Origin of the sequence: Bradyrhizobium lablabi, assembly GCF_900141755.1 — a bacterium.
Lineage (GTDB): Bacteria > Pseudomonadota > Alphaproteobacteria > Rhizobiales > Xanthobacteraceae > Bradyrhizobium > Bradyrhizobium lablabi_A.
Genome location: NZ_LT670844.1, coordinates 6,662,111 through 6,772,745 on the forward strand (window position 1 = coordinate 6,662,111; position 110,635 = coordinate 6,772,745).

The 110,635-nt window shown below is 62.2% G+C and carries 120 protein-coding genes, 2 pseudogenes and 1 riboswitch (2 of these 123 cut by a window edge); of the genes and pseudogenes, 66 read left to right on the forward strand and 56 right to left on the reverse strand.

What is annotated here, in order from left to right:
* The 4 genes from B5526_RS30825 to B5526_RS30840 all read left to right on the forward strand — a co-directional run.
* Positions 1-92, forward strand: partial view of a helix-turn-helix domain-containing protein gene (locus B5526_RS30825; protein WP_079543532.1) — the 3' portion only. The gene continues 730 nt to the left of window position 1, outside the view; the window shows 92 of its 822 coding nt (coding positions 731-822); its start codon lies off the left edge, out of view; it ends in the stop codon at positions 90-92.
* A 79-nt stretch (positions 93-171) separates the two neighbouring features.
* Positions 172-837 carry a DsbA family oxidoreductase gene (locus B5526_RS30830; RefSeq protein ID WP_079543533.1) on the forward strand — a complete coding sequence of 222 codons (666 nt, stop codon included), beginning with the start codon at positions 172-174 and terminating at the stop codon, positions 835-837.
* Positions 838-898: 61 nt separating this feature from the next.
* On the forward strand, positions 899-1,102 hold the full coding sequence (locus B5526_RS30835; RefSeq protein ID WP_079543534.1) for a type II toxin-antitoxin system HicB family antitoxin: 204 nt from the start codon (positions 899-901) through the stop codon (positions 1,100-1,102).
* Positions 1,099-1,305, forward strand: a complete 207-nt coding sequence (locus B5526_RS30840) for a type II toxin-antitoxin system HicA family toxin (RefSeq protein ID WP_079543535.1) — start codon at positions 1,099-1,101, stop codon at positions 1,303-1,305. Before B5526_RS30835 ends, B5526_RS30840 begins: the two co-directional genes overlap by 4 nt.
* A gap of 52 nt (positions 1,306-1,357) precedes the next feature.
* On the opposite strand, the gene B5526_RS30845 is transcribed toward B5526_RS30840, so the two are convergent.
* Positions 1,358-2,566 carry a GNAT family N-acetyltransferase gene (locus B5526_RS30845; protein WP_079545601.1) on the reverse strand — a complete coding sequence of 403 codons (1,209 nt, stop codon included), beginning with the start codon at positions 2,564-2,566 and terminating at the stop codon, positions 1,358-1,360.
* A gap of 271 nt (positions 2,567-2,837) precedes the next feature.
* Between B5526_RS30845 and B5526_RS38075 the strand changes: the two genes are divergently transcribed.
* A complete protein-coding gene (locus B5526_RS38075) occupies positions 2,838-3,014 on the forward strand; it encodes a hypothetical protein (protein WP_154071537.1) in 177 nt (58 codons plus the stop codon).
* A gap of 65 nt (positions 3,015-3,079) precedes the next feature.
* Here B5526_RS38075 and B5526_RS30850 read toward each other — a convergent pair whose 3' ends face one another.
* A complete protein-coding gene (locus tag B5526_RS30850; protein ID WP_244562101.1) occupies positions 3,080-3,625 on the reverse strand; it encodes a hypothetical protein in 546 nt (181 codons plus the stop codon).
* A gap of 58 nt (positions 3,626-3,683) precedes the next feature.
* Here B5526_RS30850 and B5526_RS30855 point away from each other — a divergent pair, with 58 nt between their 5' ends.
* Positions 3,684-3,926, forward strand: a complete 243-nt coding sequence (locus B5526_RS30855; protein WP_079543536.1) for a hypothetical protein — start codon at positions 3,684-3,686, stop codon at positions 3,924-3,926.
* 36 nt (positions 3,927-3,962) lie between these two features.
* Here the strand turns inward: B5526_RS30855 and B5526_RS30860 are convergent, their stop codons facing one another.
* Complete coding sequence (locus B5526_RS30860) at positions 3,963-4,964, reverse strand: LytTR family DNA-binding domain-containing protein (protein WP_079543537.1); 1,002 nt, start codon at positions 4,962-4,964, stop codon at positions 3,963-3,965.
* Between the two features lie 128 nt (positions 4,965-5,092).
* Between B5526_RS30860 and B5526_RS30865 the strand changes: the two are divergent.
* The 4 genes and pseudogenes from B5526_RS30865 to B5526_RS30880 all read left to right on the forward strand — a co-directional run.
* Positions 5,093-7,093 (forward strand): annotated as a pseudogene (locus tag B5526_RS30865) (pyrroloquinoline quinone-dependent dehydrogenase); the annotation flags it as partial.
* An 84-nt stretch (positions 7,094-7,177) separates the two neighbouring features.
* A complete protein-coding gene (locus B5526_RS30870) occupies positions 7,178-8,338 on the forward strand; it encodes an IS30 family transposase (protein WP_079544573.1) in 1,161 nt (386 codons plus the stop codon).
* Between the two features lie 548 nt (positions 8,339-8,886).
* Positions 8,887-10,185, forward strand: coding sequence for an MFS transporter (locus tag B5526_RS30875; RefSeq protein WP_079543538.1), 1,299 nt, complete (start codon positions 8,887-8,889; stop codon positions 10,183-10,185).
* Between the two features lie 435 nt (positions 10,186-10,620).
* A complete protein-coding gene (locus B5526_RS30880; RefSeq protein WP_172842153.1) occupies positions 10,621-11,442 on the forward strand; it encodes a class I SAM-dependent methyltransferase in 822 nt (273 codons plus the stop codon).
* Between the two features lie 216 nt (positions 11,443-11,658).
* Here the strand turns inward: B5526_RS30880 and B5526_RS39225 are convergent, their stop codons facing one another.
* Positions 11,659-12,075, reverse strand: coding sequence for a hypothetical protein (locus B5526_RS39225; RefSeq protein WP_244562435.1), 417 nt, complete (start codon positions 12,073-12,075; stop codon positions 11,659-11,661).
* Between B5526_RS39225 and B5526_RS30885 the strand changes: the two genes are divergently transcribed.
* The gene (locus B5526_RS30885) at positions 11,962-12,537 is read left to right on the forward strand and encodes a LysR substrate-binding domain-containing protein (protein ID WP_244562415.1); all 576 of its coding nucleotides are present in this window, start codon (positions 11,962-11,964) and stop codon (positions 12,535-12,537) included. The two genes, B5526_RS39225 and B5526_RS30885, sit on opposite strands and share 114 nt — an antisense overlap.
* A gap of 9 nt (positions 12,538-12,546) precedes the next feature.
* Here the strand turns inward: B5526_RS30885 and B5526_RS30890 are convergent, their stop codons facing one another.
* Positions 12,547-12,792, reverse strand: a complete 246-nt coding sequence (locus tag B5526_RS30890; RefSeq protein WP_433994605.1) for a PilZ domain-containing protein — start codon at positions 12,790-12,792, stop codon at positions 12,547-12,549.
* Positions 12,793-12,977: 185 nt separating this feature from the next.
* Between B5526_RS30890 and B5526_RS30895 the strand changes: the two genes are divergently transcribed.
* Entirely contained in the window at positions 12,978-13,271 is a 294-nt protein-coding gene (locus tag B5526_RS30895; protein ID WP_079543541.1) for an HdeA/HdeB family chaperone, read from the forward strand.
* An 18-nt stretch (positions 13,272-13,289) separates the two neighbouring features.
* Here the strand turns inward: B5526_RS30895 and B5526_RS30900 are convergent, their stop codons facing one another.
* Positions 13,290-13,766: a PaaI family thioesterase gene (locus B5526_RS30900; protein ID WP_433994606.1), complete on the reverse strand. Its 477-nt coding sequence runs from the start codon at positions 13,764-13,766 to the stop codon at positions 13,290-13,292.
* Positions 13,767-13,923: 157 nt separating this feature from the next.
* Here B5526_RS30900 and B5526_RS30905 point away from each other — a divergent pair, with 157 nt between their 5' ends.
* Both B5526_RS30905 and B5526_RS30910 read left to right on the forward strand, forming a co-directional pair.
* Positions 13,924-14,031, forward strand: coding sequence for a peptidylprolyl isomerase (locus B5526_RS30905; protein ID WP_244562102.1), 108 nt, complete (start codon positions 13,924-13,926; stop codon positions 14,029-14,031).
* A gap of 26 nt (positions 14,032-14,057) precedes the next feature.
* Positions 14,058-14,360: a hypothetical protein gene (locus tag B5526_RS30910; RefSeq protein ID WP_079543542.1), complete on the forward strand. Its 303-nt coding sequence runs from the start codon at positions 14,058-14,060 to the stop codon at positions 14,358-14,360.
* On the opposite strand, the gene B5526_RS30915 is transcribed toward B5526_RS30910, so the two are convergent.
* Entirely contained in the window at positions 14,339-15,052 is a 714-nt protein-coding gene (locus tag B5526_RS30915) for a Crp/Fnr family transcriptional regulator (protein ID WP_154071538.1), read from the reverse strand. The genes B5526_RS30910 and B5526_RS30915 overlap by 22 nt on opposite strands.
* Positions 15,053-15,299: 247 nt before the next feature.
* Positions 15,300-16,058: a Crp/Fnr family transcriptional regulator gene (locus tag B5526_RS30920; protein ID WP_079543544.1), complete on the reverse strand. Its 759-nt coding sequence runs from the start codon at positions 16,056-16,058 to the stop codon at positions 15,300-15,302.
* Positions 16,059-16,390: 332 nt separating this feature from the next.
* Here B5526_RS30920 and B5526_RS30925 point away from each other — a divergent pair, with 332 nt between their 5' ends.
* Complete coding sequence (locus B5526_RS30925; protein ID WP_079543545.1) at positions 16,391-16,621, forward strand: hypothetical protein; 231 nt, start codon at positions 16,391-16,393, stop codon at positions 16,619-16,621.
* A gap of 116 nt (positions 16,622-16,737) precedes the next feature.
* On the forward strand, positions 16,738-17,052 hold the full coding sequence (locus B5526_RS30930; protein WP_154071539.1) for a PilZ domain-containing protein: 315 nt from the start codon (positions 16,738-16,740) through the stop codon (positions 17,050-17,052).
* Positions 17,053-17,082: 30 nt separating this feature from the next.
* On the opposite strand, the gene B5526_RS38080 is transcribed toward B5526_RS30930, so the two are convergent.
* From B5526_RS38080 to B5526_RS30950, 5 genes are all read right to left on the reverse strand, one after another.
* Positions 17,083-17,253, reverse strand: a complete 171-nt coding sequence (locus B5526_RS38080) for a hypothetical protein (RefSeq protein ID WP_154071540.1) — start codon at positions 17,251-17,253, stop codon at positions 17,083-17,085.
* A 137-nt stretch (positions 17,254-17,390) separates the two neighbouring features.
* On the reverse strand, positions 17,391-17,624 hold the full coding sequence (locus B5526_RS30935; RefSeq protein WP_079543547.1) for a DUF6894 family protein: 234 nt from the start codon (positions 17,622-17,624) through the stop codon (positions 17,391-17,393).
* A gap of 186 nt (positions 17,625-17,810) precedes the next feature.
* Complete coding sequence (locus B5526_RS30940; protein WP_079543548.1) at positions 17,811-18,005, reverse strand: hypothetical protein; 195 nt, start codon at positions 18,003-18,005, stop codon at positions 17,811-17,813.
* A gap of 310 nt (positions 18,006-18,315) precedes the next feature.
* On the reverse strand, positions 18,316-18,531 hold the full coding sequence (locus B5526_RS30945; protein WP_079543549.1) for a hypothetical protein: 216 nt from the start codon (positions 18,529-18,531) through the stop codon (positions 18,316-18,318).
* 133 nt (positions 18,532-18,664) lie between these two features.
* Entirely contained in the window at positions 18,665-18,898 is a 234-nt protein-coding gene (locus tag B5526_RS30950; protein ID WP_079543550.1) for a PilZ domain-containing protein, read from the reverse strand.
* An 843-nt stretch (positions 18,899-19,741) separates the two neighbouring features.
* On the opposite strand from B5526_RS30950, the gene B5526_RS38085 reads away from it, so the two are divergent.
* Positions 19,742-19,885 carry a hypothetical protein gene (locus tag B5526_RS38085; protein ID WP_154071541.1) on the forward strand — a complete coding sequence of 48 codons (144 nt, stop codon included), beginning with the start codon at positions 19,742-19,744 and terminating at the stop codon, positions 19,883-19,885.
* Positions 19,886-20,200: 315 nt separating this feature from the next.
* Here B5526_RS38085 and B5526_RS38090 read toward each other — a convergent pair whose 3' ends face one another.
* Both B5526_RS38090 and B5526_RS30960 read right to left on the reverse strand, forming a co-directional pair.
* A complete protein-coding gene (locus tag B5526_RS38090; RefSeq protein ID WP_154071542.1) occupies positions 20,201-20,383 on the reverse strand; it encodes a hypothetical protein in 183 nt (60 codons plus the stop codon).
* Between the two features lie 534 nt (positions 20,384-20,917).
* A pseudogene (locus B5526_RS30960) lies at positions 20,918-21,310 on the reverse strand (transposase); the annotation flags it as partial.
* A gap of 41 nt (positions 21,311-21,351) precedes the next feature.
* On the opposite strand from B5526_RS30960, the gene B5526_RS38095 reads away from it, so the two are divergent.
* The 3 genes from B5526_RS38095 (at position 21,352) to B5526_RS30970 (ending at position 24,552) form a co-directional block, all read left to right on the forward strand.
* Positions 21,352-21,564 carry a hypothetical protein gene (locus B5526_RS38095; RefSeq protein ID WP_154071543.1) on the forward strand — a complete coding sequence of 71 codons (213 nt, stop codon included), beginning with the start codon at positions 21,352-21,354 and terminating at the stop codon, positions 21,562-21,564.
* 717 nt (positions 21,565-22,281) lie between these two features.
* The gene (recA, locus tag B5526_RS30965) at positions 22,282-23,376 is read left to right on the forward strand and encodes a recombinase RecA (RefSeq protein ID WP_079543553.1); all 1,095 of its coding nucleotides are present in this window, start codon (positions 22,282-22,284) and stop codon (positions 23,374-23,376) included.
* A 177-nt stretch (positions 23,377-23,553) separates the two neighbouring features.
* Positions 23,554-24,552 (forward strand): hypothetical protein, encoded by a 999-nt coding sequence (locus B5526_RS30970; protein ID WP_079545613.1) that lies wholly within the window; start codon positions 23,554-23,556, stop codon positions 24,550-24,552.
* A 41-nt stretch (positions 24,553-24,593) separates the two neighbouring features.
* Here the strand turns inward: B5526_RS30970 and gcvP are convergent, their stop codons facing one another.
* From gcvP to gcvT, 3 genes are all read right to left on the reverse strand, one after another.
* Positions 24,594-27,467: an aminomethyl-transferring glycine dehydrogenase gene (gene gcvP / locus B5526_RS30975; RefSeq protein WP_079543554.1), complete on the reverse strand. Its 2,874-nt coding sequence runs from the start codon at positions 27,465-27,467 to the stop codon at positions 24,594-24,596.
* Between the two features lie 195 nt (positions 27,468-27,662).
* Complete coding sequence (gene gcvH / locus B5526_RS30980; protein WP_079543555.1) at positions 27,663-28,028, reverse strand: glycine cleavage system protein GcvH; 366 nt, start codon at positions 28,026-28,028, stop codon at positions 27,663-27,665.
* Between the two features lie 32 nt (positions 28,029-28,060).
* Entirely contained in the window at positions 28,061-29,209 is a 1,149-nt protein-coding gene (gcvT, locus tag B5526_RS30985) for a glycine cleavage system aminomethyltransferase GcvT (protein WP_079543556.1), read from the reverse strand.
* A 141-nt stretch (positions 29,210-29,350) separates the two neighbouring features.
* Positions 29,351-29,438: riboswitch (glycine riboswitch) on the reverse strand.
* 201 nt (positions 29,439-29,639) lie between these two features.
* Between gcvT and alaS the strand changes: the two genes are divergently transcribed.
* Positions 29,640-32,324, forward strand: a complete 2,685-nt coding sequence (alaS, locus tag B5526_RS30990; RefSeq protein WP_079543557.1) for an alanine--tRNA ligase — start codon at positions 29,640-29,642, stop codon at positions 32,322-32,324.
* Between the two features lie 38 nt (positions 32,325-32,362).
* Here alaS and B5526_RS30995 read toward each other — a convergent pair whose 3' ends face one another.
* The 9 genes from B5526_RS30995 to B5526_RS31035 form a co-directional block, all read right to left on the reverse strand.
* Complete coding sequence (locus B5526_RS30995; protein ID WP_244562103.1) at positions 32,363-33,568, reverse strand: serine hydrolase domain-containing protein; 1,206 nt, start codon at positions 33,566-33,568, stop codon at positions 32,363-32,365.
* A 71-nt stretch (positions 33,569-33,639) separates the two neighbouring features.
* The gene (locus B5526_RS31000; protein ID WP_079543558.1) at positions 33,640-33,924 is read right to left on the reverse strand and encodes a DUF3303 domain-containing protein; all 285 of its coding nucleotides are present in this window, start codon (positions 33,922-33,924) and stop codon (positions 33,640-33,642) included.
* Between the two features lie 3 nt (positions 33,925-33,927).
* On the reverse strand, positions 33,928-34,437 hold the full coding sequence (locus B5526_RS31005; RefSeq protein ID WP_079543559.1) for a DUF3455 domain-containing protein: 510 nt from the start codon (positions 34,435-34,437) through the stop codon (positions 33,928-33,930).
* Between the two features lie 3 nt (positions 34,438-34,440).
* A complete protein-coding gene (locus B5526_RS31010; RefSeq protein ID WP_079545619.1) occupies positions 34,441-35,655 on the reverse strand; it encodes an NADP-dependent isocitrate dehydrogenase in 1,215 nt (404 codons plus the stop codon).
* Positions 35,656-35,777: 122 nt separating this feature from the next.
* Positions 35,778-36,395: a hypothetical protein gene (locus B5526_RS31015; protein ID WP_079543560.1), complete on the reverse strand. Its 618-nt coding sequence runs from the start codon at positions 36,393-36,395 to the stop codon at positions 35,778-35,780.
* A gap of 92 nt (positions 36,396-36,487) precedes the next feature.
* Positions 36,488-37,501: a zinc-dependent alcohol dehydrogenase family protein gene (locus tag B5526_RS31020; protein ID WP_079543561.1), complete on the reverse strand. Its 1,014-nt coding sequence runs from the start codon at positions 37,499-37,501 to the stop codon at positions 36,488-36,490.
* A 105-nt stretch (positions 37,502-37,606) separates the two neighbouring features.
* On the reverse strand, positions 37,607-38,032 hold the full coding sequence (locus B5526_RS31025) for an Rrf2 family transcriptional regulator (protein ID WP_079543562.1): 426 nt from the start codon (positions 38,030-38,032) through the stop codon (positions 37,607-37,609).
* Complete coding sequence (locus B5526_RS31030) at positions 38,029-38,868, reverse strand: enoyl-CoA hydratase/isomerase family protein (RefSeq protein ID WP_079543563.1); 840 nt, start codon at positions 38,866-38,868, stop codon at positions 38,029-38,031. Before B5526_RS31030 ends, B5526_RS31025 begins: the two co-directional genes overlap by 4 nt.
* 65 nt (positions 38,869-38,933) lie before the next feature.
* A complete protein-coding gene (locus B5526_RS31035) occupies positions 38,934-39,659 on the reverse strand; it encodes an alanyl-tRNA editing protein (protein ID WP_079543564.1) in 726 nt (241 codons plus the stop codon).
* A gap of 267 nt (positions 39,660-39,926) precedes the next feature.
* On the opposite strand from B5526_RS31035, the gene B5526_RS31040 reads away from it, so the two are divergent.
* On the forward strand, positions 39,927-41,129 hold the full coding sequence (locus B5526_RS31040) for a TrmJ/YjtD family RNA methyltransferase (protein ID WP_079543565.1): 1,203 nt from the start codon (positions 39,927-39,929) through the stop codon (positions 41,127-41,129).
* A 127-nt stretch (positions 41,130-41,256) separates the two neighbouring features.
* Here B5526_RS31040 and B5526_RS31045 read toward each other — a convergent pair whose 3' ends face one another.
* Complete coding sequence (locus tag B5526_RS31045) at positions 41,257-41,922, reverse strand: TetR/AcrR family transcriptional regulator (RefSeq protein ID WP_079543566.1); 666 nt, start codon at positions 41,920-41,922, stop codon at positions 41,257-41,259.
* A 231-nt stretch (positions 41,923-42,153) separates the two neighbouring features.
* On the opposite strand from B5526_RS31045, the gene B5526_RS31050 reads away from it, so the two are divergent.
* From B5526_RS31050 to B5526_RS31075, 6 genes are all read left to right on the forward strand, one after another.
* On the forward strand, positions 42,154-42,696 hold the full coding sequence (locus B5526_RS31050; RefSeq protein ID WP_079543567.1) for an OsmC family protein: 543 nt from the start codon (positions 42,154-42,156) through the stop codon (positions 42,694-42,696).
* A gap of 77 nt (positions 42,697-42,773) precedes the next feature.
* Positions 42,774-43,898, forward strand: coding sequence for an acyl-CoA dehydrogenase family protein (locus tag B5526_RS31055; RefSeq protein ID WP_079543568.1), 1,125 nt, complete (start codon positions 42,774-42,776; stop codon positions 43,896-43,898).
* Between the two features lie 58 nt (positions 43,899-43,956).
* The gene (locus B5526_RS31060) at positions 43,957-44,832 is read left to right on the forward strand and encodes a sulfurtransferase (protein ID WP_079543569.1); all 876 of its coding nucleotides are present in this window, start codon (positions 43,957-43,959) and stop codon (positions 44,830-44,832) included.
* A 105-nt stretch (positions 44,833-44,937) separates the two neighbouring features.
* Complete coding sequence (locus B5526_RS31065; protein ID WP_079543570.1) at positions 44,938-46,335, forward strand: CmpA/NrtA family ABC transporter substrate-binding protein; 1,398 nt, start codon at positions 44,938-44,940, stop codon at positions 46,333-46,335.
* Between the two features lie 184 nt (positions 46,336-46,519).
* Positions 46,520-47,359 (forward strand): nitrate ABC transporter permease, encoded by an 840-nt coding sequence (gene ntrB, locus B5526_RS31070; protein ID WP_079543571.1) that lies wholly within the window; start codon positions 46,520-46,522, stop codon positions 47,357-47,359.
* Between the two features lie 255 nt (positions 47,360-47,614).
* Positions 47,615-48,580 (forward strand): ABC transporter ATP-binding protein, encoded by a 966-nt coding sequence (locus tag B5526_RS31075; RefSeq protein WP_079545621.1) that lies wholly within the window; start codon positions 47,615-47,617, stop codon positions 48,578-48,580.
* On the opposite strand, the gene B5526_RS31080 is transcribed toward B5526_RS31075, so the two are convergent.
* Positions 48,550-49,704, reverse strand: coding sequence for an IS4 family transposase (locus B5526_RS31080; protein ID WP_079544939.1), 1,155 nt, complete (start codon positions 49,702-49,704; stop codon positions 48,550-48,552). The genes B5526_RS31075 and B5526_RS31080 overlap by 31 nt on opposite strands.
* 205 nt (positions 49,705-49,909) lie before the next feature.
* On the opposite strand from B5526_RS31080, the gene cynS reads away from it, so the two are divergent.
* The gene (gene cynS, locus B5526_RS31085) at positions 49,910-50,398 is read left to right on the forward strand and encodes a cyanase (RefSeq protein WP_079543572.1); all 489 of its coding nucleotides are present in this window, start codon (positions 49,910-49,912) and stop codon (positions 50,396-50,398) included.
* A gap of 65 nt (positions 50,399-50,463) precedes the next feature.
* On the opposite strand, the gene B5526_RS31090 is transcribed toward cynS, so the two are convergent.
* Complete coding sequence (locus B5526_RS31090) at positions 50,464-50,787, reverse strand: DUF1476 domain-containing protein (protein ID WP_079543573.1); 324 nt, start codon at positions 50,785-50,787, stop codon at positions 50,464-50,466.
* A gap of 309 nt (positions 50,788-51,096) precedes the next feature.
* On the opposite strand from B5526_RS31090, the gene purC reads away from it, so the two are divergent.
* The 5 genes from purC (at position 51,097) to B5526_RS31115 (ending at position 55,503) form a co-directional block, all read left to right on the forward strand.
* Positions 51,097-51,864 (forward strand): phosphoribosylaminoimidazolesuccinocarboxamide synthase, encoded by a 768-nt coding sequence (purC, locus tag B5526_RS31095; RefSeq protein ID WP_008974302.1) that lies wholly within the window; start codon positions 51,097-51,099, stop codon positions 51,862-51,864.
* A 9-nt stretch (positions 51,865-51,873) separates the two neighbouring features.
* Positions 51,874-52,116: a phosphoribosylformylglycinamidine synthase subunit PurS gene (gene purS / locus B5526_RS31100; protein WP_079543574.1), complete on the forward strand. Its 243-nt coding sequence runs from the start codon at positions 51,874-51,876 to the stop codon at positions 52,114-52,116.
* Between the two features lie 12 nt (positions 52,117-52,128).
* Positions 52,129-52,830: a phosphoribosylformylglycinamidine synthase subunit PurQ gene (purQ, locus tag B5526_RS31105; protein ID WP_079543575.1), complete on the forward strand. Its 702-nt coding sequence runs from the start codon at positions 52,129-52,131 to the stop codon at positions 52,828-52,830.
* Between the two features lie 8 nt (positions 52,831-52,838).
* Positions 52,839-53,783 carry a tripartite tricarboxylate transporter substrate binding protein BugD gene (locus tag B5526_RS31110; protein ID WP_079543576.1) on the forward strand — a complete coding sequence of 315 codons (945 nt, stop codon included), beginning with the start codon at positions 52,839-52,841 and terminating at the stop codon, positions 53,781-53,783.
* A gap of 100 nt (positions 53,784-53,883) precedes the next feature.
* Entirely contained in the window at positions 53,884-55,503 is a 1,620-nt protein-coding gene (locus B5526_RS31115; protein ID WP_079543577.1) for an ABC transporter substrate-binding protein, read from the forward strand.
* A 16-nt stretch (positions 55,504-55,519) separates the two neighbouring features.
* Here the strand turns inward: B5526_RS31115 and B5526_RS31120 are convergent, their stop codons facing one another.
* Positions 55,520-56,968: a metallophosphoesterase family protein gene (locus B5526_RS31120; protein ID WP_172842154.1), complete on the reverse strand. Its 1,449-nt coding sequence runs from the start codon at positions 56,966-56,968 to the stop codon at positions 55,520-55,522.
* A 163-nt stretch (positions 56,969-57,131) separates the two neighbouring features.
* On the opposite strand from B5526_RS31120, the gene B5526_RS31125 reads away from it, so the two are divergent.
* Positions 57,132-57,869 (forward strand): tetratricopeptide repeat protein, encoded by a 738-nt coding sequence (locus B5526_RS31125; protein ID WP_079545624.1) that lies wholly within the window; start codon positions 57,132-57,134, stop codon positions 57,867-57,869.
* Here the strand turns inward: B5526_RS31125 and B5526_RS31130 are convergent.
* Positions 57,861-58,343 (reverse strand): PaaI family thioesterase, encoded by a 483-nt coding sequence (locus B5526_RS31130; RefSeq protein WP_079543579.1) that lies wholly within the window; start codon positions 58,341-58,343, stop codon positions 57,861-57,863. The genes B5526_RS31125 and B5526_RS31130 overlap by 9 nt on opposite strands.
* 158 nt (positions 58,344-58,501) lie before the next feature.
* Here B5526_RS31130 and purL point away from each other — a divergent pair, with 158 nt between their 5' ends.
* Positions 58,502-60,727: a phosphoribosylformylglycinamidine synthase subunit PurL gene (gene purL / locus B5526_RS31135; protein WP_079543580.1), complete on the forward strand. Its 2,226-nt coding sequence runs from the start codon at positions 58,502-58,504 to the stop codon at positions 60,725-60,727.
* 163 nt (positions 60,728-60,890) lie between these two features.
* On the opposite strand, the gene B5526_RS31140 is transcribed toward purL, so the two are convergent.
* Complete coding sequence (locus tag B5526_RS31140) at positions 60,891-62,090, reverse strand: acyltransferase family protein (RefSeq protein ID WP_079543581.1); 1,200 nt, start codon at positions 62,088-62,090, stop codon at positions 60,891-60,893.
* 171 nt (positions 62,091-62,261) lie between these two features.
* On the opposite strand from B5526_RS31140, the gene B5526_RS31145 reads away from it, so the two are divergent.
* Together B5526_RS31145 and B5526_RS31150 are read left to right on the forward strand one after the other, a co-directional pair.
* Positions 62,262-62,594 carry a hypothetical protein gene (locus tag B5526_RS31145; RefSeq protein WP_079545626.1) on the forward strand — a complete coding sequence of 111 codons (333 nt, stop codon included), beginning with the start codon at positions 62,262-62,264 and terminating at the stop codon, positions 62,592-62,594.
* Between the two features lie 133 nt (positions 62,595-62,727).
* Positions 62,728-62,901, forward strand: coding sequence for a DUF1328 domain-containing protein (locus B5526_RS31150; RefSeq protein WP_079545628.1), 174 nt, complete (start codon positions 62,728-62,730; stop codon positions 62,899-62,901).
* A gap of 174 nt (positions 62,902-63,075) precedes the next feature.
* On the opposite strand, the gene B5526_RS31155 is transcribed toward B5526_RS31150, so the two are convergent.
* Positions 63,076-63,435: a DUF427 domain-containing protein gene (locus tag B5526_RS31155; protein ID WP_079543582.1), complete on the reverse strand. Its 360-nt coding sequence runs from the start codon at positions 63,433-63,435 to the stop codon at positions 63,076-63,078.
* 195 nt (positions 63,436-63,630) lie between these two features.
* Here B5526_RS31155 and B5526_RS31160 point away from each other — a divergent pair, with 195 nt between their 5' ends.
* Together B5526_RS31160 and B5526_RS31165 are read left to right on the forward strand one after the other, a co-directional pair.
* A complete protein-coding gene (locus B5526_RS31160) occupies positions 63,631-63,870 on the forward strand; it encodes a BolA/IbaG family iron-sulfur metabolism protein (RefSeq protein ID WP_079543583.1) in 240 nt (79 codons plus the stop codon).
* Positions 63,871-63,904: 34 nt separating this feature from the next.
* Entirely contained in the window at positions 63,905-65,119 is a 1,215-nt protein-coding gene (locus B5526_RS31165) for a low temperature requirement protein A (RefSeq protein WP_079543584.1), read from the forward strand.
* Here the strand turns inward: B5526_RS31165 and egtD are convergent.
* Both egtD and egtB read right to left on the reverse strand, forming a co-directional pair.
* Entirely contained in the window at positions 65,095-66,066 is a 972-nt protein-coding gene (gene egtD / locus B5526_RS31170) for an L-histidine N(alpha)-methyltransferase (RefSeq protein ID WP_079543585.1), read from the reverse strand. The two genes, B5526_RS31165 and egtD, sit on opposite strands and share 25 nt — an antisense overlap.
* 45 nt (positions 66,067-66,111) lie before the next feature.
* The gene (gene egtB, locus B5526_RS31175; RefSeq protein ID WP_079543586.1) at positions 66,112-67,368 is read right to left on the reverse strand and encodes an ergothioneine biosynthesis protein EgtB; all 1,257 of its coding nucleotides are present in this window, start codon (positions 67,366-67,368) and stop codon (positions 66,112-66,114) included.
* A 295-nt stretch (positions 67,369-67,663) separates the two neighbouring features.
* On the opposite strand from egtB, the gene grxD reads away from it, so the two are divergent.
* The 4 genes from grxD to B5526_RS31195 are packed head-to-tail and all read left to right on the forward strand — an operon-like array spanning position 67,664 to position 71,166.
* Entirely contained in the window at positions 67,664-68,002 is a 339-nt protein-coding gene (gene grxD, locus B5526_RS31180) for a Grx4 family monothiol glutaredoxin (RefSeq protein ID WP_079545630.1), read from the forward strand.
* On the forward strand, positions 67,999-68,553 hold the full coding sequence (locus B5526_RS31185; RefSeq protein WP_079543587.1) for an O-acetyl-ADP-ribose deacetylase: 555 nt from the start codon (positions 67,999-68,001) through the stop codon (positions 68,551-68,553). The genes grxD and B5526_RS31185 overlap by 4 nt, the downstream gene beginning before the upstream one ends.
* 41 nt (positions 68,554-68,594) lie before the next feature.
* Entirely contained in the window at positions 68,595-69,881 is a 1,287-nt protein-coding gene (locus tag B5526_RS31190; RefSeq protein WP_079543588.1) for a serine hydrolase domain-containing protein, read from the forward strand.
* The gene (locus B5526_RS31195) at positions 69,862-71,166 is read left to right on the forward strand and encodes a serine hydrolase domain-containing protein (RefSeq protein ID WP_079543589.1); all 1,305 of its coding nucleotides are present in this window, start codon (positions 69,862-69,864) and stop codon (positions 71,164-71,166) included. Before B5526_RS31190 ends, B5526_RS31195 begins: the two co-directional genes overlap by 20 nt.
* 148 nt (positions 71,167-71,314) lie before the next feature.
* Here B5526_RS31195 and B5526_RS31200 read toward each other — a convergent pair whose 3' ends face one another.
* The 7 genes from B5526_RS31200 to purB form a co-directional block, all read right to left on the reverse strand.
* Positions 71,315-72,382, reverse strand: coding sequence for a threonine aldolase family protein (locus B5526_RS31200; protein ID WP_079543590.1), 1,068 nt, complete (start codon positions 72,380-72,382; stop codon positions 71,315-71,317).
* Between the two features lie 32 nt (positions 72,383-72,414).
* Positions 72,415-72,711 (reverse strand): type II toxin-antitoxin system RelE/ParE family toxin, encoded by a 297-nt coding sequence (locus B5526_RS31205; protein WP_079543591.1) that lies wholly within the window; start codon positions 72,709-72,711, stop codon positions 72,415-72,417.
* 279 nt (positions 72,712-72,990) lie between these two features.
* Positions 72,991-73,608 carry a 30S ribosomal protein S4 gene (gene rpsD, locus B5526_RS31215; protein WP_079545634.1) on the reverse strand — a complete coding sequence of 206 codons (618 nt, stop codon included), beginning with the start codon at positions 73,606-73,608 and terminating at the stop codon, positions 72,991-72,993.
* A gap of 226 nt (positions 73,609-73,834) precedes the next feature.
* A complete protein-coding gene (locus tag B5526_RS31220) occupies positions 73,835-74,614 on the reverse strand; it encodes an acyltransferase (protein WP_079543592.1) in 780 nt (259 codons plus the stop codon).
* 196 nt (positions 74,615-74,810) lie between these two features.
* Complete coding sequence (locus B5526_RS31225) at positions 74,811-75,590, reverse strand: HpcH/HpaI aldolase family protein (protein ID WP_244562105.1); 780 nt, start codon at positions 75,588-75,590, stop codon at positions 74,811-74,813.
* 93 nt (positions 75,591-75,683) lie between these two features.
* The gene (murI, locus tag B5526_RS31230; RefSeq protein WP_079543594.1) at positions 75,684-76,481 is read right to left on the reverse strand and encodes a glutamate racemase; all 798 of its coding nucleotides are present in this window, start codon (positions 76,479-76,481) and stop codon (positions 75,684-75,686) included.
* Positions 76,482-76,561: 80 nt separating this feature from the next.
* Positions 76,562-77,869, reverse strand: a complete 1,308-nt coding sequence (gene purB, locus B5526_RS31235; RefSeq protein ID WP_079545637.1) for an adenylosuccinate lyase — start codon at positions 77,867-77,869, stop codon at positions 76,562-76,564.
* Between the two features lie 403 nt (positions 77,870-78,272).
* Here purB and B5526_RS31240 point away from each other — a divergent pair, with 403 nt between their 5' ends.
* From B5526_RS31240 to B5526_RS31250, 3 genes are all read left to right on the forward strand, one after another.
* The gene (locus tag B5526_RS31240; protein ID WP_079543595.1) at positions 78,273-78,869 is read left to right on the forward strand and encodes a TetR family transcriptional regulator; all 597 of its coding nucleotides are present in this window, start codon (positions 78,273-78,275) and stop codon (positions 78,867-78,869) included.
* An 85-nt stretch (positions 78,870-78,954) separates the two neighbouring features.
* Positions 78,955-79,695, forward strand: a complete 741-nt coding sequence (locus B5526_RS31245) for a metallophosphoesterase family protein (protein WP_079545639.1) — start codon at positions 78,955-78,957, stop codon at positions 79,693-79,695.
* A 3-nt stretch (positions 79,696-79,698) separates the two neighbouring features.
* Positions 79,699-81,153, forward strand: coding sequence for a serine/threonine protein kinase (locus B5526_RS31250; RefSeq protein WP_079543596.1), 1,455 nt, complete (start codon positions 79,699-79,701; stop codon positions 81,151-81,153).
* A gap of 34 nt (positions 81,154-81,187) precedes the next feature.
* On the opposite strand, the gene B5526_RS31255 is transcribed toward B5526_RS31250, so the two are convergent.
* Both B5526_RS31255 and rpe read right to left on the reverse strand, forming a co-directional pair.
* The gene (locus tag B5526_RS31255; RefSeq protein WP_244562106.1) at positions 81,188-81,937 is read right to left on the reverse strand and encodes a hypothetical protein; all 750 of its coding nucleotides are present in this window, start codon (positions 81,935-81,937) and stop codon (positions 81,188-81,190) included.
* A gap of 61 nt (positions 81,938-81,998) precedes the next feature.
* A complete protein-coding gene (gene rpe / locus B5526_RS31260; RefSeq protein ID WP_079543598.1) occupies positions 81,999-82,700 on the reverse strand; it encodes a ribulose-phosphate 3-epimerase in 702 nt (233 codons plus the stop codon).
* A 264-nt stretch (positions 82,701-82,964) separates the two neighbouring features.
* Between rpe and B5526_RS31265 the strand changes: the two genes are divergently transcribed.
* Positions 82,965-83,780 carry an EF-hand domain-containing protein gene (locus B5526_RS31265; protein WP_079543599.1) on the forward strand — a complete coding sequence of 272 codons (816 nt, stop codon included), beginning with the start codon at positions 82,965-82,967 and terminating at the stop codon, positions 83,778-83,780.
* Positions 83,781-83,928: 148 nt separating this feature from the next.
* On the opposite strand, the gene B5526_RS31270 is transcribed toward B5526_RS31265, so the two are convergent.
* Positions 83,929-84,924, reverse strand: coding sequence for a P1 family peptidase (locus B5526_RS31270; protein WP_079543600.1), 996 nt, complete (start codon positions 84,922-84,924; stop codon positions 83,929-83,931).
* Between the two features lie 41 nt (positions 84,925-84,965).
* Positions 84,966-87,746 (reverse strand): PAS domain S-box protein, encoded by a 2,781-nt coding sequence (locus B5526_RS31275; protein ID WP_079543601.1) that lies wholly within the window; start codon positions 87,744-87,746, stop codon positions 84,966-84,968.
* 278 nt (positions 87,747-88,024) lie between these two features.
* On the opposite strand from B5526_RS31275, the gene B5526_RS31280 reads away from it, so the two are divergent.
* Positions 88,025-88,435, forward strand: a complete 411-nt coding sequence (locus B5526_RS31280; RefSeq protein ID WP_079543602.1) for a response regulator — start codon at positions 88,025-88,027, stop codon at positions 88,433-88,435.
* A gap of 74 nt (positions 88,436-88,509) precedes the next feature.
* On the opposite strand, the gene B5526_RS31285 is transcribed toward B5526_RS31280, so the two are convergent.
* The 5 genes from B5526_RS31285 to B5526_RS31305 all read right to left on the reverse strand — a co-directional run bounded on the left by B5526_RS31285 (position 88,510) and on the right by B5526_RS31305 (position 93,587).
* Complete coding sequence (locus B5526_RS31285; protein ID WP_079543603.1) at positions 88,510-89,628, reverse strand: branched-chain amino acid ABC transporter substrate-binding protein; 1,119 nt, start codon at positions 89,626-89,628, stop codon at positions 88,510-88,512.
* Between the two features lie 131 nt (positions 89,629-89,759).
* Positions 89,760-90,506 carry an ABC transporter ATP-binding protein gene (locus B5526_RS31290; RefSeq protein WP_079543604.1) on the reverse strand — a complete coding sequence of 249 codons (747 nt, stop codon included), beginning with the start codon at positions 90,504-90,506 and terminating at the stop codon, positions 89,760-89,762.
* Complete coding sequence (locus tag B5526_RS31295; protein ID WP_079543605.1) at positions 90,503-91,336, reverse strand: ABC transporter ATP-binding protein; 834 nt, start codon at positions 91,334-91,336, stop codon at positions 90,503-90,505. The genes B5526_RS31290 and B5526_RS31295 overlap by 4 nt, the downstream gene beginning before the upstream one ends.
* A complete protein-coding gene (gene livM / locus B5526_RS31300; RefSeq protein ID WP_079545641.1) occupies positions 91,333-92,658 on the reverse strand; it encodes a high-affinity branched-chain amino acid ABC transporter permease LivM in 1,326 nt (441 codons plus the stop codon). Before livM ends, B5526_RS31295 begins: the two co-directional genes overlap by 4 nt.
* Before the next feature lie 11 nt (positions 92,659-92,669).
* Complete coding sequence (locus B5526_RS31305) at positions 92,670-93,587, reverse strand: ABC transporter permease subunit (protein ID WP_079543606.1); 918 nt, start codon at positions 93,585-93,587, stop codon at positions 92,670-92,672.
* Between the two features lie 287 nt (positions 93,588-93,874).
* On the opposite strand from B5526_RS31305, the gene B5526_RS38570 reads away from it, so the two are divergent.
* Both B5526_RS38570 and B5526_RS31310 read left to right on the forward strand, forming a co-directional pair.
* On the forward strand, positions 93,875-94,030 hold the full coding sequence (locus B5526_RS38570; protein WP_172842155.1) for a hypothetical protein: 156 nt from the start codon (positions 93,875-93,877) through the stop codon (positions 94,028-94,030).
* 223 nt (positions 94,031-94,253) lie between these two features.
* Positions 94,254-94,778 carry a hypothetical protein gene (locus B5526_RS31310; RefSeq protein ID WP_079543607.1) on the forward strand — a complete coding sequence of 175 codons (525 nt, stop codon included), beginning with the start codon at positions 94,254-94,256 and terminating at the stop codon, positions 94,776-94,778.
* Here the strand turns inward: B5526_RS31310 and B5526_RS31315 are convergent.
* The 3 genes from B5526_RS31315 to B5526_RS38105 all read right to left on the reverse strand — a co-directional run bounded on the left by B5526_RS31315 (position 94,740) and on the right by B5526_RS38105 (position 97,505).
* Entirely contained in the window at positions 94,740-95,132 is a 393-nt protein-coding gene (locus B5526_RS31315; RefSeq protein WP_079543608.1) for a carboxymuconolactone decarboxylase family protein, read from the reverse strand. The two genes, B5526_RS31310 and B5526_RS31315, sit on opposite strands and share 39 nt — an antisense overlap.
* Before the next feature lie 129 nt (positions 95,133-95,261).
* Positions 95,262-96,044, reverse strand: a complete 783-nt coding sequence (gene pcaD / locus B5526_RS38100) for a 3-oxoadipate enol-lactonase (protein WP_154071545.1) — start codon at positions 96,042-96,044, stop codon at positions 95,262-95,264.
* Positions 96,045-96,149: 105 nt separating this feature from the next.
* Positions 96,150-97,505, reverse strand: coding sequence for a 3-carboxy-cis,cis-muconate cycloisomerase (locus B5526_RS38105; protein ID WP_154071546.1), 1,356 nt, complete (start codon positions 97,503-97,505; stop codon positions 96,150-96,152).
* A gap of 166 nt (positions 97,506-97,671) precedes the next feature.
* Here B5526_RS38105 and B5526_RS31325 point away from each other — a divergent pair, with 166 nt between their 5' ends.
* The 10 genes from B5526_RS31325 to B5526_RS31370 all read left to right on the forward strand — a co-directional run bounded on the left by B5526_RS31325 (position 97,672) and on the right by B5526_RS31370 (position 105,454).
* The gene (locus B5526_RS31325) at positions 97,672-98,118 is read left to right on the forward strand and encodes an SRPBCC family protein (RefSeq protein ID WP_079543609.1); all 447 of its coding nucleotides are present in this window, start codon (positions 97,672-97,674) and stop codon (positions 98,116-98,118) included.
* A gap of 151 nt (positions 98,119-98,269) precedes the next feature.
* A complete protein-coding gene (locus B5526_RS31330) occupies positions 98,270-98,755 on the forward strand; it encodes a (2Fe-2S)-binding protein (RefSeq protein WP_079543610.1) in 486 nt (161 codons plus the stop codon).
* Positions 98,756-98,787: 32 nt separating this feature from the next.
* On the forward strand, positions 98,788-99,594 hold the full coding sequence (locus tag B5526_RS31335) for an FAD binding domain-containing protein (RefSeq protein WP_079543611.1): 807 nt from the start codon (positions 98,788-98,790) through the stop codon (positions 99,592-99,594).
* A gap of 52 nt (positions 99,595-99,646) precedes the next feature.
* Positions 99,647-100,555: an AAA family ATPase gene (locus B5526_RS31340; protein WP_079543612.1), complete on the forward strand. Its 909-nt coding sequence runs from the start codon at positions 99,647-99,649 to the stop codon at positions 100,553-100,555.
* A 118-nt stretch (positions 100,556-100,673) separates the two neighbouring features.
* Positions 100,674-101,873, forward strand: a complete 1,200-nt coding sequence (locus B5526_RS31345) for a vWA domain-containing protein (RefSeq protein ID WP_079543613.1) — start codon at positions 100,674-100,676, stop codon at positions 101,871-101,873.
* 13 nt (positions 101,874-101,886) lie between these two features.
* Positions 101,887-102,216 (forward strand): XdhC family protein, encoded by a 330-nt coding sequence (locus B5526_RS31350; protein WP_079543614.1) that lies wholly within the window; start codon positions 101,887-101,889, stop codon positions 102,214-102,216.
* The gene (locus B5526_RS31355; RefSeq protein WP_079543615.1) at positions 102,213-102,914 is read left to right on the forward strand and encodes an XdhC family protein; all 702 of its coding nucleotides are present in this window, start codon (positions 102,213-102,215) and stop codon (positions 102,912-102,914) included. Before B5526_RS31350 ends, B5526_RS31355 begins: the two co-directional genes overlap by 4 nt.
* On the forward strand, positions 102,911-104,515 hold the full coding sequence (locus tag B5526_RS31360) for an NTP transferase domain-containing protein (protein ID WP_079543616.1): 1,605 nt from the start codon (positions 102,911-102,913) through the stop codon (positions 104,513-104,515). Before B5526_RS31355 ends, B5526_RS31360 begins: the two co-directional genes overlap by 4 nt.
* 90 nt (positions 104,516-104,605) lie before the next feature.
* Complete coding sequence (locus tag B5526_RS31365; protein ID WP_079545643.1) at positions 104,606-104,995, forward strand: DUF4189 domain-containing protein; 390 nt, start codon at positions 104,606-104,608, stop codon at positions 104,993-104,995.
* 48 nt (positions 104,996-105,043) lie between these two features.
* Positions 105,044-105,454: a DUF2000 family protein gene (locus B5526_RS31370; RefSeq protein WP_079543617.1), complete on the forward strand. Its 411-nt coding sequence runs from the start codon at positions 105,044-105,046 to the stop codon at positions 105,452-105,454.
* On the opposite strand, the gene B5526_RS31375 is transcribed toward B5526_RS31370, so the two are convergent.
* Entirely contained in the window at positions 105,451-106,302 is an 852-nt protein-coding gene (locus B5526_RS31375; RefSeq protein ID WP_079543618.1) for an alpha/beta fold hydrolase, read from the reverse strand. The two genes, B5526_RS31370 and B5526_RS31375, sit on opposite strands and share 4 nt — an antisense overlap.
* A gap of 199 nt (positions 106,303-106,501) precedes the next feature.
* Here B5526_RS31375 and B5526_RS31380 point away from each other — a divergent pair, with 199 nt between their 5' ends.
* From B5526_RS31380 to B5526_RS31400, 5 genes are all read left to right on the forward strand, one after another.
* Entirely contained in the window at positions 106,502-107,086 is a 585-nt protein-coding gene (locus B5526_RS31380; protein ID WP_197688377.1) for a TetR/AcrR family transcriptional regulator, read from the forward strand.
* Between the two features lie 171 nt (positions 107,087-107,257).
* Entirely contained in the window at positions 107,258-107,950 is a 693-nt protein-coding gene (locus B5526_RS31385; protein WP_079543620.1) for a TetR/AcrR family transcriptional regulator, read from the forward strand.
* Entirely contained in the window at positions 107,947-108,735 is a 789-nt protein-coding gene (locus B5526_RS31390) for an HlyD family secretion protein (protein ID WP_079543621.1), read from the forward strand. Before B5526_RS31385 ends, B5526_RS31390 begins: the two co-directional genes overlap by 4 nt.
* Entirely contained in the window at positions 108,732-109,676 is a 945-nt protein-coding gene (locus B5526_RS31395; protein ID WP_079543622.1) for an ABC transporter ATP-binding protein, read from the forward strand. Before B5526_RS31390 ends, B5526_RS31395 begins: the two co-directional genes overlap by 4 nt.
* Positions 109,673-110,635: the 5' portion of an ABC transporter permease gene (locus B5526_RS31400; protein ID WP_079543623.1), read on the forward strand. 207 nt of this gene lie beyond the right edge of the window; the window shows 963 of its 1,170 coding nt (coding positions 1-963); it begins with the start codon at positions 109,673-109,675; its stop codon lies beyond the right edge, outside the window. Before B5526_RS31395 ends, B5526_RS31400 begins: the two co-directional genes overlap by 4 nt.

A 110,635-nucleotide genomic window follows, 5' to 3' on the forward strand; every position in this document is an offset into this window, starting at 1 on the left:
TCACCCTGTCGGAACTGGCGCTCGAGACATTCTTTCCGGCCGACGATTTCACCGCCGCGCGGATGCGGAAGATGGCGGCTGATCTCGAATAGCTCCCTTGCTGGCAACTCCCTTGCTCAGGGTGGGTTTGGCACTTATCTCTGGCACTTCCGAGAAAGCGAGGAGACCCCGATGAGCACCCCAAAACCGCTTCAGATCGACATCGTCTCCGACGTCGTGTGCCCGTGGTGCTACATCGGCAAGCGCCGCATCGAGAACGCGCTGGCGTTGACGCCGGATGTCCCGGTGGAAATTCACTGGCGGCCGTTCTTCCTCAATTCCTGGGTGCCGCGCGAGGGCATCAGCCGCGATGAATATCTCACCGCGAAATTCGGCTCGCCCGAGGCCTACAAGAACATCGCCGGCCGCGTTGTCGCGGCTGCCGGCGAAGAGGGGCTCACGTACAGGCCCGATCTCGTCAAGCGGCAGCCCAACACCATCGATTGCCACCGGCTGATTCACTGGGCGGACGCGCAAGGCAAATCGGCGGCAATGAAGCAGCGGCTGATGGAATTGTATTTTCGCGACGGCGGCGATCTCACCGACACCAATGTCTTGGTGCAGGCGGCCGCCGATGTCGGCCTCGATGCCGACGACGTGCGCAAGCGCCTGGCGAGCGATGAAGACGTGGCGCTGATCTCGGCGCAGGCGCAGGAGGCTTCTGAAAAAGGCATCTCCGGCGTGCCGACATTTGTCTTTGCGCAGAAATACGCAGTGTCGGGCGCCCAGCCCGCCGAGCAGCTCGCCCGCGCCATCCGCCAGGTCTCGGCGGAGGTGAACGCGCAGGCCGCGGAGTAGGGCGAGGCGAGGCTTGAAATTGGCTGATGTCCGCGCGACAATCTGGTTGTGGAGATCGACGATGAAGATCAAGATTGTAGTGCATGAGGCGGAGGAGGGAGGCTTCTGGGCCGAAGTCCCTGCCATTCCAGGCTGCGCCACCCAAGGCGACAGCATGGATGAACTCATGCAGAATCTTCACGAGGCGATCGAAGGGTGTCTCTCGATTGAAGTTTCGCCGCCGGAGCCGGGCGGCACGGAACGGATGCTGGAACTACCTGCGTGAAGTCTTTATCCGGTCGCGACTTCGCTCGTATCGTCGAGCGTCGTGGCTGGACTTTGCTTCGCGTCAGCGGCAGCCATCATATTTATGGCAAGAGCGGAAGCGTCATCCGGCTTTCGATCCCCATCCACGGCAACAAGCCGTTGAAGACGGGCCTGCTGCGGCATCTAGCGAAGCTCGCAGAAATTTCAGACGACGACCTTTGACGCCGCGCCTCTTCGTGTTCGCATAGAATTAAGTGTTATCCGGCGCGCAGGCCTAACGTCCACGGATCACGTGAACCGCACCGCGCGCGAATTCGCGGAGTTTTATGCGCAGCGCCAGCGCGGCATGGATCAGCGGGACCACCGGATCGTTCCGCCGCAGCGGGATCAGGACGTCGCCGATCGCGAACCGGCCGCGCCAGATCGGATTGATCATCGGATGATCGGCGCCAGCCGTGGAATCCGCCGATGCAATCGCCGGATCGGCGCAGAGATGCCGCGTCAGGTCGAGCGTCAGCTGCACGCCCGGAGAGAATTTCGCAAAACGCTCGTCGATGCCGAGCTTGAAGTAGAAGGCGCGATCCTGATGCCGCAGCACGATTCCCGCCGCGACCGGAATGATGTCGGCTGAGAGCGTCACGATCTCGCATTGGCCGTCCGCGGCGAGCGCGGGAGCCGCGCGGCGGATGAAGTCCGCATCGCCGTCGTCCTGAATCAGCGCGGTGCCGCGCTTGCCTTTCCAGCCGGAGGATTCCAGCCGCAGGAAGGTCTCCAGCGCGGCGGCTACTTGCTCGGGCCTGCGCGCGACTTCGAAACGGAGGGCGCCGTAGTCCGCCAGCCGATGCCGCTGGCGACGCAGTTCTTTCAGTTTCTTGTGCCCCAGCGCGTCACGCAGCAATTCTTCGGCGTCGCGGGTGGCGTCAAGGCAGGCGCGGAGACGGGATTGCAGGATACGCGGGCGCAGGCCGTCTTGCCGCAGCACCTCGTCAAAGGCTTTCATCGCGGCGCCATCGAGCGACACGTCGCGCAGGATCAGCGCATGCGCGCCGGCTTGCCGCGCCGCGGCCAACAATTGCGCCGCGGCATCGCGCGCCATCTCGCGATCGAGCAGCGGGGTGCACAGCGTGCCATAGGGTTCGGCGCTTGCCAGCGCGGGCAGCGGGATCTTGCAGGCGCGCAACATCGGGATCACGGGCAACAGGCCGATCAGCCGCGGCGCGCCGTCCTGCGCGGCGTCGCTCCACGCGCTCAGCGCGGAGACGCCGGTACGGCCGCGCGCCGAGGCGTTCACGGCGAGTTCCCAGCCGGGCAGATAATAGCCGTTCGGCTCATTGGCGCGTTCGGCCAAGGCACGCCACGCGCTCGCGGCGACAGACGTCAGCGGCGCGAAAGCCTCGCTTGCCGGCGACGCTGCTGCCGTTGGCGCGCGCGGGGCGGCCGCATCGGCTTTGGATGCGCGACGGATCGTCGCTATATCGATGATCTCGACCACGTCCCCGTTTCCCCGCGCGGGGACCTGCGGAGCTGCGAGCGCCGCGCTTTCCACCGCGTTACCAGCAAAATGCTAGCGGAAAGATTGGAAAATAGCGTTGTTTCACCGATCCGATTTGAGCGGTAATGTTAACCGCGCGTTCATCATTGGAACCCGAAACCGCAGCCGCCGAATAGCCAGCTGTTCCAATGCGGCACATGCTTAAGAAGCGTTAACCATTTTGTGGGGATAATCGAATCGATGATTCCAGAAGGAGTTTTCGATGGCGAAGTTTGCGATTGGCGACAAGGTCGACAAGGCACCCGACGACCATGAGAGCGGCATTGTGGTTGCCGTATTTTCGACCACCGACGGCAGCTATCGGTACGCCGTCGACATGGAAGGGTACGGCGCGCTGCAGTTTTTCACCGAAGAAAAGCTGGTCGTTCACGCCAACTAGACCGGTGGCGCAAGGCGGACCGATCAAGGCCGCCGGCCGGGTTCCGGCGCGTGGAAGCTCGCGCGCTAAATCGGATCGTAGCTCTCCGACACGCAATTGTCGTCGGCTTTGGCGCGCCGCCGGTCGATGATCTGGCCGCCGCTGATTGTGACAAGATAGGTCTGGGTCCCCAGCGGCTTGTTCATGGCGGAAGTAAGCTCCGCCTTGACGCAGGCAGTCCAGCCCGCTCCGTTGGGTTCGTGGTGCGGCTGCGACACGCGCACATCGTGCGGGCTTGAGGTGTTGACGAACACCGTCTCCAGTTTTTCGCGAACCAGCCGTTTGACATCGGGTGGCGGCTCGGGCGGCGGCGGCTCGCTGGCCTTGGTGCGCATGAATTCCGGCAGCGGCGCACGGCTGTCGGCAAAGCCGCAAGCCCCCAAGGCGGGCACCAGCCCCATCATCAACGCCGCCTGAACCATGATCCGCCGCATCCGCCGAGTTTTATCCCCGCTGCGGTTAAAATTACCCGTCCCCGCGATCAATTCGCGCACCCCGGCCATCAACAATTGCTGAAACATGCCGTTACGAAACGCGCCGTTGGTGCCATGATGCCGATCCGTTGTTGCCAAGGTCTGGTGGCAACGTAAGTTGGGCCGGGATGGCAGGGATGGCAGGGAGGGGTAAGCGATGAAGACGTTCACTGTAGCTGCTGTCATGCTGGCGTTGATCGCGGCACCGGCGCACGCCCAGATGGGCGGTGGCGGCGGCAAGCGGCATCAGGGCGGCGACGACAAAAAGACGGACCAGAAGAAGCCGGAAGTGGACGAGAAGGCCTACAAGGCGGCGCTTGAGAGAATTCCGGAGCCCAAGGAGAAATATGATCCATGGGGCGTCGCGCGGCCCGCGGAGCCCGCCAAGAAATCCAAATAAAAAGAAATCAGAATAAAAACCGGAACGGCCGCTCGATCACTCTGCCGCTTGACCAAGTGTGCCGGCCGCGGCGGCCTTCGACCGCTCGGCAATTCCGGCCACGGCCGCCTTGAAGCGGCGGCTGCCGGGGACGGTCTCGCCGGTATCGAGGCGGACCTCGAAGTCGCCGGATGGCCGCCATTGCAGCGCCACGATCCGTTTCAGATTGATGAGCCGTGACCGGTGCACGCGCGCGATACCGAACGGCGCCAGGCGGGCCTCCTCGGCCTGCAGCGTGGTGCGGATCAGGTGTTTGCGCTGGGCGGTCAATTCGTATTCGACGTAATTGCCGGCCGAACTTACCGATACGATCTCGCAGGCGTCGATCAGGACGCTGATACGACCGTCTCGAAGCCACAATTCCGGCTTGGCCGGAGTACTGGCCGTACGCTTCGGCGCAGCTTCCCCGGTCTCTATCGGCGCGGCGCGGGCGGGCCGCTCGGCAAACCAGAAGATGACGGCCAGCGCAAGATAGGCGAACAGGTCTTTCCTGAATTCGTAAAGAATTTCGCGAGACCACGGAAACGTGTAGGTCCAGCCGGCAAGTCTATAGGCCAGCTCGCGAAGCAGGCCCATACCGATGATGTGCAGCGCCGAGAAGGCGATCACCAGCGCGATCAGCGTAGCTCCGGTCGTGAACGGCTTGATCCCGCCGGCTCGAAACAGCAGCGCTCCGCGTCGGATCAGCGGCAACAATGCCACGACGACGATGCCGCTGGTCGCCTCCCAAAGCGCCGGTTCCCATAGATTGTGCGGTGAGCCCAGACGCCAGGAAATGTCACGTGCGTTCGAGAATGCACCGACAAGGCAGGACACTGCGACGAGCGTGGCGGCCACGGCGTAGACCGCGCGGACCGAGAGCTGCGCGTCGACACCTTTTGTCCACGAAGTTCCGCCGCTTGTCCTGTCGCCCGGTTTTTCGTCACGCGGGCGAAACCATCCATCCCGCGGCGGATGGACAGGGCTGCGGGGAGCCAGTTGGATCAGCGACTTAATCATGGGAAGTCCGCATGACTGGAAATGCCGACAAGGCGACGGGTAAGACGATCCTACATCGCGCTGCCGACCCAGGAAAGCTTCACGCGATTTTCAAATTTGCGCGCGGGCGCGTTTTTCCGGGGCGGGGATTGCTGGTCGCCGTCGCGCTGTTGGCCACAGCCCCGGCGTTGGCGTGGGAACATTGGGGCGGCGACCGCGGAGGACAGCGGTTTTCGCCGCTCGCCCAGATCACGCCGGCAAATGTCGGCACGCTCGTTCGCGCCTTTGAATTTCGCACCGGCGATCTCGAAACCCGCGCGCCGGCTGTGATGGCGCGAACGAAATTCGAGGCGACGCCGCTATTTGTCGAAGACAGCCTGATCTTCTGTTCGGCCTTCAACGAAGTCATCGCGCTCGACCCCGGCAGCGGCGTGCAAAAGTGGCGATACGATCCGAAGATCAGCACCAATCAACGGCCGGGAAACCGCTATGCCTGCCGCGGCGTGGCCTATTGGGTCGACGATCAGGCGGCCGAAGGCGCTGCCTGCCGCAGCCGGATCTTCATGGGCACCAACGACGTCCGTGTCATCGCGCTTGACGCCAGGACCGGCATTCCCTGCGCCGATTTTGGCGCGGGCGGTGAAGTGAAGATCGAGATCGAAAAGCCGCTTGTTTGGCCGGGCGAATTCCAGATCACATCTGCGCCGGTGGTAAGCCGCGGCGTCGTCGTGGTCGGCTCTTCGATATCAGACAATGTCCGCGTCGATGCGCCGCCGGGCACGGTGCGCGCCTTCGACGCACGAACGGGAGTTGCACGCTGGAGCTGGGACCCGCTGATTCACAACGGTATCATCGCCGGCCACGCCAATGTCTGGGCGCCGATGTCGGTGGATGAGGAGCGCGGATTGGTGTTTTTGCCGACCTCCTCGCCGAGCCCGGATTTCTGGGGCGGCAAGCGGCCCGGCAACAACGAGCACGCCAATTCGGTGGTCGCGCTGCGTGCCGAGAGCGGCGAACTTAAGTGGTCGTTCCAGACCGTGCATCACGATCTCTGGGATTACGACCTGCCGGCGCAGCCGACGCTCACCCGCATCGACACCGGCGATGGAATGCGCGACGTCGTGATCCAGCCGACCAAGCAGGGGTTTGTCTTTGTGCTCGACCGCGACACCGGCAAGCCGATTTGGCCGGTCGAGGAACGGGCTGTGCCGCAAGGCGGCGCCGAAGGCGAGCAGCTGTCGCCGACGCAGCCGTTTCCGACCCATGTGCCGGCGCTGATGCCGCAACAATTTTCAACCGCCGACATTTTCAGGCTGTTTCCGAGGCTCGGTCGCTCGGCCTGCGAGGAGAAACTCGAGGGCCTGCGCAACGAGGGCCTCTACACGCCGCCCTCGACGCAGGGCACGCTGGAATTCCCGATGACGGGCGGCGGCGTCAATTGGGGCAGCGCGGCATTCGATCCGGTCAACCAGATCCTCTATGCCAACACCACCTACGCCGTACATATCATCAAGTTGATTCCAAGAGCGGAGGCGGAAGGTTTTAAGCCGCCGCCCGGTTATGATTTCGGACCGCAACGCGGTGCGCCGTTTGCGTTGACGCGTGTTGTGGCGATGTCGCCGCTTGGCCTGTTGTGCAACAAGCCGCCCTGGGGCACGCTCGTTGCCGTCGACCTCAAGGGCGGAAAAATTCTCTGGCGCTCGAGCGTCGGCACCTCGGAAGACCGCGCGCCGCTCGGGATCGCCTTCAACTGGGGCACGCCGCTGGTCAACGGCGTGGCGATCACGGCGGGCGGGCTGGTTTTCACCGGCGCGATGGATGCTTACCTGCGCGCCTTCGACGCCAAATCCGGCGAAGAGCTCTGGCAGGGCCGGCTGCCGGTTCCCGGCGTCGCCAATCCCATGACCTATCTGTGGAAGGGCGAGCAATATGTCGTCATCGCCGCCGGCGGCCATTCCGAGGCCGGCGCCACCATCGGCGACAGCGTCGTGGCGTTTCGTTTGCCGCGCCAGGGCGAAGCGCCGTCACTGTGGTCGCGCACCATCGACCGCCCCGGCGGACGATTTCTTGGCAAGGCGGTCGGTTTTGCGCTCGCGACAGCGCTGATCGTGATCGCGCTATGGCGCTGGCGCCGTCATGCAAAATTGCGGCGAGGTGGCGCGTCCGAAGTTGCGCGGTGGTCTCAACCGGTCGACGCAACACTTTATCTTGAAGGAGAGATGGAGTGTGGTTTGATGGCTCACAAATTTCATAGAGGGTTTACTGCGGCAGAGAAAACGGAGTTATGGGATCGCTGGAAGCGCGGGGAGTCGCTAAAGGCGATCGGACGCGCTTTTGGTAAGCAGTCATCGTCGATCTATTTTTTGGTGGCTCCGCATGGTGGGATTCGTCCTGCCGAGCGGCGTCGCTCCAGGCTGGCATTGACGCTCGCGGAACGCGAGGTGATTTCCAGAGGTGTTACGGCACATCGATCGGCCCGATCGATCGCCAAGTTGCTTGGCCGCTCACCCTCGACGGTGAGCCGGGAAATGAACCGTAATGGCGGCTATGACCGCTACCGAGCGGCACTTGCAGATGAGAATGCCTGGGCGCGAGCTCGTCGTCCAAAATGCTGTAAATTGGCGAGCAGTCCGCGGCTACGGCGAGCTGTCGCGGGGAAGCTCAGATTGGATTGGTCACCCGAGCAGATAGCCGGCTGGCTGAAGAGAACGCATCCTGAAGACGAGTGTAATCAGGTGTCACACGAGACGATCTACCGCAGCTTATTTGTACAAACCCGTGGCGTGCTCAAGAAAGAGCTGCTTAGTCATCTTCGATCGAAGCGCTCGATGCGTCGCTCCAAGCCGGTCGATCCGGATGGCGATAGACGGGGGCATATCAAGGATATCGTCTCAATCCGCCAGCGACCGGCGGCGGTTGAAGATCGAGCGGTGCCTGGCCATTGGGAAGGCGATCTGCTGTCCGGGCCGAACAACAGCTACATCGCGACCTTGGTCGAGCGTCATACGCGTTACGTGATGTTGGCCAAGGTGGCAGGTAAGGACACCCAGACGGTGGTCTCCGCGCTCATCAAGCAGGCGAAGAAGCTACCAAAGGAGCTGTATAAGTCCCTGACCTGGGATCGGGGAAAGGAACTTACGGATCATCGTCGCTTTACGTTGGCGACCAAAATCGACGTATATTTTTGCGATCCGCAAAGCCCGTGGCAGCGCGGGTCGAACGAGAACACCAATGGCCTGCTGAGACAGTACTTTCCGAAGGGCACCGACTTGTCGGTGCACTCACAAGCCTACCTGAACAAAGTGGCTCGTCAGCTAAACGAACGACCACGTGAGACCTTGCAATTTGAAACCCCAGCAGAGAGATTTAGCGCCTGTGTTGCGTCGACCGGTTGAGCCGGCAGAGGGAGACCGGAAGTGACCGGACGACGGTCAAACCGGCGCGATTGACCCGTTTCGGACATGCGTGCCGAGTCCGAACCGCCTTAGCGAACTGCTATCTCGAGCCCAAGTCCGCGAGCGGGCTCCTGGGTCGTTCACGGCTATCCCTTTGAAGACGCGGCAAACGCCAAGATCGTGGCAAATCTCGTCGGCTTGTTGCGGCGCATGGTCTAGCCGCTGTTCCTGCTGGAAACGTCGTGAAACGAGGCAATGGAGCTGCGGCGTTGGAAAGATGACAGCAATCCTTACTATTTGCCACGCCCGTTGGTGAGAGATAACCTGCCAACTCGTCTGAGGATCGGCCTCCGTTAGGCGGGGATGTGCCGAAATCCCCGTTCATTGCGCTAGGCAGGGTTGCTGCCGTCGGCAGGCATGATCTCTCGGGAGATTGCCGTCTCTTTTGGCTCTCCACTCACGTTCATCTTCCCACCTTTGCGTGCCGCTTTCCAAGCGGCCAGCAATCTCTTTTTGAGCAACCGGGAAGCCAACAAACGGAGCATGCCATGTCAATCACGCTTAATTCCTCTTCGGAAATTCCCTGGTGGAAGGAGCCAAGCAAGGAGCAATGGAAGGCGTGGATCGCGGCTTGGCTGGGTTGGACGCTCGACGCGTTCGATTTCACGATCTTTCTGCTGATCATGGTGCCGATCGCCAAGGAATTCGACGTTCCCTTAACCGCGGTCACTGTCGTGTTCACCATCACGTTATGGCTGCGCCTGGTGGGCGCGACGGCCTCCGGCTGGATGGCCGACCGGATGGGTCGAAAGACCCCGCTGATGATTTCCATTCTTTGGTACTCGCTCTGCAACTTCATCGCCGGTTTTTCTCCAACCTTTGCGTTTTTGTTCTTTTTTCGCGCGCTGCTTGGCATTGGGATGGGCGCTGAATGGCCGGCCGGTGCGGCCCTTGCGATGGAATCCTGGCCGGCGCGCTCCCGCGGCTTCATGAGCGGCGTGCTGCAGGGCTCGTGGGGGCTTGGCTTCGCGTTATCGGCGCTCGCCTACGGCTTCCTGTTCGACCTGATCGGGTGGCGAGGCCTGCTCTGGATCGGGATACTGCCGGCCCTCGTCGTGGTCTGGATCCGGTTCTACGTGAACGAGCCGGAGGTTTGGGTCGCGAACAGGCGCCAACAGCGGGAAATCAATGCCGAGGTGAAGGCGCCTTTGCTTTCCATCTTCAAGCGCGGCTTGTTGCTCAATACGTTGACGGCCTGCTTTTGGATAGCCAGCACTTTCTGCGTCTACTATTCGATCTGGGCCTTGTTCTCGGCATACCTGCAGAAGGAACTGAATTGGACGCCGCTCATGGTGGCCACGCCGGTGTTCTGGGCCAACATCGTCGTCTTTGCCGGCAATAGCCTGTGGGGCTTCGTTTCGGACATATGGGGTCGCAGGCCGGGCATGATCGTTCCGGCGACGATTGCGATCTTCTTGACGCCGTTCTATCTGTGGACCACGGATCCGATCTACATCGTCAGCGCGTTCATCGTGCAAGGCATGTTCGGCGGCTCGATCTACGGGCAAATGCCGAGCTACCTGTGCGAGCGCTTCCCGACCGAGGTGCGGGCGACGGCGTCCGGATTCATCTTTCATCAGGGGGCGATTTGGGGCGGCTTGGTAGCGCCGGTGCTGACCTATCTGGCCGTGCAGATGAACTTCGGCTTCGCCATGCCGATGATGATCAGCACGATACTCTTCCTGGTCCTAGTCGTGATCTCCGTGCTGCTCGGGCCGGAAACCAAGGGCAAGACGCTGACGGCTGATCTCGAGGTCATCAAAGGCGTCGCGCAGCCGGCCATCTGATCGTCCCACGGGCCGCGGCGCCTTCTGGACAGGGCGCCGCAGCCGGTCCGATCCAAAGTCACGAAGATGCAGGCGCTGCGCTCACCCTTGCTGCGGTGCATGAGTCTATTCCTGGCACCTTTGAGACATGCGGACGGATATCGAGAATGTCTGTTTATCGGGGCAGACCGGAAGTGGCTCGCACGCGATCAATACGACGCTTTTGACCCGGAAGAGACATCGGCTGAATCTCGTGTTGCAGTAGCGAAGCCGCTTCCAGCCGCTAAATCGTGAGCCTATACGATGCTGCCTCCTGAACATGAGGCTGGACATGCTGCGGCGGGAATTTCTTTGGGTCGGCAGTGGGGTCGAAACGGCGCTTTTGACCCGAACCCGACTCTGCCAAATTCCCATGCAAAACTCTGGCGAACCAATCGTACTGCACGGAGGACGGGAATGATGCCCGAGAGTCCGTATGTGTTTGGTCATTCGCAATCGGAGCTTAGCCGGCTTGCGAAGCAGGGAACTTTCTACGCCCTTGCAACGGAAGACATGATGCTACGAGCCGGGATAACCCCGGGTATGCGGGTACTTGACGTGGGGTCGGGTGCCGGCGACGTGGCACTCTTGGCCGCGCGGCTGGTTGGCGCCTCCGGAGTCGTTGTGGGGGTGGAGCGCTCAGCAGAAGCCGCCGCCCTGGCGCAAGCTCGGGCCGCCGCTGACGGCCTGACGTGGTGCCGGTTCATAGTATCGGATGTCGACAACTTCATGTGCGACGAGACGTTTGACGCAATGGTAGGGCGTCTCGTCCTGATGTATTTGCCTGACCCGGCGGCAACCATTCGGTCGCTGGCGCGTCACCTACGGCCAAATGGCATTGTTGCTTTCCAGGAACTGTACCTAAGCGCTGCCACCGCAATTCCTGACGGACCGCTCTTTGCCCAGTATTTGAAGTGGATCTCTGAGCTCTTCGGACATGCAAGGGTTGAGATCGATATGGGTCCGAAGCTGTTTGCGACGTACCGCAGAGCGGGCCTGTCAGACCCCAAGATGCTTGGGGCGATGCAGATCGTGAGCAACGTCGACCCACTAGGCTATGAAATCTTCAGCGCGATCGTTCGCTCTCTCTCACCCTTGTTCGAGCGCTTCGGGGTTGTGACCGCGAGGGAGCTGGACATTGACACGCTGGAGCACCGCTTACGGGCAGAGGCTATGACCGGCGGAAGAATTCACGTGTTTCCGCCATTGATAGGCGCTTGGTCGCGCATCTCAACGTAGTCGGCGCCCCTGTTGAGGTCGCCTGCTGGCACATTTGCGACGTGCCAACTGCATCGAGCGATGTCCGCTTTCAGGGGTAACCCGGAAGACATGTGCTCATGCTGAGTTCTTCTGACTTTGACCCTAACCGGACCTGAGCCAATGTGAAGGCGGGGGGCCCTATTTGGGTCGCCCCGCCGTGATAACCTGAACAACCGGCTCAAGCCGTTCGCACCCTTACCGCGCGCCCACGAAGTTCGGCTTGACGAACTCGGGCAGATCCGAACCGATCGATGCCGAGGCTGGAATCGTCGGGATGTTCGGATACTTCTTCACCGTCTCGGTGAAGGCGTTCACGATGCCTGTCATGTACCCCACCGACCATCCGTTGTCGGAGCCTGCATAACGACCCGGGGATGTCGTTATCTGGCCGGCATGGGCGATGCGCTCGAGCGGATCGAGGCGGCGGTGTTGCCGTTCCAGCGCAACCGAGGTCAGATCCGGCTGAGTACGGTTGCGACCTTCGCCTCGCATTGGCTGATCCCGCGCCTGCCGGATTTCCAGGCGCGCCATCCCCGGATCGAAATTGCCATCTTCACGACCACGCGGGCCGTCGATTTCAAAACCGAAAACTTCGACTGCGCCATCCGTCACGGCCGCGGGACGTGGAAGGGGCTCGCCGCGACGTTGTTGTTCAAGGAAACGCTGATGCCGATCGCGTCCCCCGCCATTGCCGGTCGCATCGCGGCGAACGCGCGGAGCGGTCGGCACGGCGCGTCATTGATCCGGGCGCGAACGCGTTTCGCGGATTGGTCGAGATGGCAAAAGGCCGATCGGGGCTTCTCAAGGGGACCGACAAAATGGCTGACCGTCGAAACCCGCGCGCAAGCCCTTGATGCCGCGCTTGCCGGCGCCGGCATTGCCCTGATGGACATGGCCTATATCACCGCGCATGTCGAAGATGGCAGGCGGAAGGCGTTGGCCGAACGTCCGCTGCAACTGCAAACCGGGTACTATTTCGTTCATGCGCCGAACGCGCGAGGCGTTCACCTCTTGAAGTTACTGCGCGACTGGGCCGTCGAGGCCGCGCGGCCGTTCCGGACCGCAGACGCCTAGGCGCGGGCTCTAATCGAACGCGAGACCGATCCGCTGTTCGCGGCTCCAGACCGCGTGGCAACGACGTGCCAATTGATCCGTCTCGATGAGGAGCGTGAAAGCGTCCGGCAGGGCGATCGGATAGGCAATATCCACGCGAGCGCCGGTCGACGAGATGTTTCGCACCGTGCAGTCGAACACGCCGCCGCTGGGAAAGGCGAGCGTGCCGTGCTTGAGCACTCTGTGTCTGGGCGCTGCCCTTTTCTCAATCATCATCGTGATCCGAATACCGCTGTTATCGGTTCGCAATAGCACAGCCGAATTACTGGCAATTGAATCGAATATCCCAGCTATTTGAATCCGCGTTCAGCTTTCGTTTACGATAATTTCCCCGAAAACGCGCTGGCGCGGCTTGGTGGAATCTGCTCTTGCTGCGATCTTACTTTTTTGGGGAGATTATCATGAAAATATTAGGTGTGACGTTGTTTGCCGCTATTCTCGCGCTGTCGTCCGTTCCCGCCCATGCCGTCGTGCTCGATCTATCGACCATGAGCTGCAAGCAATTCATCGAGGGTGGCGATGACGAAATCAAAATGGTGCTGACCTGGATGGACGGCTGGTACAAGGGCGACGAGGACGAGGCGATCATCGATACCGAAGTGTTCGTCGCGAACGCCAAGAAATTCGGCACCTTCTGCGCCGCTAACCCGTCGATCAGCATCGTCAATGCCGCCGAGAAAATCCTGGGCAAGTGACCCTGACCGGCAAACCCTTTACAACATCGCGAACGCGCTCGAGACCATCGCCACCGGCTTGTTATCGGTGGCGCTCAGCAACGTGACGCGGCCGAAACTCATGGTGCGTCCGAGCCGGACCACCCGCGCATCCGCCAGCACGTCGGCTTGCGTGACGGCGCGCATGAAATGCGTGGTTTGATCGACCGTCGTCATCGGCCGGTAGCCGCGGTTGGCGGCGAGGTTCGCAATCACCATTGAGGTGTCGGCGAACGCCATCAGCGCCTGGCCGCAGACGATGCCGCCGTGCCGGCACAGCCGCTCGGAAAACGGCATGCGCAGGACCGCGCCCGGCTGCCAGTCTGCCGCGGCATCCGGCGGCGGGGTGTCGTCGAGGCTGACGATCGACAGGGAAAGGTCTTGCACCCAGGGTGCGAACACCTCGCCCAGCACGCGCCTTGCTTCCTCGATATCGAATGGTTTTGCGTCGTCCTTGGCCGGCAGTTCGTGTTGCATTCGCGCTGGTTCCTCGCCCGAAATCGAAAGTTTATCCCGCATTGTAGGGTGGTTTCGGGCGAAATCGACCCTGGCGCGGCGCGGCTTGAAAATGCCTGACTTCGGGCCGTATGATAAGGCCGTGGGGATCAGGTTGACGATGTTCAGGCGATTGGTAATGATTTTGAGCGTGGTCGCCTTGGGCCTCGCCGTCAGCGGCTGCACCAAATGCGGTCCGATCTGGGACGATTGGATGCAGAAATCCTGCAAGTCGGATCATTTCTAGCACAGGCAAAGTGCAGGGAGCACTCCATGAGAATTTTCCTCATCGTGGCCGCGATCACCTTGCTGGCGGGTCCGGTTCGCGCACAAACCCCCAACATCAACCTGATCCCGGAGATTGCCTCCAAGACGCCGGAGGAACAGGAGCAGGAGGCCGCGCAGCAAAAGGCCTACAAGGAATCGCTGAGGAAGATTCCGAACGCCAAGGTCTCTTCCGACCCGTGGGGCAATGTGCGCAGCACCGATGCACCCAAGACGGCAGCTCCGGCGAAGCCGAAGACCAAAACCGGCTCTACCGCAAAGCCGGGCAGTCAGGCCAAGATCGCCGATTGATCGAGCAGCGTTTGGTAGCACTCGCACGACATCCGCATCAGCGCCGGCCGGTCCAGGATCTTGATCACGCCGCGCGAATAGGTGATGGCGCCGGCGTTTTGCACCTTGCTTGCGACTTCCGTCACCGAGGTGCGCCGCACCCCCAGCATTTCGGCAAGAAATTCCTGGGTCAAGGCGACGGTGTCGCCGCCCGCCCGGTCCGCGCTTTGCAAAAGCCAGCGGCAAAATCGCGCCTCGATCGAGTGCAGCGCGTTGCAGGCGGCCGTCACCCGCGCCTGCGACAACAGCACCTCATTGTAGCGGATGCAGAGATTGCGGATCGGCTCGCTGGCGGCGGCAGCGCTCCTGAAATGGGTGGCGGCGATCCTGCCGCAGGCCATCGGCATCTGCACCACGACGCGGACCAGCGATTTGTACAGGCCGAGGCCTGCCATCGCGCCGACCACGCCTTCGCGGCCGACGGTCGCGGTCTCGATTGCCTTGCCGTCGCGCAGCACGGCGAGCAGCGACAGCATGCCGTAATGCGGGAAGTAGATCTGGTCGACCTCTTCGCCGGCTTCGGTCAACACGATGCCTTGCTGCAAGGAAACGATGGTCAGATGCGGAAACAGCCGATTGAAGTCATCGCGCGGGAGAGAGGCTAGCAGCTTATTGTCCAAGGGATGACCGGCGTTTGAAACTGGCACTGCCACGGCGATATCCTGCCCGGTCGGTCGGGCCGATTTTGCCGCAGGGGGTGGGATGGGCGCTCCGAGAGGGCGCTCCGCGGAAAGCCCGCTTATAGGGAACACGGACGGGCATTGTCGGTCCGGTATCCGTCATAGAGCCCATTCCGGACCGGTTCAAACCGCAATAATCTGGGCGAGGATTATTTTCCCGGGTCGAAATTCATTGTCGGAAAACGGACTCTTCAGGCGATCAGCGTGTCTTCGCTCCGCTCTATCCGACCTGACTGATCAAGCGATGCGCCTTGTCAGTCCTTGGCGCCTCCGCGGTATCGCCAAGCAGCCGATCGAATTCCAGCTTCGAGATTTCGTAGCATTCGCAAGCGCGCTGCCGCAGCGCTTCGTCATCCAGGATCGTGACGTGGCCGCGCCGGTAGCGGATCAGGCCGGCCTTTTGCAAGGACCCCATCACATCGGTGACGGTGGTCCGCCGCACCCCGAGCATCATCCCGAGGAATTCGTGGGTGAGCAGGAAATCACCCGAAGGCATCCGGTCGCGCGTCATCAGCAACCAGCGGCAACAACGCTGCTCGACCTTGTGCAGGTGCGCACAGGCCGCCGATTGCGCCACCTGATTGAAGAAGGCGTGGGCATAACGGAGCACGATCAGGTTCAGCGTCGGGCTGCGTTCGAGTTCGCCGCGGAAGATGCGGGCGTCGATCTGAAGCCCCGTTCCCGGCACCTGGACGTAAACCGATGACGGTGCATCGCGGTCGCCGAGACAGACCGGCAGTCCCACCATTCCTTCGCTGCCGATGGTGCCGACCTCGGCGCTGGCGCCATCGGACGTCGTGATCACGAGCGAGGCGACCCCGTTGATGGGGAAATACACATGTTCGATCGGACGCGAGGCCTCGTAGAGGCTTTTTCGATAATCCAGCGCGACCAGCGCGAGATGCGGGCGCACCCGGTCGTAATCGTCATCCGACATTAGCGTGAGCAAACGATTGGTCCGTTGATCGCGTTCGGGCATGGCCGTTTGGTTTCCCTTGCTTCGACGCTGAAACCGCGCCGATCGCCGCAAGCCGGTCAGGCGGCGCCCTGGTCGCGGCCCGAGCCGGCGCGCCGGCTTTCGGGCGCGGCGGCGCGAGCGGTGAATTGATCGGCAAGTCCAATAAGACGATCACGCAAAGGCGGGATCGGCGGAATAGCGGACGCGACGATGAGACCGCTCGGCCCCTGACAATATCGAACTTATGTCCGCTTTACGACTCAATTCCCCGCCCGGAACAGCGCCGTCGGACTCGGATCGGCTGCCGCAAGCGCTATATTGAGGGGGTCGTCCCTAATGTTTGGAGTTGCGATATGGCTTTTCGTCCGCGCGATCTCGCCGACCGGATGGCCGGCCAGCGCAAGGCTGGCGACGGCTATCTGCGCGAGACCTTCACCCTGCCGCGCGACAAGGCGCGGACCAAGGCGCGCGACTTCCTCGCCCGCTATCCCAAGCAAGCCTATATGAGTTCCGTCGAAAGCTGGCGCGAACTGCCGGATGGCGACATCGAATTCACCATGCGACGGCTGCCAAGCGCCGACTGAGGTTCCGTTGATGGACACCCGATGCCATCGAATTCGTGCCTCAACTCGCTAAAATTGTTAACTTTTTTCGACAAAAACGGTTGCTGCAGCCCAGGCTCAACGCCCAAGGGTACCTCATGGCTAGACACCGCAAAGACCTGGGTGAGCGCAAACATGTCCGGGTCGAGTTGTACAAGCAGGGATTTCTGATTCCGGCGCCGGATGCGCCGTGGATCGAGTGTCAGATTCTCGATGTTTCCAGTCACGGTGCTTGCCTCGAGGTCGGCGGGCTGGCGGTACCCGAGCTTTTCGGTCTGGCATTTACCGCCAAGGGCGAGGTGCTTCGGGTGTGTTCGCTGGTCTGGCGCAGGGGCGAATTGATCGGTGCCCGCTTCGTTACCGCCAAGGAACTCCGGCAGGGTCTTCGCTTGGCCGAGCAGGCCGATGCCTAGTGCTAGACGGCCCAGGTGGCGTCAGAGCCCCTATGTCCGCTCGGTGACCACGTGGTCGCAGGCATAGCAGCGGAAGATCCTGATGGCGGCGTGGATCGACAGCGCAGGGAGTTCGCCGAGCTGCTTCATGGCGGCATTGCATTTCTCGCAGGGGCGCGAACGCTCTTGTTGCGCCGGAACGTTCGGGTCGTCAGACACCATGATGACCGCCCTGGTTTGTCCGAGCAGTTGACCGCCAGCCTGTCACGCCCGGCACGCGATGCGGCCGCCTGCTTCGGCTGATTCTGCGGCTGAACTGGGGCCGACCGGCAGGCTGGTCCAAGGCTCTATGGGAGGTCCTAATCCAGGGGCTCGCCGACCAGCCGGATTCGGAAAATCGGCTTCTTCGACTCGTCCAGAAGCTCCATCTGCCACTCGGAGTTTTCTTTGAGTTTGCGGGAAATGCCGCCGACCATATCGCCGCAAACACTGGTCAATTCCTTCCACGCGGCAACGCGGTCGGCAAGCTCGATACCCTGATCGGAAGCGCCGGAGTATTGGCCATTTCGGATGCGGAAAAAATACAACGGCATGGCACAAACCCAGACAAGAGGGCCGTTCCGGGCCTTTGAGACCTCAAGAGATAGCCCGTCAGTGGATGCTCAAATCCGGGACAGATCAATCCCGGATGTTTACGGGTTTGGCGGCGTCCGCCGGTATCGTATTAGGCGCTTGAAAATCGGATCGCTGCCGCGCCCAACGAGCGCAGCGTGCCGTCGTCACTCGCTCTCGGTAATCCGGATTAGCCCGTCGCCGGTGACGACCAGGCCCTTGGCGGTCTCGGTGACGTAACCAAGGGTGATCAGCTTCGCCAAATGCGGCGCCGGTATCTTGGGGGTGGGCGAGGTAATCGCGACTTCGATCAGGGAGGCGAATTCTTCGGGGGTCAGAAGCTTCGGCGCATGGACGGTCATCGGTGAACTCTTGAACTCCAGGGTGGGCGCAGCTAGTCCGGCCTAAAGCTCTAGCTTCGGCGCTATCAGAGAAGAGAGTCCCGAACAACGGCGCTCGGGGCTCAGTGTCAACGTCGCAAGCCTCCCCGTGGGCGGTTCGGCAACGACCACGCCATTTTGGAAACCGACGGCGGATGGCAAGTCTTGAGTAGGATCAAGGAAGAGCAGGATCAAGGGGCGTTCGGGAGCACGACCGCGGCCCGCCGGCCAAATATTGAGGCGGCGCGCCTGATCCCCTCGCGGATCCGGCCGGAATTCGTAAATGAATTCTTTATCTCCCGGCCTGGATATCCGTAGAACTACGGAGCTCGATCGCGCGGGCCTTCAGCTCGCGGTCAATACGCAACTGAACGCGCCGGATCGCCAACAGGTTGATCCTGGTTTCCGTCTTGCCGGTTTTGACCTCGTTGCCGATCCGGAATTGCCATTTCCAGACGCCCGGCGTCGCCGTCGTCGCAACCGTATATTCCACGCCTTTGTGATTCATGGGAAATTCCCGCCGCTACTCAACCGACGCCGATCCTACGCATAAACACTGGTTTCACCTGTTCAATATTGAACGGCTTTCGAGCGGCGCGGCGCGCCTTGCGGCATGCCGCGCAATTCCCAAAATCCGATCCTCAATCGAACGCGACGCCGATCCGTTTTTCCTTGCGCCAGACGACGTGGCAGGGGAAGCGCGCGCCATCGGCGATCAGCGTGAAGCGCTCCGGGATTCCGATCGGGCTCGTGACGTCGAGCGCCGCTCCCGAGTCCGATCGATTGCGAACCATGCAGTCGATCGCGCCGCCGTTGAACTCGATCGTTCCGGCCTTCAAGACGCGCTGGCGTTGCGAAGATCGTTTGTTGTCCATGAGGCCGCACTATTCCAATTTTGCAGGGAAGCAACCAGATTTTCCGGGGTGAGATCTTGCGCCGATTGAGCGGCCCGGCCGCGTTCCCCCCGTCGGAGTCCGCGCCGGGCCTTACCAGTCGCGCGTCTGATACGACCGGCAAGGCTTTTTTGACGCAGCCATGTCAGTTTGAAAACGGGCTGGCTCCGCTATTCCGCACCTTTTCTGGTTGCACTGTCAGGCGTAGCGCCACTTCGGTTGAGCCGTCGAAAACCTCAAGGATATTTTCACAGAGCAAGCAACGGAACTCGCCCCTGGTGCCGGGCCGCGTCATCAATTCGATGCGACGGTAGCCGGCTTTGCATTTGGGGCAAATGACATCGGACTTTCTCATGGGAGGCAAAGTAGCATCCCGATCTCCGTAATTCTACGGGGAACGAGCGATGGCAAAATTAGGGCCTTGTTAGCAAAGGCGCCCGGCCGCAAAATCGAAAGGGTTGGTCGCGATCGGATTGCAACGGGGCGGACCGGCATCCAAACGATCGGGGCTGTCCTAATTAGGATAGTCTTTGCAATGAATTAGAACACCCGTATTGGTCCGGAATCCACAACGGCCGCGCTCTGCGCTATGCCGTAGCGGGGCAGGGATTTCATCACCTGTAAATTTGCCGAAGGCCGCTGACATCATTCAGCGGCCTTCTTGGTTTGGACGCCCGTGGACGCCTAATCCTAAGCTTTCTGAGCATCAGGACTTGCCGCCTCCACCGCCGGTCCCGAAAGATCAGGGAAAGGTCAACTATTATGGCGGGCGAGCGCGAGCTTACGAAGGGTATCTTGGCGTAGGATGCCGGCTTCCGGCTAATCGTGAGCGGCAATATCGGCGTCAAAGAGATCGAAGGCCTGATCCAGAAACTTGAAATCGATAAGGAAATTTTGGCAGATCAGGATGCCGAAAATAAAGAGGCCGCCAACGGCCCGAATGCACAACGCCGCCTGAGCGGAATATGATCGCTAGGCGGCGTTGGTATTTCCGTGGCTGGGCCCTCCTCAAATCCCCAGCATAGATAAGCCTACGCTTGGCGCGCCAAGGTTCAACAATAACCATCAATATCAGTAGTTCTACGTAGAACGGACGGCGGCGAAATTAGGGTTTTGTTGACGGATGTCAGATTCTCGAAACGGTCTGTTTTTCAAATTAGGCCACTCGTTATTTGAACTTAGGCCACTGAGGGTCGAAACAGGCCAGCGCCCAAATCTATGACGACGATGATCAGCCGGTAGAAATGAAGATTGATCTAGAAGAGGCCGCCAACTGAGGCGGCCTTACCTCAGGACTATGCGGCGTTGCTCACGCATCAACGCTTGGTATCGATCAATCTGGCCGGCAAGTCTCGACCAGCTCTGGGACAGATTTTTCAGAATCTCGGCTTCATCCTTATTCTGCGACAGTTTCATCAACCGAAGGCATTCTGCCGCCTGATTTTGACAGTGTTGTGCGCTGTCCATGCCCAATACTCCAGCTTAACGTAAGTAAGTGACATGCCACGGCGGTTCCTGGGCTTATCCGCGACGACTGGCATCAAACGCTGAGTTGGAAGATTGGCCTATGACCGGCTTCACACCTGGTGGTTGTTTTTGGGGAACCCATCGAGAAATCGAAGTAGGCTGCCCAATTTTTTCCCAGTAGTTCTACGCAGAACATTTTAGGGGCGCGTTAACCAACCGTAGCAACCGGACTTATCCAAAATAGGCCACTCGTTATCTCAACTTAGGCCACTGAGGGTCGAAACAGGCCAGCGCCCAAACGATGGTACTGGCCGAAATAGGCCGCTCGTGATTTCAAAACGGGCCACTGTCACGGACAGTTTAATGGCGACGGCGGATCGCGAACCTACATCAGAACCGTGCCGGTTTTCCCCCATTCCGGTACAATTTCTAAGCCCACTCGGCCCCAGCCTACCCCCGCTGGGGCCGTTTCTTTTGGCCACTCGCAGATGCGAAATAGGCCACTAAAAAACAGCACCCTTGGGAGGCTTAATGTTAGGCCAGCGCTCCGCAATGCCGGCGCTCCGGTGGAGTCTCAGTCGGCAACGCGGGGGCAACGGCGAGCGCCGCGTCCACAAGCTGCGCAATGGTCCAAGCCTTATCGGCAACGCCCAGCGCCTTCGCTGGCGTCGTGCGCAGGGCTTCATGAGCGCGGCACAGATTGTAATGCGCAACATACAACGCAACTGCCGCAACGTGATTATCAAGCTTCTTAGAGAAGCCATTGGTCAAGCGAGTAAAACGGCGGCTGCTCATGCGGAGCGAAAGGTTCTGCCGTTCAACGTAGCTGGTTGAAATGTACTGTTCGGGATCGCCGGTTACTACTTCCTTGCTTACCGCTACTACAGCGGCGGGCGAGTATCGACCCTGAGCTTCCTTTACAAGGTGATGGCCATGCGTTCGTTCACGGCAGCCCAACGGGGATCAATATGAATGAGCTCAATGTTGTTCCTGCGCCAGCCCGGGCTGGCATGACAGCGCTCAAGGCCGCAACGACTGCCGCAAGTGACTGCGACAGCAATGACATTAGCGTTTTGCTAGCCGCGAACCGCCTGCAAATCACCGCAGACGTAGATATGGCGGGGCTTGAAAAACTTGAGCAGATGCTTGCGAAATACAAAGAGATTCTGAAGTTGCTGTAATGAAAGAGGCCGCCAACTGAGGCGGCCCTGAAGACCTTCCTCGGTAGAGATAGGCCACGCTGGTCCCCACAGCGACTGCAATAAGTGCGTAACATAGAAAGTTAAGGCTGGGATCGGCGTAATGGGTATACACGCAGACCGCTGCTATGAGTAGCATCGCTCCAAACGTGACCGCTGATACTCCCCTAGTCATCAGCACCTCCTGCGGTTGGCCCCCAAAGGTAGCTTCGCTGAGTCGTGCAGATCGGTCTCATGATAAAAGGGGCCAATCCCAGAAATCAAAAGGGACCACTCGGTAAAAGTGCCGATGGCAAGGGGCCAGTACCTCAAATCCCCAGCATAGTTCAGTCTGCATGAGGCGCGCCAAGGCTCAAGAACCAAACGCCGATCTCAAGTAGTACTACGGAGAACGCGCGGCGGCGAAATTAGGGCTCTGTCAACTATGCGACCGAAACGCTATTCACTGAATGTTCTAAAAATCAAATTAGGCCACTCGTTATTTGAACTTAGGCCACTGAGGGTCGAAACAGGCCAGCGCCAAACGATCAAAAAGAACATATTGCGAACTTAGAACAAATAGGGTACACTGTTCCCTAGCTATCGCTCACTGCTTCGCTTCGTTCGCCGTTTCACGTTCAGCCCCTCTCGCGTTCACATTCAATCGTTCGCCGCCCGGTTTGTCCCGCTAGCGAATCCCCGTCATAAGGAGCACGACCTATGTCTGCCACTGCCCTGCGTATCGTCGAAGGATCCTCCATGGACAAGACCAAGGCCCTGTCCGCCGCGCTTTCCCAGATCGAGCGTCAGTTCGGCAAAGGCTCGGTAATGAAGCTGGGCAAAAACGACCGCTCGATGGATATCGAGACCATTTCCTCCGGTTCGCTCGGGCTCGACATCGCGCTTGGCGTCGGCGGCCTGCCGCGGGGCCGGGTGGTGGAAATCTACGGGCCGGAATCCTCCGGCAAGACCACGCTGGCGCTGCATACGGTGGCCGAGGGCCAGAAGAAGGGCGGCATCTGCGCCTTCATCGACGCCGAGCATGCGCTCGATCCGGTCTATGCCCGAAAACTCGGCGTCAACATCGACGAGCTTCTGATTTCGCAGCCCGACACCGGCGAGCAAGCGCTGGAAATCTGCGACACGCTGGTGCGCTCGGGTGCGGTCGACGTGCTGGTGATCGATTCGGTGGCGGCCCTCGTGCCGAAGGCGGAGCTCGAAGGCGAGATGGGCGATGCGCTGCCCGGGCTCCAAGCTCGCTTGATGAGCCAGGCGCTGCGCAAGCTCACCGCCTCGATCAACAAATCCAACACCATGGTGATCTTCATCAACCAGATAAGGATGAAGATCGGGGTGATGTACGGCTCGCCGGAAACCACCACCGGCGGCAACGCGCTGAAATTCTACGCCTCCGTCCGCCTCGATATCCGCCGCATCGGCGCGATCAAGGAGCGCGACGAGGTGGTCGGCAACACCACCCGCGTCAAGGTGGTGAAGAACAAGCTGGCGCCGCCGTTCAAGCAGGTCGAATTCGACATCATGTATGGCGAAGGGGTTTCCAAGATGGGTGAAATTCTCGATCTCGGCGTCAAGGCCGGCATCGTGGAAAAATCCGGCGCCTGGTTCTCCTATGACAGCCAACGGCTCGGCCAGGGCCGCGAAAATTCGAAGGCCTTCCTGAAGGCCAATCCCGACATGACCGCGAAGATCGAGATGGCGATCCGCCAGAACTCCGGTCTGATCGCCGAGCAGATCCTGGCCGGCACCCCCGAGCGCGACGCCGACGGCGAGGAGCCGGAGGCGGCGGAGGAGTGAGATCTATTCGAACAACGGGCGCTGGGGGCGTTGAGTTGCCGACGTCCCTGGCGTCCGTTTCGTCTTAGACCGCCTGTAGCAAGGATGGGTTGAGCCAACGGGTCCGGCCTTCGGCCGGCCCGATGATAAACTCCGCGAAACCCGTCCCAAATCTCGCCGCGCATGCCAGGCAATGAGATGACGCGTCTGATCCTGACGACGGACTCCTCAGGGGCGGGATGTCTCCAGCAAGCCGGCATCGCCGACCTCGTGATTCCGCTCGACTTTCGTTTTGTCTGGGGCCCGTTGCCGTCCCCCTCGGACCTCGCGACCTCGTTGTCACCACGTTCGGCGGAACATGATCCGGCGCTCCCGCATTGGCTGGACAATTCCGGACGGCGTCACGAAGAAATCCGCCGCAAAGGCGTCGGGCTGATCGAGCTCTGCGAGCAATGCGAGACGGTCGAACTGTGGATCGATCCGTTGCCGAACGCTCAATTGATGTTGGTTCAGTTGCTGGATCATTTCCGGTCTCACGGGAAGCTAGCCTCGAAGCTGATGTTGTTCCAGGCCAACATCGTCATTGGCGGCAAGACTTCGGAAACTCTTTCCGAATGGCGGCCGCCAGCTATCAAAATCCTGAACGATCATCTCGAAGCCGCGAGCTTAGCTTGGCAGGCTTTTCGACAACCGACGCCGCAGCAATGGTTCAAGCTGCTCGGTAACGATCTCAGCGTCTTGCCGCAGCTTCGGCAGCGCGTGCTGGAATTGCTCGAAGAACTTCCCGGACAGGCGACCGGGCTTGGAGCGACGGAAATGCGGATGCTGGAATTGATAGCGGCAGGTAAGGCAGGTCCGTTTGATGTCTTTCCCGGCCACAGGAAGTCCAACAAACTCCGTGTGTTCGGCTATTGGGAAGTCGGAGCCCTGCTGGACGGGCTCGCTCATTGTCCGGCGCCCGCCGTGTCCGGCCTCAACGAGGGGCCGTTCTCGGACGAGATGCACCAAGACCCCAAGCGCCTCGATCGTTACAAACGCAGCAAGCTAAAGCTCACCGCGCTCGGCGAAGCTATTCTGGCGCGGACTGAAGATTTCAGCCGGCACAATCCGGTCCATCGCTGGTGGGGTGGCACCGAATTGACCAACGACCGCCTATGGCGCTGGGATCCGGCGAGCCGCGCTTTGATCGCGCCGTAGGGAGACTCGCCTTCGCGCGCTCACCCCATCCTACGACGGCGTCACTCCGCCGCCTGCGCGTAATCCTCAACCGGCGGACACGAGCACACGAGATTCCGGTCGCCATAGACGTTGTCGACCCGCCCGACCGGACACCAATATTTATCCATTCGCGAAACACCCGCCGGAAAGCATCCTTCCGCGCGGCTGTAGGGCCTGGCCCACGAATCGTCGGCGATGTCGTGCACGGTGTGCGGGGCGTGGCGGAGCGGCGAGGCCTCGACCTTGAAGCGGCCCGCCTCGATCTCGGAAATTTCGCGCCGGATCGCGATCATGGCCTCACAAAAACGATCGAGCTCGGCCTTTGATTCGGATTCGGTCGGCTCGATCATCAGCGTGCCCGGCACTGGAAAGCTCATGGTCGGCGCATGAAAACCGTAATCGATCAGCCGCTTGGCGATGTCGTCGACGGTGACACCGCTGGTTTGCTTCAAGGGCCGCGGATCGACGATGCATTCATGCGCGATCCGGCCTTTTGCGTTCCGGTACAGCACCGGGAAATGCGCATCCAATCTGGTTGCGATGTAATTGGCGTTGAGGATCGCAATTTCGGTGGCCCGCGTCAGGCCTTCGCCGCCCATCATCAGGATGTAGATGTAGGAAATCGTCAGGATCGACGCCGAGCCGAACGGCGCCGCCGACACCGGTCCGACCGCGCGCGGGCTCGCGCCGTCGGTCACGGGATGCCCCGGCAGGAACGGCGCGAGATGCGCCTTGACGCCGATCGGGCCCATGCCGGGGCCGCCGCCGCCATGCGGAATGCAGAACGTCTTGTGCAAATTGAGATGGCTGACATCGGCGCCGTAATCGCCGGGCCGCGCGAGCCCGACCTGCGCGTTCATGTTGGCGCCGTCGAGATAGACCTGGCCGCCATGGCCGTGCACGATGTCGCAGATCTCGCTGATATGCTCCTCGAACACGCCATGGGTCGAGGGATAGGTGATCATGATCGCCGCGAGGTCTTTGGAATGCTTTTCCGCCTTGGCGCGGAGATCATCGACATCGACGTCGCCGCGGGCATCGCAGGCCACCACCACGACCTCCATGCCGACCATGCTTGCGGAGGCGGGATTAGTGCCGTGCGCGGAGGAGGGGATCAGGCAAACCTTGCGATGCGGCTCGCCGCGCGCTTGGTGATAATCGCGGATCGCGAGCAGCCCGGCATATTCGCCCTGCGCGCCCGAATTCGGCTGCAGCGAGATCGCGTCATAGCCGGTCATGTCGCACAGCCATTGTTCAAGCCGCGCGAACAGGGCGTAATAGCCTTTCGCCTGCTCACGCGGTGCGAACGGATGAAGCGAGCCGAATTCGGGCCAGGTCAGCGGGATCATCTCGGCTGTGGCGTTGAGCTTCATGGTGCATGAGCCCAGCGGAATCATCGCGCGGTCAAGCGCGAGATCGCGGTCCGAGAGTTTTCGCATGTAACGCAACAGCTCAGTCTCGGAGCGGTGGGCGTGGAATACCGGGTGGGTGAGGAACGCAGTTGCGCGCTTCAATTCTGCCGGCAGCGCGTCGCGCACACCGGTTTCGACATCGGCGTAACGCAGCTCGCCGCCGAACGCGCGCCACACCGCCTCGACGATCGCTGATGTCGTGGTCTCGTCCAGCGCGATGCCGAGCGTGCGCGCGCCGATCCGCAAATTGATTTTTTCAGACAGCGCCCGGGCGAGGATTTCTTCGCGCTTGTCGCCGGCATCGACCGTCACCGTGTCGAAAAATGCCTCCGACCGCGGCGCAAAACCGAGTTTGCGCAATCCCGCCGCCAGCACGGAAGCGCGGCGATGCACACTTCGCGCGATGTGGGTCAGTCCCTCCGGGCCGTGATAGACCGCGTACATCGAGGCGATCACCGCCAAAAGCACCTGCGCGGTGCAGATATTGGAGGTCGCCTTTTCGCGGCGGATATGCTGTTCGCGGGTCTGCAGCGCGAGACGATAGGCCGGCTGGCCGCGGGAATCGATCGAAAGCCCGACGATGCGTCCGGGCAGCGAGCGTTTCAGCGCCTCGCGCACCGCCATATAGGCCGCGTGCGGTCCGCCATATCCCATCGGCACGCCAAAACGCTGCGCCGATCCGATCGCGATATCCGCGCCGAGTGCGCCCGGCGAAGCGAGCAGCGTCAGCGCCAGTAGATCGGCGGCGACCACGGCGAGCGCGCCCTTTCCGCGCAACGTTGCGATCGCTGGACGGAGGTCGCGCACCGCGCCCGAAGTTCCCGGATATTGCAGCAAGCCGCCGAAAACGTCGGCGTGAGCGAGATCGGCGAGGGGATCGCCGACGATCAGATTCCAGCCCAGCGGCTCGGCGCGGGTGCGCAGCACGGCGAGCGTCTGCGGATGCACCTCGGCATCGACAAAGAACGATTTTGTTTTTGTCTGTGCGGCGCGCTCAGCCAGCGCCATCGCTTCCGCCGCCGCGGTCGCTTCATCGAGCAGCGAGGCATTGGCGACATCGAGCCCGGTCAGATCGCAGATCATGGTTTGGAAGTTGAACAGGGCCTCCAGCCGGCCCTGGCTGATCTCCGGCTGATACGGCGTATAGGCCGTATACCAGGCGGGATTTTCCAAAATGTTGCGCTGGATCACCGCCGGCAGGATCGTGCCCGAATAGCCCTGACCGATCAGCGAAGTAAAAACCTGGTTCTGCGAGGCAAGCTCGCGCATATGCGAGAGCGCCTCCGTCTCGCTCAACGCCGTGCCGAGATCGAGCGGGGTCTTCTGCCGGATCGATGACGGCAGCGTCTCGGCCATCAGCGTGGAGAGACTTTTGGCGCCGACCGTCTCCAGCATCGCGGTGACATCGCGCGGCGAGGGGCCGATGTGGCGGCGGACGAAGCTGGCGGCTGGTTCGTTGGCGTGTCTGTGATGCATGGTCATGGGGTGTTCCCTTTTAGAAACGCGTTGTCATGCCCCGCGAAGGCGGGGCATCCAGTAATCGCCGACATCGGTGATCGAGCCGAAAGGCCGCGGCGTACTGGATCGTCCGCTGGAGCCTGTCGTCCGGCCGGCCAAAGGCCGGACCGGATGGCGGACGATGACAGGGGGTTTGGTGTTGCAGTGGGCTTCATCATCTCACGCCGTATGCTTCTGATACGCGGCCTCGTCCATCAGGCCGTCGAGTTCGCTTTTGTCCGAAATCTTCATCTTGAAAAACCACGCCTTGCCGGCGGCGTCGGAATTGACCAGCGCCGGCTCGGCGGCCAGCGCCTCGTTGACTTCCGTGACCTCGCCCGAAATCGGCGCGTAGACGTCGGAGGCGGCCTTGACGGATTCGACGACGGCGGCGGCTTCGGCCTTCTTCAGGCTGCGGCCGACTTTCGGCAGTTCGACGAACACGACGTCGCCGAGTTGCGACTGCGCGTAATCGGTGACGCCGATGGTGGCGACATCGCCCTCGATGCGGAGCCATTCGTGGTCGGCGGTGAACAGGGTGGCCATGACAAATCCTTCAGAGTTCAGCGTTTGCAAATTCAGCGTTTGTAAGTGTTGGCAACGAAGGGCATCGGCGAAACGCGCAGCGGCAATCGCTGGCCGCGCAACTCGGCGAACACCAGCGCGCCGGAGCTAGCGAGCGGCGAGGTGAGATATCCCATCGCGACCGGCGCATTCAGGCTGGGGCCAAATCCGCCCGAGGTGACCGTGCCGATCCGTTCGGATGATTTTTCGTCGGCGAATAGCGGCGCGCCCTCGCGGACCGGCGCACGGCCCTCCGGCCGGAGTCCGACCCGGCGGCGCGGGGCGCCCGTCTCAAGCTGCGACAAGATCAAATCCGCGCCGGCAAAACCGCCGGCGCGGGCGCCGCCCTTACGCCGGCTTTTTTGGATCGACCATTCCAGCGCGCCCTCGACCGGCGTCGTCGTGGTGTCGATGTCGTGGCCATAAAGACAAAGGCCTGCCTCGAGGCGGAGGCTGTCGCGGGCGCCTAGCCCGATCGGCAGCACGTCGCCATTCGCAAGCAGGGCGCTCGCCAGTGCCTCGGCCTCGTCAGAGGGAACCGAAATCTCAAAGCCGTCCTCGCCCGTATAGCCGGACCGCGAGACAAAACAGTCGATCCCATCGACGCGGTGAGGACCCGCGTCCATGAACCGCATGGCCGGCGCCTCTGCACAAAATTTTGCCAGGACTGCTTCCGCGTTCGGCCCCTGCAGCGCGATCAGGGCGCGCTCCGGCAGCGGCTCGATCACGCAAGTATCCGACAAATTGGCGCGCAGATGCGCCTCGTCCTCGGCTTTGCAGGCGGCGTTGACCACGAGAAACAAATGCTTTCCGAAATTCGCCACCATCAGGTCGTCGAGAATACACCCCGACGCATTGGTGAACTGCGCGTAGCGCTGTCGGCCGGGCGCAACGCTGAGAATGTCCTGCGGCACCAGCCGCTCCAGCGCCAACGCCGCATCCTCGACCTTGCCGGATTTCGCATGCAGCGCGAGCTGGCCCATATGCGAGACGTCGAACAGGCCGGCCGCGGCGCGGGTATGCTGGTGTTCCCTAAGCACGCCGGTTGCGTATTGCACCGGCATCTCGTAGCCCGCGAACGGCACCATCTTGCCGCCGCGCGCGACATGCAGCGCGTATAAGGGGGTATGTTTGAGCTGAGTTTCGAGTTCGCGCGCAAGCATCACAGGGCCCTCGCGGTTTTCGGGAGGGACAATCCCTCGAAAACCCACAGAAAGCCCCATCTGTCGCTGTGCCTGAGAGTATTATCCCGTCGGCGGACCCGTCCGGGCCACAACCCGTCGGCGTCTCTTTCCAGATGCTAGCAAGTCACGCGGTCCGTTTGCCTGAGAGTTTCCGGGGCGGTTGCTCCTTCGGCGCCGGCCACTGGCCGATCTCTCCCGACGTGACTATCTCCTACAAATAGGAGAGAAACACGGGCGCGCCAAGCCTGTCAACGCGGCTTTGAGAGCTATCAACGGTTCCTGTGCTGTGCGGCAAGCCGCTGATCTCCTGCACACTTTCTGGACACCGCGATCCCCCTTGTCTAAAAGCGGGGCGCGGAACAATGCCCCTTTTGGGGCTGATTCTTTATGGTTTTGCGATTGGGCGAACATGAGCGGCGTCAACGAGATCAGGTCGACATTTCTGAACTTCTTCAAGGAGAACGGCCACGAGATCGTGCCGTCGTCGCCGCTGGTGCCGCGCAACGATCCGACGCTGATGTTCACCAATGCCGGCATGGTGCAGTTCAAGAACGTTTTTACGGGCGTCGAGAAGCGGCCCTATCAGCGCGCCACCACCTCGCAGAAATGCGTGCGTGCCGGCGGCAAGCACAATGATCTCGACAATGTCGGCTATACCGCGCGGCATCACACTTTTTTCGAGATGCTCGGCAATTTTTCGTTCGGCGATTATTTCAAGGACCGCGCGATCGAGCTTGCCTGGAAGCTGGTGACCAAAGAGTTCGGCCTGCCGAAGGACAAGCTCACGGCGACCGTCTATATCGACGACGACGAGGCGTTCAACCTCTGGAAGAAGATCGCGGGCCTCCCGGAATCGCGCATCATCCGCATCGCCGGTTCCGACAACTTTTGGCAGATGGGCGACACCGGCCCGTGCGGGCCGTGCTCGGAGATTTTCTACGACCACGGCGACAAGATCTGGGGCGGACCGCCGGGCTCGCCGGAAGCCGACGGCGACCGTTTTATCGAGATCTGGAATCTCGTGTTCATGCAGTTCGAGCAGCTCGAGGGCGGCGTGCGCAATCCGCTGCCAAAGCCCTCGATCGATACCGGCGCCGGGCTCGAGCGTGTCGCTGCCGTCTTGCAGGGCAAGCACGACAATTACGACATCGATTTGTTTGTCGCGCTGATCCGTGCCATCTCCGAATTGACCGGTGCGGATCCGCAAGGGCCGCAGAAGGCCTCGCTGCGCGTGATCGCCGATCATCTGCGCGCCTCGTCGTTCCTGATCGCCGACGGCGTGCTGCCCTCGAACGAAGGCCGCGGCTATGTGCTGCGCCGGATCATGCGCCGCGCGATGCGCCATGCGCAACTGCTCGGCGCCAAGGACCCGCTGATGCATCGCCTGGTCTGGGCGCTGGTGCGGGAGATGGGCCAAGCGTACCCCGAACTGGTCCGCGCGGAAAACCTGATCGAGGAAACGCTGCGGCTCGAAGAGACGCGCTTCCGCAAGACGCTGGAGAAGGGACTATCGATCCTCGACGAGAAGAGCCGCGGCCTGAAGAAAGGCGACATGTTCGACGGCGACACGGCTTTTACGCTGTACGATACCTATGGTTTTCCGCTTGATCTTACGCAGGACGCGCTGAAATCGCGCGGCATCGGCGTCGATCAGGCGGCCTTCACCGATGCGATGGACCGGCAACGCGAAAAGGCGCGTGCGGCGTGGGCGGGAAGCGGCGATACCGCTACCGAGAATGTCTGGTTTCCGTTGCGCGAAAAGCTCGGCGCGACTGAATTTTTGGGCTACGAGACCGAGACCGCCGAAGGCGTGGTCGCGGCCCTTGTGAAGGACGGCAAGGAAGTCGATAGCCTCAAGCCGGGCGAGAGCGGTGCACTCGTCCTGAACCAGACCCCGTTTTATGCCGAATCCGGCGGTCAGGTCGGCGATACCGGCGTGATGACCGGCGAGGGCGTGCGGTTTCGGGTCACCGATACCCAAAAGAAGGCCGGCGATCTCTTTGTGCATCTGGGCACCGTCGAGCAGGGCACCCTGAAGCCCGGCACGGCGCTATTGCTCCAGGTCGATCATGCAAGGCGCACCTCGATCCGCGCCCATCACTCCGCGACGCACATCCTGCACGAGGCGCTGCGCCAGGTGCTCGGCGACCACATCGCGCAGCGCGGTTCGCTGGTGGCGCCAGACCGGTTGCGCTTCGACTTTGTGCACCCAAAACCGATCACGCCCGAAGAGTTGAGCCGGGTCGAGGACATCGCCAACGAGGTGGTGCTGGAAAATGACGAGGTCACCACAAGGCTGATGGCGGTGGACGACGCCCGCGACGCCGGCGCCCGCGCCCTGTTCGGCGAGAAATATGGCGACGAGGTGCGGGTGGTGTCGATGGGCAAGAGTGCTCGCGGGCACGGCAGCAACGCGCTCGGCTGGTCGGTCGAATTGTGCGGCGGCACCCATGTGCGCCGCACCGGCGATATCGGCCTGATTTCAGTGACCGGCGAAAGCGCGGTGGCTTCCGGCGTTCGCCGCATCGAGGCGCTGACCGGACGCCATGCCCGCAAGCATGCCAACGACGCAATCGTGCTGGCAAAGACTGCGGCGGCGGAGCTGCGCACCACGGTCGAGGACGTGCCGGCGCGCATCGCCGCGCTGATGGAAGAGCGCAAGAAGCTCGAACGCGATTTGTCGGATGCGCGCAAGAAGCTCGCGATGGGCGGCGGCGCTTCCGCCTCCAGCGGCTCATCGGCGAGCGCCGCCGGCATCCGCGAAGTCGGCAACGTCAAGCTGATGGCGCGCTCGGTCGAAGGCATCGAGATGAAGGACCTCAAGAGCCTCGCCGATGACGGCAAGAAACAGCTCGGCTCCGGCGTGGTCGCAATCGTCGGCGTCACCGAGGACGGCAAGGCCGGCGTCGTGGTCGGCGTCACCTCCGATCTCACTTCACGGTTCAACGCGGTCGATCTGGCGCGCGTCGCTTCGGGCGTGCTCGGCGGCAAGGGCGGCGGCGGCCGCCCCGACATGGCGCAAGCCGGCGGCCCCGACGGCGCCAAGGCGGGAGCCGCGCTCTCGGCGATTGAAAAGGCGATGGCTGGCGCCTAACGGTCGGCGGTCTTCGCGCTCGAGCGAAGGATGCGCCGTCAGCCCTTGCGCTTCACCGCCTCATAGGCCAGCCGCTTGAATTCGACGGCGAATGGATGGGTAAACGCCATCTGGCGCTGGGTCATCATCAAGCCCGCGACACCGGCCTTGGGCGAAATCCACCATTGCGTGCCCGCGACGCCGCCCCAGAAAAGTTCGCCGGCCGCATTTTTGTGGTCGAACGGCGAAGGCTCCAGGATCAGCCCGCCGGCCAGACCGAACCCCCTGCCTCGAAGCTCTCCAACACCAGGGAAGCGCATCCAAATTCCCTCCGGCAATTGGTTGGTCATCATGAGCGCAATCGTATCCGGTTTGAGCAAGGTCGGGCCGCCGGGAAGCAGGCTTCGGATCAACGCGACCATATCCGGCAAGGTTGAAACCAGGCCGCCGCCGCCATTCAGCCTGGGGAAGGGGCGCAAATAAGCCCCCGGATAGGGCGCGTCATCGGTGCGCGTGAGTCCCGGCTTCATGGGGTCCATCAAATCAGCCCCGGCGTAATATGCGGTGAGCCGGCCGCGGCTTTTCTCCGGCACGACGAAGCCGGTATCGACCATGCCGAGCGGATCGAGAATCCGCGATTGGATGAATTTGTCGAAGCCCTGACCGCTGATGATTTCGACGAGCCGCGCCGTGACGTCGGTAGCGACCGAATATTCCCATGACGTTCCCGGATGATAGGTCAGCGGCAGGTCAGCCAGCACGTCCATCATCTCGGCCAGCGTGGTCGCGGGATTGAGCACCTTTCGCTCGTTGTAGGCCTTGGAGATCGTTGCCTCCGGGTCAAGGAAACCGTAGCTCAGCCCCGCACGGTGGCTCAGCAGATGGCGAATGGTGATCGGTCTTTCGGCTGGCTCGGTATCGCTTAGTGAGCTCGCACCCGGGCGCAGAACGCGGCGGTTTGCAAGCTGCGGAATAAACCTCTCGATCGGATCGTCGAGCTGGAAGCGACCTTCCTCGAACAGCAGCAGCGTGGCGCAGGATGTGATCAGCTTGGTATTGGAGAATACGCGGAAGATGTGGTCGACGCGCAACGGCGTCTGCGCTTCCTTGTCGGCCCATCCGACGCAGTTCACATCCACCAGATCCCTGCCAACGAGCACCGCGGTCGACACTCCGGAAAGGACGTTCGCATCGACGTAGCGGCGCATGGCGGCGTGTGCCGCCCCAAAATCGTACCCGCTCGCGGTTACCTTCATGTCTTCCATCGCTGCCTCCCCCTAACATTCGCGTCGGGCCGTCCACGCGTTGGCTGATACGCGATTTGCCGATCGAATAGCTATTTCTGGTCCAGAAACGGCGCGACGACCTCGCGCGTCTCCTTGCTCGGCACCACCGGCACAATTTCAAACGTCATGCCGAACCCCTGGCAGTTCAAAATCCACTCCTGCAGCAGCCGCGCGTCGTCGCATTCCATCAATTGGAAGCAGCGGTCGAAATTGGGCTCGATCCAGCTGCCGACATATTTCAGCCCATCGGGAAATTTGATCCCGACATCGCGCACGCGCTTGTAGACCGGGATCGGGTCGCGGTCTTTAAATCGCTCGATCACCATGAACAGCATGGCCTAGCCCTTGCGCAGGAACACATAATCCGCGGAGTAGGGCGCGCTGCGATAGGTGCCGGCGGTTTCGCACGCCCCATCGAGCTTGCCGCCCATCGTGTTGATCCGCTGCACCGTGGTGACACTACTGAGGACGCCGCTGCCGCGCTTAGAGACCACGTCGAGCTTCAGCCAGGGAATATCGCGCGCGGTAGCACCGGGGGCATTGCCGATAATCTTGCCGACCACGGCGCTGCCGTCGCTGTGCTCCCAGTTCGGTCCGGCATAGTGGCGGCCGATGGTCTTGCCATCCGCGATCAGCGTCGCGATCGGCTCACGGAACGCCCAGGAGAGCTTGCCGTCGGCGCCGGCCTTGCATTCATAGACCTGTGCGCCTTCGGCGTGCACGGTGAGCACGACGGTCTCTCCCGGCGCCGCGATGGCGTCGGGAAGAGGAGCTTCATTGGCAGGAGCGCTCGCCAGCGAACCCGACAGCAGCACAAGCGCGAGAGCACCACTCCGAAAAAGCGGCATGACTTACGCCGCCGTCGCCTTGGTCAGGTTTTCCGCGACCTTGTCGAGGAAGCCGGTGGTGGACAGCCAGCGCTGGTCGGCGCCGACCAGGAGCGCGAGATCCTTGGTCATGTAGCCGGCCTCGACGGTGTCGACGCAGACCTTTTCCAGGGTAGCCGCAAATTTGGCCAGCGCATCGTTGTTGTCGAGCTTGGCGCGGTGCGACAGGCCGCGGGTCCAGGCAAAGATCGAGGCGATCGAGTTGGTCGAGGTCTCCTTGCCCTTCTGGTGCTCGCGGTAATGCCGCGTCACCGTGCCATGGGCGGCCTCGGCTTCGACCGTCTTGCCGTCCGGCGTCATCAGCACCGAGGTCATCAGACCGAGCGAGCCGTAGCCTTGGGCGACGGTGTCGGACTGCACGTCGCCGTCGTAGTTCTTGCAGGCCCAGACGTAGCCGCCCGACCATTTCATCGCCGCCGCCACCATGTCGTCGATCAGGCGGTGTTCGTAGGTGATTTTCTTGGCGTCGAACTGGGCCTTGAATTCCTTGTCGAAAATCTCCTGGAAGATGTCCTTGAAGCGGCCGTCATAGACCTTGAGGATGGTGTTCTTGGTCGAGAGATAGACCGAATAGCCTTTTGAAAGGCCCATGTTGAGCGAGGCGCGGGCGAAATCGGCGATGGAATCGTCGAGATTGTACATCCCCATCGCAATGCCGGCGTTCGGCGCCTTGTAGACTTCGCGTTCGATCACCTTGCCGTCCTCGCCGACGAATTTCATCGTCAGCGTGCCCCTACCCGGAAACTTGAAGTCGGTGGCGCGGTACTGGTCGCCGAAGGCGTGGCGGCCGATGATGATCGGCTTGGTCCAGCCCGGCACCAGCCGCGGCACGTTCTTGCAGATGATGGGTTCGCGGAACACCACGCCGCCCAGAATGTTGCGGATGGTGCCGTTCGGCGATTTCCACATTTCCTTCAGGCCGAATTCCTTCACCCGGGCTTCGTCCGGGGTGATGGTGGCGCATTTGACGCCGACGCCGACCTTCTTGATCGCATTGGCGGCGTCGATCGTGACCTGATCGTTGGTCTTGTCGCGGTATTCCATCCCGAGGTCGAAATACATCAGGTTGATATCGAGGAACGGGTGGATCAGCTTGTCCTTGATGTATTGCCAGATGATCCGGGTCATCTCGTCGCCATCGAGTTCGACGACGGGGTTGGTCACCTTGATTTTTGCCATGGGGAAGAGGGCCTTTTTGGAACAGCGCGTTTCGGGGCGGGTTGGCATTTAAGTCGCAACCGTCGCTATAGCATCCGAAAACGCGGGCTGGAAGGCGAATGGGCGAGCAGCCAGCGTCGATTTCAGGCGACCCTGAAACGGCGCGCCAGCGCGGCTCTGGCTTTGCCGATCGGCATCGCCGCAATCACCTCCGCCGCGTGACCCGGATGGCGCGCCTCCCTGACCTCGGCAACATATCGAAACAGTCTTGCCTCGCGCCAGTGGTGATCAGGGTTGCACAGGCGGAGGATCGCCTGCCAGACCGGCTCAGCGAACGCTTCGTCGGCGCCATAGCAGCCACCCCACAGACATTGCAGGGCGAAGGCGCGCGAGGCGCGCGGCTCGACAGTTGGTGCAAGCTGCAGGACCCTTTCGAGCTCACCCCCCGCATAGTCATGATGCCCGCGCTTGTAGGCGGCCTCGAGCGGCCAGGACATCACCGCCACGGTGTTATAGGGATCCGCGCAGGCATAGGCGGCGGCGACCGCTTCACGGAGGATCTTGAGGACATTCGATTCGCGCGCATGGGCTGCGACATAGGAAAGCGCCTGCGCGCGATACCAGGCGTCGGGAATGGCATGCGCCAGCGCCAGCGCCTTGGCCGGATCGGCGGGCGCCATGCGGCTGACTTCCGCCCGCCCATAGACCGAGGCCATGGAAGGGCGGGCAGGCACCAGCTTGCTGCGCAGGAAGGCGGTCATGCCAAGTTGGTCGCAACAGGGCTCTGACGGGTTCGCGAAATTGCGCGAACGCTGCGGTGCAACCTGTAGCCGAGGTCGCGCGGGCCTCGTCGCTAGAAAACGAACAGCGGCTTGCCCCCGTGGGCTGGAGATTCTGCCAGGGTGACGGCATCGCTAAACTGCTGGATTTTCAGCGGTTGTCCTTCCGGTATCCGGAGAGTTCCGCCGGCAACAAGTTTGAAGGTCGCCGCAATCGCCGCGCTGATCTGCTCCCGTGGTGTGGTCGAGAACCAACGGTAGAGCCAGAATCCTTTGGTGATCTTGGTTTCGTAGATCACGGACCGGGCGAATAACGGGATAGTGAGTTTCTCAGGTTCGGTCTGGCGATGCGTTGAGAGCGCACCGTACACAATCATCGTCCCGCCCGGCGTCAGCGAGCGGGAGACGTCGGCGCCGACCTGGCCGGCGACACAATCGATCGCCTTTGAGACACCATCAGGGCCGGCAATTTCCGAAACGCGTTGTCTTATGTCCTCGTCCTCGCTGCAAATCACTTCGGTGCCACCCAGCGCCTTTATCTCCGCGACGGCGGCGCGGCGGCGCACGACATTGATGGTCTTAAAGCCGAGATGCTTCCCGAGCTGCAAAACCATCTTTCCGACCGTCGAACCTGCCGCGGTCTGCAGCAGCCACTCGCCAGGCTGGACGCCGAGTTCGTTGGTGACGAGGAGCTGCGCGGTTAAGGGGTTCGCAAGCAGTTGCGCCGCGGTTGATGCGCTCATCTCTTTCGGTACCGGCAGCACGCGCGCTGCGTCCGCAACGAGGAATTCCTGCCACGTCCCTGTCACGCCCACGGTGATGACACGCTGGCCAATCGAGAGCGCATCAACTCCCTCGCCGATCGCGTCGATGAGCCCGACGGATTCCAGGCCCAGCACAGCGGGCAATGGTGGCGCGAAGCCATACCGGCCGCGAAGGATGTGGAGGTCGCTGGCGTGGATGGGCGTGGCCGCGACGCGGATCCGTACCTGTCCGCGACCCGGCTGGGGGACAGGGCGGGTTTCCAGGCGAAGCACTTCCGCAGGTTCACCGGTACCATATGCGACAAGGGCCTGCATCGTTGTCATCCAACGCACTCCTTTTTGCTTTGGGGCTAGATGTAACAATATTTGTTACATCTAGGGTCGAGGTACATTCTTCCCTTCACGGAGATCGCCGCACGCTTATTTTGATCAGTCGACCGTTTCCGCCAGCACCTGCGCCACCGTCGTTTTCGCGAGATCACGCCGGAGCGATCTCTCCAGTCCCCCGTACACGTCCTTCAGGGTGGGCTGGATGCCTCTGCCGACCGGGCAGGTCTGGTTCGGGGTGGAATGATGCATGGCAAACAGCGGGCCTGTTTCCACCGCGTTATAGATATCGAGCAGCGTGATCGCGGTTGGACGTTTGGCCAGCACCCATCCTGCATTGGCGCCGCGCTGGCTCTGGACCAGACCGGCCTTTTGAAGGAGGCCCAGGGCACGGCGGATCACGACCGGATTGGTGTTGACGCTGAGCGCGATCCGCTCCGAGGTCACTGGGCCGGGCCGGTTTCGTTCGACCAGCGCCATCCAGGACAGAATGTGGATCGCGACCGTCAGTTGACTGTTCGCGCTCATCGCAGACCCGCGACCGCAACATCGAGCGCTTCCTCGAAGCGTAGCTCGACTTGCCTGCTCTGACCGCCTGCCGCCATATAAGCGCGCATGCGTTGTTCGCTGACGGGATCCGCCAGCGATGCGCTGAAAAGCTGGGCCTCTTCCATGAGACCGCGATGCATTTGAGGCAACGCCGCATCGACGGCGAGCTTGGCCCGCGCGATCGCATTCGGAGGATGGGAGGCGATACGCGCGGCGAGGCGAGTGACGAACGGGCGCAGTTCGTCTGCCGGCAGGGCCCGGTTGACCCAGCCGTAACGCTCGGCGGTTTGCGCATCGAAAGCCTCGCAGCCTGCGATGATCTCAAGCGCCCGGGCGCGGCCGGCCAGGCGCGCCAAATGCTGGGTGCCGCCGCCGCCGGGGATCAGGCCAAGTGCGACCTCCGGCTGGCCGAGAATGGCGCGGCCGATGGCGGCGAAGCGCATGTCGAGCGCCAGCGTGAACTCGCTGCCGCCGCCTCGTGCAGCGCCCTCCAAAAGCGCGATCGTTATCTTCGGCATCAGCCGGTAGCGCTCCAGCATCGCATGGAAACGCTTTAGCGTGACGGCGGGAGCGGGCGGCGGCCCGCAACGCGAAACCAAGTCCGCGATGTCATAGTGCGCCAGGAAGAAATCGGGATTTGCGCTCTCGAAAATCACCACGCGGACGGCGTCATCGGCGCGCAGCTCGGTTTCAAGGCGATCGAGTTCGCCCATCAGCCTGACATCGAGCAGGTTGATTGGCGGATGATCGATGATTACCCAGGCGACGCTGCCCGCGCGCTCGACACGAAGGAGATCATAATTGTAATCGGGCATTGATCGCTCCTTGACCCAGTCGTAACAATATATGTTACGATTGGCTCGTCAAGAGGCGAAGACCATCACGAAGACGTTCCCTCCAGGGCGATACGCAGGCGCCGATTATGCCTGCCCTTGTTCTCGATCTTGAGAATTCGAAGCCCGCGAGAAGCCCCGGTCGCGCCGAGGTGCGTGCCGCCGCAGGCCTGGCGATCGAGACCGACGATCTCGACGATGCGAATTTTGCCGTCCGGCGTCGGCGGCGGCGCCACCGATTTCGAGCGGATCAATCCGGGTTGGTCGTAGGCATCCTCGGCCGGGATGTAGTCGTCGCGCACGATTAGGTTCTGCCGGATCGCGTCATTGATCGGCGCTTCCAGCGCGCGGAGCCGGTCGTTGTCGGCTTCCGGCAGGTCGAAATCCATCCGCGCGGTGCCGTCCTCGTTCATCTGAACGCCGGTGACGAGGGCGCCGTTAAAACTCTGGAACACCAGCGCGTTGAGGATATGTGTATCGGTATGCAGCTCGCGCATCATCTGGCGGAACCCCGGATCGACCGCCGCCTGCACGGTTCCGCTCGGCTCAGCCGCGTCGGCCAGCAGGTGCCAGAGCCTGCCTTCGGCGGACTCGAACCCGACGATCGCGGTCGCGCCGCCGGACCAGTGCAGCATCCCGCGGTCGGCAAGTTGCCCGCCGCCGCCGGGATAAAACGGCGATTGCGCCAACAATACGCGGCCGGGTTTCGCGTCGACAATCTCGGTCTCAACGACGAGGGTGTCCGGATGATCGTGACAGAATAGCCTTGCCATGTGCTTGCTCGAAAATGCGGTCTCGTGGATAGCATTGACCCAGCGGGAGACGGCTGTATTGGCGAAAATTGCCGGGAAACAGGGGGGCTGTGGAAGCCCGAATTGAGGTTTTGACCGAAGATTCAAAGACGTCGCTAAGCCAATTATATTGCTTGAGAATTTCTTTCGGACAGGCCATCGAATAGCGGCCGCCGCCTAAGGCTTTGAATCAGCCTCTTCGGAGCCTGATTCAAACTGTTCAGAACTTGAATCAGAAAGTGAAGTGAGATGTCCGGGTCGGGCACCGATAAGACTAAGATAGGCGTCGATCTCGTTGGTCCCATTGTGATTTTGGTCGAGCCGCAGCTCGGCGAGAATATCGGGATGGCCGCGCGCGCGATGGGCAATTTTGCGCTCACCCGGCTGCGCATCGTCAACCCGCGCGACGGCTGGCCGAATATCAGCGCGCAGCGGGCGGCTGCCGGCGCCGACCATATTCTCGAGCAGGCAAAACTGTTCGACACGGTCGAGCAGGCGGTCGCCGACTGCACATTGTTGTTCGCCACCACCGCCCGCGCCCACGATCAGGCCAAGCCCGTGGTGGCGCCGGAACTGGCCGCGCGGGAGATCGCGAGCGACATCAAGGGCGGCGGCACGGTCGGCATCCTGTTCGGCCGCGAGCGCTATGGCTTGCAGAACGAGGAGGTGGCGCGCGCCAACCGCATCATCACCTTTCCGGTCAATCCCGGCTTTGCCTCGCTGAACCTGGCGCAGGCGGTGCTGCTGATCGGTTATGAATGGTTCAAGCTTTCGACCGAGGGGGCGCTGCCGTTTGCGATGCCCGAACATTCCGAGCGCGCCTCGCAGCATCAGACGCAGGCATTCTTCGACAATCTGGTGCGCGAGCTCGACAGGGTCGAATTTCTGCGCCCCGCCGAGAAGCGCGAGACCATGCTGGTCAATCTGCGCAACATTTTTGCGCGGATGGAACCGACCAAGCAGGATATGCACACACTCCATGGCGTGGTGATGGCAATCGCCGAGGGGCGCAAGGGACCGGCGAAGGGCGGCGTGCTCGACGGCGCCCAGGCCACAAGACTCCGCGCGCTGCTCGCCGAGCACGGGCAGGGCGCCTTGCCGTCGGAGAGCGGCACGGTGCGGGGGCTGGCGCGTTTGCTGCGGCGAAATCCGACCGATGCCGAGCGCATCCTGTGGCAGGCCCTGACCTCGGATCGCCGCTTTGCCGGGCAATTCAAGCGCCAGACCCCGGTCGGCCGGCACATTCCGGATTTTGTCTCCTTCGTGCACCGGATCGCGGTCGAGCTGATCAATCTGGACGAAACGGCGGTGATTGCAAACGATCGCGCCGCGCGGCAGGCGTGGCTGGAGGCGCGGGACTACCGGGTGATCAAGATGCGTGTCGCCGATATCGAGGGCGATCTGGCGGCGGAACTGGAGCGGCTGGAAGCTGCGCTGCTGGGCCCGCGCTAACGAGATTTGCCGTCATTGCGAGGAGCGAAGCGACGAAGCAATCCAGCTTTTGGCGTTGCGGCGCGATGGATTGCTTCGCTGCGCTCGCAATGACGGCTTCAAACCCGGCGTTCGCCGAGACGACGGCTTAGACTGCCACGAGTTGCTCAGCTGCGCTGCTTGCGCGTTTCGGCTTTTTCACCTTTGACGGTCCAAACAGCGAGCCCGCCGCAAGTCCCGCGGTATCGGCGACGCAGGGGTCGCGCGAAACCATGGCGGCGACGATGGCGCCGTCGATCAATAGGGCAAGCTGATGGGCGAGAACTTCCGGCTCCGCCGCGCCCATTTCGCCGGCGAGCTTTTCGATGTGGGCGAGCACGACCTTCTTGTGGCGTAACGCGATGTTGCGAAACTGCTTCTGATCCTTGTCGTGCTCGGCGACCGCATTGATGAACGGGCAACCGTAAAAACGTTCCTCGCCGAACCACTTCTTCAGCGCCGGAAAGATCCGCGTCAGTTTTGTCTGTGGATCGCCGCCACCGGCTTCGATGGCACCGATGAACCATTCGCGCCACTGCTTGCCTTCGCTCTCGAGCACCGCATGCACGAGATTGGTCTTCGAGCCGAACAATTTGTAGAGCGTGGTCTTCGCCGTGCCGGCCTCGTCGATGATGGCATCGATGCCGGTGGCGTTGATGCCGTTCTTGCAGAACAGATGCGTCGCCGCGTTGAGAAGGCGCCCGCGCGCTGATTCCTCATCGCCGGCGGGGTGTGCCGCCGCGGTCGATCTTTTCTTCGAAGCTGATTTGCCCATGCGCCGCAGTTAATCGGACCGCAGGGAAATCATCAAGTCGCATCTTCATTTGCCCAAAATAATCGCGCCAAGGCGGCAACTGCATCGCGATTAAGCAAAGCGCGGCTGACCAAACCGAAGGCAGCACGGGCTAAGCGACTACAACACCTCGCATTTCGATTTGCGCGGCATCTGGCACGGGTTATGCAGGAAACAGACCGTTCGGTATCCTACCCCCTAGGGAGAAAACAGATGACCGCGGTCGCTCAAAAAACAGTGCTTACAGGCTGCCTCGCCCCGATCGACAGACAAGGGCTGGAGCAGCTCATTGCCAACGGCAAGGCCAATCCGAAGGTCATCAAGACCTTGAAGTGCAAGACGGTCGCCGAAGGCAAGTTTCGCCACGCCAACTATATCCGCAACCTGCCGCCCTACATCGTCGATGAGCCGCCGGGGCTTCTGGGCGACGACACCGCGCCCAATCCGTCGGAGGCTTCGCTCGCTGCGCTCGGCTCGTGCCTTGCGGTCGGACTGCACGCCAACGCCGTGCATCGCGGCTGGACCGTCAACAAGCTCGAGCTTCAGCTCGAGGGCGACCTCAACATCACCGCCGTCTGGGGCACCGGCGACGTCAGCGAAAAGCCGGTCGGTTTTACCGATGTGCGGGTCAAGGTCGACATGGAGTGCGAAGGCGTCCCGCAAAGCGAGATCGATGTGCTGGTGACCCACGTGAAAAAATGGTCGCCGGTCGCCAACACGTTTACGCGGCCGGTCAATCTCGAGGTCAGCGCTTAAGCCGCTGGCGGAAGTTTTCGCCGTTGCAATCGTCTTTTTGATCGTCTTTTGCAAACACGCTTCGTTCGGAGCATCTGATGAACCCAGTGGCCGCATCGCGTCTTACGGTCGTCGACGAAGACGACCTTTCGCCGGCATCGATCGTCGATGCGGTCACTTCCATTGCGCGTCGCGAGCTGGCGCCGCTGGCGGCCGACATCGACAGCGGTGAGATCTATCCCGCCGATGTGCTGCGGCGGCTCGGCGATGCCGGGGCCTGGGGCAGCCATCTGACCAGGAACGGCGCGGCTGATCTGCGCTGCGCCATCCAATCGATGGCCGCGGTTGGTGAAGTTTGCGGCGCCACCGCCTTCATGGCCTGGTGCCAGGATACGCTCGCCTGGTACGTCACCAATTCCTCCAATCCGGCGCTGGTCGCCCGATTCGAAGACGCCGTTTCGAGCGGAAAAATTCTCGGCGGGACTGGTTTGTCCAATCCGATGAAGACCTTCTTCGGGATTGAGAAGCTGAAGCTGAAAGGCCGCAGGGTCGACGGCGGCTATGTTGTGCGCGGCGCGCTGCCCTGGGTTTCCAATCTCGGGGAGGATCATTTCTTCGGCACGATCTTCGAGATCGAAAACAAGCCCGGCGAGATCGTGATGTTCCTCGCCGACTGCTCCGATCCCGCGATCACGCTGCAGCCGTGCAAACCGTTCCTCGCCATGGACGGTACCGGCACCTATGGCGTGCAATTCCGCGACGTCTTCGTGCCCAACGATCTCATCCTGGCGGAAACCGCTGCCCCGTTTGTGAAGAAGATCCGCGCCGGTTTTATCCTGCTGCAGGCCGGCATGGCGCTCGGCCTGATCAAGGATTGCATTGCGATCATGGACGAAGTGGCTGCACCGCTTGGCCACGTCAATCGCTATCTGCCGCAACAGCCGGCCGACTTCCGCGAGCTTTATTCCGAGCTCGAATCGGAAACCATGGAACTCGCGAGCGACCCGTTCAACGCAAGCGATGATTACTGGCGCCGCGTCGTCGCGCTCCGGCTCAAGTGCGGCGATGCCAGCGTCGCGGCCGCCAACGCGGCGATGCTTCATTGCGGCGCGCGCGGCTATCTCAGGAGTCATCGCGTGCAGCGCCGGCTGCGCGAGGCTTACTTCGTCGCGATTGTCACGCCGGCGACCAAGCAACTCCGCAAGATGCTGGATGACATGTGAATTTAAAGAGGATCCCGGATCGACCCTACCTTCGTAACCACAACAGGAGAGGCCTGCCATGACGGACGTTCTGATATCTGCCGGTGAACTCGCCAATCTCGCTGCCAAAGAGCCCTGCGTGATCATCGACACGCGAAACCCCGATGCGTATAGCGCCGGACACATCCCCTTTGCCGTGAACGTGCACGAGATCTTCACCTATCTCGCTACCTCGACGCCGGAGGGCATGAACGAGCTGAAGACAAAATTCGCCGACGCCTTCGGCAAGGCCGGGCTCTCGGGCAAGGAAACCGCCGTTATCTACGAACAGTCGATGAACACCGGCTTCGGCCAGTCCTGCCGCGGCTATTACCTTCTGACCATGCTGGGCTATCCCAAGATCAAGGTGCTCCATGGCGGCTTCGACGCCTGGGCGGCCAGCGGCCTGCCGGTCACGACCGACGTGCCGAAGCCGGCGCCGGCCTCGTTCTCGATCGTACCTGAGGCCAGCGAAATCCTGATCGACGCCAAGACCATGCTGGCGGCGGTCGGCAAGCCCGGCATCGCGCTGCTCGACGTCCGCGACGTCGACGAATGGATCGGCGACAGCTCCTCGCCCTACGGCAAGGATTTTTGCCCGCGCAAGGGACGCATCCCCGGCGCGGTGTGGCTGGAATGGTACCGCATGATGAAGCCGACCGCGGAGGGCCCGCGCTTCAAGTCGAAGGACGAAATCCTGGCGGAATGCGCGACCGTCGGTATCTCCCAAAATACCCCGGTCTACCTCTATTGCTTCAAGGGCGCGCGGGCATCGAACACGTTCCTCGCCCTGAAAAACGCCGGCGTAAAGGACGTGCGGATGTATTTCGGATCGTGGAACGAATGGTCGAGGGACCCGTCGTTGCCGATCGAGGAAGGCCTGCCCACGGAGCCCAAGCTCACGAAAGCGGCATAAAAGCTGCATGTTTTTTCATCGCCCGGTCGCACTCCCGCGGCCGGGCGGTGAACTCGCTGAAAGCGGCGGTTTGCCCTTTGGTTATCAAGTTTAAGGAAATAGGGCATGTCCACCTTCGACGATCCCTTTGATGCCAGTCTGAATCTGTCACGCTCGGGCTGCGTCTGCGGCCAGCATCGGTCCGCCGACGAGCATGAGCGGGCGGCGCTGGCGCTACGTTGCGAGCCGGTCGCAAGAGAAGAAAAGAGCGAAGAGAGGTGCTACGAGGGCGTGGTGGCTTCCGCCGTGATGCGGGCCATGTTCCCGAAGGATGCGGCGCGCCGGGCGTTCCTGAAATCGGTCGGCGCTTCCACCGCGCTTGCCGCGATCTCGCAATTTTTCCCGCTTCGAACGGCGACCGAGGCTTTCGCCGAAGCCGGCACGCCAGAGAAAAAAGACTTGAAAGTCGGCTTTATCCCGATCACCTGCGCGACGCCGATCATCATGGCGGCACCGCTTGGCTTCTATGCCAAGCACGGCCTCAACGTCGAGGTCGTCAAGACCGCCGGCTGGGCGGTGATCCGCGACAAGACGCTGAACAAGGAATACGACGCCGCGCACATGCTGGCGCCGATGCCGATCGCGATTTCGCTGGGGTTGGGTGCAAACGCGATTCCCTTCACCGTGCCGGCGATCGAAAACATCAACGGCCAGGGCATCGCGCTGGCGATGAAGCACAAGGACAAGCGCGACCCGAAAGACTGGAAGGGCATGAAATTCGCCATTCCCTTCGACTATTCCATGCACAATTATTTGTTGCGCTATTATCTCGCCGAGCACGGCCTCGATCCCGACACAGACGTGCAATTGCGCTCGGTACCGCCGCCGGAAATGGTCGCCAATCTGCGTGCCGACAACATCGACGGCTTTCTTGCGCCCGACAATATCTGCCAGCGCGCGATCTATGACGGCGTCGGCTTCATGCACATCCTGTCCAAGGAGATCTGGGACGGCCATCCCTGCTGCAGTTTTGCCGCGAGCCGGGAGTTCATCACGACATCGCCCAACAGTTTCGCGGCGTTGACGCGCGCGATCGTCGACGCCACCGCCTATGCGTCGAAGGCCGAAAACCGCAAGCAGATCGCAGAGGCCATTGCGCCGGCGAACTACATCAATGCGCCCGTCACCGTGCTGGAGCAGGTATTGACCGGGACCTATGCGGATGGTCTCGGCGGCGTGAAAACCGACGCCAAGCGCGTCGATTTCGATCCGTTCCCCTGGCAATCCTTCGCGGTCTGGATGCTGACGCAGATGAAGCGCTGGGGCCAGATCAAGGGCGATGTCGATTACAAGCAGGTGGCCGAACAGGTCTATCTCGCGACCGACACCCGCAAGGTGATGACGGAAATGGGACTTGCGCCGCCGGCGACCTCGTACAAGTCGTTTTCCGTGATGGGCAAGAGCTTCGATCCGGAAAAGCCGGATGATTATCTCGCAAGCTTCAAGATCAGGAAGGCATCGTGAGCGTGATGGCTGCTTCCTCTTCACCTCTCCCCGCTCTTCGCGGGGAGAGGTCCGATCGCACGCGTCAGCGCGCGATCGGGGTGAGGGGCTCTCACCGCGATCTACGCCCGTGGAGAGAGCCCCTCACCCCGACGCTCTCAGAGCGAGCTTGGCTCGTCTCGGCCCCGCAAGCGGGGAGAGGGAGATGACCACCTCGCTTCGTTTCCGCGCGGCGATCGTGTCGATCGCGCTGTTTCTGGCCTTCATCGGCATCTGGCACATCGCGACGCGCAGCACCGGTGCGACGGCCAGCATGAGCCCGGAGTATGCAAAACTGATGGGCCTGACGGCGACGCAAGGCAAGTCGGCGATGCCGGGTCCGCTCGATGTCGGCGCGAAGCTATGGGAGCACGTCAGGCGGCCGTTCTACGACAACGGGCCGAACGACAAAGGTCTCGGCATCCAGCTAGGCTATTCGATCGCCCGCGTCGGGCTCGGCTATCTGCTCGCGGTGCTGGTCGCGATCCCGCTCGGCTTTTTGATCGGGATGTCGCCTTTGATCAACCAGGCGCTCGATCCGTTCATCCAGATTCTAAAGCCGATTTCGCCGCTCGCCTGGATGCCGCTCGCGCTCTACACGATCAAGGATTCCGGGCTGTCGGCGATTTTTGTCATTTTCATCTGCTCGGTGTGGCCGATGCTGCTCAATACCGCGTTCGGCGTGGCTTCGGTGCGGAAGGAATGGATCAACGTCGCGCGCACGCTCGAGGTCGGCACTTTTAGGCGCGCCTTCACCGTGATCCTGCCGGCGGCGGCGCCGACGATTCTGACGGGCATGCGGATTTCGATCGGGATCGCCTGGCTCGTGATCGTCGCCGCCGAGATGCTGGTCGGCGGCACCGGCATCGGCTACTTCGTCTGGAACGAGTGGAATAACCTCTCCATTACCAACGTCATCATCGCCATTCTCCTGATCGGCCTCGTCGGCATGCTGCTCGACCAGATCCTCGCGCGGTTCACGCGCATGGTCACCTTCCCGGAGTGATGCAGTGAGGACTCACAAGAACCACGCTGCATCTACACCTCGCCCCGCTTGCGGGGAGAGCATAGGCCGCCTTCGGCGGCCGTTCTTAAAAAAGAACGCCGAAGCAAAGCTTCGGCTATGTGGCGCGCGCCAGCGCGCGATCCGGGTGAGGGGGACTCACCGCGAACTGAATTCGTGGAGAGAGCCCCTCACCCCAACCCTCTCCCCGCGAAGAGCGGGGCGAGGGAGCGCAACTCTCGCTTGGAGACGATGCGCATGAGCTTGGAAAAGTTCATCTCGATCGAGGGCATCGCAAAACGCTATCCGGGCGCGGATGGCGGCGAGATTGCGGTGTTCGAAAATCTCTGGCTGTCGATGGGACGCGGCGAATTCGGCTGCGTGATCGGGCACTCCGGCTGCGGCAAGACCACGGTGCTGAACATTCTGGCCGGCCTGGATGAGCCGAGCGATGGCACGGTGATCGTCGACGGCCAGGCGATCGAGGGCACCAGCCTCGACCGTGCCGTGATCTTCCAGAGCCATGCGCTTCTGCCGTGGCGCACCGTGCTCGGTAACGTCGCCTATGCGGTGACCTCGAAATGGCGCAACTGGGACCGCGCCAAGGTCAAGGCGCACGCGCAGACTTTTATCGATTTGGTGGGCCTAACGGGCGCCGAGCACAAGCGCCCGTCGGAACTTTCCGGCGGCATGAAGCAGCGCGTCGGCATTGCGCGCGCGCTCTCGATCACGCCAAAGATCATGCTGATGGATGAGCCGTTCTCGGCGCTGGATGCGCTCACCCGCGGCACGCTGCAGGACGAGGTGCGCCGGATTTGCCTGGAGACCGGACAGACCGCGTTCATGATCACCCACGACGTCGATGAGGCGATCTATCTTGCCGACAAGATTTTTCTGATGACCAACGGCCCCGGCGCGGTGCTGGCCGAGATCGTGGAAAATCCGCTGCCCAAGGAGCGCGGCCGCATCGATCTGCACCGCCATCCCTATTATTACGCGGTGCGCAACCACATCGTCGATTTCCTGGTCAGCCGCAGCAAGTCGTTTGCGACCGAAGTGCCCCATCACGATCCGCGCAACGTGCCGATGGTGAAGATCGGTAAACCGGAACTGGTGATTGCATCGGTGTCGGATGTACCCCGCGAGGAGTCAACCCAGGCGTCATGGCCGGGCTTGTCCCACCACTGTCCGGTTCATTGGAAGTATAGTCCAAGTTTCAACTGATCGGGGTTTATCGGGATCGGCTGTAGGGGTTCGAGCAAATGGTTGATCGGGCGTCTGTGCATGAGGTTGGTGCGGACGAGGCGGGCAAATTCGAGAGGGCTGTGCACCGCTTTTTGAGCCAGCTGGGCCATGCGCAAGATGAGAAAGGCGATCAGGGCGATGGCGATCTGAATGCGGACGGCATTCTCGGAGACACCGATGAAGTGCCTGATTCGAAGCGTCTGCTTGACCCAGCGAAAGAACAATTCGATCTGCCAGCGCTGTTTGTAAAGCTCTGCGATCTCTTCTGCCGGCGCGTCGAGATCATTGGTCACGATGCGCAACAGCTTACCGGTGTCGATGATCACGGTGATCTCTCGGACCGGAACTTGCAGCGGATTTTTGCGGCTGTTGGCGAGCCGGGCCGGCAAATGACCGATGCGGTCGCGCAGAATATTGCTGTTTTTGGGGACGCGGTTCTCCTTTACCACGCTGAACGGGGTATTCTTCTTCAGTCGCGTCACGAAGCGGCAGCCGGCGTCATCGAGCCGCGCCCACCAGCCATAATCGTAATAACCGAGGTCGTAGACGTAGGTTGCGCCCGGCTCGATCGGCATCGCCTTGGCGGCTGTGATGTCGTTGACGTTAGCGGGCGTCACCGCAAAGTAAACCGGCCGATCGGCATTCGGATCGTAGACGATATGCGCCTTGGCGCCGAACACATCGGCCGAAAATGTCGCCCAGCCTTCGCTCAGGCTGGAGAGCCGAACACTGGTGGAATCAATGAGCCGGACCGCGTCTGCCGTCGCGCGCCGCAGCCCACGATGCGCTTGCGGCAGCATCTGCGCGAACAGCTCGCTGAACACTTGCCAAGGCCGCGTCGAATTGGCGTCCGACATCGTCGAACGCTTCACCGGCGCCGCCCCCACGTGATAAAGCCGCGTCTCGTGGCTCGCCATCCCGGTCACGACCTCCCGCAGGCTCGTCGAGCCGCTCAATTGCCCGTACAGCAATGCGATGAACTGACGCTTCGTCGTCAATTTCCGCACCAGCCGGTCGGCCCCGTACTTCTCCACGATCTGTTCGAACTTAGACCAAGGAACGTGCTTTGTTAGACTGTGAAATACGCTATTCTGATGCCGCATGGCGTGGACCTCCTTCGGTGTCTCGAACGTGTGCGAAGCGCTCAAAACACAGAAGAATCCTCGTCATGCACCCTGTCTACAAAAATCGAACCGGACAGTGGTGGGCTTGTCCCGGCCATCCACGTCTTCTTAGGCTGGACCAATAAAGACGTGGATGCCCGGGACAAGCCCGGGCATGACGAGATTGAAGCAAGGGAGACGACACATGAAACGATCCGACCTCACCGAAAAGCTGCTCGACATCAAGCGCGAGAAGGGCTGGAGCTGGAAGCACATCTGCGAAAAGATCGGCGGCTATTCTGAAGTGCTGATCGTCGGCGCCATCCTCGGCCAGATGAAACTGACAAAACCGCAAGCCGCCAATGCCGGCGAGTTGTTCGGCTTGAGCAAATCCGAGACCGCGATGCTGAACGAGACGCCGATGCGCGGGGAGGGCATCCCGATGCCGCCGACCGATCCCCTGATCTACCGTTTCTACGAATTGGTGATGGTCAACGGCCCGGCCTGGAAGGCGCTGATCGAGGAGGAATATGGCGACGGCATCATGTCGGCGATCGATTTCGACATGGTGATGGAGCGCCTGCCCAACCCCAAGGGCGACCGCGTCAAGATCACGATGTCGGGAAAATTCCTGCCGTATAAATATTACGGCGCCAGCGGCAATGTGCCGGAATATGGGTTCAAGGAGGGGTGAAGAGGCAGGTGGCAAATGGCGAGTAGCGAATGGATTTTTCTCTATTCGCAATTCGCCACTCGCCCTTATAGCCCCGCCTTCACCTGCGCGATGGCCTCCGCCATCAGCCCGTCCATCTTGGCACGAATCTGCGCTTCCGTGATCGCAATACCTTTAAGGGAAAGATCGGTGAACACCTTTTGGAGCACGGCGGCATCGCGGCCCTCGCTGAACTCGGCGGCGACGACTGTCTTGGCATAGTCCCTGGCGGCCTCGCCCGACAATCCCAGCTGTTCGGCCGCCCACAATCCGAGCAGCTTGTTACGGCGCGCTTCGGCCTTGAACCTCTGCTCCTCGTCGAGCATGAACTTCGCCTCGAAGGCTTCCTCGCGCTTGTCGAATGTGGTCATGATCTCACCCCCGATTCATGCCAAACGGGTGACACGGCGTCGTTGCGCCAACGCGCCTCCATGCCTAGATAACTAGGCGAAATGGTTAAAACAACGGCCTTGAAGCCGCAGGCAGGACGGTAAAACTCAGGGTCAGGAGACCCGGATCGATTGTGCTGGGTAGCCCAATCGGATAGGTTCGACTCCAGGCTTGGTTCTCGTTCCGTTTCCCTTTCCTGGCCTTCACGGCAGCTCCGTCGTGGGTCGCAATCCCTAGGTCATCCGGAGCACACCAAATTCATGGATTTCAACAACACACGGTACATCCCAATGAGCCGTCGGCGCCGCATTTACGAAGGCAAGGCCAAGGTCCTTTACGAAGGGCCCGAGCCGGGAACCCTGATCCAGCACTTCAAGGACGATGCGACCGCGTTCAATGCTAAGAAACACCAGGTGATCGAGGGCAAGGGCGTCCTCAATAACCGGATTTCGGAGTACCTGTTCCAGCACCTCAACGATATCGGGGTGCCGACTCACTTCATCCGCCGCCTCAACATGCGCGAGCAGCTGATTCGCGAGGTCGAGATCGTGCCGCTGGAGGTGGTGGTGCGGAATGTGGCGGCGGGATCGCTGTCGCAACGGTTGGGAATCGAGGAAGGCACCCAGCTGCCCCGCTCGATTATCGAATTTTACTACAAGAACGACCAGCTCAACGACCCCATGGTCTCCGAAGAGCACATCACCGCGTTCGGCTGGGCGACGCCCCAGGAGATCGACGACATCATGGCGCTGGCGATTCGCGTCAACGACTTCCTGACCGGGCTGTTTCTGGGCATCGGCATCCGTCTGGTCGACTTCAAGATGGAATGCGGGCGCCTGTTCGAGAACGAAATGATGCGAATCATCGTCGCCGACGAGATCTCGCCCGATTCGTGCCGGCTGTGGGACATCAAGTCGAACGAAAAGCTCGACAAGGACCGTTTTCGCCGGGATCTCGGCGGCCTCCTGGAAGCCTATACCGAAGTGGCAAAGCGGCTCGGCATCCTGATGGAGAACGAGCGGCCCGCCGGCTCCGGTCCGGTGCTGGTGAAGAGCTGAGGTGAACCCGTGAAAGCGCGAGTCACCGTTACGTTGAAATCCGGCATTCTCGATCCGCAGGGCAAGGCCATCGAAGGCGCGCTGAAATCGCTCGGCGTCGACGGCGTTGCCAGCGTGCGGCAGGGCAAGGTGTTCGATATTGAGCTTGCCGGCTCCGACAAGGCGAAGGCTGAAGCGGCGTTGAAGGACGCCGCCGATAAGCTATTGGCGAACACCGTGATCGAGAATTACCGGGTTGAGGTTCTGGGCTAGGCAATCCTGCGAATGAAATCCGCCGTTCTCGTCTTTCCAGGAATCAATCGCGAGCGCGACATGGCGCGCGCGCTGAAGCTTGCGTCGGGCCATGAGCCCGCGATGGTCTGGCACGCCGAGACATCTCTGCCCAAAGACACCGATCTCGTGGTGGTACCCGGCGGCTTTTCATACGGCGATTATCTGCGCTGCGGCGCGATCGCCGCGCGGGCGCCGGTGATGGATGCAGTGCGGGCGTTTGCGGCGGGGGGTGGCCTCGTGCTCGGCGTCTGCAACGGCTTTCAGATCCTCTGCGAGGCAGGGCTACTGCCCGGCGTGCTCATGCGCAACGCGCGACTAAAATTCATCTGCCACGACGTGCATCTGCGGGTCGAACGCTCGGATACGCCTTTTACCCGCGGCTACAATGCCGGGCAGATCATTCGGGTGCCGATCGCGCATGGCGAGGGCAATTACGAGGCCGATGAAGAGACCTTGAAGCGGCTGGAAGGCGAGGGGCGGGTGCTCTACCGCTACTGCTCGGCTGACGGCGCGGTCGGCGAAGCCTCCAACATCAACGGCGCGGCGCATTCGATCGCCGGCATTGTCAATGAGCGCGGCAACGTGCTCGGCATGATGCCGCATCCGGAAAACCACGTCGAAGACATCATGGGTTGCACTGACGGACGCGGCCTGTTCGCAGGCCTGGTGGCGCATCTGGAAAAAGCGGCGTGAATCTTCTCATGTTGAGGTTGCTCGCGGCTGTCGCCGCGTTGTTCGTCACGGCCGCCCACGCGCAGGAATTTCCAAAACATCCGATCACCATGATCGTGCCGTTCGCGGCCGGCGGCACTTCCGATGTGATCGCGCGTGCCGTCGCTGACCAGATGGGGATCGCGCTGGGGCAATCGATCATCATCGAGAATGTCGCGGGCGCCGGCGGCTCGACCGCGCTGGCACGGGCCGCGCGCGCCGAGCCTGACGGCTACACCATCGCAATCGGCAATGCCGGCACCAGCGCCGCGACCTATACGATCTATCCAAAACTGCCGTTCACGCCGGATTCGTTCACACCGATCGCGATGGTGGCAAAGACCTTCGGCATTATCGCGCTGCGCAAGGATTTTCCCGCCAATACCGTGAAGGAATTCATTGCCTATGCCAAAGCCAATCCGGGCAAGATCAATCTCGGCCACGCCGGCATCGGCTCCTCGAATTTCCTGATCTGCAAGAGTTTTGTCCAGGCCGCCGGGATCGATGTGACGCTGGTGGGCTATCGCGGCGCCGCTCCCGCGCTGACGGACGCGATCGGCGGGCAGATCGACGGCGTTTGCGATGCCGCGGCTTCGGTCTCGCAATCGATCGAAGGCAAGCTGGTGAAGGGGCTCGTGGTCGGCTCAACGGTGCGGCTCGCGACGCTGCCGGATTTGCCGACTTCAGCGGAAGCCGGTCTGCCCGAATTCGAGGCGCAGGGCTGGAACGGCCTGTTCGCGCCCAAGGGAACGCCGCCTGAAATCATTGCGAAATTGAACGCCGCGGCGCGGACCGCGGTCGAAAGCGATCAGGTCAAAAAACGTTTCGCCGATCTGTCGACGGTGCCGCCCGATGCGGGCGAGCATGCGCCGGAAGTGCTGCAGCAACTGGTGACGCGCGACGTGGAGAAATACCGCAAGCTGCTGCAGCCGTAACAATCGCGTGTGATCGACATGTCGTGGGCCGCGGGGCCTCCGACTGGCCTGAAATTTGCTCCTTTTCGCCGAACGCAGATCGTCGGACAGGAGATATCATATGCTCATTCGCAAGGTTTGGAGCACAGAGGCTTCCTGCACCCTCGCGCTCGCAGCCCTCTTGCTGGGGTACAAACCGGCATTGGCCGAGACGACGCTGCGCATCGCCATGACGGCGTCGGACATCCCCACCGCCACCGGATTGCCGAATAACGGCTTTGAGGGAATGCGCTTCCTCGGCTTCCCCGTCTTTGAGGGGTTGACGCTGTGGGACTTGACCAGGACCGACCAATTGGCGGCTTTGCGTCCCGGACTTGCCGAAAAATGGGAGCAGGATCCGGAGGACAACAAGACCTGGATTTTCCATCTGCGCCATGGCGTGAAGTTCCATGACGGCACGGATTTCAACGCCGATGCTGTGATCTGGAACCTCGATCGCTATTTCAACAGCACTAGCCCGCAATACGAGCCGCCGAGCTCGGCGATGTCGCGGGCACGCGTGCCGCTGATGGGCAGCTATAAGAAGGTCGACGACGCAACCGTCGCGATCACTACGACCAAGCCGGCGTCCTATTTCCCTTATATGGTCGTGTATCTCCTGTTCACTTCGCCTGCCTCGTTCGAAAAGGCGGGTAAGGATTGGGCCAAGGTCGCGACGTTGCCGGCCGCCGGCACCGGGCCGTTTCGGATCACAAAAATCGTGCCGCGGCAGGAGGCCGATCTCGCGCGCTGGGACAAATACTGGGACGCCGGCCGGACCGCCAAAGTCGACAATGTCGTGCTGATGCCGATCCCGGAGGCGAATTCGCGACTGGCCGCGTTGCGCTCCGGTCAGGTCGACTGGATCGAGGTGCCGCCAGCGGACGGCATCGACTCCCTGAAATCGGCCGGCTTCACCATTGTGACCGGCTCATATCCCCATGTCTGGCCGTGGTTCTACAACATCGGCGCGGCCAACAGCCCCTTTAAGGACGTCCGAGTTCGCCAGGCCCTGAACTATTGCATCGACCGCGAAGGGCTGGTGTCGTTGCTCAACGGCACCGCGGAGCCCTCGGTGGGCTGGCTCAAATCCAGCGATCCCGATTTCGGAAACCCTTTGAACCGTTACAAATTCGACCCGGCCAAGGGCAAGGCGCTGCTGGCTGAAGCGGGCTATACCCCGGCAAAGCCGCTGTCGTTCAAGGCGATGATCTCGAATTCCGGCTCAGGCCAGATGCTGCCGCTGCCGATGAACGAATTCCTGCAGCAAAATCTGAAAGAGGCCTGCGGCGTCAATGTCGACTTCGACGTCGTTGAGTGGCAGGTGCTGTTGACCGCGGCCCGCGCCACGCCCGACTCACCGAGCCTGCAAGGCGCCATGGTGCTCAATGTCAGTTCGCCATCATCGGATGCCGGCGTCATGGCGCGCTATTTTTCTTCTGCCAATTTTGCGCCGAACGGTTTTAATTTCGAGCAGTGGAAGGACGACGAATTCGACGCGGCGCTCAAGACGATTGGAGAGGCGACCGATCCCAAGGCTATCTCGGCCGCCTTCCGCAAGGCCCATGAGCGTCTCGTCGACAACCCGCCCTGGCTCTATATCGTCCACGATCTTAATCCGCGTGCGATGAGCCCGAAGGTCAAAGGCTTCGTCTCGCCGCAGTCGTGGTTCGTCGATCTGACTTTGGTCAGCGTGCAGTAAGACGAGACGAGAAGGTTCAGCGCATCGGCTTTAACTGCTCTTGATAGAGATATTTATCGATCGGTGGATCGGACGGAGGCACCTTTGTCTCCCCCCAACTCGGATATTCGTAGTAACTCGCCGTAATCTTGTCCGGCGCGACGTCAAGAATTGCGAACGCGTGGTTGTAGAAGCTCTGCAGATCGGTCCTGAAGTCCGACAGCTTCAGACGAGGCATATTCTTCATGAATTTTGCAGGGGGATTGTTGATCGCGTAGGGATCTTCACTCTCGGTTTCCTCATAGGCGCTGCAGCCCAATAACCGGCCCTTCTTTAACGGCTTGTCACCCTTCTGAATCGTCAAGTCGTTTTGAAACAGGATGAAGTTATGCTCATGCCCCCAATACCAGGCGGCGATGCGGTCGAAATATTGTTTGAAAGTTGCGTAGAGGTTCTCGTTGAGATAGGGCCGCTGACCGCCGTTCAATTTTTCCTTCGCCGAGATCAACTGGTGGTGCGACAATAGAATTGTTGTTCCGGGAAAAGTCTCCAGCTTGTCGCGATGCCAAGTGCCCTCATGGACCTGAAGGCTTGGCGCCTGCTGGTCGACCGGATTGCGATCGCCATATCCGGTGTCCATGCCGAGAAATTGCCATTTGCTGTCTTCAGTGCGTAGGCAGAAATAGCTGGCCTGCTGGGTACAACCGGCAACACCTGAATTGACCTTGCCGATCGTGCGATAGAAACCGGAACCGCCCGAATAATAGTCGTGATTACCTGGAATGGTGAAGAACGCCGGCCGTTTTGGCGGATTCACATCCGCAATGATCTGGTCCAGCACATCGAGGACGTTCGCGGTGCACTCCTCCACCGTGCCGGAATAGTAGACGTCGCCGAGGTGAATAATGATGTCGGGATTGAACTTCTCGAGTGCCTGACGGAGCAGCGCTGCATTATCGGGCATATGCGTGCCCCAGTCGCCAATCATCAGGACGCGGCTGTTCTTTGGCAGAAGATAGTCGATGACACCGAAATTGATGTCTGCCGGCGCGTGGGCTTGCCAATCGTTATAGCTTGGGGGCAGGTGCGCAAGCACGTAGTACTTCATGTAATACCAGCCGCACTGGGCCCAGCCCTCGACATCCCAGCTGCTGTATTTCATCACGAAATCGCGCAACATCGAGAAAAACGCGAAGTGGCCCAAGCTGTCGTTGTTCTGATGGGCCTGGATGGCGTCGAAAGCCGCCTTGGAGCCCTGCGCGATATTGCTCGGCGATCCCACGGGCGACTGGCCGTCGGCCTGAGGCTGAGGGTCGGGAAGCGCGAGCGGCTCGTTGGTCTGCACGGATTGTGCGTGCAGGGACACGCCGTATTCGGCCTGCTTCTTGTCGCCATCGGAGAGATCGGCGCGGTTGACGAGTGTCTGGCGAACTGCCGACTGCCACAACGACATATTGCGATCACGGACCGGTTGCTGCACGCGCATGGCAATCCCTCTCGATCGGGAAGGTGATCTTGCTAACTTTATAGAGATCAGAACGAGGCGTATTCGACTGTCATATTCCCGTCGTTTAGACAACCCGGGATTGTGCGCCCGCGACGGCCGAGCTATCAAGGCAACGGTCCTGACCGTATTGCTGGAATTCGCCGTGCCCGTCGCTCTAGTCATACTGCTGCTCGATATCACGCTGGTTTATCACGCCTCCCGAACGGGCCGCCTGCAGCCCTGGGCTTTTATCATTTTGATGATTCCCGGAATCGGCGCGCTCGCCTACATCTTGGTCGAGCTGGTGCCGGAAATGCTCAGCGGGCCGGGCGCCCAGCAGGCGCGCCGCCGCGTCGCCAACCGGCTCGATCCGGAAAAACTCTATCGTGAATTATCCGACCGGCTCAATGCCACCGACACCATCGCCAACCGCGCGGCGCTTGCCGCCGAGTGCCTGAAAATCGGACGATTCGAGGAGGCCGAACAGCACTACGATCATATCCTGAAGCTGCCGTTGGGCGGCGAACCGGTCTACGCATTGGGCAAGGCCAATGCCGAATTCGGTCTCAACCGTCCGGACTTGGCGATCGCGACGCTTGAAGATTTGCAAGAGCGCTGGCCCGACTTTCAATCCGCGGAGGGCCACTTGCTCTATGCCCGCGCACTGGCCGAAGCGGGGCGCCCTGATGAGGCGCTGGAGGAATTCCATGCGGTCTCGGCCTACTTCCCGGGTGCCGAAGCCCGCGTGCGTTACGGACTGTTGCTCAAGCTGATGGGGCGCACCCCCGAAGCCAAGGTGGTGTTCACCGAACTGCTTATTCAGATGAAACGTGCGCCAAAATATTTGCGCGAGGCCCAGGCCGAGTGGCTTGCGATCGCCGAAAAACAATTGTCAGGCTGAACCGGCGGCAGGGAGCGAGCGCAGCTTCACCCGCTTGATGGTCCCGGAGAACGTCAATAGCGGTCGCTCAGCGCTCGTGAGCATGCCGCGCAGAAAAAGCAGCGATTTTCCGGCACGTGTGATTTCACCCGAGCCCTCGACCATCTCGCCCTCGTGTGCCGCGTCGAGAAATTCGCAGTTAAACGACACCGTCACCCCGGGTCCCTGCAGCACCGGTCCGGCGATCGCGAACAGGCAATAATCCGCAAACGACATGAAGACGCCGCCATGGACGTTCTTCGAGCCGTTGAGATGCTTGTTCTTGACCCGGAAGGCACATTGGATGCGGCCCTCATCGTCCATGCGGTGGTAGAAGGGGCCGGTATGGGTCTCAAAATTGTCCCGGCTCCAGGTTCGCCAACCGGCGAATTCGCCCTCGGTCTCGACGTGCAGATCGGGGCGGTTGAGGAATGCAGTTTTGGTCAGGTCGTCCACGCGATTTGGCCTTTAATTGAGCTATTGTGCCCTTAAATCCGATCCATCGGCGATGTGCAAACCCCGATCTTGCGTTTGCACCCGCAAAGCTCTGGACAGCTGGAAATTGCGCCATAAAAGGCCTTTTCTGCCCGCCGCGATCTCCCTAATAAGGCCACATGAACCAGCCGCAAATCACTCCCGAACTGGTCGCCAGCCACGGCCTGAAGCCGGACGAGTATGAGCGCATCTTGAAACTGATCGGCCGGGTGCCGAGTTTTACGGAACTCGGGATTTTCTCGGCGATGTGGAACGAGCACTGCTCGTACAAATCCTCGCGGCTGCATCTGCGGGGTTTGCCTACAAAAGCGCCCTGGGTGATCCAGGGGCCGGGCGAGAATGCCGGCGTCATCGATATCGGCGACGGCCAGGCGGTCGTGTTCAAGATGGAGAGCCACAACCATCCGAGCTATATCGAGCCCTATCAGGGCGCGACCACCGGCGTCGGCGGCATTTTGCGCGATGTGTTCACGATGGGGGCGCGGCCGATCGCCTGCCTCAATGCGCTGAGTTTTGGCGCGCCGGAGCACCCCAAGACGCGGCACCTGGTGTCGGGCGTGGTCGCCGGTGTCGGCGGCTACGGCAATTCGTTCGGCGTGCCGACGGTCGGCGGGCAGGTGCGTTTCCACACCCGCTATGACGGCAACATCCTGGTCAACGCGATGGCGGTCGGCCTCGCCGATACCGACAAGATTTTTTATGCCGCGGCGTCCGGCGTGAACATGCCGATCGTCTATCTCGGCTCCAAGACCGGCCGCGACGGAATTCACGGCGCCTCGATGGCATCAGCCGAATTCGACGACGACTCGGCCGAAAAACGCCCGACCGTGCAGGTCGGCGATCCCTTCGCGGAAAAACTCCTGCTGGAAGCCTGCCTCGAGATCATGGAAGCCGATTGCGTGATCGCGATCCAGGACATGGGCGCGGCCGGCCTGACCTGCTCGGCGGTCGAGATGGGTGCCAAGGGCGATCTCGGCGTCGATCTTGATCTCGACGCGGTGCCGACGCGTGAGACCGGCATGAGCGCCTACGAGATGATGCTCTCGGAAAGCCAGGAGCGCATGCTCATGGTTTTAAAGCCCGAAAAAGAGGAAGAGGCGGAAGCGATCTTCCGCAAATGGGGATTGGATTTTGCGGTGGTCGGCTACACCACGCCGAGCAAGCGCTTTGTCGTCAAGCACGGCGGCGACGTGATGGCGGATCTGCCGATCAAGGAACTGGGCGACGAGGCGCCGCTCTACGACCGTCCGCACGTCGCCTCGCCGCCATTGCCGGTGGTGCACGCGCGCGACGTGACGGCTCCGCTCGGAATCCCGGCGGCGCTGGAAAAACTGATCGCGACGCCGGAGCTCTGCTCAAAACGCTGGGTCTGGGAGCAGTACGACCACGTCATTTTGGGCAATACCGTGCAGCGCCCCGGCGGCGACGCCGCGGTGGTGCGAGTGCAGGATGGACCGAAGGGGCTGGCGCTCACCGTCGATGTCACGCCGCGCTATTGCGAGGCGGATCCTTATCAGGGCGGCAAGCAGGCGGTCGCGGAAGCCTGGCGCAACATCACTGCCGTCGGCGGACGGCCGCTCGCGATCACCGACAATCTCAATTTCGGCAACCCCGAGCGGCCGGAGATCATGGGCCAGTTCGTCGGCTGCCTGCAAGGCATCGCGGAAGCCTGCCGCGTGCTCGACTTCCCGGTCGTGTCCGGCAACGTCTCGCTCTACAACGAGACCCGATTTCCTGGAGAAGAATTGGGCCGCGGCATCCTGCCGACGCCCTCGATCGGCGGCGTCGGCCTGCTCGACGATTTCACCAAATCCGCAACGCTCGCGTTCAAGGCCGAGGGCGAGGCGATCTTGCTTGTCGGCGAAACTCATGGCTGGCTCGGCCAGTCGGTTTACTTGCGCGACATCTGCGGAAGGGAAGAGGGCGCGCCGCCGCCAGTCGATCTCGCGGCTGAAAAACGCAACGGCTGCGTGGTGCGCGGCATGATCCATGCCGGCACGGCAACCGCGGCGCATGATGTGTCTGACGGTGGGCTATTGGTCGCGTTGGCGGAAATGGCCATCGCGAGCGGGATCGGCGCGCAGCTATTGGCGGGGCCGGGATCGATCGTGCCGCATGCCTGGTGGTTCGGCGAAGATCAGGCGCGTTACATCGTCACCGTGCGCGCGGAGGACGCCGGGCGGGTGCTGGCGAAAATGAGGGGCGCCGACGTGCCCTGTATCCGCATCGGCACCACCGGCGGCGACGCGATCGCCATAGCCGGCGAGACGCCGGTTTCGGTGGCGTCGTTGAAAGCCGGCTTTGAAGGCTGGTTCCCGGCGTATATGAGCGGCAGCGCTGCCTAGGCCGTCATTGCGAGCCAACGGATCGGCGCAAAGCGCCGCCCGATGACAGGCTCCGCGAAGCAATCCATCTAGCGGCGACCGCGGGAAAATGGATTGCTTCGTCGCGGAGCCTGTCATCGGGCGCGCGTTCGCGCGACCAGTTGGCTCCTCGCAATGACGGCGATTACAGCACGTGCGTTGCGCCCGGAATTTTCCGCAATGCCGCGGTCGCGGCCCAGCTTATCGCCAGCGTCAGCACGAACACGATGATCGCCTTGATGATCGCGGTGAGCTGCATCACCGGGCTGAACGAATAATCGTACAGGAAATATTGCAGCCACAGCACCGGGATGTAGTGGATCAAATAAATGCCATAGGCGCTGTCGCGCAGGGGATCGAAGATGCTCGAGCCGTCATTGTCGAAGCGCAGGAACAGCGCCAGGATATTGAACGTCTGCGCGGCGCTGTAGGACACGAAGGCGAGCGCGTAGGCGACTTGCCACCACAGCGGCTGATGGTTCACGTCGGGCAGGACGCCGTGCTTGATATAGATCAGAGCGATGATGCAGCTATAGGTCACGACGGTGGCCGCAAGCCACACCGGCCAGCGCCGCGCCAGTCCGCCATCGCTGGCGAGCAGGCCTTTGTCGAACGGAACCGCGCCGATGCCCACGCCGGCGAAGAAATACACGAGGTAAAGCAAAACGCGGCTGGCCTGGACAGCGACAGGCCCCACTGCGAACCAGCGCGACGCGCCGAAATAAAGCACCGCGGGCACATAGACGATCACAGAGGCAATCAATAGGGCCCAGAAAAACAATCCGGGCCGCTGATAGCTTTTAAGCGACAGCTGCCCGATGGCTTCGACGAGGCCGGGCGCGGCGCGGTAGACGAGGGCGGCAATCACATCGAGCGCCAGCAACACCCAGACGAACCAGGCGGGCCCGATCATCCAGGGACCGACGGTGACCATCTTCCACCAGAACGCCAGGAAGCTGACCTCGGGATGTAGCCGCAGCTCGACCGCGTAATAGGCAATCGGCATCAGGATCAGCGCGCAGACGACAAAGGGTAGCCCGAGACGCCAGCAGCGGTCGCGCAGGAACCAGTCTGTGCCCTTGCGCTGCAGGCTCGGCCAGACGAACAGCCCCGACAGGAAAAACATCGCCGACATGAAGAAGCTGTCGTTGAACAGCACCACGCCATCGAAGCCCAGGAACGACTGGCGGTCAGTGTGGCCGTAATAGGTATAGGCAATCACCGAATGATGGATCAGCACCAGCATGGTGATGAAGGTGCGGGCGCGGTCGAGCGCGGCGTTGCGCGCCTTGGCCTTGGGCACGGTGCGAACTTCCGCGGCCGCCGAATGAGAAATGGATGTCATGCACGTCCCGGCATTCGTGATCGCATCAGATGTTGCCGCCGGGAACCCGATTCAGCAAGGCCCAATCGTCAAGCTGCGACGCAGCAATTGTGATTCAGGCAGCTGCGGCGTTCCGGGAACGGCGGATTTTGCGAAACGTTGATTAGGTGATGAGGATAATTGGAGACCATCATGGGACACAGACTGCATCTGTCAGCACTTATCGCGATCTCCCTGATCGGCATCGCGACGTCAGCATTCGCGCAAAAGCCCGGTGGCCGCATCGACCCCTCCGCCGCGGCTCCGCCACCAAGTATTACTCCCGCTCCCGGTGGATCATCGAGCACCGCAACCGGCACGACCGGCACTGGCACCGGCTCTAGCCCTAACGTGAACCCCACGGACAATGTGCCCGGCGTTCCAGACACCTCGACGCCAGGCCGGTTCGGCACCAACGCGGCACCGAGCGGGCTGCCGGGCGACGACCCGGCGCATCCAGGTTTTCCCGGAAAAGTTGGGCGATAATTGATTTCGGTCAACGGAATCGCGATCAAAACGCCCGCCGGTTCCAGTCACTAGCGGAACCAGTCCGATCGCCACGAAGTTAGACAGGCGAACTCGTGCCGCATCGGGCGGCCCGAAGGCCGGAGCAGTGACGATGACACTTCTGAGATGGGCGCTGTTGTTCTTTCTGATCTCGATCGTCGCTGGCGTTCTCGGCTTCACCGGCATATCCGCGGCGTCAGCAGATATCGCACGCTTCCTATTCTACGTTTTTGTCGTGATCTTCCTGGTGCTCTTGATCCTGGGGCTTACGATCTTTCGGGTGTAAGGAGGCCCCGCTCCGTCATGCCCGGGCTTGTCCCGGGCATCCACGTCTTAGCTCCAAGCAAAGGAAGACGTGGATGGCCGGGACATAGGCGAGCGCAAGCGACGCCGTCCTTCGGACGGCTATGCCCGGCCTTGACGAAGCATGGAAGAATCGCACGCCCAAGCGGTCGTTATCTCAGGCCACTTCCTCGACCTTCACCTTGTCAGGATAGAACGCTAGATGGCCGGAGATTTCCGCCATTGCCGGGAACGGCGTCTCATAGGTCCAGATCGCGTTGTCGAGGGTCTTGCCGTTGGCCTTGATGCTGAAATAGTTCGCATCCCCCTTATAGGGGCAGTGCGTCACCCGCTCGGTGCGCGCCAACAACGCCATATTGGCGTCGCTGCGCGGCACATATTGCACGGCGGGATAGCTCGCTTCCTTCAGCGTCAGGGCATGGGTGGTTTCGGCGATCACCACGCCGTCGGCGGAGACGCGCACCCGCTTCGGGTTCGCGGTAATGGTGATGGGGTGGTCGGGACCGGGCAGTTTCATGATCGTGCGCCTCTTTTTCGGTCAGCCTGTTGTGATCACGCGGGCGCGATCCAGCGGCTTTGCAAGGAATGGATCGGGAATATAGTGCGACAGAGCGTGACGTAGAAGGGCGTCCACGCTAAGTTCTGCCGTCCCCTTGGGACGGGCGCGGGTCGCCGGCCGTGCCGCGAACCGCCAAAATGGAGAAATATTGGAATGCCGATGGATGCCCGTGATATCGAATCGATGATCAAGGCGGCAATACCCGACGCCAAGGTGACGATCCGGGATCTCGCCGGCGATGGCGACCACTATGCGGCGACGGTGATTTCGGAGTCGTTCCGCGGCAAATCCCGTGTCCAGCAGCACCAGATCGTCTATCAATCGCTGCAGGGCCAGATGGGCGGCGTGCTGCACGCGTTGGCGCTGCAGACCGGAGTGCCCGGGGGTACCTGAGCGTTAGCCGAGGCCCGGCCGAGCAGGGGACGTCATGGCGGCGGACAATGAACGCGGCGCGCTGTTTCGCCCGATCGCGCCGAACCAGCATAGCCGCGTCACCTACGCCGAACTGCTGTTCGACCTGGTGTTCGTGTTCGCGGTCACCCAGATCTCGCACACGCTGCTCGGCCGCTTCACCCCAATCGGCGCCTTGCAGACGACCCTGCTGTTTCTGGCGGTATGGTGGGTGTGGGTCTACACCTCGTGGATCACCAATTGGCTCAATCCCGAATTGACGCCGGTCCGGGTCCTGTTGTTCCTGCTGATGCTCGGCGGGCTCGTGCTCTCGACCTCGATCCCAAAGGCGTTCGAATCCCGGGGATTGTGGTTCGCGATCGCCTACGCCAGCATGCAGGTCGGCCGGACGGTCTTTCTGCTGGCATCGACGCCGCCTGGTCGAACGCGGATGAACGCGGTCCGCATTCTGGTCTGGCTCTCCGCATCGGCCATCTTCTGGATCGCAGGCGGCCTTGCGCAAGACCATTCGCGGCTCGTCCTTTGGACCGTGGCGCTCGCAATCGAATACATCTCGGCGGCGGTTCGCTTCTGGATACCGACATACGGCGCGTCATCGATCGACGACTGGACCGTCGAAGGCGGCCATATCGCGGAGCGCTGCGCGGGATTCATCATCATCGCGCTCGGCGAATCCATCGTCGTGACCGGCGCGACGTTTGCGGATCTGGCGTGGACGCTTCAGACCGTCAGCGCGTTCGTCTCCGCCTTCATCGGCGCGCTCGCGATGTGGTGGATCTATTTCCACAAGGGCGCGGGAGCCGGCTCGGAACTGATTTCAAAGTCGAGCGAACCGGGTCGGCTGGCGAGGCTCGCCTACACCTATCTGCATATGCCGATCGTGGCCGGCATCATTCTCTCGGCGGTCGCCGATGATCTGGTGCTGACGCATCCCTCCGACCATTCCGATCCGAAGACGGTCATGAGCGCGATCGGCGGTCCGCTGTTGTTTCTGATCGGAACGATCTTGTTCAAGCACACCATTCGCGGCTGGCTTCAGCTCTCGCATGGCGCCGGCATCGTTGCGCTCGGCATCCTTGCCTGGTTTGCCAGCGCGCTGTCGCCCCTGATGCTCTCGATCCTGACCACGGCGATCATGATCATCGTCGCCGCCTGGGAATCGATTTCGCTGAAGTCAGGCGCGGCCGAATCCGAACCTGCAAAATCTCAGTCCGAGGCCACCAGCGCATGAACCGAGAACATGCCGGCTGGGTCCATCCAGGATTCCCGCGGCACCCAGCCCGAGCCGCGTGCCAGCGCCGCGAAACGCTCAAGGCTATATTTGTAGCTGCTTTCGGTATGGATGCTTTCGCCGGCGCGGAACGAAAAACTGCGCCCGAGCATGCGCACGGTCTGGGACTTCCGGCTGATCAGGTGCATCTCGATGCGGTGCCGGTCGCGGTTGTAGATCGCGCGATGGATGAAGGCGCTTAGATCGAAATTGCCGCCCAGTTCACGGTTGATCCGATGGAGCACGTTGAGATTGAAGCGCGCGGTGATCCCGGCTGAATCATTATAGGCGTGATAGAGCGCGCGCTCGTCCTTTTCGAGATCGACGCCGATCACCATTCGCGCGCGCTCGCCCAGAATGTCGCGGGCGCTGCGCAGGAAGGCGCAGGCCTCGTGCGGTTCGAAATTGCCGAGCGTCGATCCCGGAAAGAAGCCGACCTTCGGCATGCCGGCGATTTGCTCGGGCAACGCGAACGGCGCGGTAAAATCGGCGGCGACCGGGTAGACGTCGAGCGAGGGGAAATCCTTGCGCAAGGCGTCAGCCTGGGCTTTGAGAAAGTCGCCGGAAATATCCACGGGCACGTAGGCGCCGAACGCGCATTGCTGCAACAGCAGCCGGACTTTTGTGGTCGCGCCGGCGCCGAACTCCACCAGCGCGGCGCCTTTCGGAATGATCGCCGAGATCGCGCTGCCCCGGTCGCGCAGGATCGAAAGCTCGGTCCGCGTCGGGTAATATTCCGGCAACAGCGTGATCTGTTCGAACAGTTCCGAGCCGGTTGCATCATAGAAATATTTCGGCGATAGCCGTTTCGGATGCTGCGCCAAACCGTCGATCACGTCATCGGCAAATGCCGAGGTCTGTTCGTCAAAGCGATGCGCTTTGGCCAAAGCGGGGGCGTGCACATTCATGATACTCTCCAGAACGCGCTTCCCGGCGCGGTTGAATTTCGAAAATCAGGTGGCGTAGTCGGCGAGGCGCAATCCCGTAAATTGCCAGCGATGGTGCGGATAAAAGAAGTTGCGATAAGAGATACGGCTATGTCCGCCGGGGGTTGCAAGCGAGGAGCCGCGCAGCACCAGCTGATTGACCATGAACTTGCCGTTGTATTCGCCGAGCGCGCCCTCGATCGCCCGATAGCCGGGATAGGGGGCGTAGGCGCTCCGCGTCCACTGCCACACGATGCCGAAGGCGTCGTTGAGTTGGCCGGCGCGGGCGGCGACTTCCCATTCCATTTCGGTCGGCAAATGCTTGGCCTGCCAGCGCGCGAACGCATCCGCCTCGTAATAGCTGACATGGCAGACCGGGGCCGAGGGGTCGACCGGCTTTAGGCCAGCGAGCGTCATCACCTGCCATTCGCCGTCGATCTCGCGCCAATGGCCGGGCGCCTGCCATCCTTCATTGCCGACGACCGCAAAACCGTCCATCAGCCACAGCGTCGGCGTCGAATAGCCGCCGTCTTTCATGAAGGCGAGCCACTCGGCATTGGTGACGAGGTTGCGGGCAAGTTTTACTGGACCGACCAGCGCACGGTGCGCGGGTTTTTCGTTGTCGAAATGGAAGCTGTCGTCGGTGTGGCCGACGGTGTGGATGCCCTCGTTGAGGGTCACCCACTCCTCGCTGCCGCGGGTTGAAGCCGGGAATTTCCAGGAGGCGTCGTAGGCCGGCGGTATCGGGTTTTGCGCGAATGCGTGCAGGATATCGGTCAGCATCAATTCCTGATGCTGCTGCTCGTGATTGAGACCGACTTCCACCAGCGGCGCGATCGTCTTCAGGGTGTCTTCGCCAGCATCACGGAAGAACTTTACGACAGCCGCATCGACGTGGCGCCGGTAGGCGGTGATTTCATCCGCGCCGGGACGGGTCAGGTGGCCGCGCTGGTGGCGGGCGTGACGCGGGCCGGCGCTGACATAGTAGGAATTGAACAGGTACGCATAGTCCGGATGAAAGACCTTGTAGCCCTCGCAGTGTTCGCCGAGCAAAAATTGCTCGAAGAACCAGGTGGTATGGGCGCGGTGCCATTTTGCCGGGCTTGCATCCGGCATCGACTGGATCAACTGGTCTTCGGGTGTCAGCGGCGCGGCACGTCGCTCGGTCTCGTTTCGCACCGCCAGATAGGCTTCCACCAGATCCTGGGCGAGGTTGCCGGAATCGGAGAATAATGACGGGCAAGGGGTGGCAGGCGCGGCCACAGCGGATGCTGGTTTCGTCACAGGTGTCTCCGGTTCGGGAGAGAACGTTGCTCTAGCGCCCCGGTTCCCCGGCAACGGCCCGTCCTAGATAGGGGTTCCGTTTCGGGAAAAAAGCCTCCTCAGGCTATGATATTGTTACCGTCAGGCTATGAAACCTCTTGGGATAAATCCGCCGATCGAACCCGGCGCATGCCTGATGCGTCCCATTTTGCTTTGGTTGTCCAAAGGTTTGGGGTACATATATGACAGTACCGGGTTCAACGGGCTGGCGCCCGAAGGCTATCCCGCAAGGGGAGTGCCGCAAAAGGAAGTGAAGATGAGCATCGAACAATTTATCGACAGCGAAGTGAAGTCGAACGACGTCGTGTTGTTTATGAAGGGGACGCCGCAGTTTCCGCAGTGCGGTTTTTCCGGGCAGGTGGTGCAGATTCTCGATCATGTCGGGGTCGGCTATAAGGGCCTCAACGTGCTGGAATCTCCCGAGCTGCGCAACGGCATCAAGACCTATTCCAACTGGCCGACCATTCCGCAGCTCTATGTCAAAGGCGAGTTCGTCGGCGGCTGCGACATCATCCGTGAGATGTTCCAGGCCGGCGAGCTGCAGCAGCTGTTCGCCGACAAGGGCGTCACGGTCACAGCACCGGCCTCCGCCTGAGTTTTGTGGCGCGCCAGATCGGCCCGGCGCGGCTCGAGGTCATCGTCGCCAATATCACGAGTTTAAGCGTTGACGCCATCGTCAACGCCGCCAACAGTTCGCTACTTGGCGGCGGTGGCGTGGATGGCGCAATTCATCGCGCGGCCGGGCCTGAGCTTGTTTCCGAATGCCGCATGCTGCATGGCTGCAAAACCGGCAATGCCAAAATCACCAGGGGTTATCGCCTGCCGGCGCGGCATGTGATTCATGCCGTCGGCCCGGTCTGGAACGGGGGGAGCCTCGGCGAAGATGAGCTGCTGGCGTCCTGCTACCGACGCGCAATCGAACTATGCCAGGCCCATGGCCTCGCCTCCGTTGCGTTTCCAGCCATTTCTACCGGCATCTACCGTTTCCCCGGCGATCGCGCGGCGCGGATTGCGGTCTCGACGACGGTCGACGCACTTGCCGCGGCGCCTGCGGTTACCCGAGTGATCTTCTGCTGCTTCTCGGACGCCAGCGCCGCCCTGCATGCACAGGCGATGGCGGATGTCGGCAGCCCTTGTGCCGATTGAGCCGACCGCTACACTCCCTCGGATTTTCCTTGGGAGGGGATATGAATTCACATCATGTGTTGAGGTCGATTTTCGGTGCGGCGCTATTGACGATTGCGGCGGCGCCGTCGGTCCGCGCGGAAGGCACTTTCGATATTCCGCCAGGCGCGCATTTCAATCAGCAAAAGCTCGAGCGGGTCGGCGACTATCTGCGCGAACAGGTCGCGAACGGCAAAATCCCGGGCGCGATCGTCTTGATCCAGCAGCATGGCAAGCCGGTCTATCATGAATTCTTCGGCGTCCGCGACGTCGCGACCAAATTGCCGATGACCGACGACACCATCTTCCGCCTGTTCTCGATGACCAAGCCCATCACCAGCGTGGTGGCGATGCAGTTGATCGAGGAAGGCAAGTTTCGCCTGGACGATCCCGTGGCAAAGTACATTCCCGCCTTTGCCGACGTCAAAGTCGGCGTTGAAAAGAAAGCGGAAGACGGTACGCCGACATTCGAACTGGTGCCGCCAATCCGGCCGCCGACCATCCTCGACCTGATGCGCCAGACCTCGGGCATCACCTATGGATTTTATGGCTCCAGCCTCGTCCGCAAGGCCTATGCCAAGGCCGACATCTACGCGGCCGATTTCGATAATGCCGAATTCGCCGAGCGGATCGCAAAATTGCCGCTTGCCGAGCAACCGGGCACGCTTTGGGACTACGGCCACTCGACCGACATTCTCGGACGGATCATGGAGCTGGTGTCGGGAAAATCATTGCTCGAGATCGAGCGCGAAAAACTGCTCGGGCCGCTCGGCATGACCGCGACCACTTTTTATGTCACCGATCCCGAAAAGAAGCCGCTGATCGCCAAGCCGATGCCGAACGACAGCGATTTCCGCGTTGGATTCATCGCTTATGCCGATGTCCCGATGAAATGGGAATCCGGCGGCGGCGGCATGGTCTCGACCATGGCGGACCTCGCCCGCTTCGCGCAGATGATACTCGACGGCGGCAAACTCGACGGCAAGCAATACCTTAAGCCAGAGACGTTCAAGCTGATGACGACGGACCAGGTCGGTCCGGGCTCGGGGGTGGGGCGCGACTATTTCTATTTCCCCGGCGACGGTTTTGGTTTTGGACTTGGTTTCGGCGCGCGCACCGATCCCGGCAATGCAAAACCTCCGCCGGCGGGATCGCTCGGCGAACTGAAATGGGACGGCGCCAGCGGCTGCTATTTCGTAATCGACCGCAAGCAGGACATGTTCTTCGTGTTGCTGGAGCAGACACCCTCGCAACGCCAGATCATCCAGCCGGCGGTCAAGAAGCTGATCTATGAAGCGATGGAGAACTGACGGATTCGCGCGCCGGCGCGGCATCGCGGCAGCGTTTGCGCTTCTGCTCGCCGCGCTTGTTGTCGGACAGCAGAACGCTGGCAATGCGGAATCGCAATCTTCCGCACCGGCGAGTTTTTCGCGCGAAAAACTGGCGCGCGTCGGCGACTATGTCCGCACCGAAATCGCAACCGGCAAGATCCCCGGTGCGATCATCCTGATCCAACAACACGGCCAGCCGGTCTATTTTGAAAACTTTGGCGTGCGTGACGTCGAAAGCAAGCGTCCGATGACCGCGGACACGATCTTTCGGCTTTATTCGATGTCGAAGCCGATCACGTCAGTCGCCGCGATGATGCTGGTCGAGGACGGCAAGCTCTCCCTTGATGATCCCGTGTCGAAATACATTCCGGCGTTTTCCGACGTGAAAGTCGGCGTCGAGAAACCGGATGAAAACGGCAGGGCGGCCCTTGTGCTCGAACCGGTCAAGCGTCCGATCACGATTGAGGATTTGTTGCGCCACACATCCGGTCTTACTTACGGTTTTTACGGCGACAGCGCAGTGCGAAAACTCTATGCGCAGGCCGATCTGTTCAACAGCGACATGACCAACGCCGAGTTTGCCGATCGGATCGCGAAACTGCCGCTGGCGGAGCAACCGGGAACGCGATGGGACTACGGTCATTCGACCGACGTGCTTGGCCGCGTCATTGAAGTGATATCGGGACAATCATTGTTTCAGTTCGAGAAGCGGCGGCTGCTCGATCCCCTCGGGATGACCGACACCGCGTTCTACGTCGCGGATGCGGCAAAGCGGTCACTTATCGCCGAGCCGATGCCCGAGGATCGGGCGATCAGTCCGCTGACTCGAATCTCGGATCCCATGATGCCGCGGCGCTGGGAATCCGGCGGCGCGGGTATGGTCGGCACCGTCGGCGACTACGCGCGTTTTGCGCAAATGCTGCTGGCCGGCGGGACGCTGGACGGCAAGCGCTACCTCAAACCCGAGACGATCGCCTTGATGACATCCGACCATATCGGGCCGGAGACGAAGATTGCCCGCGATTATTACTACCATCCGGGCGCGTACAGCGGATTTGGCCTCGGCTTTGCGGTGCGCACTTCGACGCCGCCGAATACGTCGTGGCCGCTGGGGGAATATCGCTGGGACGGTGTCGCCGGGACGTTCTTCTTTATCGATCCGACGGACGACATGTTCGTGGTCTTCATGGTGCAGACACCATCGCAGCGCGGACGAATTCAACTGGAGCTGAAGACGCTGATCTATGAGGCGCTCGGGAAGTGATTGTGACTTAATTACCGTCATCGCGAGCCAACGGGTCGGCGCAAAGCGCCGCCCGATGATAAACTCCGCGAAGCAATTCATGGCGCGGCATCGTAACAATGGATTGCTTCGTCGCTTCGCTCCGCGCAATGACGACAAATGGGACCGTCTATGCCTTCCGCACAATCTCGCGCACCATTCCGACCGTTTCCTCGATCATCGCGGCGGTGACATCGAGATGCGTGCATGCGCGAATCCGGCCGTCCATCATGGCGAGCAATACGCCGCGCTGGCGCAAGGCAGCGACCATCTTCTCGCCGCTGACGCCGGTGCCGTCGGGGGTGAAGAACACGAGATTGGTTTCGGGCTCTTGCACCTCAATCCCGGCAATCTGGGCCAGCCCCCGCGCCAGCGCGCGGGCGTTGGCGTGATCGTCGGCGAGGCGGTCGACGTGATGGTCGAGCGCATAGACGCAAGCGGCGGCGCAAATGCCGGCCTGGCGCATCGAGCCTCCGAGGCGTTGTTTCCAGCGCCAGACCTCGTCGATGAAGTCGCGGGAGCCGGCGATGACCGCGCCGACCGGGGCGCCGAGCCCCTTGGAAAAATCGATCCAGGCCGAATCCCAGCCCGCCGCCATGTCGTGCGCGGTGATGCCGGTCGCGACGGTGGCATTGAGCAGCCGCGCGCCGTCCATGTGGGTGGCGAGCCCGTTTGCCTTGGCGATTTTTACGACCTCGTCGAGTTCGGCTTTCTTCCAGATCGTGCCGCCGCCGATATTGGCGGTCTGCTCGACGCTGACGAGGGTCTGCGGCGGCTGGTAGCGGGTGCGCGGGTGCAGCGCTTTTCGAAACGCATCGGGCGAAAACTGCCCGTCGGCGCCCGAAAGCGGCATGATCTGGAAACCGCCGAGTGCCGCATGGGCGCCGCCTTCGCGGGCGATGATGTGGGCGGTCTCATGCGCCAGAATCTCGTCGCCGGGGCGGCAATGCACCAAGGTCGCGGCGACGTTGCACATGGTGCCGGAGGGCAGGAACACCGCAGCTTCCTTGCCGAGCAGATCGGCCACGCGCTCGCACAGAAGGTTCACGGTCGGGTCGTCGCCGATTTGCTCGTCGCCGACCTCGGCCCGCGCGATCGCCTCGCGCATCGCCGGCGTCGGGCGGGTTTGCGTATCCGAGAGAAGGTTGATGCGGATCGGCGCCGCCTTGGGGTCGCGTGGGGGAGGGGTGTAGGTCATGGACTGTGCTCTTCAACTCACGACGTTATCTGTTAATCGAACAGTTGCGGCCTGATATCCTGCGCATAATGAAAAATCGAGCGGATCAAGATGTGCTCGGCTTCTTCCGTATAAAAGATATTGTGCGATTGGAACCGGAAACGGCGGTGTCCCGTGGCCAACTCATCCACCGCTTGGCCGATCCGCGGGAAGTCTGCAAGCAAGCTGAAGGTGCGCTCCAGTCCAGCGTGATAGGCTTCGGCCTGATATGGGCCGAAGGTCGCCGCCGTAAATTCGTAGATGTCGAGTAGTTGGAAGCGGGCACGAACAGAGAGACGATATTCAGCCATTTGCGCGGGCTGCCACGCGCTTTCGTGCGGCAGCCAGAACGTCGCTCATGCTGTCATCGGTCGGCACGCTACAGTCAGGGTGCGAAAGGGCTTCCTGATAGCGTCGCAGCTGTTCGTCGCGCGGGAGTGCAGTCCACGCCGCTAGCTCCGCCTCGGTCGGCGTGGCCGATGGCATGACCCGGGTCGATTTGTCGGTCGTCTTTGGCATGGGGGGAGTATAGCACAACAAAAAGCCCCGGCAAAACCGGGGCCTTCGATCTCGTGCGCCACTGACAAAAATCAGCGCGAATAGAATTCGACGATCAGATGCGGTTCCATCTGCACCGGGAACGGTACGTCGGAGAGCGCGGGGATGCGGGCGTACTTCGCCGTCATCTTGGAGTGATCGACTTCGAGGAAATCGGGCACGTCGCGCTCGGCAAGCTGGATCGCTTCCAGGACAGGGGTGAGCTGCTTCGAGGATTCCTTGACCTCGATGACATCGCCGACCTTCACCTTGAAGCTCGCGATGTTGACCTTGCGGCCGTTCACCTTGATGTGGCCGTGGTTGATGAACTGGCGTGCGGCGAACATGGTAGCCACGAACTTGGCGCGATAGACGATGGTGTCGAGGCGGCGCTCTAAGAGGCCGATCAGGTTTTCACCGGTGTCGCCCTTCATCCGGCCGGCCTCGACATAGATGCCGTGGAACTGGCGCTCCGAGATGTTGGCGTAATAACCCTTCAGCTTCTGCTTGGCGCGCAGCTGCACGCCGAAGTCGGAGAGTTTGCCCTTGCGGCGCTGGCCGTGCTGGCCGGGGCCGTATTCCCTGCGATTCACGGGGCTCTTCGGGCGGCCCCAGATATTCTGGCCCATGCGGCGATCGATCTTGTATTTCGCCTCACTGCGCTTTGTCATCGCGTCCTCTTTCAAGTGGTTGAGTTTTGAGGAAACGCGCCCTCCTGTGCGCCGGGAATTTCCCGGAGCCGACAGGTCTGACCCCCAAAAGCTTGAAGGGACGGACCACGGGTCGCGAAACGCATCGCGGGCCGAAACCGGCCCGCGAGCAGGGGGGTCTTACGGAGAAACCGCTGTCCTGTCAATAAAAACGGGCCGATTTGACGAGCCGAATCGGCATATTAGGTCAGGTCGCGACCGCCCGGACCGGCTTGGGTTCCGCCTGTTGCCTGTGGCTGCGCAATTCGGCGGCGATTTCGGTGTTCAGCACCTGTTCCAGCCGGGTCAGGGCCTTGGCGATCAGGGCCGCGTCGGCGATCCGGTGATCCCAGCGGATCACGACATCGATGGTCTGGTCCTGTTCCACCAGGCCATAGCTGAGGATAAACGGCCCCGGGCTCAGCGCGTGAAGCTCGCCGCCCCCGTAGGCCGCCACCGACGTCACCCCGAAGCTGCCGAAATAATTGGCGCGCTGGCGTCCGAAATTCAGCCCGATCATCCAAATCAGGCGGCGCAGCGGCAGCGGCAGCCTGGTCGCCATCAGTATTTTCCGGAATGCCGGCACCTCGGCGATCGGTGCGTGCTTGGCGTGGCGGATCTGCGCATCCACCTCGGCCAGCGGCAGTTCGTCCGCCGCGGGCACCTTTTGCGGCAGAACGCAATCCTGGCCGTCTTCGACGCGTGCGATCGCGACCATCGCGACGCTGCGCGGCAGTTCATAGAAACTCGGCCATGGCCATTTGGCGTAGAGCGTGCGCAGCACCGGCTCGTCTTTCGCCACCAGCGAGAACGCCTTGACGAAGATGGCCGCCCATCCGGGTGGCTGCGCGGCGAGCGCGCGGGCTTCTAGCAGTTGGCGGATGTTGAGAGGGCGCGCAAGCGAGACAAAGGGCACGCGGATCGATGCGTGCATGAGGTCGGAGACAAGACGGCGCGGCAGTGAGATTTTTCGAACCGTTCCGCGCATCGTTCCACTCAAGTTCCCGCAACAGCAAACCGGCTGACCGGACCGGCCGTTCGCCGGTCCCTCATCTAGCACGAACCGGCAGTTTTGAGGCCAGATGGTTGTTGGATTTGAGGCGTCAGCGCGGCCTGCGGTTGGCGCCCGAACATTCCATAAATGTAAGTATTTTCAGTAGCTTGCCTCGGAGATCCAGCTCGCATCAGCGCTTGATCCCCTCAAGACTCGCAACAATCCCGCGTTGAAACAGCGACCAGTCGAAGCCGAGCGCCAGCGCCAGATAGCCGCGCTCGATCATCCGATTGGCTTGTTCCGCGGTGCGCGCCACCCCGCCGATCGGGACGCCGCTTTTCAGGATGCCTTGCTCGGCGCGCGCCATCAGCGCCTGTACGTCGGGATCATCGATGCGCCCGCGCTTGTTGATGGAGGTCGCGAGGTCGCCGGGTCCGATCACCGCGAGGTCGATTCCCGGGGTCGCCATGATCTCGTCGATCCGCTCGACCGCCTCGACATGCTCGATGGTGATCATGCAGATCATGTCGTCGTCGGCGGTCGCCATGTAATCGGGCATCGAGACGCCCCAGCGGAACGGGGCGTGGAACGGTCCCCACAGCCGGTCGCCGCGCGGCGGATAGCGCACGCTGCGCACCGCTTTTTCGGCATCCGCGCGGCTGCAGATCATCGGAAAATTGATGCCGAGCGCGCCGATATCCATCGGCGCTTTTGCGAGCCATGGCTCGTTGGCGGCAATCCGCACCATCGGCACGCAAGGCGTGCCTGACGTGGCCGTGATCATCCCGTGCGCGGAACCAAGATCGATCGGGCCATGCTCAAGGTCGACAATGATCCAGTCGAGCCCGGAACGAGCCATGATCTGGACGGTCTGAATGCTCGGAATCGTCGCGATCGCGCCGAAGGTCGGACGCCCCTCCCGCCACAGCGTGCGGAGACGGTTGAGCGGTGCCGGCGCAGCGGACGTCAAGGGCGAAGCTCCGAATCGGGGCATCAAGGGAAGGTTGTCGCTTGAAAAGCTATCAGCGCGGCAAGGGGCCGAAAAGACCCATATGCATTGTATTTACGCCCGCACTCGACCGCCGAAAAACGGCATCAAAGCCCGACTCAGCGTGTGCGGCCGTCGGGAGGTAAAAATCATTTCCGCGCCGACGCGATCGGCGTCGCCGATGGGGGTCTTGAGCAAATCCGACACCCGCCGGGCAATCGCCGGCGCCGGATCGATCCAGTCGACCGGCCAGGGCGCCAGCGCGACCAGGCGGTCCATCAATAGCGGGTAATGCGTGCAGGCCAGCACCACGGTGTCGGTGCGCGCCGGATCGCGTTCGCCATCGCCGACAAAACAGGGCTTAAGTTCCGCCGCTATCTCGATGTCGCTCACCTCGACGCCGCTCAGCGCCGCTTCCGCGAGCGAAGCAAGCTCACCGGAGCCGACCAGCGTCACTTCGCAGCCCTGCGCGAAATCGCGGATGAGCGCCTTGGTGTATTCGCGCTTGACGGTGCCCTTGGTGCCGAGCACGGAGACGCGTTTTGTTCTTGATTGCGCGCAGGCCGGCTTGATCGCCGGCACGGTGCCGACAAAGGGCACTTCATACCGCTCACGAAGATGCGACATGACGAGCGTGGAAGCGGTGTTGCAGGCGACCACTACCAGATCGGGGGCGTGCTTCTCGATCAACTTGCCGATCAGCGGCACCACGCGCGCGATGATCCCTTCCTCGCTGTGATGGCCGTAGGGAAAGAACGCATCGTCGGCGACATAGACATAGTGAGCATCCGGCCGCGCGGCCACGATCTCGCGCAAGACCGTGAGCCCGCCCAGGCCGGAATCGAATACCAGTATCGTCGGAGGTGATGCCACAGCTAGCGACCTTAGCCGATCCGCGGTTACCATTCAGTTGTTATCGCAGGTCCCGTGCCATCGCGGGGCCCGCTGTCGGATCAGCTTTCCCCGAACACGCGCTTGAAGATCGTATCGACATGCTTGAGGTGATAGCCGAGGTCGAACTGTTCTTCGATCTCGGCGTCGCTGAGATATCTTTTTACGTCCACGTCTTTTTTCAACAGCGTCTGGAAATCGCCTTCGCCGCGCCACACCGGCATCGCGTTGCGCTGCACGAGTTTGTAGGCGTCCTCGCGGCTAGCGCCTTTTTGGGTCAGCGCGATCAGAAGCCGCTGCGAATGAACGAGGCCACCGAGACGATCGAGGTTTTTCAGCATGTTTTCGGGGTAGATCAACAGTCTGTCGATCAGCCCCGCGAGGCGATTGAGCGCGAAATCGAGCGTCACCGTGGCGTCCGGCGCGATCATGCGCTCGGCGGAGGAATGCGAGATATCGCGCTCGTGCCAGAGTACGACGTTCTCCATCGCCGGCACCACATACGCGCGCACCATGCGCGACAACCCGGTGAGATTTTCCGACAATACCGGGTTGCGCTTGTGCGGCATCGCCGACGAACCCTTTTGCCCTTCGGAAAAAAACTCTTCGGATTCCAGCACTTCGGTGCGCTGCAGATGCCTGATTTCGGTAGCGAGCCGCTCGACCGAGGAGGCGATGACCCCAAGCGTTGCAAAATACATCGCGTGGCGGTCGCGCGGGATCACCTGGGTCGAGATCGGCTCCGGAACGAGACCCATCGCTTTCGCAACGTGCTCCTCCACGCGCGGATCGATCTGCGCAAAGGTGCCGACCGCGCCCGAGATCGCGCATGTCGCGACTTCCTTGCGGGCCGCGACCAGCCGTTCGCGGGCGCGGGAAAATTCCGCGTAGGCGTAAGCGAGTTTCAGGCCGAAGGTGACGGGCTCGGCATGAATGCCGTGCGAGCGGCCGATGGTAGGCGTCATCTTGTGCTCGAAGGCGCGCTTCTTCAGCGCCGCCAAAACCTTGTCGATGTCGTCGACCAGGAGATCGGCGGCGCGGGTCAGCTGTACGTTGAGGCAGGTGTCGAGCACGTCCGACGAGGTCATGCCCTGGTGCACGAAGCGCGCCTCGGGGCCGACGATCTCGGCCAGATGGGTCAGGAAGGCGATGACGTCGTGCTTGGTCTCGCGCTCGATCTCGTCGATCCGCGCCACGTCGAAAACGACGTCGCGGGCCTTGGCCCAGACGGTTTTCGCGGCTTCCTTCGGGATGACGCCGAGTTCCGCCTGCGCATCGGCCGCATGCGCCTCGATCTCGAACCAGATCTTGAAGCGTGTTTGCGCCTCCCAGATGGCGGCCATTTCCGGGCGGGTGTAGCGGGAAAGCATCGACGACTCTTCGGGCATAAGGGGGATTACGACGCGCTTTAGCAGATGGGCGGGGGTGAGACAAACGCTCGGGGTCCCCCGGGGAAGGGTGCTCGTGTCGACGGCCTCCCGGTGAGAGTTGCCCTGTCAATCACGAGATATTGACTGACAGATATTGAAATCTGTTAGTCCCTAGTGTATATCCCATTCCGACGCGCTTGCTGAGGCGTCGCTCGGGGTCACTGGCCGGTCTGGCACGGCCCCGGGACTTGGAAGAGGACTTCGCCATGACTATGGAAATCTTGTATCTTACCGCACAGGTTCAACGGTGGCTCAACAGGCAGGTGGCCCGCCACCTGGCCGCGCAAGCCGCACGGTTAGCCCGCTAACCGGACCCCGACAGCGAGACGCAGACGGTGAACGCATGAACGAGAACGTGGTTCTGACCCCGGAGCGCATTCTTGAGGCTACCGAGGACGTTCTGCGCCGCTTCGGGTTGGCGAAAGCTACTGTCGTCGATGTCGCCCGCGCGCTCGATGTCAGCCATGGCAGCGTCTACCGTCATTTTCCGAGCAAGGCATCGCTCCGCGAAGCCGTGGCAAAACGCTGGCTCGACCGTGTCGACGTCCCGCTTCGGGAGATCGCGGAAGGATCGGGGCCTGCGACCGCCCGGCTGGAGCGCTGGCTGCGCGCGTTGTTTGCCGCCAAATATAAAAGGGTATGCGAAGATCCCGAGATGTTCGCAACCTATTTGACGCTGGCGCGCGATGCGTGTGCCGCTGTGAAGGCGCACAAGGACGGTCTGGTCGATCAGATCGCGCATATTTTGTCCGACGGCGTCAAAGAGGGCGCCTTCGATGTCGGCGACGTCAAGGCCACGGCGCGCGCGGTGTTCGACGCCACCATCCGCTTCCATCACCCCGCCCATTCCGAGGAATGGTGCGATCCGGCGACGCCGGCGCGGATCGACGCCGTGCTGACGCTGTTGTTCAAAGGCCTGGAAGCGCCGCGTAAGCGCTAAACACCCTCTCCGCACGCTCCAGCTATTTTGAGATCCATCAAATCAGGCGCAGACTCGGCCGATATCGTTGGCGGCGGAGGAAACCGTGCTGCTGGCTGTGTTTACCGATATCCATGCCAACCGGCAGGCGTTTAGCGCGTGCCTCGATTTCGCACGCGCCCGCGGCGCGGAACGGATGATTTTTCTCGGCGATTACGTCGGATATGGCGGCGATCCGGAATGGACGGTCGACACCGTGATGGACCTCGTCGAGCACGGCGCCATCGCGGTGCGCGGCAACCATGATAGTGCCATCGGGACGGCGACGGCATCGATGAACGCCGAAGCCCAGGCCGCGATCGAGTGGACGCGCGGCCGGCTCAGCACGATGCAGCGGCGCTTTCTGGCGGAGCTGCCGCTCGCATTGCACGAGGATGACCGTCTCTACGTGCATGCCGAAGCCAGCAATCCCCAGAGATGGCGCTATGTCCAGGATACTTCGGATGCCGCGCGCAGCCTGGCTGCGACCGAAGCAAAGATCACGTTCTGCGGACACATCCATTGTCCGGCGCTCTATTCAATGTCGGCGGTCGCGAAGCTGACGAGCTTTGTGCCGACATCGGGCATCCCGGTGCAGCTGCTTTCCGGGCGGCGCTGGCTCGCCGTGCTCGGCGCGGTCGGGCAGCCGCGCGACGGCAATCCAGCGGCCTCGTTTGCGATGTTCGATACTGTTTCCAGGGAAATCACCTATTGCCGCGTGCCCTACGATGTCGAGGCGGCGGCGAAGCGGATTCGCGAAAACGGCCTGCCCCTGTGGCTCGCCGATCGCCTGTCCGCCGGCAGGTGAGCGATGGGGAAATCTTCGGTCCAACCCGGCGCCATCATCGACGGTTTCACTGTCGGCGAGTGCGTCCATAGCGGCGGCATGGCGACGCTGTGGAGCGTGACTCGCCCCGATATCACCGTGCCGCTGTTGATGAAGATTCCACGGGTTTCCGAAGGCGAGGACCCCGCCGCCATCGTCAGCTTCGAGATGGAGCAGATGATCATGCCGCGGCTGTCGGGCCCGCACGTGCCGGCCTGTTTCGCCACCGGCGATTTCGCGCGCCAGGCATATGTTGCGATCGAGCGCATCGCCGGCAAAACGCTTTACTCCAGGCTTTCCGAGCGGCCGCTTGGTTACGAGGAAGCAAGGGTAATCGCCCTGAAAATCGCGACCGCATTGGCCGACCTGCACCGCCAAAACGTCATCCATCACGACATCAAGCCGAGCAGCATCATGTTCCGCCCCTCGGGCGAGGCCGTGCTGATCGATTTCGGTCTGTCGCATCACAATCAATTGCCCGACCTTCTGCAGGAAGAGTTTCGCTTGCCCTATGGCACCGGGCCCTACATGGCGCCCGAGCGGTTGCTTGGGGTACGGGACGACCCGCGCAGCGATTTGTTTTCGCTGGGCGTGCTTCTGTACTTCTTTACCATCGGCGAGCGGCCGTTCGGCGAGACCGAGACGCTGCGCGGCATGCGGCGGCGGTTGTGGCGCGATCCGCAGCCGCCGCGCCGGCTGAGGGGTGACTATCCGCCCTGGCTGCAGGAGATCGTGTTGCGGTGTCTGGAGATCGAGCCGGTGTGGCGGCATCCGACGGCGTCGCAACTGGCGTTCGACCTTGCCCATCCCGACCAGGTCAAATTGACTGCGCGATCGGAGCGGTTGAAGCGCGATCCGATCAGCACGGTCTGGCGCCGCCGCTTCAATGGCAATCCGACGCGGCCGAAAGCAAAATCCGACGTCGCCGCCCAACTCGCGTCGGGCCCGATCGTCGCGGTCGCGCTCGATACCGCGGAGGAATCGGCTGCGGTGAACGAAGCTCTGCGTGTGACCGCGCAACGAATTATGGCGACGCTGCCGTCCGCACGGCTCGCCTGTCTGAACGTCCTAAAACTCGGCCGCATCACCATCGACCGGACACTGGACGAGGAGGGCCGCAACAAGCACGTCGACGGGCTGGTGGCGCTCCGGCATTGGGCGTCGCCATTGAAGCTCGATGAAAACCGGCTGACGGTCCACGTGCTCGAGGCAGTTGATCCCGCATCCTCGATCCTAAAATTTGCGGCGGCCAATCATGTCGATCATATCGTGATCGGGGCAAGGCAGAATTCGGTGCTGCGCACGCTGCTCGGCAGCGTTTCCGCCAAGGTCGCGGCGGAAGCGCCCTGCACGGTCACCGTGGTGCGGCCGCCGAGGCTGGCGGCGCTGCAGGGGGTCGAGAATGCGGACAGAAAAAAGCCGGACGAGGCGAGGGCGTGACCATGCGGGATCAAAGGAACGCCGCGCACCATCCTCATACCGGGTGCCGAACCCATAGATTAGGCTCAACGTAAACGACGCAATCCTGTTCGCGTGAAACCATCACCGGCACGAGCGCGCCCGCCACCGACATCTCTCCCGATCGATCGAATGGCATCCCTGTCCAACGCGACCAGTCAGCCAGACTGCCGACGATTGTCATCGAATAGGGTGCGATTTTCACAAATTCTCCACCAACGCGAAGGTGAGTTCGCAGCCAGGCGTCGATCGGCGAGCCATCAGGACGCACGCTGTTAACGTAGTCGCGCATCGAGGTGCGTGGTTGTAGATGCTTTTGGTTCGGCCGCACCGGCGCGAACAATTCTGCAAATCCTTTGGCCTTCGCGCAGGCTTTCATCGCGCTCAGTAGCGCCAGCGAATTGCCGCTGCCTCGCGCTTCGGGCAGCATGCTGATTTCCAGCGCACTCAGAGCCGTCGGTGCCCGTCCGGTCATGCCGTCATCGTGAGCCCAGCGAATGACCTGGTCCCAGCCGCCGTCGGGCAATTCGTCGCGACCGTGGGTGTGAAACGCAAATGGCACGCTGAAGGCGCGCGCGACGACCTTGCCATCGATGACGCCGGCGAAAGCATAGTCGAGATAGCGATCAAACATGGTTGGCCCGAAATACAGGCTCGCCGCTGCATCGTGTCTCATGAACTCCGGCCACACAGATTGTAAATCCGACGAGAAAACCAACGGCCGAAGTTCGGGTCGCTCTCGCAATGTAAAGATTTCCAGACCCATGGCGCCTTCCCAGCCTGTGCCATCCTGTCGGCCCGCCCCCCGGGCGACCGCGCTCTCAGCGTTATATCGCTTCGCCGCGCGCCTGCGCCGCTGCATTTCGGATCGCAGAAATATTGGCCTTGTAGGCCTCCATCGTGCCGCCCTTGAACACGGCGGAGCCCGCCACAAAGGCGTTGGCGCCGGCGGCGGCGAGTTGAGCGGAATTATCCGGGCCCACACCGCCGTCGACCTCGATATCGATCGGACGTCCCGCCGTCATCGCGCGCAAATCCTGGATCTTGCCGAGTGCGGAGGGAATAAACGCCTGGCCGCCGAAGCCGGGGTTGACCGACATGACAAGCACCAGATCGATCATGTCGATGACATATTCGATCGCCGTGATCGGCGTGCCCGGATTGAGCGAGACGCCGGCCTTCTTGCCGAGCGCGCGGATTGCCTGCAGCGAGCGATGCAGATGGGGGCCGGCCTCGGCATGTACCGTAATGTGATCGCAGCCGGCTTTCGCAAAGGCTTCGAGATAGGGGTCGGCCGGCGAGATCATCAGATGCGCGTCGAAGATCTTCTTCGTGTGCGGCCGGATCGCCTTGATGACATCGGGGCCGTAGGAAATGTTCGGAACGAAATGCCCGTCCATGACGTCGAGATGGATCCAGTCGGCGCCGGCCGCGTCGACGGCGCGGACCTCTTCGCCCAGTTTGGCGAAATCGGACGCCAGGATCGACGGCGCGATGACGAGGGGGCGTGACGCAAATTGGGCGGACATGGGCGTTTTCCGAAAACCATTTCCAAGTCTTGCGAAGCCGCCTCGCGTAACACGCGCGAGCCTTCCCGGCAATGCGGGCGCGCCGCGCCTTAAGGGGGCGGAAAATTCTGCCGTTGGCGGCATCTATTGCCGGGGCCGGCGGGCCGGCAAGACTCCGAAAAACCCACATTTTATTGGCTTTTTGGCGATGGCATGGCGCTTGCTGATCTTTGAGCCGCAAACGTTAGGGCCGCCTCTCGCGCGGCATTTGTCGGAGTTTTGGTTATGTTGCTTGCCCTTGGTGCCGTGTCGTCCGCACTGGATGCCCTGCAATTGCTGACCTCGTCGAAATCCTCCTCCCCGCAGACCACTGGCTTCAGCCAGGGCGCGGCGAGCCCGTTCGATCTTTCCGGCAGCACCGCGGCTTCGGGAACCTCGACGAGCCCGGCTTCCGGCGGAAGCGGGCTGTCGCAGCTGTCGCCGACCACCCTCAGCGCGCTGCTTGCGGCGCAGAGCCAGTCATCGAGCGCGACAACCACTTCGGCGCCGACCGACCCGTCCGCCGCGCTGAAGGATCTGTTCTCGCAGCTCGACACCAATGGCGACGGCCAGATCAGCAAATCGGAATTCGAAAAAGCGCTCGGCGCCGGCGGCACCAACCTCGCGCAGGCCGACGACGTCTTCAACAAGCTCGACAAGAACGGTGATGGTTCGGTCAGCCTCGACGAACTGAAGTCGGCGCTGCAAGGTTCCGGCGGCAAGGGCGGCCATCACCATCATCACGTCGCCGGCTCGGACGGTTCAGGCGACGCGAGCGGTGCCAGCGGCACCGGCAATTCCAGCGGCACCAGCGGATCGAACTCTGATCCGCTGCTGCAGGCGTTGGCAGGCGCATCGTCCACCTCGGTCACCAACAGCGACGGCTCGACCACGACCTCGCTGACATATGCCGACGGCACCAAAGTGACGATGACCTCGCCCGCGGCATCGACATCATCCAGCAGCGCGACGTCGTCCTACAATATCATCGAGCAGATGATTCAGCGCGAGGCCCAGGCGATTTCGTCTGGAGCTACCGCGTCGCTTTCGGTTAGTGTCTGAAACATATCCTGAATAGGCATCCTCGGCCTCGTGGTTCGAGACGCGCGGCGTTGCCGCGCTCATCACCATGAGGGTCTGAGACCTCATCCTGAGGAGCGTCGCGAAGCGACGCGTCTCGAAGGATGAAGCCACTACGCTTGAAGTTGCTCTAGCCAAACCGATCTTTCCACGCCGGCAGCGCGCCCAGAAAGGGCAGGGCGGTGGCCGCGAACACGCCGCGCGCGATGGCGCGGGCGACGACATTGGCGGCGACCATGCCGAGTTCGGTGAGGCCGATCAGGGGATCGACCGGCTTTTCGCCCGTCGCCGCGGCGAACAGCACGTCGCCATCCATTGGCGCGTGCACCGGATAGATCGCACGCGCAAATCCGGTCTGCGCGATCATTGCGAGCCGCTTTGCCTGAGCCTTTGTCAGCAGCGCGTCGGTCACGACAACCGCGAGTGTGGTGTTTTCCACCGAGGTCGCGGCGGCGCCGCCCTTGCTGCGCATCGCCAACATGTCGGGCGTGAATGACGACGGCAATCCGCGCCCGCCATACTCGCCGCCGATCTCGAACGGTGCCGCCCAGAACCACGGCCCGTCGCCGATGGTGACGGTGCCGACCGCGTTGACCACCGCGAGCGCCGCGACGCGGACGCCTGCTGGCGTTGCGGCCGAAGCCGAGCCGAGCCCGCCCTTGAAATTCGCGGTGGTGGCGCCGAGCCCGGCGCCGGCGCTGCCGAGCGCGAAATCGCTGCCGGCGGCTTTGGCCGCGGCATAACCGAGGTCACGATAAGGAGCAAAGCGCCCCCAGTTTTTGTCGCCGCCGTTCAACAGATCAAAACAGATCGCGCCGGGCACGATCGGGATCACCGCGCCGCGCACCGCAAAGCCGCGGCCCTGTTCGGCGAGCCAGGCCTGTACCCCGCCGCCGGCCTCGAGCCCGAACGCCGAGCCGCCCGAAAGCGCGATGGCGTCGATCGCTTCCACGGTATTGGCGACATCGAGCAACGCGCCTTCGCGGGTGCCGGGACCGCCGCCGCGCACGTCGATCGCCGCCACCGCGGGCTTGTCGAAAATCACCGCGGTGACGCCGGACGCGAGCCGCTTGTCGTCGGCGTGACCGACCCGGACGCCAGCGATATCGGTGAGGAGATTTTTCAACACGAAAGGTCCTTCAGGCCGCGACAGTCTCGAAAAACACTTCAACTGTCCAGCGCCATTCGCATCATTTTCGCGAGATCGGATTTGCGATACGGTTTGGCCAGCAATAGCACGCCGGAGTCGAGACGTCCGTGATGGACGATGGCGTTCTCGGTGTATCCCGATGTGTAGAGTGTCTTGAGCGATGGACGCCGCTTCAACGCCTCGTCGACAAGCTGGCGGCCGTTCATCGGTCCGGGCATGATCACGTCGGTGAACAACAGATCGATGGCGGAGCCGTTGTCGATCACATTCAAGGCTTCCGTCGCGTTGGAGGCTTCGAGCGTGGTGTAGCCGAGGCTTTCGATCTGGGTGATGACATATCGGCGCACCAGCTCATCGTCCTCGACAATCAGCACGACCTCGCGACCGCGCTGGACGCGCGCGGCTTCACGCGCCTCCGCGGCGGTCTGATCGAGGCCGGTCGCCCGCGGCAGATAGATCTTGACGGTCGTGCCGTGGCCTTCCTCGCTGTAAATCTTGATATGCCCGTTGGACTGCTTGACGAAACCGAACACCATGCTTAAGCCCAACCCGGTGCCCTTGCCGACTTCCTTGGTGGTGAAGAAGGGATCGAACACCTTTTCCAGGTTGGCGGCGGGAATCCCCGTGCCGGTGTCACTCACCGCAATCATCACATAATTGCCGACCGTGACCTCGCTGTGCATGCCCGCATAGCCTTCGTCGAGATAGACGTTGGTGGTCTCGAGCGTGAGCTTGCCGCCGGTCGGCATGGCATCGCGGGCATTGAGCGAAAGGTTGAGGATCGCCGTGGTGAGCTGGTTGGGATCGACCATGGCCGTCCATGCGTCGACCGCAAGCTTGGGCGCGATCTCGATGTGCTCGCCGAGCGTCGGATGCAATAGCTTCGCGGTTTCGAGAACCAGCGCATTGACGTCGATCTCGCGCGGCTGCAATGGTTGTTTGCGGGCAAAGGCGAGCAGATGCTTGGTCAGGCTGGCGCCGCGTTCGGCGGCTTCATCAATCATCTTTGCGATGGCGGTGAGCTGCGGACTCTCGGCGACGGCGTCGGACAAGATCCCGATGGTTCCGGTGATCACCGTCAGGATATTGTTGAAGTCATGGGCGATGCCGCCGGTGAGCTGGCCGACGGCGTCCATCTTTTGGACCTGGCGGATTTGTGCTTCCGCGGCTTGCTTCTCGGTGAGATCGCGCCCGACAAAGAAATGCCGCCGCACCGGCTCCGACCATGCGCCCATCCATGTCAGCGTCACTGCCTGGCCGTCCTTGTGGACATAACGCGTCTCGAAATTGCGCATATGCTGACCGCGCCGCGCCGAGCGCATCTCATGGCGCGTTGATTCGAGATCGTCGGGATGGATGAATTCGACCGCGCTGTGGCCGATCATTTCGTCGGGCCGATAGCCCAAGATGGTCATCGAGCTCGGCGAGACCTGAACGAAGTTTCCCTTGGTATCCGTGACCAGGATCAGGTCCTGCGAGGTCTCGAAGATGCGCCGCCGCTCTTCGACCTCCTGGCTGAGCGCCCGCTCGGTCCGTTTGCTCTCGGTGATGTCGCGCGCGATCTTGGAGGCGCCGACGACCTCCCCGGTTGACGATCTGAGCGGCGAGACCGCGAGCGATACATGCAGCTCCTTGCCGTCCTTGCGCACGCGCAGCGTTTCATAATGTTCGATCGCTTCACCCCGGCCTATTTTAGCGAGGATTTCACTGATCTCGTCGCGGCGCTCCGGCGGGACGATGATGTCGATGCGCTGGCCGACCGCTTCGGTCGCGCTGTAGCCGAACAGGCGTTCGGCCGCCCGGTTCCAGGCGGTGATGGTGCCGTCAAGCGCCTTGGTGATGATGGCGTCGTTGGAGGATTCCACGACCGCCGAGAACAGCCGCTCGCGCTCGGTGTGACGGTCCCGTTCCGAGGCGGCTTGCCGGCGCAGTGTCTCGAGCAGGCGGGACAACTGGGCTTGCAGGCCGACATTGTCGATCAACAGCACCGCGAGAACGAAACTCGCGGCGCAGAGCCCGTAGAGGCGGCCGGCATAAAAGCCCAGGTCGAATCTCGCCCCATTGAGCATGGCGGACAGTGCAATATCGAACAGCCAGGCGCACAGCACGACCATCAGCCAGAGGTCGATCACCGAATGTGGTCGCCGGAACCATAGTACCAGCAGGGCCGCAAGGCTGAGACCCCACACCACCGACACAACCCCGATCAAGGTCGACGTGTAGTGTCCGCCGCTCAATAGCGTCGGCAGGATATCGTGGTGACCGGTGACGACAAAGGCCACCGCGCCGATCGCCACGCTGACCGCGATGATGCTCCGAAGGATCGCACCGCCGACCGACCCCTTGATTTCGGGGCCGCCTTTGCCGTCCTTCAGCAGCGCATAGCCGAGCACAAGAAGCGGGAATCCGCCGTGCCAGATCATGTAAAGCCAGGCCGTCGTCTGTGGGCCGGCGCCTAACAGCCCATCCGGCGCAAACAGACCCGGAAAGGTCAGGGCGTGAACGGATGCTGCGGCCGCGGTGAACAGATACCCGCTCGCAAGCAGCAGCAGCGCTCGCGACCGCAACACGGCAAATTGCGAATACAGCAGGATAGCGGTGATGATGTCGTTGATCGCGAGCGCGGATTGGTAGCTCGCGACGAATGCCGGAACCGGGGTAAGCGGCACGCCGGCAAAAGGTACCGCGCATGCGAACAGAACCAATGAGACGGCGACAACGACGAGGGCGGTAAACCGATCGCGGTCTGTTGCCGGCAGGGTAGAGAGAAAAATACTTCGGTCGTCGCCTGCCTGCACGATTATCTCCGGGAAACCGCATGAAACGCGCCACAATAACGCATCCGCCGAACCGGAATAACCATGCCAAATATCAGCCCGAAATCTCTAACTTGGATTTGGCGGCCTCAACCTAAAGTTACATATTCCTTAACGCGGCCAGGAGCCAGAGGGTTCGTTGCGGCGGGTAACCGCATCTTTACTCATACCAGGAAAAACGCGGCCGGGCTGCCCAAGGGTTTGAGCCAAAATCCGGGGTTCCGTTGTAGGCTCGGAGGACCCCCGGTCCGGGAGCCCCTATGCCCCGCATTCTTGTCATCGACGACCAATCGTCTGTACGCAGGATGATCTCCATCGTGCTTCGGGTCAACCATTTCGAGAGCGTTGAAGCCGGAAGCGGCGCGGCCGGGTTGAAGGAGTTCGAAAATTCGAAATTCGATCTGGCGATCGTCGATATCTTCTTGCAGGGGACCAGCGGTTTCGACGTCATCCGGATGATGCGCGAGCGCGTTCCGGATTTGCCGGTGGTGGCGATCTCGGGAATGACGGCGCTCGACTTTGTCTCGGTGGCGCCCGGGCTCGCCAACGTCGTGTGCCTGGGCAAGCCGTTTCGCCCGAACGAACTGGTTCGCGCGATCGAGACGGCGCAGAAATTGTCGCGGCCGTCGGCTGCCGGCGACGTCACTGGCGCTGAGGCGGTCGTTCCCTGAACCGGGCTCGTGCCGGCAACAAAAAACGCCCCGGCGAACCGGGGCGTCTTGGGTCGCGATCCAACGTTTGAGGCTTATGACCCCTTCGGATTGATCTCGGTATAGCCGCCCTTGTCGTCCCATTTGTAGACGACATAGTCGAGCTGCTTGATGTCGCCCTTGGCGTCGAACTCCAGCTTGCCGATCACCGTATCCCAGGAACCGGCCTTGATCGTATCCATGACTTTCTTCGGATCGGTGGTACCGGCTTTCTTGACCGCCTCCGACCACACCTGCATCGCGGCATAGGTATAAAGCGTGTAGCCTTCGGGATCGATGTTCTTGGCCTTGAACTTCTCGACGATCGCCTTCGCCGTCGGCTTGTTGCGCGGGTCGGGGCCGAAGGTGAACAGCGTGCCTGCGCCGGCGGGTCCGGTGATCGAGGCGAACTCCTTGTCCGCCAGCGCGTCGCCGGCCATCAAGACCGTCTGCAGGCCCTGATCGCGCATCTGGCGCAGGATCAGACCGGATTCCTGATGGTAGCCGCCGACATAGACCAGGTCGATATTTTCGCGCTTCAGGCGCGACACGATGGCGTTAAAATCCTTGTCGCCCTTGTTGTAGGACTCGAACATCTTCTCGGTGAAGCCGGCCGCATTGAGCGCCTTCTTGGTCTCGTCGGCGAGGCCCTTGCCGTAAGTGGTCTTGTCGTTGAGGATGGCGACGTTCTTGCCCTTGTAGTTTTTGGCGATGTATTCGGCGGCGACCAGGCCCTGCTGATCGTCACGGCCGCAGACGCGTGCCACGTTCCAGAGCTTGCGCTCGGTGAACAAGGGATTGGTGGAGGCCGGCGTGATCTGCAACACGTTGCCGTCGGCATAGGCTTCCGAGGCCGGGATCGAGGATGACGAACAATAATGGCCGGCGACGAACGGGATCTTCGCGCTGCCGATTTTCTCCGCCACCGAACGGGCCTGCTTGGGATCGCAGGCGTCGTCCTCGACGTTGAGCGAAAGCTTCTTGCCGAGCAAACCACCGGCGGCGTTGAGATCTTCAACCGCCATTTCGGCGCCGTTCTTCATCTGCCGTCCGAATGCGGACTCGCCGCCCGTCATCGGGCCTGCCACTGCGATGGTTGTGTCCTGCGCAAGCGCCGCGGTTGAAAGAGCAAACGACGCGCTTAATGCCAGGCCGATGAGTTTCAGTGATTTCATGAGGTGTCCTCGCGGGTAGATCGCTACGGGAAGTACCGGGCAGGCCGGGTTCGCGGTCATTGTCGGCTGATTTTACCGTGAAGTCATCGCCAATTTTCAGGCAAACCGAAACTCACCTGTCGGGTTGCCCGCTATCCCCGCCTTCCGCCTTCGAGATAGGCAGCGCGGATTTCCGGGCGCTGCAGCAGTTCCGCACCCGTTCCGCTCAGCGTGATCAGGCCGTTGACCATGACATAGCCGCGATGGGCGAGCCGCAGCGCGTGGTTGGCGTTCTGCTCGACGATCAGCACGGTGAGGCCGTCCTGCCGGTTCAGGGTCCGGATTGCGTCGAAAATCTGGCGCGCGATCAGGGGCGCCAGCCCGAGCGACGGCTCGTCCAGCATCAACAGGCGCGGGCGGCTCATCAGAGCGCGGCCGATCGCCAGCATCTGCTGCTCGCCGCCGGACAAGGTGCCGCCGCGCTGGGTCATGCGCTCCTTGAGCCTCGGGAATAGCGACAAAACCCGCTCCAGGCCGGCAGCGCGGTCCGCTTCGCTGCATTCGGTCGCATCGGCGCCCATCTGCAGATTTTCCGCAACGCTCATGCGCGGAAAGATTCTTCGCCCCTCCGGCGCCTGCGCGATGCGCAGCCGGGCGATCTGATGGGTCGGAACGTCGGTGATGTCGCGGCCGTCGAACCGGATTTCGCCCGCACGAGCCCGCGGCTTGCCGAAAATCGTCATCATCAGCGTCGACTTGCCGGCGCCGTTGGCGCCGATCAGGGCGACGATCTCGCCAGCCTTGATGTCGAGATCGACGCCTTTCAGGGCCTCGATCTTGCCATAGGCGGCACGAAGGTTGCGGATCGCGAGCAGGGGGCTTGCGGATGGGGCGGTCACGTTCCGCTCTCCATCACCGCGATCGCCTCCTCCTCGTCGGCGCCGAGATAGGCCGCGATCACCTTGGGGTCGTCGCGGACGTCCTGCGGCGATCCCTCAGCGATCTTCACCCCGTAATCCATCACCACGACATGGTCGGAGATTTCCATCACCACCGACATGTCATGCTCGATCAGGAGGATCGAAGTGCCCTGGCCGGCACGGATCGACAGCAGCAATTCGCTCAAGCTGGCGCTCTCGCGCGCATTCAGTCCGGCGGCCGGCTCGTCGAGGCATAGTAATGCCGGTTCGGTGCACATCGCGCGCGCGATCTCGAGGCGGCGCTGATCGCCATACGGCAGATTGCCGGCGGCATCGTCGGCGCGGTCGAGTAGTCCGATGCGGTCGAGCCACAGCGTGGCCTGGTCGATCGCGCGCTTCTCGGCCACGCGCCAGGACGGCGCGCCGATCAGCCCGAGAAAGGTGAGGCCGGAGGCCAGCATCAGCGCATTGTGCTGGGCGACCATCAGGTTTTCCAGTGCCGTCATGCCGGGAAACAGCCGGATGTTCTGGAAGGTGCGCGCGACTTTTGCCTGTTTTGAGATTCGGAAATCGTTCAGGCGTTCGAGCTGGATTTTCTTACCGGTATCATGTGTCAGCCGTATCGCGCCGGACGAGGGCTTGTAGAAACCGGTGATGCAGTTGAACACCGTGGTCTTGCCGGCGCCGTTCGGCCCGATCAGCGCGGTGATCTTGCGCCGCTCGGCGGCAAACGACAGGTCGCTGACGGCGACGATGCCGCCGAAGCGCATCGACAGATGGTCGACGGAAAGGATGCAATCGCTCGTCATCCGTGCCCCTCTTTGACGAGGTCGGACGAAATCGCCTGGCTGCGCTGCAGGTAGACGGTCGGCGCGCGATGGCCGATCAGCCCGCGCGGCCGCCAGATCATCAACACCACCATCGCGATTCCGAACACCAGCATGCGATATTGCTCGAGGCCGCGGAACAATTCGAAGCCGCCGATCATGGTCAGCGCCGCCAGCGCCACGCCGAGTTGCGAGCCCATGCCGCCGAGCACGACGATGGCGAGCACCAGCGCCGATTCCTGGAAGGTGAAGGATTCCGGACTGATAAAGCCTTGTCGTGTGGCGAAGAAGGCTCCCGCAAAACCGCCGAACATGGCGCCGGTCGCGAATGCCGTCAGCTTGGTCGTGGTCGTGTTGATGCCGAGCGCGCGGCAGGCGACCTCGTCCTCGCGCAATGCCTCCCAGGCGCGGCCGATCGGCAGACGCCGCAGCCGGATCGTCACCCAATTGGTGAGCAGCGCCAGTGCCAGGATCAGATAAAACAGAAACACGATGCGATGGGTCGGCGAGAATTCGATGCCGAGTTTGGCGGCAAGGCCGTCATCGCCCGGCGTCAGCGGGATGCCGAACAAGGTCGGCCGCGGGATGCCCGAGACGCCGTTGGGGCCGCCGGTCAGGCTCTGCCAGTTGATGATGACGAGCCGGATGATCTCGCCGAACGCCAGGGTGACGATCGCAAGATAATCACCGCGCAGCCTCAGCACCGGAAAGCCCAGCATCACGCCCCAAAGGGCTGCAAGGATGCCCGCGAGCGGCAGGCAGATCCAGAACGAAAGTCCGAAGTTGGTCGCGAGCAGCGCATAGGAATAGGCGCCGACCGCGTAAAACGCGACGTAGCCGAGATCGAGCAGGCCGGCGAGGCCGACCACGACGTTCAATCCCCATCCCAGCATCACATAGGTCAGCACCAGAATGCCGAGATCGAGGATGTAGCGCTGGTCATAGAAGATCACCGGCACCAGGAAGGTGAAGGTCAAAAGCACCGGCGCGATGCCGCGCCGCGCAACGGCAAGCGCATTTTGTACGGACGGTGGAACGACCTTGACGGTGCCGACCGGTCCCCACCACTGCCGCAGCAATTCGACGATGATGCTGCCGCCGAACACGGCGGCGACGATGGAAGCGAGTTCCGGAAACCGCGTCCAGTAGATCAATTGCCCGGTGGGACCTGCTTCGGTGCGGATGCCGATCATCAGCGAAAACAGCACCAGCGCGACGAGCGCGCTGATCACGGCTTTCTTCAGGATGAAGGCGATGCCCTTGGCGTGCGATACCGCGGTCTTCTCAGGCGCAGGTGCTGTCACGCTGCCGCCCGTCAAACTTTTTCAACTTCGGGCCGGCCGAGCAGGCCGGTCGGCATGAAAATCAGCACGACGATCAGGATCGAGAATGCCGCGACGTCCTTGTACTCGACCGAGAAATACGCCGACCACAGCGTCTCGATCAAGCCAATCGCAAGCCCGCCCAGCATCGCGCCCGGCAGCGAGCCGATGCCGCCGAGCACGGCCGCGGTGAACGCCTTGATGCCGGCGACAAAGCCCATGTAGAAATCGACCAGGCCGTAATAGAGCAGGTACATCATGCCGGCGACCGCGGCGAGCGCTGCGCCAATGACAAAGGTCATGGAGATGGTGCGATCGACGTCGACGCCGAGCAGCGCTGCCATGGTCTGGTCCTGCTCGCAGGCGCGCATGTCGCGGCCGAGCCGGGTCCTGGTCACGAGCCAGGTGAAGATCGCGAGCAGCACGACGGTGGTGATAACGACGACGATCTGCGCGTTCGACAGCCGCACTACGAAGCCGCCGCTGCCCTCATGCAGCGAGTAGCCGCCGGTGATGATCGGCGGCACCGGTTTTACGCGCGCGCCTTGGGCCACTTGCGAGTAGTTCGACAGCACGAACGACATGCCGATCGCCGACAGCATCGGCGCCAGGCGAAACGAGTGCCGCAGCGGCCGATAGGCGATGCGCTCGACCGTCCAGCCATAAAGCGCGGTGATCGCCATCGACACCAGCAGCACGATCAGCAGGATCACCGGAACGACGGTCAGCCCGATCGAGACCAGGATCAGATACGAGATCAGCGCGATGAAGCCGCCGATCATGAAGATGTCGCCGTGAGCAAAATTGATCATGCCGACGATGCCATAGACCATGGTGTAGCCGATGGCGATCAGGCCGTAGACCGAGCCCAGTACGAGGCCGTTGATCAGTTGCTGGGCGAAATAATCCATGCGCTGCCGTGCCCAAGAGTGAGACGCGGCGACGGCCCCGGCAGCCGGAACGTCGCGTCTTGAGGTTTTCTAGCTTGGGGTTTTTCTAACAGTGGGAACCCGGTGCGGCAACAGCGCCAATGTGTACCTTAAGGGCTTGTACATAGGTAGTTTTAAGCTCTTCGGTTCCCTTGCAACCGTCCCGGCCAGGCCCTGCCACCCAATATTCGCCGGCGAGCCCAGGTTCCCCTGAAACCAATTCGCCAGGGTTCGGTTATCTCCCGTTACGTTCAACCAGGGAGATGCCGATGTCCAACCCCAATCAGAAGCCGGGCCAGCAGAATCAGAACCCGAACCAGAAGCCCGGCCAGCAGCAGGGCGGAGGGCAGAAGCCCGGACAGCAACAGCAAGACCCGAATCGTCAGGGCCAGAAACCTGATCATCAAGGCAAGGGAGAGCGTTAATTCGGATCGAGGAACCAAGCGAGGAGCAGGAAGGTCCCGCCGCGAGGCGGGACTTTTCTTTTGTCCGCAGGTATCCGCACGACGCGCTAAAGGTACGCCGGTCCGGTCGCCCCGGCGATTAAGGTAAATAAAGGGTTTAAATTGCCCGCCGCAGTTTAGGGGAGTTACGTCTCCGCCGAACCGCCGCTCCGTGTCGGAGCGTCGCGGAACAGCGGGAAGCGACATGACCACAAACTGGCGGATCAGTTCTTTCAGCGGTGCGCTTCTGGCGGCCTATTTCATTCCGTCCTGGACCATGATCGCCTTCAGGATCATGATTTCGCCGGTCCACGGCCTTTATGAGCGGCCCAATATCGCAGCGGCGCTCTACATCAGCGATCATCTGCAATGGGCCGCGATGTCAACGATCCGCTTCGCATGGCTGTTGGCTTTGGGCAGGCTCACCGTCGTCGCCTTCTTTGCGATCTTCCTGGTGTTGATCATCCGCGCCTCGATCCGCAAGACCGGTGACGGCGACGAAGCGCTCGCGATCGCGCTTGCGATCGGCAGCGCGTTCAGTTTTGCGGGCATGGTGCTGGCATCGCAGGTCGGCGAGACGGAGGCGCTTCGGCTTCATGCCACGGAGTTGCTGATGCTGCTGGGGACCGCGATCGTGTTGCTGGTCGAACGTCCCGCGCAGCGAGAGACCACTCACAGCGTGGACGACGCTCTACCCCTTGAGCAGCCCGAGCTCGCTCACAATCGCTGAGGCTTCCTTGACCGCGTGGTTGGCGGCCGGCACGCCGCAATAGATCGCCTGCTGCAGCAGGATTTCCCTGATATCCTCCGGCGTAAAGCCGCCTTCGGTCAGCGCGGCGCGCACATGCAGGCGGAATTCGTCCCATTGGCCGAGCGCAACCATGGTGCCGATCACCAGCACCCGCCGCGTGCGCTCGTCGAAATGCGGCCGGGTCCAAATCTCGCCCCAGGCGTGGCGCGTGATCAGGTCGAGGAACTCGGCGTTGAACGAATTCCGGTTGGCGATTGATTTGTCGACCCAGGCATTGCCGAGCACCTTGCGGCGCTGGATCATGCCGTCGTCACGGCGTTTCTGATCGTCCATTGATTTCTCCCGTCGTCGTCCTTGATACTCTCCCGTCATTGCGACCAGCGAAGCGACGAAGCAATCCATTGTCACCATCGTCCCGGCTGTGGATTGCTTCGCTAACGCTCGCAATGACGGGGGTTAGAGCTAGCGTTGCGTCAAAAAGCCGACCACGGCGTCGGTAAAAGCGTGCGGCTGTTCGACATTGGAAATATGGGCGGCGTCGAGGATGGTCAGGCTGGCGCCGGGAATCTGGCTGCGGATCAATTCGCCGGCCGAGATCGGCGTTGCCATGTCATGGCGTCCGGCGATCACCAATGTCGGGCTCTTGATCTTCGGCAACAGCGCGCGCTGGTCGAGCGTGGAGAGCGCCTCGCAGCAGGCGAGATAGCCCTCAACCGGCGTGGCCGTCAGCATCGCCTTCATGTTCGCCGTGCTCTGCGGGTCGCGCTCGCGAAACTCCGCCGTCAGCCAGCTCGCGATCACGGTGTCGGCGATGGCTGCGATGCCGCCTTCCTTCACCGCCTTGATGCGGTTTTGCCAATTGGTCGGATCGGGATAGTAGCAGGCGGTGTTGGAGAGAATGATTTTGCCAAATCGCTCCGGCGCGTTGGCCGCGAGCCATTGTCCGACCATGCCGCCCATCGACAGACCGCACCAATGCGTCTTCTCGATGTTGAGGTCATCCAGGATCGCCAGCACGTCGCGGCCGAACCGCTCCATCGAATAAGGGCCCGGCGGCACGCTCGACTTGCCGTGGCCGCGCCGGTCATAGCGGATCACGCGAAACAGCTGCGTCAGCGCCTTCATCTGCGGCTGCCACATCTGCAAGGTGCAGCCGAGCGAATTCGACAGCATCAAGGTCGGCCCGCCGTCGCGGCCTTCGACCGATACGTTGAGCAGGCAACCATCGGCATCAATCATCGGCATTTTGCGCTCCTCGTCATGCGCGGACTTGATCCGCGCATCCATCTAAAAACAGAGTCTATCCAGGATGATGGATTGCCGGGTCAAGCCCGGCAAATGACATCTGGACTATTTGTCGTCGAGCGAGGCCAGCAGCCGGTCGATCAGGACCTGCGAGGCGCCCTGATAGGCCATCGGCTCGAACAGTTTTTTTAGTTTGTCCGCACTCAAATGCGCGGTGACCTTCGTATCCTTTGCCAGCACCTCGCGCAGGCCTTTTTTCTCGGCGACGGCCTTTTTGCTGGCGGTCTCCACGAGATGATGGGCCTCGCTCTTGCCGATCTTCTCGGCCAGCGCCATCGTCACCGCTTCGGCCATGATCAGCCCGCCGGTCGCCTCGAGATTGACGCGCATGCGCGCGGCATCGACTTCCAGCCCCTCGGCGATGTCGACGATTGCGGCGAGCGCGCCTGATGTGACCAGCAATAACGTCGGCATTGTAGGCCATTCGGCGTGCCAGAGGCCGGCGCTGCGCTCGTGGTCCTGCACTTGCGCCGCAAATATCGTCGCCGCGAGATTGGGCGCCATGGTGGCCGCGGCGAGCGCGGTCGCTGCCGCCACGGGATTGCGCTTGTGCGGCATGGTGGAGGAGCCGCCGCGGCCTTCGCCGGACGGCTCGAACGCCTCGGCAACATCAGTCTGCATCATCAGTGAAACGTCCCGGGCGATCTTGCCGCAGCTTCCCGCCACGATCGCGAGCACCGAGGCTATTTCCGCGATTCGGTCGCGATGGGTGTGCCAGGGCGCCGCCGGCAGCGGTAGCTTTAGCACCTCGGCCAGTCTTTCGGCGACCGCCATTGCCTTGTCGCCGAGCGCTGCCAAGGTTCCCGCGGCGCCGCCGAATTGCAACGCCAATCCGTCGCCGCGCAACCGTTGCAACCGCGCGCGAGAGCGATGCAACGCCGCGGCATATTCCGCAAGCTTCAGGCCGAACGGCATCGGCAAGGCATGCTGCAGCCAGGTGCGCGCCACCATCGGCGTGTCGCGATGTTTTCGCGCAAGCTTTGCGAATCCGGCGATGGCGCGATCGAGATCTACAAGCAGCGAATCGATGCCTGCGCGCAAGGTGAGCATGGCGGCGGTATCGATCACGTCCTGGCTGGTCGCGCCCCAATGCACATAGCGCGCTGCGTCCGCATCGGCCTTGGCGACGGCGGCGGTAAGCGCCTTGACCAGCGGGATCGCGAGATTGCCGGAACGGGTCGCGGCCTCGGCCAGGGCAGCCAGGTCGAATTTCTCGGCCCTGCAGGCCTTCTCGATCGGAGCAACCGCGCTCGCGGGGATCACCCCGGTCGCGGCTTCGGCGCGCGCCAGCGCTGCTTCAAAATCGAGCATGTGCTGCAGGTAGGCGGCATCGTCGCAGATGGCGCGCATGGCGGCGCTCGACAGCATCGGCGCCAGCAAGGGGGAGAGGGAAGTGCTCATGATGCGCGCGACCTAACCATCCCGGCCTGCCTCTGCCAATCCCATAGCATCGGCGCAAGCCCGGCGGTTGCGAATATGCATCGCTTGTCCTTGATCCGTCCCCTTCCTTTTGAGCCCTCGGTGCTTTACTTGGGGGCTACAGGCGTAGCGATCCGGAGGTATCCCCATGGCCATGACGATGAACGGCGAAGTCCAGCTAGCGGCGCCGCGCGAGGCGGTGTGGGCCAAATTGAACGATCCGGAAGTGCTCAAGGTCTGCATCCCCGGATGCGAGGAATTGGAAAAAACCGAGGACAATGGTTTTCGCGCGGTCGCCAAAATGAAGGTCGGGCCGGTGTCGGCGCGCTTCAAGGGGCGGGTGACGCTGAGCGACATCGACCCGCCCAACGGCTACAAAATCTCGGGCGAAGGTGAGGGCGGGGTGGCCGGCTTCGCCAAGGGTGGCGCCACGGTGGCGCTGTCCGACAAGGATGGCGGTACGCTGCTGAGTTATGACGTCGAGGCGCAGATCGGCGGCAAGCTCGCCCAGCTCGGGCAGCGGCTGATCAACGGTACGGCCAAGAAACTGGCCGATGAGTTCTTTGCAAATTTCGCCAAGGCGGTGCAGGGTTAGCCTTCTACCGAAAGTCCCGCTAAGTCATATCAAGCCATGCCCCAGGTGAGGTTGCTCATTGCCGGGATGGCCCATATTATGATTATGGCCCCGGAATGATTTTAATGAGCGTGCTGCCGTGCAACGCGGCGGTAGCTGAAGAGAGTGCTGAATGGCCAAAATTTCGCTGATCGTGAACGGCAACCCCGTCAATGCCAATGTCGACCCGAGGACGCTCCTGGTGCAGTTTCTGCGCGAGAATCTGCGGCTGACCGGCACCCATGTCGGCTGCGACACCTCGCAATGCGGCGCCTGCGTGGTGCATCTCGACGGCAAGGCGGTCAAGTCCTGCACCACGCTTGCGGTGATGGCCGACGGCCATGAGGTCAAGACCATCGAGGGCCTTGCGCCCGACGGCGCGCCGTTGCATCCGATGCAGGAAGCCTTCCGCGAGCATCACGGTCTGCAATGCGGCTTCTGCACGCCCGGCATGATCATGACCGCGGTCGATATCGTCCACCGCAAGGGCCATGACCTCTCCGACCACACTATCCGCGAAGAGCTCGAAGGCAACCTGTGCCGCTGCACCGGCTACCAGAACATCGTTGCGTCGATCGCGGCCGGCGCCAAGGCGATGGCGAACTCCGATCTCGCATAAGAACGGCAGCGCACGGCGATTAGGAATACCCAATGTATGAATTCAAATATCATCGTCCGGCGACCGTGCGGCAGGCCGCCAATCTGCTGGTCAAGAACGAAGACGCCAAGGTGATCGCCGGCGGCCATACGTTGTTGCCGGTCATGAAGCAGCGGCTTGCGAGTCCGCCGCACCTGGTCGACCTCTCCCATATCGAGGGGCTCGACTCTATCGAGATCAAGGGCCGTTCGCTGGTGATCGGCGCGACCGCAAAGCATGCCGATGTCGCGACTTCGGCTGTTGTCGGCGAGGCGATCCCGGCGCTGGCCGAACTTGCCGGCATGATCGGCGACCCCGCGGTGCGCCACAAGGGCACCATCGGCGGCTCGCTCGCCAACAACGATCCGACCGCCGATTATCCCGCGGCGGTGCTTGCGCTCGGCGCCACCATCGTCACCAACAAGCGCCGCCTGAAGGCGGAAGAGTTTTTTCAAGGCCTGTTCACGACCGCGCTCGAGAGCGACGAGATCATCACCAAGGTGATGTTCCCGCTGCCGAAGAAGGCCGCCTACATCAAATTCCGTAACCAGGCCTCGCGCTACGCGCTGGTCGGCGTGTTCGTCGCCAAGCGTCCGTCGGACGTGCGCGTCGCCGTCACCGGCGCCGGCTCCGAAGGCGTGTTCCGCGTCACCTCGTTCGAGGAGGCGTTGAAAAAACGCTTCTCGCCGAAAGTGCTGGACGGGTTGACGGTGCCGGCCGAGGGACTAAATAGCGATCTGCACGGCAGCGCCGAATACCGCGCGCATCTGATCGCGGTAGTGGCGCGGCGTGCCGTCGAAGCCGCGACTGTCAAGGGTTGACGTTGCAAGGGCTGACATTGCCTGGTTCTCGCTCATCAAGATTGGCTCTCAAATGACTGCATCGGCGCTGCCTTCTTCCGTCGATGCGATGCTCGAACTCCTGACCTCGCGCGGCTATCTCGCGGAGCGTTCGCTGGCGACGGTGACCTATCTGTCGCTGCGCATGGGCCGGCCGCTGTTCCTGGAAGGCGAGGCCGGCGTCGGCAAGACCGAAATCGCGAAGGTGCTGTCGGCAGCACTCGGGCGAAAGCTGATCCGGCTGCAGTGCTATGAGGGGCTGGATGTTGCGTCCGCGGTCTATGAATGGAACAGCGCCGCGCAGATGATCGCGATCCGGCTTGCGGAAGCGGCCGGCGACACCGATCGCGAGCATCTATCGTCAGACATCTTCGCTGAACGCTATCTCATAAAACGGCCGCTGCTGCAGGCACTAGAGCCGGATGTCGCAGGCTCCCCGGTGCTCTTGATCGACGAGCTCGACCGCGCCGACGAGGCGTTCGAGGCTTATCTGCTGGAAATCCTCTCGGACTTCCAGGTGACCATCCCCGAGCTCGGCACCGTGAAGGCGCCGCAGCCGCCGATCGTCATCATCACCTCGAACCGCACCCGCGAAATTCATGACGCCTTAAAACGCCGCTGTCTCTATCACTGGGTGGATTATCCCTCCGCCGAGCGCGAGCTTGCGATCGTCAAGTCGCGCGTGCCTGGAATATCCGCGAAACTGTCGCAGCAGGTGGTCGGCTTCGTGCAGGCGCTGCGCGACCAGGATTTTTACAAGTCGCCGGGCGTTGCCGAGACCATCGATTGGGCGACCGCGTTGACCGAACTCGACGCCCGCTCGCTGACCCCGCAAGTGGTCGGCGACACCCTCGGCGCGCTGCTAAAATACCAGGACGACATCACGCGGATGCAGGGCGACACGCTGCAAAAGGTTCTGAAAGAGGCGACGAGCGAGAGTTAACAACGCCTGTCATTCCGGGGCGCGCCTCTTGGCGCGAGCCCGGAATCCATACTCCCGATCGTGGTTATGGATTCCGGACTCGCTCGTTTCACTCGCGCCCCGGAATGACGAGGGTAACATGACCGCGTCAACCACTACACCAGTCACCGGCCTGATCGCCGACAACGTCATCGGCTTTGCCCGCGCGCTGCGCGCGGCCGGGATTCCGGTCGGACCGGGTGCGGTCATCGATGCCTTGAAGGCGCTGCGCCTGATCGAGATCGGCAGCCGCGCCGATGTATTCACGACGCTGGAAGCCATCTTCGTCAAGCGCCACGAGCATGCGCTGATCTTCGCGCAGGCCTTCGACCTGTTCTTCCGCGCCGCCGAGGACTGGAAGCATATGCTGGATTCGGTGCCGCTGCCCGAACACGCCAAGAAGAAGCCGCCGCCGGCCTCGCGCCGGGTCCAGGAAGCGCTGTCGCAACCCCGGACCAGCGAAGTGCCGCAGGCTCAGGAGCAGGATCTCAAGCTCTCGGTGTCCGACAAGGAAGTGCTGCAGAAAAAGGATTTTGCGCAGATGAGCGCGGCCGAGATCGCCGAAGTCACCCGCGCGATCGCGGAGATGAAGCTGCCGCAGGCCGAATTGCGCACCCGCCGCTATCAGCCGGACCCGCGCGGCTTGCGGCTCGACATGCGCCGGACGCTGCGCGGCAGCCTTCGCACCGGTGGCGACATCATCGATATCCATCGGCTCGGCCGGATCGACAAGCCGGCGCCAATCGTGGCGCTGCTCGATATCTCCGGTTCGATGAGCGAATATACAAGGCTGTTCCTGCACTTTCTCCACGCCATCACCGACGCCCGCAAGCGCGTGTCGGTGTTTCTGTTCGGCACGCGGCTGACCAATGTGACGCGGGCGCTGCGGGCGCGGGATCCCGACGAGGCGCTGGCGAGCTGTTCGTCGACGGTCGAGGACTGGGCCGGGGGAACGCGGATCGCCACCTCGCTGCATACGTTCAACAAATTGTGGGGCCGGCGGGTGCTGGGCCAGGGCGCGATCGTGCTTCTGATCTCCGACGGGCTGGAGCGCGAAGCCGACGCAAAGCTGGCGTTCGAGATGGACCGGCTGCACCGGTCGTGCCGCCGCCTGATCTGGCTCAATCCGCTGCTGCGTTACGGCGGCTTCGAGGCCAAGGCGCAGGGCATCAAAATGATGTTGCCGCACGTTGACGAATTCCGCCCGGTACATAATTTGAGTTCCATCCAGGGGCTGATCGAAGCACTTTCCTCGGTGCCGCCGCCGCATCACCGCAGCCTGATCCGCTCCGCAGCCTGAAAAGAGGTTTTCCATGCTCAATCGCGACGAAGACATTCTGAAAGCGGCTGAGGACTGGCAAAAGGCCGGTCACGGCGTGGCGCTGGCAACCGTGGTCGAGACCTGGGGCTCGGCCCCGCGGCCGGCGGGCTCGAGCCTCGTCATCAACGATGACGGCACGTTTCTGGGCTCGGTGTCCGGCGGCTGCGTCGAGGGCGCGGTGGTCACGGAGGCGTTAGATGTGATCGCGAGCGGCCAGCCCAAAATGCTGGAATTCGGCGTTGCCGACGAGACCGCCTGGAATGTCGGCCTGTCCTGCGGCGGCACCATCCGGGTCTTCGTCGAGAAGGTGGGCCAGTCGTGAAGCTCGAGACCCTCAAAGAGCTCAACACCGAGCGCGCCGCGCGCCGTCCGGTGATCCTGGTCACCGATACCGAGAATGGCCAACAGCGGCTGGTCAAGGCCGCCGATTTTGTCACTGACCCCCTGCGCGCTGAACTGACAAAACAATTGCGCATGGGCAAGAGCGGAATGATCGAGGCCGGCGACAAGAAACTGTTTCTCAATGTCTATGCCCCGACGGCAAAGCTCGTGATTGTCGGCGCCGTCCATATCAGCCAGGCCTTGGCGCCGCTGGCGCGCTCGCTCGACTATGACGTCACCGTGGTCGATCCGCGCACCGCGTTTGCAAGCCCGGAGCGGTTTCCGGATGTGCCGCTGATCGCCGAATGGCCCGACGTGGCGTTGCCGCCGCTCGATGTCGATCACTACACGGCATTCGTGGCGCTGACGCACGATCCCAAGATCGACGATCCGGCGCTGCTGCACGCGTTCCAGCGTGACTGCTTCTATATCGGCGCGCTCGGCTCGCGAAAGACCCACGCCAAGCGCGGCGAGCGCCTCCGGGCGCAGGGCGCGAGAGAAGCGGACATCGCGCGCATTCATGCCCCGATCGGCCTGCCCATCGGCGCGGTCTCGCCGTCGGAGATCGCGGTCGCGATCATGGCCGAGATCACCGCGCAATTGCGGCTGCCGGCAAAAGAGAAAGAGGCCGCGGCATGAAATTCGGCCCTGCCAGCCCGATGGAGGCGATGGGCGGCGTCACCGTTCATACGCTGCGCCAGGGATCGCTGGTGCTGAAAAAAGGCACCACCATCGGTCACGCCGAAGTCGAGGCGCTGACCCGCGCCGGCGTCAAGGAAATCGTGGTGGTGCGGCTAGAGGACGGCGACGTCTCCGAGGACGCCGCCGCCGCCAGCATCGCGCAGGCCGTCTCCGGCGACGGCGTCAATGTCGAACGCGCCTTCACCGGCCGCGCCAATCTGTTCGCGGCCAAAGCCGGCGTGCTGGTGGTCGACCGCGCCAAGGTCGACCGCATCAACGGCGTCGATGAGGCCATCACTTTTGCGACTCTCGCCGCTTACAAGCCCGTAGTCGAAGGCGAGATGGTCGCCACCGTGAAACTGATCCCGTTCGGGGTGGAAGCAAAATTGCGCGACGCGGCGGTTCAAGCGGCGAGCGGCGGCGCGCTGCGGATCGCGCCCTATGTGATAAAACGCGTCGGCATTGTCTCGACCTTGCTGCCGGGACTGGCGCCGAAAGTGGTGGAAAAAACCTTGCGGGTCACCGCCGAGCGGCTGGCGCCGGCCGGCGCCACCATCATCGCCGAACGCCGCGTGCCGCATGACGAGGCGGCGCTGGCGGCGTCGATCAAGGAATTGCTCACGCTCGGCGCGGAGCTTGTGATCGTGTTCGGCGCCTCGGCGATTGCCGACCGGCGCGATGTGATTCCGGCGGCGATCACCGGCATCGGCGGCGCCATCGAACATTTCGGCATGCCGGTCGATCCGGGCAACCTGCTGCTGATCGGCTGCGCCGGCAGTGTGCCGGTGCTGGGCGCGCCGGGCTGCGCGCGCTCGCCGGTCGAAAACGGCTTTGACTGGGTGCTGATGCGCCTGCTCGCCGGCCTCAAGGTGACGCGCGCCGAGCTTACCGGCATGGGCGTCGGCGGGCTGTTGATGGAAATCGTGACGCGGCCGCAGCCGCGCGCGAGTCTTGCCGCCGACAGCAACCGCCATGTCGCCGCGGTCATCCTCGCGGCCGGCCGCTCGACCCGGATGGGCGGTCCCAACAAGCTGTTGGCCGAACTCGGCGGCAAGCCGCTGGTGCGAATCGTGACCGAGCAGGCGCTCGCCTCGAAAGCGCAAGACGTGATCGTGGTGACCGGCCATCAGGCCGAGCAGGTCGAGAAAGTTTTGGCTGGCCTGAAGGTGAAATTCGTGCGCAATCCGCATTTTGCAGATGGTCTGGCCAGTTCAGTGCGCGCCGGCATCACCGCGGTGCCGGAAAATGCCGACGGCGCGGTGATTTGCCTTGGCGATATGCCTTTGATCGATGCGCATTTGATCGACCGCCTGATCGAAGCGTTCGCGCCGGACCGCGGCAATCTGATCGCGGTGCCCGTCAGCGACAACCGGCGCGGCAATCCGGTATTGTGGTCGCGGCGCTTCTTCAACGAATTAATGACGCTCGACGGCGATATCGGCGCCCGCCATTTGATCGCGCGGCACAGCGAGGCGGTCGCGGAAGTCCCGGTCGACGGTCACGGCGCGTTTTTGGATATCGATACCCCGCAGGCGCTCGAGGCAGCGCGGCAGGGTTAGCCGCGCCGCCACTTTCAAACTCTCGTTCACCAAGTTGAAACGTCCTCTCCCTTAAGTTTGCGGCCGCAGGGCCCGGGGGAGGGGATTTTGATCGTTTCGACTGCCGTCGCGCAACGCCGCGCGCTGATTGTCCTTGCGCTGACGTTACTGCTCGGCGCGTCGCGATTCGTTACGCAGGCCTGGGCCGCGGGTGCATTTGCGATCGGCAAATGCGGCGCCTATGGCCAGGCCTACGATTATCCGGCCGAGAACACGGCGCGCGCCGCCGCGCTCAAGCAATGCAAGGGCGACTGCACGGCAGTGACGATGAAGCGCGCCTGCGCGGCATTATCGATCGACATGACCAATCCCTGCGGCGCGCACGGTTACGCGATCAAGCCTCACATTTCGGGCTCGCTCAACGAGGCTACGAAAAAATGCTACGAATATGGCGGCAAGGAATGCGTGATCCGCGCCTGGGCCTGCGACGCCAAGGGGTAGCCTTCGTCATTGCTTCGCATCGCCCCGGAATGACGGTAGAAACAACCCATGCATTTCGACACCAAAATCGCGGTCGTGATCCGGACCGACCTTGAGGCGTGGCAGAAGCTCAACGTCGCTTCGTTCCTGACCTCGGGCATCGCGGCGGCGTTTGCCGGATGCATTGGCGAGCCTTACGAAGACGGCTCGGGGACAAAGTATCTCGCGCTGATCGGCCAGCCGATCCTGATCTATGGCGCCGACCGGCCGGCGCTGACCCGCGCGCTCGAGCGGGCGCTGGCGCGGAACGTGACGCCTGCGGTCTATACCGAGGACATGTTCAAGACCACGCATGATGCCGCCAATCGCGCGGCGGTGAGGGCGGTCGGGCGTGCCGATCTCAATCTGGTCGGTCTCGCCATGCGCGCGGAGCGCAAGGTGATCGACAAGATCGTCGATGGATTGAAGTTTCACACCTAGCTGAGCGCTTCAACCTCCGCCGCCAGCGCCTCCGGCGCGGTCAGCGCAACCCAATGTCCGGCATCGGGCAGGATCCTGACCTGCTGGCTGCCGAAAGCGTGCGCGAAACGGACCGGAATGAACTTGTCCTTGTCGCCCCACACCACGCGGCAGGGCACCCGCGCGAGGATGCGTTCACGCATCGCGGCAAATTCCGCGAAAAAACCGGGCTGCATGAATTGCCGGAACTGCCGCAGCGTCGTTCGCTTGGCGTCGCGGTTCATGGCAAAGCTTGCGGCGAAACGGTCGAGTTCCTGTTCGCTCAATTGCGGACACTGCGCGCCAAAAATGCGCTTGAACAGCGCGCCGCCGCGAAGCCGCAGCGCTGCCATTCCGAGCGACGAGCGTATCTTGCCAGCGAGCGAGGTATCGCCCCATTGCCGCGCGATCGGAAACCACGGAAAGCCGTCGAATGCGACCGTGTTGGTGATGACCATGCCGCGCAAGCGGCCGAGATTGGCGGCGGCCCAGGCGGTGCCGACCATGCCGCCGGTGTCGTGCACGACCAGGATCACGGGCCCGGCAATCCGCATCGCCTGCAAGACCGCATCCACGAACCGCATCTGATCTTTGAGGCTGTAAGTGAAGGCCGCCGGTGGCTCCGGCGATTTTCCATAGCCGGGAAAATCGGGCGCGATGCATCGATAGCGACCGGCGAGCTTGCCGATCAATAGCGCCCATTCGTCGGCGTTGTCGGGGTTGCCATGGAGCATCAGCACCACGGGGCCCAAACCTGCCTCCAGCACGCGCGTGCTGATGCCGAATTCGGAAAGGCAGATGTTGCGCGCTTCGATCGCTGGCGTATCCATTCTCGTTTCCCGACCTGTTTACGACGGCTCGGCCGCCGTGATCGCAGCCTCGCGGCGGCGCTGAATTGCCAAACCGGCGATTGTTCGTTAAAGATACATACAGAATGTATGTTTATGAGTCAAGCCAAGGCCAGTTCAGCGGAGGCGGGCGAGGCGAGTTGATCTTCGCGAGCGATCGTCCAATAGCTACGGCATGAAGATGACGAAGACAGCGCAAACCGCGGCCACCAAAGCCAGGCTCGAAACGGTCGCGCGCGAAATATTCGCGGAGCGCGGATTTGAAGCGGTCAGCGCCGAAGAGCTGGTGGCCAAAGCCGAGGTGACGCGGGGCGCGCTTTATCACCATTACGACGGCAAGGAGGGGCTGTTCGCGGCCGTGGTCGAGACGGTGATGCGGGAATTGCACGCCGAGCTGGTTCGCGAAACCGCCGCGCTGGCCGATCCGCTCCTGGCGCTCGAGCGCGGCATCGGCGTTTTCCTCAAAGCCTGCTCTGAACCCGCCATGCAGCGAATATTGCTGGTCGACGCACCGGCGGTGCTTGGCTGGCAGCGATGGCGGGAGATGGATGCGAAATACGGGTTGGGCCTGATCAGGCAGGCGCTGTCGGCCGCGGTTTCGATGGGCCTGTTGGAGAAGCGGGAGGTCGATGTGCTCGCCCATCTTCTGCTGGGGTCGCTGACGGAAGCAGCCATGGTCATTGCCCGATCGCCGAACCCGTCAAAAGCGCGCAAGGCGGCGGAGCGGGCGCTGGCCTCGATGATCGAAGCTTGCCGCGTCAGGTGAGGCCTTGCGGCCACGTCGACGGCGGGTCGCGCCCGCGCAACCCATCTCCCGAAGCCGAATAACGGCGACGTGACCGGCGTCGACACCGCTTCAATTGACAGTGACTGACCGGTCAGTCATAATTGGATGGTATCAAGTTCGCGAACCGCAGCAAGGGAGGGAGACCCGTCGATGCCAGCCAAGCGCCGTCGCGCCGAGAAGGCCGCGCCAGTCCAGCCGCCAGCGCCGGCCCTGCCGGGGTCCATCTCGCCAAAACCCGCGTCCAGCCGCGCCGCTCGCGCGGCGGAGCGGCGCCAGGCCATCATCGAGGCGGCGCTGGATGAATTCATCGCGCGCGGCTATGCCGCGACCCGGCTCGACGATGTCGCCAGCCGCGCCGGCGTCGCCAAGGGCACGATCTATCTCCACTTCGCCGACAAGGAGACGCTGTTTCAGGAGCTGGTGCGGACCGCGCTGGTGCCGCTGATCGGACGGCTTGCCGCGCCGCCGCCGCCGGGCGGATCGGTCCGTGCCGCGCTCGAGAATTTCGCGCAGACCTTTGCGCGGGAGGTGGTATCGACGCGGCGCGGCGACATCCTTCGCCTGATCGTCGCCGAGGGGGCGCGGTTTCCGAGCGTCGCCGACTTCTATTACCGCGAGGTGGTGTCGCGCGGCCTCGCCGGCATGCGGGCGCTGATCGAACTCGGTATTGCAAGCGGCGAAATCCGGAACGAAGGCCTGGCGCAATTTCCGCAGATCGTGGTCTCCCCCGTCATTGTCGCCGTGATCTGGCAGGGACTGTTCGCCCGGCACGCGCCGCTCGACGCGAGCGAAATGTTTCGCGTCCATCTCGACCTGATTTTCGGCGAACGGAGGGCGGCATGACCTCGTCGCGAAAGGCCCAGCGAATCTTGGCAGCGCTTGTGCTGGCGGCAATGCTCGCCGGCTGCAACGAGCGCCGGGATCCCCGCTTTCAGGGCTGGGTCGAGGCCGACATGATCTTCGTCAGCCCCGACGAAGCCGGACGCGTGACCAAGCTCAGCGTCCGCGAAGGCGATGAGGTGAAGGCCGGCGACCAACTCTATTCCGTGGACGACGATCTGCAGCTGGCGGACTTGAACCAGAACAAGGCCACGCTTGCCAACGCGCAGCAGAGCTATGACCGCGCCGCCTCCTTGAGCAAGACCGGCTCCGGGACCCAGGCCAATCTCGACGCCGCGGTTTCCGCGCTCCGCGTCGCCGAAGCGCGTGTGGTCACCTCGCAGACGCGGCTGGCGCGGCGCAACGGTTTTGCACCCGTCAGCGGCATCATTCAGCAGATCTATTTTCGCGAGGGCGAGATGGTGCAGGCGCAGCGGCCGGTGCTCTCGATCATGCCGCCCGGCAACATGAAGCTGCGGTTCTTCGTGCCGGAAACCGAGCTGCCAAAACTTGCGATCGGCGACGAGGTGCGGGTGACCTGCGACAACTGCTCGGCCGACCTTACCGCGAGGATCTATTTCATCGCGACCACGGCGGAATATACCCCGCCCGTCATCTATAGCCTCGAGGAGCGCAACAAGCTCGTCTACCTGATCCAGGCGCGCCCCGCGCGGCCCGATGCACTCCGCGTCGGCCAGCCGATCAGCGTGTTCGTCAACGCCAAGACTCCTGTTGCGGAAAAGCAATGACCGCGCTGCCTCCTTCCGCGTCCGACATCGTGATCGACGTCAAAGGCCTGACAAGATCCTTTGGCGGCCGCGAGGTCGTGCATGATCTGTCGATGCAGGTGAAGCGCGGCACCATCTATGGCTTCCTCGGCCCCAATGGCAGCGGCAAGACCACCACCATCCGCATGCTCTGCGGCCTGCTGACGCCCGACAGCGGCGAGGGCACCTGTTTGGGTTACGACATCCGCCGTGACGCCGACAAGATCAAGCGCCAGGTCGGCTACATGACGCAGCGCTTTTCGCTGTACCAGGATTTGTCGGTACGCGAGAATCTCGAATTCGTCGCCAGGCTCTATGGCGTGCCCGATGCGCGCGGCACCGCGCGCGAAATGATAAGACGGCTCGGGCTTAACGGGCGCGAGGAACAACTCGCCGGCGAACTTTCCGGCGGCTGGAAGCAGCGGCTGGCGCTCGGCGCCTGCACGCTGCCCAATCCGCAATTGCTGCTGTTGGACGAACCGACCGCCGGTGTCGACCCGAAAGCGCGGCGCGATTTCTGGAACGAGATCCATGCGCTGGCGGCCGCCGGGCTGACGGTGTTGGTCTCCACCCACTACATGGACGAGGCCGAGCGCTGTCACGAGATCGCCTATATCGCCTATGGACATTTGCTGGCGCATGGCACTGTCGATGAGGTGATCGCGAAATCGGCGCTGACCACCTATACGGTGACCGGCGACGACCTTCACAAGCTGCAGGACGAACTCACCGGCAAGCCCGGTATCGACATGGTGGCGCCGTTCGGCACCAGCCTGCACGTCTCCGGCCGCGACCGGGAAGCGCTGGAATCAACCATCGCGCCCTATCGGGCGGACCCGCGATGGCATTGGCAGCAGAGCGAGCCGTCGCTGGAGGATGTCTTCATCGAGCTGATGACCCGTTCGAAGGATAATTTCCAATGAGCGTGATTGCCGAGCGAGCCGCCGATCGAAGCGAAGCCAGCGAGCCCAGGTTCGGCTTCTGGCGGCGCAGCTTTGCGATGGTGATCAAGGAATTCATCCAGCTCAAGCGCGACCGCGTCTCGTTCGGCATGATCGTGATGATCCCGGTGATGCAATTGCTGCTGTTCGGCTACGCCATCAACACCACGCCGCGCAATCTGCCCACGGCAGTCCTGCTGCAGGAGGACTCCGACCTCGCGCGCTCGATCCTGAAAGCGCTGGAAAACACAGCCTATTTCCACTTCACCCACGAAGTGCACGACGTCGCGGAGTTCGACAATCTCTTGCAGTCGGGCAAGGTCCTGTTCGGCGTGGAAATCCCGCGCGGGTTCGAGCGTGCGGTGCGCCGCGGCGATCATCCGGCGCTGTTGGTCGCCGCCGACGCCACCGATCCGGTGGCGGCGAGTTCGGCGCTGTCGGCGCTCAGCGTCGTGGTGCAGACCGCGCTCGAGCACGATCTGTTCGCGGGCGATCCGCCGTCGCTGCCGTTCGAGATCCGCGCGCATGCGCGCTACAACCCGGCGGCCTCCTCGCGGCTCAATATCGTGCCGGGCCTGGTCGGCACCATCCTGACCATGACCATGCTGATCTTCACGGCCCTATCAGTGACCCGCGAAATCGAGCGCGGCACCATGGAGAGCCTGTTGTCGATGCCGATCAAGCCTGTCGAAGTGATGTTCGGCAAGATCATTCCCTATGTGCTGGTCGGCTTCGTCCAGGCCACCCTGATCGTGGGCATCGGCGTCTTGCTGTTCGGCGTTCCCGTGCGCGGCAGCCTCACCCTGCTGGCACTGCTCTCGACATTGTTCATCACCACCAATCTTTCGATCGGCTACACGTTCTCGACCATCGTGCAGAACCAGCTGCAGGCGATGCAATTGTCGATGATGTTCTTCCTGCCCTCGATCCTGTTGTCCGGC

Excerpts from the sequence above, each read along its gene's own strand:
- B5526_RS30890 (WP_433994605.1), bottom strand. The coding sequence starts at position 12,792 with ATGATGATTGAGAAAAGGGCAGCGCCCAGACACAGAGTGCTCAAGCAC.
- B5526_RS30875 (WP_079543538.1), top strand. The coding sequence starts at position 8,887 with ATGTCAATCACGCTTAATTCCTCTTCGGAAATTCCCTGGTGGAAGGAG.
- B5526_RS30925 (WP_079543545.1), top strand. The coding sequence starts at position 16,391 with ATGGCTTTTCGTCCGCGCGATCTCGCCGACCGGATGGCCGGCCAGCGC.
- recA (WP_079543553.1), top strand. The coding sequence starts at position 22,282 with ATGTCTGCCACTGCCCTGCGTATCGTCGAAGGATCCTCCATGGACAAG.
- B5526_RS31150 (WP_079545628.1), top strand. The coding sequence starts at position 62,728 with ATGACACTTCTGAGATGGGCGCTGTTGTTCTTTCTGATCTCGATCGTC.
- B5526_RS31075 (WP_079545621.1), top strand. The coding sequence starts at position 47,615 with ATGAGCTTGGAAAAGTTCATCTCGATCGAGGGCATCGCAAAACGCTAT.
- rpe (WP_079543598.1), bottom strand. The coding sequence starts at position 82,700 with ATGTCCGCCCAATTTGCGTCACGCCCCCTCGTCATCGCGCCGTCGATC.
- B5526_RS31325 (WP_079543609.1), top strand. The coding sequence starts at position 97,672 with ATGGCCATGACGATGAACGGCGAAGTCCAGCTAGCGGCGCCGCGCGAG.
- B5526_RS31350 (WP_079543614.1), top strand. The coding sequence starts at position 101,887 with ATGCTCAATCGCGACGAAGACATTCTGAAAGCGGCTGAGGACTGGCAA.
- B5526_RS31160 (WP_079543583.1), top strand. The coding sequence starts at position 63,631 with ATGCCGATGGATGCCCGTGATATCGAATCGATGATCAAGGCGGCAATA.
- B5526_RS31020 (WP_079543561.1), bottom strand. The coding sequence starts at position 37,501 with ATGACAACGATGCAGGCCCTTGTCGCATATGGTACCGGTGAACCTGCG.
- B5526_RS31380 (WP_197688377.1), top strand. The coding sequence starts at position 106,502 with ATGACGAAGACAGCGCAAACCGCGGCCACCAAAGCCAGGCTCGAAACG.
- purC (WP_008974302.1), top strand. The coding sequence starts at position 51,097 with ATGAGCCGTCGGCGCCGCATTTACGAAGGCAAGGCCAAGGTCCTTTAC.
- B5526_RS31330 (WP_079543610.1), top strand. The coding sequence starts at position 98,270 with ATGGCCAAAATTTCGCTGATCGTGAACGGCAACCCCGTCAATGCCAAT.
- B5526_RS31370 (WP_079543617.1), top strand. The coding sequence starts at position 105,044 with ATGCATTTCGACACCAAAATCGCGGTCGTGATCCGGACCGACCTTGAG.
- B5526_RS30930 (WP_154071539.1), top strand. The coding sequence starts at position 16,738 with ATGGCTAGACACCGCAAAGACCTGGGTGAGCGCAAACATGTCCGGGTC.
- B5526_RS31395 (WP_079543622.1), top strand. The coding sequence starts at position 108,732 with ATGACCGCGCTGCCTCCTTCCGCGTCCGACATCGTGATCGACGTCAAA.
- B5526_RS31045 (WP_079543566.1), bottom strand. The coding sequence starts at position 41,922 with ATGGGCAAATCAGCTTCGAAGAAAAGATCGACCGCGGCGGCACACCCC.
- B5526_RS31115 (WP_079543577.1), top strand. The coding sequence starts at position 53,884 with ATGCTCATTCGCAAGGTTTGGAGCACAGAGGCTTCCTGCACCCTCGCG.
- B5526_RS30835 (WP_079543534.1), top strand. The coding sequence starts at position 899 with ATGAAGATCAAGATTGTAGTGCATGAGGCGGAGGAGGGAGGCTTCTGG.
- B5526_RS30995 (WP_244562103.1), bottom strand. The coding sequence starts at position 33,568 with ATGGAAGACATGAAGGTAACCGCGAGCGGGTACGATTTTGGGGCGGCA.
- B5526_RS30950 (WP_079543550.1), bottom strand. The coding sequence starts at position 18,898 with ATGGACAACAAACGATCTTCGCAACGCCAGCGCGTCTTGAAGGCCGGA.
- B5526_RS30940 (WP_079543548.1), bottom strand. The coding sequence starts at position 18,005 with ATGACCGTCCATGCGCCGAAGCTTCTGACCCCCGAAGAATTCGCCTCC.
- B5526_RS31315 (WP_079543608.1), bottom strand. The coding sequence starts at position 95,132 with ATGGACGATCAGAAACGCCGTGACGACGGCATGATCCAGCGCCGCAAG.
- B5526_RS31040 (WP_079543565.1), top strand. The coding sequence starts at position 39,927 with ATGTCCGGGTCGGGCACCGATAAGACTAAGATAGGCGTCGATCTCGTT.
- B5526_RS30935 (WP_079543547.1), bottom strand. The coding sequence starts at position 17,624 with ATGCCGTTGTATTTTTTCCGCATCCGAAATGGCCAATACTCCGGCGCT.
- B5526_RS31345 (WP_079543613.1), top strand. The coding sequence starts at position 100,674 with ATGACCGCGTCAACCACTACACCAGTCACCGGCCTGATCGCCGACAAC.
- B5526_RS31065 (WP_079543570.1), top strand. The coding sequence starts at position 44,938 with ATGTCCACCTTCGACGATCCCTTTGATGCCAGTCTGAATCTGTCACGC.
- B5526_RS30905 (WP_244562102.1), top strand. The coding sequence starts at position 13,924 with ATGATTTTGAGCGTGGTCGCCTTGGGCCTCGCCGTCAGCGGCTGCACC.
- B5526_RS31250 (WP_079543596.1), top strand. The coding sequence starts at position 79,699 with ATGGGGAAATCTTCGGTCCAACCCGGCGCCATCATCGACGGTTTCACT.
- B5526_RS31080 (WP_079544939.1), bottom strand. The coding sequence starts at position 49,704 with ATGCGGCATCAGAATAGCGTATTTCACAGTCTAACAAAGCACGTTCCT.
- B5526_RS30860 (WP_079543537.1), bottom strand. The coding sequence starts at position 4,964 with ATGATTAAGTCGCTGATCCAACTGGCTCCCCGCAGCCCTGTCCATCCG.
- B5526_RS30900 (WP_433994606.1), bottom strand. The coding sequence starts at position 13,766 with ATGCAACACGAACTGCCGGCCAAGGACGACGCAAAACCATTCGATATC.
- B5526_RS31280 (WP_079543602.1), top strand. The coding sequence starts at position 88,025 with ATGCCCCGCATTCTTGTCATCGACGACCAATCGTCTGTACGCAGGATG.
- B5526_RS31195 (WP_079543589.1), top strand. The coding sequence starts at position 69,862 with ATGAAGCGATGGAGAACTGACGGATTCGCGCGCCGGCGCGGCATCGCG.
- B5526_RS38090 (WP_154071542.1), bottom strand. The coding sequence starts at position 20,383 with ATGGACAGCGCACAACACTGTCAAAATCAGGCGGCAGAATGCCTTCGG.
- B5526_RS31055 (WP_079543568.1), top strand. The coding sequence starts at position 42,774 with ATGAACCCAGTGGCCGCATCGCGTCTTACGGTCGTCGACGAAGACGAC.
- gcvP (WP_079543554.1), bottom strand. The coding sequence starts at position 27,467 with ATGACCATGCATCACAGACACGCCAACGAACCAGCCGCCAGCTTCGTC.
- pcaD (WP_154071545.1), bottom strand. The coding sequence starts at position 96,044 with ATGCCGATGATTGATGCCGATGGTTGCCTGCTCAACGTATCGGTCGAA.
- B5526_RS31295 (WP_079543605.1), bottom strand. The coding sequence starts at position 91,336 with ATGACGAGCGATTGCATCCTTTCCGTCGACCATCTGTCGATGCGCTTC.
- B5526_RS30970 (WP_079545613.1), top strand. The coding sequence starts at position 23,554 with ATGACGCGTCTGATCCTGACGACGGACTCCTCAGGGGCGGGATGTCTC.
- B5526_RS31360 (WP_079543616.1), top strand. The coding sequence starts at position 102,911 with ATGAAATTCGGCCCTGCCAGCCCGATGGAGGCGATGGGCGGCGTCACC.
- B5526_RS31285 (WP_079543603.1), bottom strand. The coding sequence starts at position 89,628 with ATGAAATCACTGAAACTCATCGGCCTGGCATTAAGCGCGTCGTTTGCT.
- B5526_RS31145 (WP_079545626.1), top strand. The coding sequence starts at position 62,262 with ATGGGACACAGACTGCATCTGTCAGCACTTATCGCGATCTCCCTGATC.
- B5526_RS31255 (WP_244562106.1), bottom strand. The coding sequence starts at position 81,937 with ATGGGTCTGGAAATCTTTACATTGCGAGAGCGACCCGAACTTCGGCCG.
- alaS (WP_079543557.1), top strand. The coding sequence starts at position 29,640 with ATGAGCGGCGTCAACGAGATCAGGTCGACATTTCTGAACTTCTTCAAG.
- B5526_RS30880 (WP_172842153.1), top strand. The coding sequence starts at position 10,621 with ATGATGCCCGAGAGTCCGTATGTGTTTGGTCATTCGCAATCGGAGCTT.
- B5526_RS31335 (WP_079543611.1), top strand. The coding sequence starts at position 98,788 with ATGTATGAATTCAAATATCATCGTCCGGCGACCGTGCGGCAGGCCGCC.
- B5526_RS31220 (WP_079543592.1), bottom strand. The coding sequence starts at position 74,614 with ATGCGCGGAACGGTTCGAAAAATCTCACTGCCGCGCCGTCTTGTCTCC.
- B5526_RS31090 (WP_079543573.1), bottom strand. The coding sequence starts at position 50,787 with ATGACCACATTCGACAAGCGCGAGGAAGCCTTCGAGGCGAAGTTCATG.
- B5526_RS31385 (WP_079543620.1), top strand. The coding sequence starts at position 107,258 with ATGCCAGCCAAGCGCCGTCGCGCCGAGAAGGCCGCGCCAGTCCAGCCG.
- B5526_RS31340 (WP_079543612.1), top strand. The coding sequence starts at position 99,647 with ATGACTGCATCGGCGCTGCCTTCTTCCGTCGATGCGATGCTCGAACTC.
- B5526_RS30830 (WP_079543533.1), top strand. The coding sequence starts at position 172 with ATGAGCACCCCAAAACCGCTTCAGATCGACATCGTCTCCGACGTCGTG.
- B5526_RS30870 (WP_079544573.1), top strand. The coding sequence starts at position 7,178 with ATGGCTCACAAATTTCATAGAGGGTTTACTGCGGCAGAGAAAACGGAG.
- B5526_RS31120 (WP_172842154.1), bottom strand. The coding sequence starts at position 56,968 with ATGCGCGTGCAGCAACCGGTCCGTGATCGCAATATGTCGTTGTGGCAG.
- B5526_RS31030 (WP_079543563.1), bottom strand. The coding sequence starts at position 38,868 with ATGCCCGATTACAATTATGATCTCCTTCGTGTCGAGCGCGCGGGCAGC.
- B5526_RS31155 (WP_079543582.1), bottom strand. The coding sequence starts at position 63,435 with ATGAAACTGCCCGGTCCCGACCACCCCATCACCATTACCGCGAACCCG.
- B5526_RS31000 (WP_079543558.1), bottom strand. The coding sequence starts at position 33,924 with ATGCTGTTCATGGTGATCGAGCGATTTAAAGACCGCGACCCGATCCCG.
- gcvT (WP_079543556.1), bottom strand. The coding sequence starts at position 29,209 with ATGCTTGCGCGCGAACTCGAAACTCAGCTCAAACATACCCCCTTATAC.
- B5526_RS38080 (WP_154071540.1), bottom strand. The coding sequence starts at position 17,253 with ATGGTGTCTGACGACCCGAACGTTCCGGCGCAACAAGAGCGTTCGCGC.
- purQ (WP_079543575.1), top strand. The coding sequence starts at position 52,129 with ATGAAATCCGCCGTTCTCGTCTTTCCAGGAATCAATCGCGAGCGCGAC.
- purB (WP_079545637.1), bottom strand. The coding sequence starts at position 77,869 with ATGCTTTCCCGCTACACCCGCCCGGAAATGGCCGCCATCTGGGAGGCG.
- B5526_RS31240 (WP_079543595.1), top strand. The coding sequence starts at position 78,273 with ATGAACGAGAACGTGGTTCTGACCCCGGAGCGCATTCTTGAGGCTACC.
- B5526_RS31005 (WP_079543559.1), bottom strand. The coding sequence starts at position 34,437 with ATGCCGCTTTTTCGGAGTGGTGCTCTCGCGCTTGTGCTGCTGTCGGGT.
- B5526_RS31305 (WP_079543606.1), bottom strand. The coding sequence starts at position 93,587 with ATGGATTATTTCGCCCAGCAACTGATCAACGGCCTCGTACTGGGCTCG.
- B5526_RS31165 (WP_079543584.1), top strand. The coding sequence starts at position 63,905 with ATGGCGGCGGACAATGAACGCGGCGCGCTGTTTCGCCCGATCGCGCCG.
- B5526_RS31035 (WP_079543564.1), bottom strand. The coding sequence starts at position 39,659 with ATGGCAAGGCTATTCTGTCACGATCATCCGGACACCCTCGTCGTTGAG.
- rpsD (WP_079545634.1), bottom strand. The coding sequence starts at position 73,608 with ATGACAAAGCGCAGTGAGGCGAAATACAAGATCGATCGCCGCATGGGC.
- cynS (WP_079543572.1), top strand. The coding sequence starts at position 49,910 with ATGAAACGATCCGACCTCACCGAAAAGCTGCTCGACATCAAGCGCGAG.
- B5526_RS30910 (WP_079543542.1), top strand. The coding sequence starts at position 14,058 with ATGAGAATTTTCCTCATCGTGGCCGCGATCACCTTGCTGGCGGGTCCG.
- B5526_RS38105 (WP_154071546.1), bottom strand. The coding sequence starts at position 97,505 with ATGAGCACTTCCCTCTCCCCCTTGCTGGCGCCGATGCTGTCGAGCGCC.
- B5526_RS31140 (WP_079543581.1), bottom strand. The coding sequence starts at position 62,090 with ATGACATCCATTTCTCATTCGGCGGCCGCGGAAGTTCGCACCGTGCCC.
- B5526_RS31375 (WP_079543618.1), bottom strand. The coding sequence starts at position 106,302 with ATGGATACGCCAGCGATCGAAGCGCGCAACATCTGCCTTTCCGAATTC.
- B5526_RS31050 (WP_079543567.1), top strand. The coding sequence starts at position 42,154 with ATGACCGCGGTCGCTCAAAAAACAGTGCTTACAGGCTGCCTCGCCCCG.
- B5526_RS30945 (WP_079543549.1), bottom strand. The coding sequence starts at position 18,531 with ATGAATCACAAAGGCGTGGAATATACGGTTGCGACGACGGCGACGCCG.
- B5526_RS30920 (WP_079543544.1), bottom strand. The coding sequence starts at position 16,058 with ATGCCCGAACGCGATCAACGGACCAATCGTTTGCTCACGCTAATGTCG.
- B5526_RS31265 (WP_079543599.1), top strand. The coding sequence starts at position 82,965 with ATGTTGCTTGCCCTTGGTGCCGTGTCGTCCGCACTGGATGCCCTGCAA.
- B5526_RS31110 (WP_079543576.1), top strand. The coding sequence starts at position 52,839 with ATGTTGAGGTTGCTCGCGGCTGTCGCCGCGTTGTTCGTCACGGCCGCC.
- B5526_RS38570 (WP_172842155.1), top strand. The coding sequence starts at position 93,875 with ATGTCCAACCCCAATCAGAAGCCGGGCCAGCAGAATCAGAACCCGAAC.
- B5526_RS31200 (WP_079543590.1), bottom strand. The coding sequence starts at position 72,382 with ATGACCTACACCCCTCCCCCACGCGACCCCAAGGCGGCGCCGATCCGC.
- B5526_RS31025 (WP_079543562.1), bottom strand. The coding sequence starts at position 38,032 with ATGAGCGCGAACAGTCAACTGACGGTCGCGATCCACATTCTGTCCTGG.
- B5526_RS30855 (WP_079543536.1), top strand. The coding sequence starts at position 3,684 with ATGAAGACGTTCACTGTAGCTGCTGTCATGCTGGCGTTGATCGCGGCA.
- B5526_RS31390 (WP_079543621.1), top strand. The coding sequence starts at position 107,947 with ATGACCTCGTCGCGAAAGGCCCAGCGAATCTTGGCAGCGCTTGTGCTG.
- B5526_RS31310 (WP_079543607.1), top strand. The coding sequence starts at position 94,254 with ATGACCACAAACTGGCGGATCAGTTCTTTCAGCGGTGCGCTTCTGGCG.
- gcvH (WP_079543555.1), bottom strand. The coding sequence starts at position 28,028 with ATGGCCACCCTGTTCACCGCCGACCACGAATGGCTCCGCATCGAGGGC.
- egtD (WP_079543585.1), bottom strand. The coding sequence starts at position 66,066 with ATGAATGTGCACGCCCCCGCTTTGGCCAAAGCGCATCGCTTTGACGAA.
- B5526_RS38075 (WP_154071537.1), top strand. The coding sequence starts at position 2,838 with ATGGCGAAGTTTGCGATTGGCGACAAGGTCGACAAGGCACCCGACGAC.
- B5526_RS31010 (WP_079545619.1), bottom strand. The coding sequence starts at position 35,655 with ATGGCAAAAATCAAGGTGACCAACCCCGTCGTCGAACTCGATGGCGAC.
- B5526_RS31190 (WP_079543588.1), top strand. The coding sequence starts at position 68,595 with ATGAATTCACATCATGTGTTGAGGTCGATTTTCGGTGCGGCGCTATTG.
- B5526_RS31060 (WP_079543569.1), top strand. The coding sequence starts at position 43,957 with ATGACGGACGTTCTGATATCTGCCGGTGAACTCGCCAATCTCGCTGCC.
- ntrB (WP_079543571.1), top strand. The coding sequence starts at position 46,520 with ATGACCACCTCGCTTCGTTTCCGCGCGGCGATCGTGTCGATCGCGCTG.
- grxD (WP_079545630.1), top strand. The coding sequence starts at position 67,664 with ATGAGCATCGAACAATTTATCGACAGCGAAGTGAAGTCGAACGACGTC.
- B5526_RS38095 (WP_154071543.1), top strand. The coding sequence starts at position 21,352 with ATGAATGAGCTCAATGTTGTTCCTGCGCCAGCCCGGGCTGGCATGACA.
- B5526_RS30895 (WP_079543541.1), top strand. The coding sequence starts at position 12,978 with ATGAAAATATTAGGTGTGACGTTGTTTGCCGCTATTCTCGCGCTGTCG.
- B5526_RS31205 (WP_079543591.1), bottom strand. The coding sequence starts at position 72,711 with ATGGCTGAATATCGTCTCTCTGTTCGTGCCCGCTTCCAACTACTCGAC.
- B5526_RS31015 (WP_079543560.1), bottom strand. The coding sequence starts at position 36,395 with ATGACCGCCTTCCTGCGCAGCAAGCTGGTGCCTGCCCGCCCTTCCATG.
- purL (WP_079543580.1), top strand. The coding sequence starts at position 58,502 with ATGAACCAGCCGCAAATCACTCCCGAACTGGTCGCCAGCCACGGCCTG.